98 protein-coding genes (2 of these 98 cut by a window edge) are annotated in these 115,343 nt (G+C 38.9%); 54 read left to right on the top strand and 44 right to left on the bottom strand.

Annotation, left to right across the window (positions count from 1 at the left end):
- The 3 genes in view from BLS35_RS13600 to BLS35_RS13590 are tightly spaced (at most 8 nt apart) and all read left to right on the top strand, a layout consistent with a single transcriptional unit that may run on beyond the window.
- Positions 1-2,271: the 3' portion of a TonB-dependent receptor gene (locus tag BLS35_RS13600; protein ID WP_090781848.1), read on the top strand. The gene continues 237 nt to the left of window position 1, outside the view; 2,271 of the gene's 2,508 nt are visible here — the last part of the coding sequence; its start codon lies off the left edge, out of view; the stop codon is at positions 2,269-2,271.
- Positions 2,268-3,416 carry a DUF4249 domain-containing protein gene (locus BLS35_RS13595; RefSeq protein ID WP_090781847.1) on the top strand — a complete coding sequence of 383 codons (1,149 nt, stop codon included), beginning with the start codon at positions 2,268-2,270 and terminating at the stop codon, positions 3,414-3,416. Before BLS35_RS13600 ends, BLS35_RS13595 begins: the two co-directional genes overlap by 4 nt.
- An 8-nt stretch (positions 3,417-3,424) precedes the next feature.
- Positions 3,425-5,812 carry a hypothetical protein gene (locus BLS35_RS13590; protein WP_132225986.1) on the top strand — a complete coding sequence of 796 codons (2,388 nt, stop codon included), beginning with the start codon at positions 3,425-3,427 and terminating at the stop codon, positions 5,810-5,812.
- Here BLS35_RS13590 and BLS35_RS13585 read toward each other — a convergent pair.
- Together BLS35_RS13585 and BLS35_RS13580 are read right to left on the bottom strand one after the other, a co-directional pair.
- Positions 5,770-6,255, bottom strand: coding sequence for a DUF6265 family protein (locus BLS35_RS13585; RefSeq protein WP_090781844.1), 486 nt, complete (start codon positions 6,253-6,255; stop codon positions 5,770-5,772). The genes BLS35_RS13590 and BLS35_RS13585 overlap by 43 nt on opposite strands.
- Positions 6,256-6,322: 67 nt before the next feature.
- Positions 6,323-7,120 (bottom strand): helix-turn-helix domain-containing protein, encoded by a 798-nt coding sequence (locus BLS35_RS13580; protein ID WP_090781842.1) that lies wholly within the window; start codon positions 7,118-7,120, stop codon positions 6,323-6,325.
- A gap of 63 nt (positions 7,121-7,183) precedes the next feature.
- Between BLS35_RS13580 and BLS35_RS13575 the strand changes: the two genes are divergently transcribed.
- Entirely contained in the window at positions 7,184-7,855 is a 672-nt protein-coding gene (locus BLS35_RS13575) for a peptidylprolyl isomerase (protein WP_090781914.1), read from the top strand.
- 53 nt (positions 7,856-7,908) lie between these two features.
- Here the strand turns inward: BLS35_RS13575 and BLS35_RS13570 are convergent, their stop codons facing one another.
- The 5 genes from BLS35_RS13570 to BLS35_RS13550 form a co-directional block, all read right to left on the bottom strand.
- A complete protein-coding gene (locus BLS35_RS13570; RefSeq protein ID WP_090781840.1) occupies positions 7,909-8,433 on the bottom strand; it encodes a TlpA disulfide reductase family protein in 525 nt (174 codons plus the stop codon).
- Between the two features lie 8 nt (positions 8,434-8,441).
- Positions 8,442-9,989 carry a SusD/RagB family nutrient-binding outer membrane lipoprotein gene (locus BLS35_RS13565; RefSeq protein WP_090781838.1) on the bottom strand — a complete coding sequence of 516 codons (1,548 nt, stop codon included), beginning with the start codon at positions 9,987-9,989 and terminating at the stop codon, positions 8,442-8,444.
- A gap of 17 nt (positions 9,990-10,006) precedes the next feature.
- Positions 10,007-13,510, bottom strand: coding sequence for a SusC/RagA family TonB-linked outer membrane protein (locus BLS35_RS13560; RefSeq protein WP_132225987.1), 3,504 nt, complete (start codon positions 13,508-13,510; stop codon positions 10,007-10,009).
- Between the two features lie 141 nt (positions 13,511-13,651).
- On the bottom strand, positions 13,652-14,764 hold the full coding sequence (locus BLS35_RS13555; protein ID WP_090781836.1) for a FecR family protein: 1,113 nt from the start codon (positions 14,762-14,764) through the stop codon (positions 13,652-13,654).
- A 76-nt stretch (positions 14,765-14,840) separates the two neighbouring features.
- Positions 14,841-15,419 (bottom strand): RNA polymerase sigma factor, encoded by a 579-nt coding sequence (locus BLS35_RS13550; RefSeq protein ID WP_090781834.1) that lies wholly within the window; start codon positions 15,417-15,419, stop codon positions 14,841-14,843.
- A 446-nt stretch (positions 15,420-15,865) separates the two neighbouring features.
- Here BLS35_RS13550 and BLS35_RS13545 point away from each other — a divergent pair, with 446 nt between their 5' ends.
- Positions 15,866-16,435: an adenylate kinase gene (locus tag BLS35_RS13545; RefSeq protein WP_090781832.1), complete on the top strand. Its 570-nt coding sequence runs from the start codon at positions 15,866-15,868 to the stop codon at positions 16,433-16,435.
- Between the two features lie 74 nt (positions 16,436-16,509).
- Complete coding sequence (gene obgE, locus BLS35_RS13540; protein WP_090781830.1) at positions 16,510-17,517, top strand: GTPase ObgE; 1,008 nt, start codon at positions 16,510-16,512, stop codon at positions 17,515-17,517.
- A gap of 90 nt (positions 17,518-17,607) precedes the next feature.
- Here obgE and BLS35_RS13535 read toward each other — a convergent pair whose 3' ends face one another.
- The 4 genes from BLS35_RS13535 to BLS35_RS13520 all read right to left on the bottom strand — a co-directional run bounded on the left by BLS35_RS13535 (position 17,608) and on the right by BLS35_RS13520 (position 21,777).
- The gene (locus BLS35_RS13535) at positions 17,608-18,036 is read right to left on the bottom strand and encodes an SRPBCC family protein (protein ID WP_090781828.1); all 429 of its coding nucleotides are present in this window, start codon (positions 18,034-18,036) and stop codon (positions 17,608-17,610) included.
- An 89-nt stretch (positions 18,037-18,125) separates the two neighbouring features.
- A complete protein-coding gene (locus BLS35_RS13530; protein WP_090781909.1) occupies positions 18,126-20,291 on the bottom strand; it encodes a peptidase domain-containing ABC transporter in 2,166 nt (721 codons plus the stop codon).
- 8 nt (positions 20,292-20,299) lie between these two features.
- Positions 20,300-21,469, bottom strand: a complete 1,170-nt coding sequence (locus BLS35_RS13525) for an HlyD family secretion protein (protein WP_090781826.1) — start codon at positions 21,467-21,469, stop codon at positions 20,300-20,302.
- Between the two features lie 71 nt (positions 21,470-21,540).
- Positions 21,541-21,777, bottom strand: coding sequence for a hypothetical protein (locus BLS35_RS13520; RefSeq protein ID WP_090781823.1), 237 nt, complete (start codon positions 21,775-21,777; stop codon positions 21,541-21,543).
- Positions 21,778-22,041: 264 nt separating this feature from the next.
- Here BLS35_RS13520 and BLS35_RS13515 point away from each other — a divergent pair, with 264 nt between their 5' ends.
- The 3 genes from BLS35_RS13515 (at position 22,042) to BLS35_RS13505 (ending at position 27,176) form a co-directional block, all read left to right on the top strand.
- The gene (locus tag BLS35_RS13515; RefSeq protein WP_090781822.1) at positions 22,042-22,338 is read left to right on the top strand and encodes a hypothetical protein; all 297 of its coding nucleotides are present in this window, start codon (positions 22,042-22,044) and stop codon (positions 22,336-22,338) included.
- A 101-nt stretch (positions 22,339-22,439) separates the two neighbouring features.
- Positions 22,440-25,244, top strand: a complete 2,805-nt coding sequence (locus BLS35_RS13510) for an FAD-binding and (Fe-S)-binding domain-containing protein (RefSeq protein WP_090781820.1) — start codon at positions 22,440-22,442, stop codon at positions 25,242-25,244.
- Positions 25,245-25,265: 21 nt separating this feature from the next.
- Positions 25,266-27,176 carry an AAA domain-containing protein gene (locus BLS35_RS13505; protein ID WP_090781818.1) on the top strand — a complete coding sequence of 637 codons (1,911 nt, stop codon included), beginning with the start codon at positions 25,266-25,268 and terminating at the stop codon, positions 27,174-27,176.
- 1 nt (position 27,177) lies between these two features.
- Here the strand turns inward: BLS35_RS13505 and BLS35_RS13500 are convergent, their stop codons facing one another.
- A complete protein-coding gene (locus BLS35_RS13500) occupies positions 27,178-27,372 on the bottom strand; it encodes a hypothetical protein (protein WP_090781816.1) in 195 nt (64 codons plus the stop codon).
- A gap of 108 nt (positions 27,373-27,480) precedes the next feature.
- On the opposite strand from BLS35_RS13500, the gene BLS35_RS13495 reads away from it, so the two are divergent.
- On the top strand, positions 27,481-29,061 hold the full coding sequence (locus BLS35_RS13495; RefSeq protein WP_090781814.1) for a M1 family metallopeptidase: 1,581 nt from the start codon (positions 27,481-27,483) through the stop codon (positions 29,059-29,061).
- Positions 29,062-29,075: 14 nt separating this feature from the next.
- On the opposite strand, the gene xrtY is transcribed toward BLS35_RS13495, so the two are convergent.
- Positions 29,076-29,582, bottom strand: coding sequence for an exosortase Y (gene xrtY / locus BLS35_RS13490; protein ID WP_090781812.1), 507 nt, complete (start codon positions 29,580-29,582; stop codon positions 29,076-29,078).
- A gap of 137 nt (positions 29,583-29,719) precedes the next feature.
- On the opposite strand from xrtY, the gene BLS35_RS13485 reads away from it, so the two are divergent.
- The 19 genes from BLS35_RS13485 to BLS35_RS13395 all read left to right on the top strand — a co-directional run bounded on the left by BLS35_RS13485 (position 29,720) and on the right by BLS35_RS13395 (position 50,747).
- Positions 29,720-30,325: a DUF1269 domain-containing protein gene (locus BLS35_RS13485; protein ID WP_090781810.1), complete on the top strand. Its 606-nt coding sequence runs from the start codon at positions 29,720-29,722 to the stop codon at positions 30,323-30,325.
- Between the two features lie 56 nt (positions 30,326-30,381).
- Positions 30,382-31,377, top strand: coding sequence for a type I glyceraldehyde-3-phosphate dehydrogenase (gap, locus tag BLS35_RS13480; protein WP_090781808.1), 996 nt, complete (start codon positions 30,382-30,384; stop codon positions 31,375-31,377).
- Positions 31,370-31,801: a GNAT family N-acetyltransferase gene (locus tag BLS35_RS13475; RefSeq protein ID WP_090781804.1), complete on the top strand. Its 432-nt coding sequence runs from the start codon at positions 31,370-31,372 to the stop codon at positions 31,799-31,801. Before gap (BLS35_RS13480) ends, BLS35_RS13475 begins: the two co-directional genes overlap by 8 nt.
- Before the next feature lie 40 nt (positions 31,802-31,841).
- Complete coding sequence (pgk, locus tag BLS35_RS13470; protein WP_090781801.1) at positions 31,842-33,035, top strand: phosphoglycerate kinase; 1,194 nt, start codon at positions 31,842-31,844, stop codon at positions 33,033-33,035.
- Positions 33,036-33,238: 203 nt separating this feature from the next.
- Complete coding sequence (gene mraZ / locus BLS35_RS13465; protein WP_090781799.1) at positions 33,239-33,712, top strand: division/cell wall cluster transcriptional repressor MraZ; 474 nt, start codon at positions 33,239-33,241, stop codon at positions 33,710-33,712.
- A complete protein-coding gene (rsmH, locus tag BLS35_RS13460) occupies positions 33,702-34,607 on the top strand; it encodes a 16S rRNA (cytosine(1402)-N(4))-methyltransferase RsmH (RefSeq protein WP_090781797.1) in 906 nt (301 codons plus the stop codon). Before mraZ ends, rsmH begins: the two co-directional genes overlap by 11 nt.
- Positions 34,604-35,035: an FtsL-like putative cell division protein gene (locus BLS35_RS13455; protein ID WP_090781795.1), complete on the top strand. Its 432-nt coding sequence runs from the start codon at positions 34,604-34,606 to the stop codon at positions 35,033-35,035. The genes rsmH and BLS35_RS13455 overlap by 4 nt, the downstream gene beginning before the upstream one ends.
- The gene (locus BLS35_RS13450; protein ID WP_090781793.1) at positions 35,019-37,121 is read left to right on the top strand and encodes a penicillin-binding protein; all 2,103 of its coding nucleotides are present in this window, start codon (positions 35,019-35,021) and stop codon (positions 37,119-37,121) included. Before BLS35_RS13455 ends, BLS35_RS13450 begins: the two co-directional genes overlap by 17 nt.
- A gap of 1 nt (position 37,122) precedes the next feature.
- Positions 37,123-38,577 carry a UDP-N-acetylmuramoyl-L-alanyl-D-glutamate--2,6-diaminopimelate ligase gene (locus BLS35_RS13445; RefSeq protein WP_090781791.1) on the top strand — a complete coding sequence of 485 codons (1,455 nt, stop codon included), beginning with the start codon at positions 37,123-37,125 and terminating at the stop codon, positions 38,575-38,577.
- Complete coding sequence (mraY, locus tag BLS35_RS13440; protein ID WP_090781789.1) at positions 38,577-39,827, top strand: phospho-N-acetylmuramoyl-pentapeptide-transferase; 1,251 nt, start codon at positions 38,577-38,579, stop codon at positions 39,825-39,827. Before BLS35_RS13445 ends, mraY begins: the two co-directional genes overlap by 1 nt.
- Positions 39,827-41,170 (top strand): UDP-N-acetylmuramoyl-L-alanine--D-glutamate ligase, encoded by a 1,344-nt coding sequence (gene murD / locus BLS35_RS13435; protein ID WP_090781787.1) that lies wholly within the window; start codon positions 39,827-39,829, stop codon positions 41,168-41,170. Before mraY ends, murD begins: the two co-directional genes overlap by 1 nt.
- Positions 41,171-41,172: 2 nt before the next feature.
- The gene (locus BLS35_RS13430) at positions 41,173-42,339 is read left to right on the top strand and encodes an FtsW/RodA/SpoVE family cell cycle protein (protein ID WP_090781785.1); all 1,167 of its coding nucleotides are present in this window, start codon (positions 41,173-41,175) and stop codon (positions 42,337-42,339) included.
- 10 nt (positions 42,340-42,349) lie between these two features.
- Positions 42,350-43,465, top strand: a complete 1,116-nt coding sequence (gene murG / locus BLS35_RS13425) for an undecaprenyldiphospho-muramoylpentapeptide beta-N-acetylglucosaminyltransferase (RefSeq protein ID WP_090781907.1) — start codon at positions 42,350-42,352, stop codon at positions 43,463-43,465.
- Complete coding sequence (gene murC, locus BLS35_RS13420) at positions 43,465-44,820, top strand: UDP-N-acetylmuramate--L-alanine ligase (RefSeq protein ID WP_090781783.1); 1,356 nt, start codon at positions 43,465-43,467, stop codon at positions 44,818-44,820. Before murG ends, murC begins: the two co-directional genes overlap by 1 nt.
- Positions 44,813-45,775: a cell division protein FtsQ/DivIB gene (locus tag BLS35_RS13415; protein ID WP_090781781.1), complete on the top strand. Its 963-nt coding sequence runs from the start codon at positions 44,813-44,815 to the stop codon at positions 45,773-45,775. Before murC ends, BLS35_RS13415 begins: the two co-directional genes overlap by 8 nt.
- A 2-nt stretch (positions 45,776-45,777) precedes the next feature.
- Positions 45,778-47,139 carry a cell division protein FtsA gene (gene ftsA / locus BLS35_RS13410; protein ID WP_090781779.1) on the top strand — a complete coding sequence of 454 codons (1,362 nt, stop codon included), beginning with the start codon at positions 45,778-45,780 and terminating at the stop codon, positions 47,137-47,139.
- Between the two features lie 129 nt (positions 47,140-47,268).
- Positions 47,269-48,903, top strand: coding sequence for a cell division protein FtsZ (ftsZ, locus tag BLS35_RS13405; protein WP_090781777.1), 1,635 nt, complete (start codon positions 47,269-47,271; stop codon positions 48,901-48,903).
- 167 nt (positions 48,904-49,070) lie between these two features.
- Positions 49,071-50,312, top strand: coding sequence for an aminotransferase class I/II-fold pyridoxal phosphate-dependent enzyme (locus tag BLS35_RS13400; protein ID WP_090781775.1), 1,242 nt, complete (start codon positions 49,071-49,073; stop codon positions 50,310-50,312).
- Between the two features lie 258 nt (positions 50,313-50,570).
- Positions 50,571-50,747 (top strand): histone H1, encoded by a 177-nt coding sequence (locus BLS35_RS13395; protein WP_090781773.1) that lies wholly within the window; start codon positions 50,571-50,573, stop codon positions 50,745-50,747.
- Between the two features lie 53 nt (positions 50,748-50,800).
- On the opposite strand, the gene dapA is transcribed toward BLS35_RS13395, so the two are convergent.
- Genes dapA through BLS35_RS13380 form a run of 3 tightly spaced genes read right to left on the bottom strand, consistent with a single transcriptional unit; the run spans position 50,801 to position 54,440 of the window.
- The gene (gene dapA, locus BLS35_RS13390) at positions 50,801-51,682 is read right to left on the bottom strand and encodes a 4-hydroxy-tetrahydrodipicolinate synthase (protein WP_090781771.1); all 882 of its coding nucleotides are present in this window, start codon (positions 51,680-51,682) and stop codon (positions 50,801-50,803) included.
- A 10-nt stretch (positions 51,683-51,692) separates the two neighbouring features.
- The gene (ligA, locus tag BLS35_RS13385) at positions 51,693-53,705 is read right to left on the bottom strand and encodes an NAD-dependent DNA ligase LigA (RefSeq protein WP_090781769.1); all 2,013 of its coding nucleotides are present in this window, start codon (positions 53,703-53,705) and stop codon (positions 51,693-51,695) included.
- Positions 53,706-53,759: 54 nt separating this feature from the next.
- Positions 53,760-54,440 (bottom strand): ACP phosphodiesterase, encoded by a 681-nt coding sequence (locus BLS35_RS13380; protein WP_090781767.1) that lies wholly within the window; start codon positions 54,438-54,440, stop codon positions 53,760-53,762.
- A gap of 103 nt (positions 54,441-54,543) precedes the next feature.
- On the opposite strand from BLS35_RS13380, the gene tyrS reads away from it, so the two are divergent.
- The 3 genes from tyrS (at position 54,544) to BLS35_RS13365 (ending at position 56,862) form a co-directional block, all read left to right on the top strand.
- The gene (gene tyrS / locus BLS35_RS13375) at positions 54,544-55,833 is read left to right on the top strand and encodes a tyrosine--tRNA ligase (protein ID WP_090781765.1); all 1,290 of its coding nucleotides are present in this window, start codon (positions 54,544-54,546) and stop codon (positions 55,831-55,833) included.
- Between the two features lie 97 nt (positions 55,834-55,930).
- Positions 55,931-56,410, top strand: a complete 480-nt coding sequence (locus tag BLS35_RS13370) for an MbcA/ParS/Xre antitoxin family protein (protein WP_254778873.1) — start codon at positions 55,931-55,933, stop codon at positions 56,408-56,410.
- Positions 56,410-56,862: an RES family NAD+ phosphorylase gene (locus tag BLS35_RS13365; RefSeq protein ID WP_090781761.1), complete on the top strand. Its 453-nt coding sequence runs from the start codon at positions 56,410-56,412 to the stop codon at positions 56,860-56,862. Before BLS35_RS13370 ends, BLS35_RS13365 begins: the two co-directional genes overlap by 1 nt.
- Here the strand turns inward: BLS35_RS13365 and BLS35_RS13360 are convergent.
- From BLS35_RS13360 to BLS35_RS13350, 3 genes are read right to left on the bottom strand one after another with little or no spacing between them, the layout of a single operon-like run.
- The gene (locus tag BLS35_RS13360) at positions 56,859-57,842 is read right to left on the bottom strand and encodes a LuxE/PaaK family acyltransferase (protein ID WP_090781759.1); all 984 of its coding nucleotides are present in this window, start codon (positions 57,840-57,842) and stop codon (positions 56,859-56,861) included. The two genes, BLS35_RS13365 and BLS35_RS13360, sit on opposite strands and share 4 nt — an antisense overlap.
- Before the next feature lie 27 nt (positions 57,843-57,869).
- Entirely contained in the window at positions 57,870-58,220 is a 351-nt protein-coding gene (locus BLS35_RS13355; protein ID WP_090781757.1) for a hypothetical protein, read from the bottom strand.
- A gap of 4 nt (positions 58,221-58,224) precedes the next feature.
- Entirely contained in the window at positions 58,225-60,663 is a 2,439-nt protein-coding gene (locus BLS35_RS13350; protein ID WP_090781755.1) for a penicillin acylase family protein, read from the bottom strand.
- Positions 60,664-60,818: 155 nt separating this feature from the next.
- On the opposite strand from BLS35_RS13350, the gene BLS35_RS13345 reads away from it, so the two are divergent.
- The 3 genes from BLS35_RS13345 (at position 60,819) to glgB (ending at position 68,238) form a co-directional block, all read left to right on the top strand.
- Positions 60,819-63,692 carry a TonB-dependent receptor gene (locus tag BLS35_RS13345; protein WP_254778871.1) on the top strand — a complete coding sequence of 958 codons (2,874 nt, stop codon included), beginning with the start codon at positions 60,819-60,821 and terminating at the stop codon, positions 63,690-63,692.
- A gap of 167 nt (positions 63,693-63,859) precedes the next feature.
- The gene (locus tag BLS35_RS13340) at positions 63,860-66,328 is read left to right on the top strand and encodes a glycoside hydrolase family 31 protein (RefSeq protein ID WP_090781753.1); all 2,469 of its coding nucleotides are present in this window, start codon (positions 63,860-63,862) and stop codon (positions 66,326-66,328) included.
- Complete coding sequence (gene glgB / locus BLS35_RS13335; RefSeq protein WP_090781751.1) at positions 66,328-68,238, top strand: 1,4-alpha-glucan branching protein GlgB; 1,911 nt, start codon at positions 66,328-66,330, stop codon at positions 68,236-68,238. Before BLS35_RS13340 ends, glgB begins: the two co-directional genes overlap by 1 nt.
- Here the strand turns inward: glgB and BLS35_RS13330 are convergent.
- The 3 genes from BLS35_RS13330 to BLS35_RS13320 form a co-directional block, all read right to left on the bottom strand.
- Positions 68,213-70,942: a CHAT domain-containing protein gene (locus tag BLS35_RS13330; protein WP_090781749.1), complete on the bottom strand. Its 2,730-nt coding sequence runs from the start codon at positions 70,940-70,942 to the stop codon at positions 68,213-68,215. The two genes, glgB and BLS35_RS13330, sit on opposite strands and share 26 nt — an antisense overlap.
- A complete protein-coding gene (locus tag BLS35_RS13325) occupies positions 70,930-73,017 on the bottom strand; it encodes a PKD domain-containing protein (protein ID WP_132225988.1) in 2,088 nt (695 codons plus the stop codon). The genes BLS35_RS13330 and BLS35_RS13325 overlap by 13 nt, the downstream gene beginning before the upstream one ends.
- A gap of 115 nt (positions 73,018-73,132) precedes the next feature.
- A complete protein-coding gene (locus BLS35_RS13320; protein ID WP_090781903.1) occupies positions 73,133-74,125 on the bottom strand; it encodes a hypothetical protein in 993 nt (330 codons plus the stop codon).
- Positions 74,126-74,302: 177 nt separating this feature from the next.
- On the opposite strand from BLS35_RS13320, the gene BLS35_RS13315 reads away from it, so the two are divergent.
- The 3 genes from BLS35_RS13315 to BLS35_RS13305 are packed head-to-tail and all read left to right on the top strand — an operon-like array spanning position 74,303 to position 76,316.
- On the top strand, positions 74,303-74,872 hold the full coding sequence (locus tag BLS35_RS13315; RefSeq protein ID WP_090781901.1) for an RNA polymerase sigma factor: 570 nt from the start codon (positions 74,303-74,305) through the stop codon (positions 74,870-74,872).
- Entirely contained in the window at positions 74,872-75,612 is a 741-nt protein-coding gene (locus BLS35_RS13310) for a tetratricopeptide repeat protein (RefSeq protein WP_090781745.1), read from the top strand. Before BLS35_RS13315 ends, BLS35_RS13310 begins: the two co-directional genes overlap by 1 nt.
- Before the next feature lie 50 nt (positions 75,613-75,662).
- Positions 75,663-76,316 (top strand): Pr6Pr family membrane protein, encoded by a 654-nt coding sequence (locus BLS35_RS13305; RefSeq protein WP_090781743.1) that lies wholly within the window; start codon positions 75,663-75,665, stop codon positions 76,314-76,316.
- Positions 76,317-76,375: 59 nt separating this feature from the next.
- Here BLS35_RS13305 and dcp read toward each other — a convergent pair whose 3' ends face one another.
- The 5 genes from dcp to pfkA all read right to left on the bottom strand — a co-directional run bounded on the left by dcp (position 76,376) and on the right by pfkA (position 82,492).
- Entirely contained in the window at positions 76,376-78,520 is a 2,145-nt protein-coding gene (gene dcp, locus BLS35_RS13300; RefSeq protein ID WP_090781741.1) for a peptidyl-dipeptidase Dcp, read from the bottom strand.
- Between the two features lie 81 nt (positions 78,521-78,601).
- Positions 78,602-79,402 carry a hypothetical protein gene (locus tag BLS35_RS13295; RefSeq protein ID WP_090781739.1) on the bottom strand — a complete coding sequence of 267 codons (801 nt, stop codon included), beginning with the start codon at positions 79,400-79,402 and terminating at the stop codon, positions 78,602-78,604.
- Positions 79,403-79,655: 253 nt separating this feature from the next.
- A complete protein-coding gene (gap, locus tag BLS35_RS13290; RefSeq protein WP_090781737.1) occupies positions 79,656-80,657 on the bottom strand; it encodes a type I glyceraldehyde-3-phosphate dehydrogenase in 1,002 nt (333 codons plus the stop codon).
- 4 nt (positions 80,658-80,661) lie between these two features.
- On the bottom strand, positions 80,662-81,504 hold the full coding sequence (locus tag BLS35_RS13285; protein WP_090781735.1) for a hypothetical protein: 843 nt from the start codon (positions 81,502-81,504) through the stop codon (positions 80,662-80,664).
- A 1-nt stretch (position 81,505) separates the two neighbouring features.
- On the bottom strand, positions 81,506-82,492 hold the full coding sequence (gene pfkA, locus BLS35_RS13280) for a 6-phosphofructokinase (RefSeq protein ID WP_090781733.1): 987 nt from the start codon (positions 82,490-82,492) through the stop codon (positions 81,506-81,508).
- Between the two features lie 290 nt (positions 82,493-82,782).
- Between pfkA and BLS35_RS13275 the strand changes: the two genes are divergently transcribed.
- The gene (locus tag BLS35_RS13275) at positions 82,783-83,472 is read left to right on the top strand and encodes an NUDIX hydrolase (protein WP_090781731.1); all 690 of its coding nucleotides are present in this window, start codon (positions 82,783-82,785) and stop codon (positions 83,470-83,472) included.
- Between the two features lie 251 nt (positions 83,473-83,723).
- On the opposite strand, the gene BLS35_RS13270 is transcribed toward BLS35_RS13275, so the two are convergent.
- The gene (locus BLS35_RS13270) at positions 83,724-84,581 is read right to left on the bottom strand and encodes an N-acetylglucosamine kinase (protein ID WP_090781729.1); all 858 of its coding nucleotides are present in this window, start codon (positions 84,579-84,581) and stop codon (positions 83,724-83,726) included.
- Between the two features lie 324 nt (positions 84,582-84,905).
- Here BLS35_RS13270 and BLS35_RS13265 point away from each other — a divergent pair, with 324 nt between their 5' ends.
- Genes BLS35_RS13265 through BLS35_RS13255 form a run of 3 tightly spaced genes read left to right on the top strand, consistent with a single transcriptional unit; the run spans position 84,906 to position 88,033 of the window.
- Positions 84,906-85,940 carry a threonine aldolase family protein gene (locus BLS35_RS13265; protein ID WP_090781899.1) on the top strand — a complete coding sequence of 345 codons (1,035 nt, stop codon included), beginning with the start codon at positions 84,906-84,908 and terminating at the stop codon, positions 85,938-85,940.
- A 13-nt stretch (positions 85,941-85,953) separates the two neighbouring features.
- Positions 85,954-87,438 carry an acetyl-CoA carboxylase biotin carboxylase subunit gene (accC, locus tag BLS35_RS13260; protein ID WP_090781727.1) on the top strand — a complete coding sequence of 495 codons (1,485 nt, stop codon included), beginning with the start codon at positions 85,954-85,956 and terminating at the stop codon, positions 87,436-87,438.
- A gap of 10 nt (positions 87,439-87,448) precedes the next feature.
- Positions 87,449-88,033: a riboflavin synthase gene (locus BLS35_RS13255; RefSeq protein WP_090781725.1), complete on the top strand. Its 585-nt coding sequence runs from the start codon at positions 87,449-87,451 to the stop codon at positions 88,031-88,033.
- On the opposite strand, the gene BLS35_RS13250 is transcribed toward BLS35_RS13255, so the two are convergent.
- Positions 88,034-88,978 carry a tetratricopeptide repeat protein gene (locus BLS35_RS13250; protein WP_165973304.1) on the bottom strand — a complete coding sequence of 315 codons (945 nt, stop codon included), beginning with the start codon at positions 88,976-88,978 and terminating at the stop codon, positions 88,034-88,036.
- A gap of 111 nt (positions 88,979-89,089) precedes the next feature.
- Here BLS35_RS13250 and BLS35_RS13245 point away from each other — a divergent pair, with 111 nt between their 5' ends.
- The gene (locus BLS35_RS13245; protein WP_090781721.1) at positions 89,090-89,389 is read left to right on the top strand and encodes a hypothetical protein; all 300 of its coding nucleotides are present in this window, start codon (positions 89,090-89,092) and stop codon (positions 89,387-89,389) included.
- Between the two features lie 16 nt (positions 89,390-89,405).
- Here BLS35_RS13245 and BLS35_RS13240 read toward each other — a convergent pair whose 3' ends face one another.
- Positions 89,406-91,172: a sensor histidine kinase gene (locus BLS35_RS13240; protein ID WP_090781719.1), complete on the bottom strand. Its 1,767-nt coding sequence runs from the start codon at positions 91,170-91,172 to the stop codon at positions 89,406-89,408.
- A gap of 143 nt (positions 91,173-91,315) precedes the next feature.
- Between BLS35_RS13240 and BLS35_RS13235 the strand changes: the two genes are divergently transcribed.
- Together BLS35_RS13235 and BLS35_RS13230 are read left to right on the top strand one after the other, a co-directional pair.
- Complete coding sequence (locus BLS35_RS13235) at positions 91,316-91,903, top strand: porin family protein (RefSeq protein WP_090781717.1); 588 nt, start codon at positions 91,316-91,318, stop codon at positions 91,901-91,903.
- A gap of 111 nt (positions 91,904-92,014) precedes the next feature.
- The gene (locus tag BLS35_RS13230) at positions 92,015-92,287 is read left to right on the top strand and encodes a hypothetical protein (protein ID WP_090781715.1); all 273 of its coding nucleotides are present in this window, start codon (positions 92,015-92,017) and stop codon (positions 92,285-92,287) included.
- Between the two features lie 9 nt (positions 92,288-92,296).
- Here BLS35_RS13230 and BLS35_RS13225 read toward each other — a convergent pair whose 3' ends face one another.
- From BLS35_RS13225 to BLS35_RS13215, 3 genes are all read right to left on the bottom strand, one after another.
- Positions 92,297-93,217, bottom strand: a complete 921-nt coding sequence (locus BLS35_RS13225) for a YihY/virulence factor BrkB family protein (RefSeq protein WP_090781713.1) — start codon at positions 93,215-93,217, stop codon at positions 92,297-92,299.
- Positions 93,218-93,339: 122 nt separating this feature from the next.
- On the bottom strand, positions 93,340-94,470 hold the full coding sequence (gene hppD, locus BLS35_RS13220) for a 4-hydroxyphenylpyruvate dioxygenase (protein WP_090781711.1): 1,131 nt from the start codon (positions 94,468-94,470) through the stop codon (positions 93,340-93,342).
- Between the two features lie 40 nt (positions 94,471-94,510).
- Positions 94,511-95,677, bottom strand: coding sequence for a homogentisate 1,2-dioxygenase (locus BLS35_RS13215; protein ID WP_090781709.1), 1,167 nt, complete (start codon positions 95,675-95,677; stop codon positions 94,511-94,513).
- 416 nt (positions 95,678-96,093) lie between these two features.
- Between BLS35_RS13215 and BLS35_RS13210 the strand changes: the two genes are divergently transcribed.
- Positions 96,094-97,089 carry a fumarylacetoacetate hydrolase family protein gene (locus BLS35_RS13210; RefSeq protein WP_090781707.1) on the top strand — a complete coding sequence of 332 codons (996 nt, stop codon included), beginning with the start codon at positions 96,094-96,096 and terminating at the stop codon, positions 97,087-97,089.
- Positions 97,090-97,092: 3 nt separating this feature from the next.
- Positions 97,093-97,980 carry a flavin reductase family protein gene (locus BLS35_RS13205; RefSeq protein ID WP_090781705.1) on the top strand — a complete coding sequence of 296 codons (888 nt, stop codon included), beginning with the start codon at positions 97,093-97,095 and terminating at the stop codon, positions 97,978-97,980.
- Here BLS35_RS13205 and BLS35_RS13200 read toward each other — a convergent pair.
- The 7 genes from BLS35_RS13200 to BLS35_RS13170 form a co-directional block, all read right to left on the bottom strand.
- Entirely contained in the window at positions 97,975-98,511 is a 537-nt protein-coding gene (locus BLS35_RS13200; protein ID WP_090781897.1) for a C40 family peptidase, read from the bottom strand. The two genes, BLS35_RS13205 and BLS35_RS13200, sit on opposite strands and share 6 nt — an antisense overlap.
- A 62-nt stretch (positions 98,512-98,573) precedes the next feature.
- Entirely contained in the window at positions 98,574-99,275 is a 702-nt protein-coding gene (locus tag BLS35_RS13195; protein WP_090781703.1) for an SDR family NAD(P)-dependent oxidoreductase, read from the bottom strand.
- A 7-nt stretch (positions 99,276-99,282) separates the two neighbouring features.
- On the bottom strand, positions 99,283-101,067 hold the full coding sequence (locus BLS35_RS13190) for an aromatic amino acid hydroxylase (protein WP_090781701.1): 1,785 nt from the start codon (positions 101,065-101,067) through the stop codon (positions 99,283-99,285).
- Between the two features lie 89 nt (positions 101,068-101,156).
- Positions 101,157-101,648 (bottom strand): GtrA family protein, encoded by a 492-nt coding sequence (locus BLS35_RS13185; protein ID WP_090781699.1) that lies wholly within the window; start codon positions 101,646-101,648, stop codon positions 101,157-101,159.
- Positions 101,649-101,652: 4 nt separating this feature from the next.
- A complete protein-coding gene (locus tag BLS35_RS13180) occupies positions 101,653-103,581 on the bottom strand; it encodes an LTA synthase family protein (RefSeq protein WP_090781696.1) in 1,929 nt (642 codons plus the stop codon).
- Positions 103,582-103,621: 40 nt separating this feature from the next.
- Entirely contained in the window at positions 103,622-104,308 is a 687-nt protein-coding gene (locus BLS35_RS13175; RefSeq protein WP_090781694.1) for a CAP domain-containing protein, read from the bottom strand.
- A gap of 177 nt (positions 104,309-104,485) precedes the next feature.
- Positions 104,486-105,973: a glycine--tRNA ligase gene (locus BLS35_RS13170; RefSeq protein WP_090781692.1), complete on the bottom strand. Its 1,488-nt coding sequence runs from the start codon at positions 105,971-105,973 to the stop codon at positions 104,486-104,488.
- A 163-nt stretch (positions 105,974-106,136) separates the two neighbouring features.
- Here BLS35_RS13170 and BLS35_RS13165 point away from each other — a divergent pair, with 163 nt between their 5' ends.
- The 3 genes from BLS35_RS13165 to BLS35_RS13155 all read left to right on the top strand — a co-directional run bounded on the left by BLS35_RS13165 (position 106,137) and on the right by BLS35_RS13155 (position 108,373).
- On the top strand, positions 106,137-106,841 hold the full coding sequence (locus tag BLS35_RS13165; RefSeq protein WP_090781690.1) for an ATP-binding cassette domain-containing protein: 705 nt from the start codon (positions 106,137-106,139) through the stop codon (positions 106,839-106,841).
- Positions 106,842-107,082: 241 nt separating this feature from the next.
- Positions 107,083-107,709, top strand: coding sequence for a porin family protein (locus BLS35_RS13160; RefSeq protein ID WP_090781688.1), 627 nt, complete (start codon positions 107,083-107,085; stop codon positions 107,707-107,709).
- Between the two features lie 148 nt (positions 107,710-107,857).
- Positions 107,858-108,373 (top strand): hypothetical protein, encoded by a 516-nt coding sequence (locus BLS35_RS13155; protein WP_090781685.1) that lies wholly within the window; start codon positions 107,858-107,860, stop codon positions 108,371-108,373.
- A 485-nt stretch (positions 108,374-108,858) separates the two neighbouring features.
- On the opposite strand, the gene BLS35_RS13145 is transcribed toward BLS35_RS13155, so the two are convergent.
- The 4 genes from BLS35_RS13145 to BLS35_RS28175 all read right to left on the bottom strand — a co-directional run bounded on the left by BLS35_RS13145 (position 108,859) and on the right by BLS35_RS28175 (position 111,956).
- Positions 108,859-109,476, bottom strand: coding sequence for a hypothetical protein (locus tag BLS35_RS13145; protein ID WP_090781681.1), 618 nt, complete (start codon positions 109,474-109,476; stop codon positions 108,859-108,861).
- Positions 109,476-110,690: an MBOAT family O-acyltransferase gene (locus tag BLS35_RS13140; protein WP_254778869.1), complete on the bottom strand. Its 1,215-nt coding sequence runs from the start codon at positions 110,688-110,690 to the stop codon at positions 109,476-109,478. Before BLS35_RS13140 ends, BLS35_RS13145 begins: the two co-directional genes overlap by 1 nt.
- 233 nt (positions 110,691-110,923) lie before the next feature.
- Entirely contained in the window at positions 110,924-111,748 is an 825-nt protein-coding gene (locus BLS35_RS13135; RefSeq protein ID WP_254778867.1) for an ATP-binding protein, read from the bottom strand.
- Complete coding sequence (locus BLS35_RS28175) at positions 111,672-111,956, bottom strand: AAA family ATPase (RefSeq protein ID WP_254778865.1); 285 nt, start codon at positions 111,954-111,956, stop codon at positions 111,672-111,674. Before BLS35_RS28175 ends, BLS35_RS13135 begins: the two co-directional genes overlap by 77 nt.
- Positions 111,957-112,442: 486 nt before the next feature.
- On the opposite strand from BLS35_RS28175, the gene BLS35_RS13130 reads away from it, so the two are divergent.
- The 4 genes in view from BLS35_RS13130 to gldG are tightly spaced (at most 53 nt apart) and all read left to right on the top strand, a layout consistent with a single transcriptional unit that may run on beyond the window.
- Positions 112,443-113,081 (top strand): DUF6266 family protein, encoded by a 639-nt coding sequence (locus tag BLS35_RS13130; protein ID WP_090781677.1) that lies wholly within the window; start codon positions 112,443-112,445, stop codon positions 113,079-113,081.
- 53 nt (positions 113,082-113,134) lie between these two features.
- Positions 113,135-113,653 carry a hypothetical protein gene (locus BLS35_RS13125; RefSeq protein ID WP_090781676.1) on the top strand — a complete coding sequence of 173 codons (519 nt, stop codon included), beginning with the start codon at positions 113,135-113,137 and terminating at the stop codon, positions 113,651-113,653.
- Between the two features lie 39 nt (positions 113,654-113,692).
- Positions 113,693-114,421: a gliding motility-associated ABC transporter permease subunit GldF gene (gldF, locus tag BLS35_RS13120; protein WP_090781675.1), complete on the top strand. Its 729-nt coding sequence runs from the start codon at positions 113,693-113,695 to the stop codon at positions 114,419-114,421.
- A protein-coding gene (gene gldG / locus BLS35_RS13115) for a gliding motility-associated ABC transporter substrate-binding protein GldG (RefSeq protein WP_090781673.1) crosses the window boundary here: on the top strand, positions 114,415-115,343 show its 5' portion. Its footprint extends 745 nt past the window's final position; 929 of the gene's 1,674 nt are visible here — the first part of the coding sequence; the start codon lies at positions 114,415-114,417; its stop codon lies off the right edge, out of view. Before gldF ends, gldG begins: the two co-directional genes overlap by 7 nt.

Raw genomic sequence — 115,343 nt, 5'->3', positions numbered from 1 at the left:
AAGGCCCTGAATGGCTCGGATTTTCACTATGCGGTTTTTGAAAATGCAATCTTTTTAACAAAGCATGTACAAATTCTAACTGCTATTCCCTCTAAGCAAACGGCTGAAACGAAGATAAATAAGACTCTAAAAACTGTCCCATTAGCCGCAGACCTCTCGTCGGGGAATGCTCCGATGTCAGTAAAAAAGGAAAATAAGCTGGCCAATACGCCATTGGTGTTGAGAGAAGTCGTTATTACCAGTCATCAGGCCTCAAATGTTCTGGGAACTAATATGGGGGTTGAGCGCCTGGATATAAAGACGATCAAACAAGTGCCTACAGTTTTCGGGGAGGCCGATGTACTTAGGGTAGTATTAACGCTTCCTGGGGTGAAATCAGTCGGGGAGTCAAGTACTGGTTTTAACGTGCGCGGTGGCTCCGTAGATCAAAACCTCATTCTTTTTGATCAGGCAACAGTCTATAATCCTTCTCATTTTTTTGGTTTTTTCTCAGCATTTAATCCGGAAGTTATCAGTAATGTGCAGCTCTATAAGAGTAGTATTCCCGCAAAGTATGGGGGACGCCTCTCTTCTGTGCTTGAACTGAATGGGAGAGACGGAAATAAAAAGGAATTTACCGGTACTGCAGGCATTGGTCTCCTGACCAGTAGGTTGAACATTGAAGGCCCGATTATTAAAGATAAAACTTCATTTATATTGGGCGGAAGAACAACCTACTCCAACTGGATCACTAGCATGCTGCCAGAAAATTCCGGTTACCGAGGTGCCAAAGCTAGTTTTTATGATTTAAATCTTAGTATAAGCCATCAACAGAATGATAAAAACTCTTTTAATGTCACTGCATACCTGAGTAGCGATAAATCTAATTTGGCCACAGACACTACTTTTCAATACCAGAACAGGAACCTGTCTTTGCGTTGGAAGCACATTTTCAATGAAAAACTATATGGCACAATAAGTGCCGGGCGGGACGAATATAGCTATGATAATTTTAGTACCTATAAGGACGACATCGATTATAGCTTGAAGTTTAGCATCGCTCAGACTAATTTTAAAACTAATTTTAATTACTCCCCTGGAAATAGATGGAGTGCCAATTTTGGTACCAGCTCTATTTATTACACAAATAATCCCGGGGAATTGAGTCCACTTACCAACAAATCGTTGGTTATGGCTGATGTATTGTCCCCGGAGCAGGGGCTTGAAAATGCCCTGTTTGTCGAACAAACTTACGATTTTTCAAAAGTAATTACCTTAGTTGCGGGTTTACGTTATTCATTTTACAGCAGCTTGGGAGCTGGGGCTGCAAACATCTATGCTGATGGCTTAGACAAAAGCGATGCTAATATTGTCTCGGTAGTAAATTATGCCAAAGGTAAGGTGATCAAAACTTACCAAGGTCCAGAATACAGATTAGGAGCAACATTTTTACTAAACCCTGATTTATCACTTAAAGCCGGTTATAATACACAAAGACAGTACATTCACATGCTTAGTAATGCGACCAGTATGTCACCTACTGACATATGGAAATTAAGTGACTTAAATATTGCACCGCAAAGCGGCAGTCAGTTTTCACTGGGGGTTTATAAAAATTTTAATTCCAATACGATTGAAACATCTGTAGAAGGATACTATAAAAAAATAAATGACTTTTTAGATTATAAAAGTGGTGCTAAGTTAATACTGAACCATCAAATAGAACAGGATGTTTTGCCAACGCAGGGTAAAGCGTATGGGGTCGAATTCCTTGTTAAAAAACCAGCTGGAAAGTTAAATGGTTGGGTTAGTTATACCTATTCCAGAACCATGCTTAAAACAGATGACGCAAGGGGTAGTAATTCCATAAATCTGGGTGAGTACTATCCAGCTAATTATGATAAACCACATGATTTTACCTTCATTGGAAATTACCGCCTTTCGCAGCGTGTAAGCGTTTCACTGAATGTTACTTACAGTACCGGCAGGCCCATCACACTTCCTGTTGGAAAATATTACTACCAGGGGGGACAGCGATTATTGTATTCGGAGAGAAACCAATACCGTATTCCTAATTATTTCCGGTCTGATCTTTCCATTAATATTTTAGGTAACCATAGGATAAAGCAATTGACTCACAATTCCTGGACGATTGGTGTATACAATCTCACAAACAGGAAAAATGCTTTTGCAACTTTCTTCGCCAGTGAAAATAAACTCATAAATGGGTATCAATTATCCATTTTCGGAACTGCCATTCCATTCGTAAACTATAACATACGTTTCAAATGAAAGCACTAAAAATTGCATTCCTTCTTTGCTGTTTGATTATGTCCTCGTGTAAAGATCCTTTTACTCCAGAAGTAAGCAAGAATTACAAGGATTTACTGGTTGTTGAAGGCTTTATAAACATTGGGGGCACAACTCAGATTAAGGTAAGCCGTTCCATCGATTTGCAGGATTCGAGGTCGACTGATCCGGAGAAAAATGCTACGATAACTATAGAGGGGGAGGATGGAAGCGTTGTTACGGGAAAATCAACGGAAAAGGGCGAGTGTTTTTTAATGACGCAGAATTTAGTGCTGGGAAAAAAATATAAAGCCAGAATTATCCTCGCCAGTGGGAAAGTTTACGAAACTGGGTATTTAGCAACCAAAGCCACTCCGGAAATCGATAGCATAAGCTACGCCATAACTGATAAAGGATTCCAAATTTTTGCCAATACACATGATCCGGCAAATGATACCAGATTTTATACATGGGATTATGAGGAAACCTGGGAGGTGGGCGTACCTTTTGTCTCGACTATGGAATTTAAAAATTCGCAGGTTGTAGCACGCGATCCGAGTGTAAATATCCAACGTTGTTGGACAAGTTCAAAATCGTCAACTATTCTCCTTGGATCAACCGCACGTCTTTCTGAGGACAAATTAACATTGGTGCCGATCGTTTACATCCCAGGTAATTCTGTAAAGGTGGCTAAGCTCTACAGTATTTTGGTTAGACAGTATGGATTAACAAAGGACGCCTACGAATTTATGGAAAGGATGAAAAAAAACACAGAACAGATCGGTGGTATTTTCGATGTTCAGCCCTCCGAGCTCAAAGGAAATCTGGTTTGTATCTCAGACCCAGCTGAAAAGGTCCTCGGCTGGATCAGTGCTGGTACTATTGTCGAAAAGAGAATTTTTATCAGCTATCAAGATAAGCCGTCTAGTGGAGTCAACTGGGTATATCGGGAAAACTGTAATGCGTCAGTCATTGATAAGGATAGTTTAGTTTATTACATACGTTCCAACAAATTTATTGTCAATGAAATGTACGCCGAGACATATCCAGGAGGCCCGCTTATGTACAAGTATACCATGAGTACCGAGGAGTGTATAGACTGCCGTTTACAAGGATCTAATTTGAAACCGGCATTTTGGCCAAATTAACTGCTTTTATGAAAAGTTTGATTGCAATTTTATTTTTTATTGGGGTTGTAGTCCATGCACCGTGCTATGGTCAGCTACTCGATACCGGTTTGCTTAAGCAAAAATTTAGGAGCCATCTGGACAATAATTTCCAAGAAAAAATATATGTTCATACTGACAAGAATTCTTATTTGGCCGGCGAAATTTTATGGTTTAAAATATACAATGTCGAAGCCTATACCAATCGCAAAGTGAATGTAAGCAAAATTGCCTATGTCGAATTATTAGATGCTCAAAATAAACCGGTATTGCAAGTGAAGGTCTCACTCGATAATGGCACTGGTTCGGGTTCTATTTATCTTCCAGTTTCCTTACAATCAGGAAGTTTTCTGTTGAGAGTATATACCAATTGGATGAAAAATTTTGATGCGAACTATTTCTTTCATAAAGGACTTTCGATATATAATACAGTAAAGGTCGATTCTGTACCTACAGAAGATCCTCCCATGATTGCATCCGCGATACAATTCTTTCCCGAGGGTGGGAACCTGGTTAACGGATTAACTAGTAAAATTGGGTTTCGCGGAGTTGATCATACAGGCAAAGGCTTCGATTTCACTGGTTTTGTTTTGAATGATCATAATGATACACTTGCGAAATTCAGGCCCTTGAAGTTTGGGCTAGGTAACTTTTATTTTAAGCCAGAATCGGGAAAAAATTACAGGGTAATCATCCAGCCTAGAATTGGAAAAGTGTTTTATGCAGAGTTACCTCAAGTTTTTGAAAGAGGTATGGTTATGCAGGTAAAGACTCAGCAAGATTCAATGTTAAATATTTCCATTCAGAGTAATCTTGATCAGAAAGGAAATTTTATTTTATTTGTTCATTCTGGGCAAAAGGTAATTAGCAACTATACAATAAATGCTCAGCAATCCATACCTACGGTTGAGCTTCCGATTGAAAAGCTAGGAGATGGAATTTCACATTTTACTTTATTCAATGCGGCAGGCCAAGCTGTTTGTGAACGACTCTATTTTAAAAAGCCATCAGCACTATTGAAAGTGTCGGTTTCAACAGATAAAGTAGAATATCCAAAGAGAGCGCCAGTTAAAGTTTCAGTTTCACAAACTCAGCATGCCAGACCGGCAAATTCTAATTTTTCTGTAGCGGTATTTAAAGCTGATGCTAACGGATATGAGGAGGATATTGTAACCAGCCTTTGGCTAACTTCAGAATTAAAAGGACAAATTGAAAATGCTTCCTGGTATTTAAGTGATTCTTCAACCATTGCTACTGATAACTTAATGCTCACTCATGGTTGGAGGCGCTTTGTATGGAAAGATGCACTAAGTGGGGAAAAAAGAGAATTGGAGTACCTTCCAGAAGTTCAAGGGCCAATTGTAAGCGGCAAAGTCGTAAATAGGCTGACGCAAGCTAATATGCCTGGTGTTAATGTCTTTTTGTCCATACCGGGACGTAAATTTCAGTTTTATACAGGTGTATCAAAACAAGATGGGCGCGTACATTTTTATCCCCGAAAATTTTATGGAAGTCATGAAATTATTGCTCAAACCGACCCTCGCTTGGACAGTTTGGCGCGTATAGAAATTCAAACTCCTTACTCGGAAAAAATTGCTGAATATGGTTATCCAAGTTTTAACAAAAATCTGGATACTAATTCCCTGCTAAAAAGGAGTATTGCAATGCAAGTAAATAATGCATTTCATTCGGGGTCTTTAAACAAGGAAATAAACCTTGTTAAAGACAGTTCGTTATTTTATAAAAAACCAGATAGGCGTTATCGTTTAGATGACTACGTTCGGTTCACTAAAATGGAGGAAGTTTTGAGGGAGTATGTTTCTGATATCAACGTTATATTGCGGAAAAAGGAATTCCATTTAAGTGCTTTTGATAAACAGGCTAATAATTTTTTTGATTCAGCCCCTTTGATGTTGATTGATGGCCTTCCATTATTTGATGATGGAAATTCAATTGTTGGAATGGATGCGAGGAATATAAAAGATCTGGAAATTGTCACTAATACCTATGGCTATGGTACCCATGCATTTTCAGGTATTGCGAGCTTCCGGACTTACAATGGTAATTTATCAGGAGTTAAGGTTCCGGCACAGGCCGTGGTACTTGATTATGATGGCCTTCAGTACCAGAAAGAGTTTTACGCTCCGATGTATGAGGGAGACGTTTCGAGGAGATCGAGGTTAGCCGATTATCGCACTACGTTGTTATGGAGGCCTGAGAATAGCACTAATAATCTTGGGAAAGGGACCCTAGACTTCTATACTTCAGATCTGGAAGGTGAATATATTGTTGTGGTTCAATCGCTCTCGGAAAATGGACAGGCCGGGCATAGTTCTTACAGTTTTAAGGTTTCTAAAGACGCCGCTACGAAATTATAATCCATACTTTGCCCATTGCCCGAAATGACTGCCTTTACATACTTGCCATCACGTTGGTAAGTTATTTTTTTAGGGAAGTCATGCTTCGTGTTTTCGCAGGTAAAACCATTCGCACTTAATGCAGTCAGCTTAAAATAAGTTGGTTGCTTTTCGCCTGTAATCATCACTGAATAAAAAATATCATTCCCCTTTACGATAAACTCAAGGTTTTCCAAAAAAATGGTTTCCTTTCCTTTTAGTGTGACGCCTTTTCCACTTAGCTTCAAGCCGTTTATTTTTGTCCATGTTTCATAACCAGATTGTCCGGCCGCGGGATTAGCTCTAATCCATTTGCCTACCAACCATTCTAATTTTTTAAATTTCTGTTTATTGGTTTCTTGTCCAAAGGCCGTGGAAATTAGGAGCAAGATTGGGACAACAAGAATTAGTTTTTTGGCTTTCATAATTTTTTTTTAATCAAATATAAGTACAGTCAATTCAGTAGTATTGTACAAAACCGACTTGGTTAATTTACTTGTTTAAGAAAAAGTTAGCCATGTTTTTCTCTTCGAAGAAATAGGAGGAAGGATCTTCACCTGTGAAAGCTTTAAAGTTGCGGATGAAATGTGATTGATCGTAATAACCAGATTGGTAGACAATTTCCGTCCAGCTGCTATTTTTTGATTTGATCAGTTGAAAGATATAATTGAAACGAATGATCCGGGCATAATATTTAGGGGAAAGTCCGATGTATTTTTTAAACAGTCGCTCTAACTGTCTTTCACCGAGTCCGGCAACCTTAGCCATTTCTGCGACGGTGGCCATTCCATTTGAATTAACGATGAGGTCTAATGTGTCTTTTAGTGGATTTTCGGACGCGTTTTTACTGAGCTCAATAAAATGATTATCTAAAACCAGTTTAAGATGGTGTTCATTTTGGAATGGCAGCAGGCTGTCTTTTAAAGTAGAGAGTTGTTGATTAGGAAAAGTATCAAGATCGACGATTTTATCCAGGTACTGGTCCATGCTCAGGTTAAATAGCTGAGTTAGCGCAGCAGGTTTCAGCTTAATAGCAAAAGAGCCTGTAGGTCCGGTGTTTTCGAGGTAAAAATAACTGCTGATTTGTCCGGCTAGTAAATTTGGGCTTTGTACATGCCACTCTTTCTCGGTTTTTGCTTTGTATACACTCCCATAATTAAATATCAGCTCTGTAAAACCATCGGGAATAATCTTTTCTATTCTGGGTGTCGGATCATCGCTTTGCATCATCCAATAACATTCGATGAGTTGTGTTAGATTGGGATGTGGGGCGATTCTAATGAACTTCATATTGCAAATTAGACTATGTTTGAGAAAATAACTATTTACCTTAGTATTTATATTTATTTACCGATGAAAAAACTACTCCTATCTCTAGCCCTGATTCTGTTCGTCACTTTATTAAAAGCGCAGTCTACGTTCGTACGCTTTGCGACCAATAAAGGTGACATCATAGTAATGCTTTATGATGAAACCCCAAAGCATAGAGATATGTTTTTAAACACGATTGAAACTGGCTTGTATAAAAACGCCGAATTTAATCGTGTCATCAAGTCTTTTGTAAGTCAAGGGGGAGAATTAGATGATACCATTCTGAACAGAGAGAAATTACACCCAGAGCTTGGGGCGGAGCGGTTCGCTGCTGAAATTAATCCGAAATTATTTCATAAGAAAGGTGCTTTGGGTGCAGGTAGAGATGACAACCCAGCTAAAGCGTCGTACTTTACACAGATTTACCTGGTAACGGGCAAAAAACAAACCGACGCACAGTTGGATGCCATTGAGCAGAAGAAAAATAGAAAGATTTCTGCAGCGCAAAGGGCTATTTATAAATCAATAGGAGGGATCCCACATCTGGATCAGGACTATACCGTTTTTGGAGAAATAGTAGCCGGTATGGAAGTGGCAGATGTTATTAATGCTGTGGCTACCGATAAAAATGACGTGCCACTTAGCCCTGTGGTTTTTAACCCTATAGTGCTTTCTAAAGCAGAAGCTGCAAAATTGAGGAAGCAATTAAAATAAAAGCAAGAAAAGGCTGAGAACTCTCAGCCTTTTCTTTTTCTAAAAGTGCTCTACTATTTAAGCAATTTCTCAATTGCGGCAAGCATTCCTTTAAATTCCTCTTTATTATATAACCGTGTCAAGTAGGCGATTTTGCCCTGCTGATCGATTACTACATTTCTGGTTACGCCGCTTTTTTTATCTGCGAAGCGGCCAAAAATGTCTGCACCAGGATCAAGTGCTAATGGGTAAGTGATTTTCATGTCCTTCGCAAATTTTTGCACTACTTTTAGGGGCTCGTCACGATCTACACCAATTAGCATTAAGCCTTTATCCTTATAAGCCTGCCAAACATCTTTTTCCAGATGTGGCATTTCTTCACGGCATACTTCGCACCAGCTAGCGGTAAACTGTAGAACAACTACTTTTCCTTTCAATTTGGATAGGCTAGTCGTTTCTCCGTTGGATAAAACCAATTTAAAATCACTTGGGGCCTGGTCACCTACTTTTACTTTGTATCCTCGATCATCAGGTTTGCTATCCTGAGCGATTAAAAAGGTTGGAAATAAGCAGATCAGGTAAACTAATAATGTTTTCATAGCTATGTTTATTTATTCCACCAAAGTGGAGTGGTAATTACATCATCTCCTTGAGCAGCAAGCGCCTGTTGGTAATTGGTTTTGTTGACACTTTGTTCTTTTACAGGGTAATAGATACGTTTAGGTATGCCATTTCCGAACACTGGTTTGAATACATAATTAAAGGTTTCTGCAGGGGTAACCCTTGTCCATACGACATCGTTTGGCTTAACCAAAAAGTTTGGGAATCCTGTACGGCGAATTTCCGACCAGGATTCAAGTCCTTGGGTATAAAGCGCAAAGTACTTTTGTGTCAACACCCTTTCTTTAGTTGCCGCAGGTAGATTATTCGCATAGGTCTGTGCTGCTGGTTCTGCAACGCCCCAACGGGTTAGGGAGGCTACAACTCCATTTTTGTATTCACTATCGCTCCAGTTTTGATACTCAGAGATTAAAAATGCTACCTCTGCATACTCCTGAAGTACTTCACTAAAATCAGCTGCATTAACCAATGTACCCGGTAAGCTGATGTCGGCAGGCTTATTAATCCCGGCAGCTTCTAAAGGCAAACCATAAGGCTGACCAACATACTCATTGTTTTTGTTAGGCCTTGCATAGATCGCTAAACGAGGATCTAAAGTGTTAAAAGGCCCCAATTCTCCTTTTAAGGAATTGATGAGGATGTGTGATACCGCAAAATCCTGACGGTTGGCGGTAATCGTTGCTTTATAAAGCGGAGCTTCGTTTGGCGCCGATGTACTGTATTTAAAAGCAGCAGTATGTATATTGGATGTAAATACACCTTGTGCTAGTGCTTCTGCAAAATGTTGCTGCGAAAGCGTGGGTAATTTTGTGCGAATTCTAGTGGCTAGGCGCAGACGTAATGAGTTGGCAAACCTTGCCCAGTTTTCATTCTTGCCTTTGTATATAATATCGGAAGAGCCAAAAGTATTGGCTGTCGGATATTTCCATAAGGTATCAGCCGCCTGTTTCAGTTCATTCAGCAGGTCCGTATAAATTTTTTCCTGAGTAGCATACTTAGGGGTATAGTTGTCAGGGTTTTGTTGCAAAGCTTCAAATGAAGGATCTGCGTTGCCGAACGATTGATAAGGTATATCGCCAAATACATCACTTAGGGAATGAAAGGTAAAGGCCTTTAATACACGACAAATCGCAATCTGGTTGGCATTTGTACCTGCAACAGTACCAACAGCGGCAATGGCTTTAGTGGCTGGATTGGTGTTGAGCTTAATGATCTCATTTAAGTTGTTTAAAGCTTTAAACCCATCAGCCCAATAGCGATCCGAAGTGCTCTTTGGAAGATCGTAACGACTTTGATCTGTATAAATGTTCTGGCTGTAGTACTGTGCAAATAGCATGGTGCCATTCAAGGAGAAATCCAGATTCCTCACGTTGTCCATGATTTGTTTTTCAGCAGATAAAATTAAGGTAGGAGTAGTCACATTGCCCGGTCTGTTGGGATCTATATTGATTTCGGCCAGGTTCTCGTCCTTGCATGAAATAAATGCAGTAAGCGATAATAATGCAATGGCTGATATTTTGTTATAAAAGTTCATCTCAGTAATTTTTAGGGTTAAAACTTAACACTTACATTTAAACCATAGGTAATAGGGACTGGAATGTTACCGCCCTCTATGCCCTGTACGTTTCCGCCACTATTGGTGAATTCTGGATCAATGTATTTACTTTTGGTATAGATGTTCCAAAGGTTTCTTCCGTAAGCAGTAAGACCAAGGGAGCGAATTGCGCTGTTCTTTTTCAAGTCGAAAGTATAACCCAGCGTAAGCTCTCTTAGCTTAATGTATGAAGCATCAAACACACTAAAAGTAGTTGGTCCATTGTACTCATTCCTTGCCCAGGCCAGTGCCGATATGTTAGTGTCGTTTTTACGGGTATTGGTCACGGTATACGAACCATCAGGATGGAAAGCTACATCGGCTTTTACGCCATCTACAACAATGCCAGTCTCCCTGATGCCATTTGCTGCAGTTTTATCCAATACACCCGCGTACATACCTACTTTATAGGTCTGGGAGAAGAAGCTTCCTCCCATTCTTCCATCTATCAGGAAGCTCAGGCGCATTTTTTTATAAGTGAAGGTATTTTGAAAACCAAACAAATAATCCGGCAGCACACTTCCTAATGCTACTTGTTGCGAGGTTTTAAGGTAAGTACCATCTGCCTGTACCACGCGTTGTCCATCTGGCGCATACACAAAGTCATTCCCCATTATTTGTCCGTAAGGTTTGCCTTCCTGTGCCACCAAAGTTACCAGCAGGTTGCTGAGTTCAAGGGTGTTTACGCCTTCATCTAAGGAAACCACTTTGTTCCGGTTTCTAGACCAGTTGAGTGTACTATTCCATTCAAAGTTGCCACTTTTTATTGGTGTGCCATTTAAGGTTACCTCTATACCTTTATTGTTTATTTTTCCTGCGTTTAATACTTTGTTGTCATACCCAAAGGCCGCAGACATCGGTACGGGAAGAATTTGGTTGCGACTGTTGTTGTTGTAGTACGTTACATCAAGCCCTAAGCGATTCTTAAACATCTGTACATTTATCCCAGTTTCTACAGAACTGGTAATCTCAGGTTTTAACAACGGATTATTTAGTGTAACTGGCAAACGATAATTCGCAGTTCCATTAAATGGTTGTTGCGCTTCAAAAACAGGGAGTAGTTGATATGGATCTGTATCATTACCTACTTGTGCCCAGCCTAGACGTACTTTAGCAAAATCAAGCCATTCTTGTTTTTTTAAACCTGCAAGTTCACTAAATACAAAACTTCCGGTAAGGGATGGGTAAATGAATGAATTGTTGTCTACAGGAAGGGTCGACGACCAGTCGTTACGTAAAGTTCCATCCAGGTAAAGCATTCCCTTCCATCCGGCCGAGAAGCTGCCGTACAAGGAATAAACCTGTTTGTGGAAAAAGTTATTGTTGTTTAGTACGATAGGTGCATTTTTAAGGTTGTAGTATTGCGGGATAATGAGGCCCCCTTGAGTTAATCCATCACTAATACGGCGTTTTTGATCTCTGATGTTCCCTCCAATATTGCCAGATAGGGAGAAATCTGCCCAGCTTTTCTTTGCTGAAGCCAGGAACTCGTAATTGAATTCGTTAAAATGGTTGGTGTACTCTTGATATTGCGATTGGGAACGTGAATATACCGCTATGCGGTCTTGGTACTCAGAAGTGTAGATGTCGGCATGTACTTTTCCTGTTAGTTTAAGCCAGCTATTGGCATCCACTGTGAAGCCCATATTTCCATAAATTCTATCGCGATTTTCCTCCATATAACTTTCGTAGGCAGACCAGTATGGGTTGTCAATAAATCGGGTTGCTTCGTCAGCAGCTGTATTCTGATATCCTGTTCTGTTCCATGGGCGCGCAGTACCATCTGCTCTTTTGTATTCGCTTAGTTTTTTGTAATCCACCTGTACTCCGCCCCATTGGAAGGCTTCGAGCATAATGTTACGGTTGGATGCCCCTGTCCAGGGCCTGCCCAGTGTGTTATTTTTGACATAGTTCAGGTTGCTGAATACATTTACAATGCCTAGCTGTGTAGAACCTGAAAAGTTTACGGCATTACGTCCTAAAGTGGAATTTGGAATTGTACCACGTACATTTTTATTGGTATAGGATAAACGGTAATTGGTTTGGCCGCTAGATCCACTAACCGCAATGTTATTGGTATTGGCAATACCGGTGCGGAAAAAGTAGTTGACATCATTCTTAGGATAAACCCATGGCTGTGGATTTAGATAATCAGCAGGATATTCTGGATCCAGGTTATACCAATGTAATACAGGTGTTCCATCCAATTTTGGTCCCCAGCTTTCATCAGCAGCATAATCTACGATATTATATTCTTTTCCGTTAATTGTGGCCTTAGCAAAGGTATTGGCATAGCCTTGTCCGTATAAATGCTGTCTTGTAGGTAGTCGGATAATGTTCTCTAGATCAATTCCGGTATTTAGGGTAATCTCGAATTTTTCGTTCTTACTTCCTTTTTTAGTCGTAATTAAAATTACTCCGTTGGCAGCTCTCGAGCCATATAGTGCGGCAGCCGAAGGTCCTTTGAGGACTGAAATATTTTCTATGTCATCAGGATTCAGATCCTGTATCATGTTCCCTACATCTTTACCCGCACTTCCATTTACGGTGGAAGAAGTGTTCAGGTCTGAGTTGTCTATCGGTGTGCCATCAATTACATATAAAGGTTGGTTACTGCCAGTTATTGAATTGATACCGCGGAGTAAGACACGGGTTGAGCCACCCATATTACCTCCAGAGGAAATGACTTGCAGACCAGATACCTTACCGGAAATGGCACTCAAAGCATTAGTTGGACGAGTGGTCAGCTCTTCTGCCTTTACTTCCTGCACCGCATAGCCTAGTGCTTTTTTCTCTCTGGATATGCCCATTGCGGTGACCACAACTTCATTTAATCCTGATTGTGCAACCTGTAAAATAATCTTACCGATGTTGGCTGTGGCTTTTATTTCCCGGGTTATAAAACCTAAATAAGAAATTTCCAGGATCGAATTTTCTTTCACATCCTTTAATACAAATGTACCACTAGCATCAGTTATGGTCACTTTAGTACTACCTTTTACCTTTACTGTGGCGCCTGGTAAAGGCATTCCGGTGGTGTCAACCACTTTTCCGGTAATGGGTTCTTGTGGCATTGCGGTATGGGTAGGTGCAGTCTCTTCTTTTTCCATAATGATTACCATTTTGTCGGTAATCCGGTAGGTAAATGTTTGATTCGCAAAGCATTTTTGTAGCGCTTCATCGAGCGATACATTTCTAACATGAATAGATACCGGTTTTGCTTTTACAATAAGTGCATTGTTATAAAAGAAGTCGTATCCGCTTTGCGTACGAATCTCTTTTATAATTTTGTTAAGGCTGGTATTGGTTTTATCCAGCGTAATTTTTTGTGCGAATGCATCCCTGGCCGATACTTGGATCATGGCTAGTAAGATGAAAAATATGGATAAGTTAATCCGCATGATGAGTTTTCGTATAATACTATGGCTTCCACCACGTTTAACGTTTAGGTAAAAAATCATACATTTGATAGTTAGGGTTTAGATAATTGTCAATTCAATAATAATCCCGCTTAAGCCGCGGTTTTTAGAGCCCTTACAATTCTGCCGGGGATGAGTCCAATCATTCCCGGTTTCTTTTTAAGGTCATCTTTATGTGTAGTTTTATGGCATAACGATGATCCTCCTTCCTTCAATTTTAAAGCTTACATTTCCGGTTAGTTCCATCACCTTTAGTAAGGCAGATACATTTCTGGTTTTAGAGACTTCACCCGAAAAGGTTTGGTTTAAATCTACTCCAGGCTTGTATACTACGTCTATATCGTACCATCTGGCAATTTTATTCATGATGCTTTTAATATCTTCATTAAACTTGAAATACCCATTTTTCCAGGAAACAACCTCCTCTAAATCGACATGATTGGCAATTGTAATGTGCTGTCCAGCTACCTGAGCCTGTTGCCCTGGTACGAGATATTTAGCGACTGATTGGTTGCTTACTTTTACTGATCCTTCGAGTAGTGTTGTTTTGATGGCCTGTTCATTTTTGTAAGCCATTACGTTAAAGTGAGTGCCCAATACTTCTACAGTTTGACCTTTAGTCATCACTTTAAAAGGCAAAGCTTTATTGCGAGCAACTTCAAAATAAGCTTCGCCTGCAATTTCTACTTTCCGTTCTTTACCCGTAAAGCTGGTCGGGTAGCTTAATGATGAAGCCGAATTAAGCCAAACTTTAGTCCCATCTTGCAAAATGATCTGATATTGTCCGCCTACCGGGGTACTGATGACGTTGTGTGCAGCAGCTTTAGCATTAAGCGCATTGGTGCTAATTTGGGTGCCATCATTGTAGACTAGTTCATCGGCTTTAATGACAATTCCTTCTTTATCGCCGTTTAAATTAATAGTTTGACCATTTGCCAACCGAAGCACTGCTTTATTTCTTCCGGGTTGCACATCGGTTTTTGCCACTACTGTACGGTGCTGTGCAGGTTTATTTTTGTCTAGATAAGTATAGAGTCCAAAGCTGACGAACACGAATACCAGGGCTGCTACAGCCGCTATTTTTGGCCAAAAGACAATTTGTTTTACAGGTGCAATGCTTTGCTCAAGTGCTGCAAGTATTTGCTGCTTGTCTTCTAAGCGCTCTTCAACATTCATATCCGGATAAATATCCGGGGTATGCTGGAGGTGCCATGATTCAAGAAGCGCTTTTTCTGCTTCAGTACAATTACCTGCTACATATTTTTGAAACAGTGCCTTTGCCTTTTTTTCTTCCATATTCGACCAGACAATTAATGCCTTATAAAGAGATACAGTTGAACACTGTGGAGGGGGTAAATAAAAATGAAAAAAATTAAATACCGATCAAAAAGGATAGGATCAGGTAGATGCCGATTTTGAAGCGTAAGATTTTTAAGGCATGTTGAACGTGCTTCCTTACTGTTAATTCGGAGATGTTAAGCTGACCAGCAATGGCTTTATGGCTTAGGTTCTCTTTTCTGCTTAATTGAAAAACCTCACGCATTTTTCCTGGCATACCTGCAATTTCATTTTCAATAAGTGCAGTCATTTGTTTTTCTCTAACCAAGTGGTCTGTAACACAGTTGTCTTCATTTGAAAAGGTTTCGAGTGTGGTTAAGTAGGCTGACTCAATGCGTTTGTGAGATAGTAGGTTAAATATGCGGTTCCTTACAGCTGCCGAGAGGTAGCTGAGCAGGCTAGGCTCAAAAGATAAAGTTTCCCGTTTTTCCCAAAGGGTCAAAAAAAGCTCGTGGATAATGTCTTTGGTTTCTTCCCGGTTGCGCATCCATTTATAAGCATGGACATGGAGTTGCCAGAAATACCTGTCATATATTTCAGTAAAGGCCATACGATCACCATCCTTTAATAAGGCGGTTAGTTCGTAATCACTTAGCTTACTGTATGTTGACATATTTGTATATATTATCTATGGCGAAGGTAGATATTTTTGTTTTAATTTGAAATATATGTATTAAAATGAGGCTTTGATGACTTGAAATATAAAGCTCCTTTCATAATGAATGTTAGATGAAATACTTGATTAATACCCAGAATCGACTTCAGTATTTTGCAAAAAAATAAATATAGTAAATTAATAATTATATATTTGCAGCCTCAAAACTAACCACCTTATTTTTCTAATTCAATGATTTAATGAATTGAAAATGGATGTGTTATAATGATTGGATTGAATAGGTAAAATTAAAATATTTTCAATGGTTAAGTCACAATTTGTAACAATAGGTATTATTAAATCTTCCTTGAGTTGCATGGTGTCCTTAACCCTGAAAGATTAAACAACAAACAAAAGCCTTATGCCCGCTGGCAAAAGGCTTTTTAACTTTAAAGACAACCCAAATGCTGAATTTTGTTCTCTTTGGCCCACCGGGTGCAGGCAAAGGCACCCAATCTGAAAAATTGATCGAAAAATATCAATTGATCCACATCTCAACAGGTGATCTTTTCAGGGCACACATTAAAAATCAATCGCCACTTGGACAACAAGTTAGTGCTTTAATTGCTGAGGGGCAATTGGTTCCTGATGAAATTACCATCGCTATGTTGGAAGAGGAAGTGGATAAAAACCCACAGGCCAAAGGATTTATATTTGATGGTTTCCCTCGTACAGTTCCTCAGGCTCAAGCTTTAGATGAGTTTTTAGTGAGTAAAGGCAGTAGCATTGCAGGTGTAATTGCACTTGACGTAGATCAGGATGAACTGACTAAACGTATTGCACAACGCCAGATTGAAACCGGTCGTGTTGATGATCAGGCAGATAAGTTGCAAAAACGTATTGAAGAATATTTTAGCAAAACGATCCACGTTTTGCCTTATTACGAAGCACAAAATAAATTGAGCAAAGTAAATGGTATCGGTAAAATCGATGACATCTTTGCGAATTTAAGCGCAGTAATAGATAAATACTAGCACAAAAACATTATTGATAGCGGGACAGAACTTAATGCTGCCCGCTATTGTTATTTATAAAAAAAACAGAAATTATGTCGCAAGGTTCCAATTTTGTAGATTATGTTAAAATATGCTGCCGTTCCGGTAAAGGAGGGGCAGGTTCTGCACATTTGCACCGTGATATAAGAACAGCAACCGGAGGTCCTGATGGTGGTGATGGTGGTCGCGGTGGCCATATCATCCTTAGAGGTAACACCCAGTTCTGGACACTACTTCACTTAAAATATCGTAAGCATATTATTGCCCCTGATGGTCTATCTGGTTCAAGTGGAACATCTACTGGTAAATCGGGTAAAGATGAGATTCTTGACGTGCCACTGGGTACGATAGCCAAGGATGCAGAGACAGGAGAAGTGCTATTTGAAATTACGGAAGAGGGAGAAACTAAGATTCTAACGGCAGGTGGTCGTGGTGGATTGGGCAACTGGCATTTTAAAACGCCAACGATGCAAACACCTCGTTTTGCACAGCCAGGTGAAGCGGGAAGAGAAGAGTGGATTGTGCTGGAGCTTAAGGTACTTGCCGACGTGGGATTAGTAGGCTTTCCTAATGCTGGTAAATCAACTTTACTATCCGTGGTTTCGGCAGCTAAGCCAGAAATTGCTGATTATCCTTTTACTACCTTGGTACCTAATCTGGGTATAGTATCTTACCGTGATAGTAAGTCCTTTGTAATGGCCGATATTCCGGGGATTATAGAGGGTGCTTCTAAAGGTAAAGGCTTAGGCTATCGTTTCTTACGCCATATCGAACGTAACTCGGTATTGTTGTTTATGGTTCCAGCAGATACGCATAGGAGCATAACAGAGGAGTACGAAATCTTAAAATCTGAGCTGAAAGATTACAATTCTGAATTGATGCAAAAGCCACACTTGTTGGCAATTACCAAATCAGATATGTTGGATGAGGAATTGATGGCAGAAATGAAAAAGGAACTTCCTAAAAATATTCCTTCCATATTTATCTCATCTGTAGCCCAAAAGGGATTGGTACAATTAAAAGATATGATCTGGGAAGCGATTAATGCTAAACAGGATTAATTGAATTTGGTCGTTATCCTAAATTTAGGATGATAATAACTTATAAAAATGGGGCTGTATCATGAGAAGATGGTATGGCCCCATTCTATTTTATTGCTCCACGAAATTCTTAAGGTTTTTGCCTATGATTTCTGTCCATCCGGCAGCAAAGCTTTCCTTGGCGAAATTGGGATCATCTTTACTTGGGAAACTTTCTAAACCAGTATGTGTTAATTTTACGCGGGTATTTGTACCCGCTTCAAAAATTTCGAATTTAACCCATGACTGCCCTGGGTAGTTGTCGTAACACCAGGAATAGGTTAACTTTTTACCTTCCTCTACCTCAGTAACCTTACAGATATGGAGGTACTTTTTGGTGTCACTGCCTGCTAGAAACTGGAATTTAAAGCCTACCTCGGGTTTAAATGCCTCAAGGTCAAAATACCATTGCTTCATTTTTTTTGTGTCTGTTATGGCTTCCCATACTTTGCTTGGAGCTGCGCTAAAGGTTCTTTCTATTACAAATGGATCTGTTTTCATTGGCTTTGTTTTTTTTACAGAAAACGGTTTCCTTATAAAACTCCCGGAAGGGCCAAACAGTTTTTAATATTATCATAAAGCCTGTGTTTCTAGGTTCTGGTTAATAATTCGGGCATTTGTAGTTTCCATAAGTTAGCATAGGCCGAGTTTACATTGAATAACAGTTCATTGTGTGTGCCCTGCTCTACGACCAGTCCTTTGTCCAATACAATGATCTTATCTGCATGGTTTAGTGTACTTAATCGATGAGCAATTACAATCACCGTTTTATGGTTGGCCTTTAAAATATCGATTGCCTTTTGTACATATTGTTCGGAAGCCGAATCTAATGAAGAGGTGGCCTCATCCAGAATCAGGATTTCTGGCTCGCGGTATAGCGCTCTGGCAATGGCAATTCTTTGCCTTTGTCCACCTGAAAGTGTAGTGCCATTTTCGCCAAGATAAGTTTGAAATCCTTTAGGCAAGGTCTCTATAAAATCGACGATACCTAGTTGTTCCGAAATATCCAGTATCCGTTGCATATCTGGTTCGTAATCGCCAATAGCAATATTATCGATTACATTGCCGGCAAACAAATCGATCTTCTGAGGTACAACGGCAATAGTTTGTCGCAGAGAAGCCATTCGTATGTATTTCAGATCGTATTTTCCGATGCTGACATTACCCTTTTGTATCGGGTAAATACTTTGGAGTATGGTCATGAGTGTAGATTTTCCTGATCCACTTTCGCCAACAATCGCTGTGAATTTTCCTTGAGGGATGGTCAGATTTAAATCTTCAAATACAGGGGCTCGGCTGCCATAGCGGAAATAAACATGTTCAAAATGTATATCGCCAATCTTATCCGCAGTGAGTTCAATCTGGTTTTCATTGTTCTCTCGTTCAAGGTCCATGATTTCGAAGAGTCTATCGGCAGCGATCACAGCATCCTGTACAGTTTTGTTCATGCCGATCAAAGAGGATACTGGTCCGGTAAAATAACCGATAAGGGTATAAAATGACAGTAACTCTCCTGGAGTAATGTTATTGTCGAGCACAAAGCCAGCACCCACCCAAAGTAAGATAATGGTCAGTAGTCTTGAAATTAACTCTGAAGATGTTGCTGAGAATAGCGCGTTCATGTTAGCGCTAAAGCCAGTTTGCAGCAACTTTACAAATCTGGTTTCAGTTTTCTCGTTGGCATGGTTCTCTAATCCAAAGCGTTTGATCGTGCCGATGGAGTTTAAGCTTTCCACCAGTTGAGATTCCAGTTCTGCTGAGTTTTCCATCAGCCTACGCTGTGCTTTTTTGTTCAATTTGTTGGTTACAATATAAACCAGTAGGTAGACTGGGATAACGGCTAGCATCAGTAAGGCCAGTTTCCAGTAATAGGTAAACATGACGAGGAATGAAAAGAAGACAATGAAAATGTTGACCAGGAAGTTAATGCTGACATCATTTAAGAATGTTCTGATTTTTACCGCATCATTAATCCTCGAGATAATTTCGCCTACCCGCATGGTATCGAAAAACTGTTGCGGTAGTTTGAGCAGATGCTTGTAATAACCCAATATGAGTTGGGCATCTATCATTTGCCCTGTTTTTAGGGTGAAAATAGTTTTTGCAGTACCTATAAAAAGCTGTACGGCCAAGACAACCACCATGGCGACGCTCATGAGATTGAGTAGATTCCTATTGCCGTCGACCAGGACAAAATCGACTAGTTTTTGCACGAAAATGGAAGTGGATAGACCTAAAATGGTATAGACAATGGCTCCAAACAAGGCTTGGATTAAAATGTTTTTATGGGGTTTTATTAAATTCCAGAAGCGGCGATGTAGTGAGTTCTTTGTATCTGCGGGTTCAAATTCCTCTGTGGGTAACAGTAGGACTAAGGTACCAGTCCATTCTTTTTTAAACTCTTCATGGGTTTTTCTGTGCATTAGCCCATCAATGGGATCCATCAATTGGATGAACTTGTTGTTGACTTTGTAAATGATCACATAATGCTGTAAGATCTGATCTACAAGAACATGGGCTATGGCAGGGGTAGGGATTTTGAAGAGGCTTTCGAATGGGCTTTTAACACCTTTAGCTTCAAAGCCTAATTTTTGGGCGGCTTCTACAAGGCCAAATATCGTTGTGCCTTTTTTATCGGTTCCGGCCAGTTGCCGGATACGGGCAACAGGTAAATTTAGTTTATAGTAGCTGGCTACAGAAGCCAGACAAGCGGCTCCGCAATCTGTAATGTCGCGTTGTTTTACTTTAATGCTCATAGCCTTTTTTATATCTTTCCGGTAACATTTGGATTCACCCAATCATCTACTTTATCGTACAGCAATTGGTATAAACTGCGTTCCGCAACGGTAAAACGGGCGGTAAAGGTCATGCCTTTTTTTAAATACCCTTTGTAGCCGTTCTTTAATTCCAGATAGCCTTTTGTGAAATCGCATCTAACTTTAAATACGGGTTGGTTGTCGATGACAATAATATCATCCGATATGTATAGTACCTTACCAGTCGCCAGTCCCCATTGATTATAGTTAAAAGCGTCCACCTGGAAGCGGACGTCCTGTCCTTTTTTTATCAGCCCTATATCGGCAGGTCTAACATAACAAAATGCGGTTATAGCAGCGTTTGGGGATATTTCGCCTATCTTTTGATTTGCAAATACATAAGCGCCTACCTGAAGTCCTGTTAGATTTTGTATCGAGCCATCAATTGGTGCTTTTAAAATGTATTGTTTCTTTTGCTCATTTAATTCGACCTGTTGTCCGCTTAGTTGTTGTAGTTCGGTACGAAGGGTATTTGCTTCTGTCTGCCATTGAGTTTTATAGCGGTTGATGATCATTTTGTAAGCCGATCTCGATTGTGCGAATTCGAATTTGTAGCGTTCATATTCTGATTCGGTAATGGCTTTATTTTGGAAAAGTTTGTTGTAGCGTTCGTATGTGTTTTCGGCTTGATTTTTAGCGATGCGTGCATTTTCCAGTTCCTGCGCAAATTGCTGCCATGAAGCAGTATATTGTCCGGTTTGTAATGGTGGATAGCTGAAGCCATTGCGATTGATATACACCAGCAATATGCGGATATCTTGTAAAAAGGCTGCAGTTTGGCCCTGTCGGTTTTGTACGATGCTGCCTTGTTGTTTAGCGAGTGTTGGATCTATGACCATTAAAGTTTCTCCCTGCTTAACTTTTTTGTTGTCAGCTAATTGGAGTTTTATCAAACGCCCATTTGCAGGGACGGTAAGTTCTGTTTTCTCAATAGAGGATTGGAGAAGTCCATTGCTTTTTACACTAATAGGTATTTTAATAAGAGGTAAGGCTACAAAAGTAAGTAGAATGGTAAATACGGTTACCAGGTAAATAATTTGGGTAGACTTATTGATTTTGGAGCGATAAACAAGGGACGTGCTGGAAATGGTTTCTGGGGAGTAAGTTGATAGGGACATGTAAGAGGTTATATTAAAATAGCCGTTAACTGGGAGGGTTAGTTAACGGCTATTTATTAATTTTTCGTGTTCTATAAACCGCCTAACGATCCTAAAACAGTTCTTAATTGTTTGTTAAGGAATGCAAAAGTGTCATTTAATACACTGTTTGCAGCACCGGTAACTGGAGCTAATGCACCTGTTAAATTACCCAAACCTAATCCATTAAGAATGCCAAGTCCGCTTAACAGACCGCCGCCTTCTACTTTTGTCATTTCAATTGTGTTCATTTCCTGAACACCAAGATTGTTCAAATCTAATTTTTTCATAGTTTAAATTGTTTTTAGGAATGATGTGATCCTATGTTTTTATTTTTTCCCTTACTCGTATCAGGCTTTTCAGGATACGCCTATGTTGGCCAACATAAAAACGAAATTAATAAAGCTGGATGTTCAGGAGTTTATTCAGTTTGTTCATTTAATTCACTTGCCACTAGAGGATTAATGAATAAGGTAACTGATTTTTGTCGTGTTTTGTCACACTTTTTTATTGAGATTTGTCTTGTATTCAGATAGATCATTAAAAAGATAAATATGAAAAGTGTTAAAGTAACTTATACTGTAAAAGCATCATTTGTGGCTAAAAACAAGGAGAATATCGGGGTGTTTATAAATGACTTGAAAAGAATGAATAACAATGGTATCCGTTACAGTATTTACCTGGGTGAGGATGGGAAGACATTCACACATCTTTCGCTATATACTGATGAGGTAGCCCAACAAACTTTTCTTGAAATGGATTCATTCAGGGATTTTCAGGAACAAAGGGACGCAAGTGGACTGGAGGTTGAGCCAACCATTGAGGTGCTTAACTTAGTCGCAGCCTATTAAAATCGATAAGAAAATACTGGAATTTGTGATTTTTTAATGGTTTCTTTGTTTAGCAGCAGGTATTCGGAATGGAGACGTTTGCCTGACAAGCATTTTTTTTAATGGAAATAGGGAAACTTTTAGAGGATATTTTACCGAAAGCTCGTATTAAAGTACGATTGATAGATCTGGTTGCTTATGCATCGGATGCAGGATTTTACTATTTACGGCCTAAAGCTGTAGTGCAGCCTATTGCTGAATCAGAGATTATTGGGCTGTTTAGGTTTTCACATCAACATCGGGTGCCTTTAACATTTAGAACAGGCGGAACTAGTCTTTCTGGTCAGGCTATAACCGATGGAATCCTTGTAGATTTAAGTCAATACTGGAATAAAGTAGCGATTGAAGAGAATGGAGACCTGGTAAGGGTGCAGCCTGGAATTACTGGAAGTGTGGTAAATGGGCATTTAAAACGATATAAAAGAAAGATCGGACCTGATCCATCTAGCATTGATGCCGCCATGATGGGCGGAATCCTTTCCAACAATTCGAGCGGGATGTGCTGTGGGGTGAAATTAAATTCTTACCACACTACCAAACATATCCGTTTCATTTTACCTGATGGTAAAACCTTTACCACAGAAAAAGTAGCCGATTATGATCGGTTTGAAAAGGAATGCCAACATATTTATGAGGCAATAAGGGGGATGCAAGACCAACTTAAAGGCAATCCTGCACTTTACGATCTGATTCGCAGAAAGTATGAGACTAAAAATACGGTTGGTTATTCATTAAATGCCTTTATTGATCATCAACATCCGCTGGATGTATTGGCTCATCTTTTAATTGGCGCAGAAGGAACGCTTGGCTTTATTGCCGAGGCGGTAATGGCAACCGTTCCAGATTATCCATATAAAACCACGGCTTTTTTATATTTCCCAGATATTTATGCAGCCTGCCAGGCAATTATTCCTTTGACAGTTTCGGGTGCAGAGGCGGTTGAACTGATGGACAGGGCCTCGCTAAGGTCGATAGATAGTTTAAAAGGGGTGCCGGAAAGGTTAAAAACTTTGCCGGAAACAGCTGCAGCTTTGTTGGTCGAATTTCAAGCCAATAGCTTGGAGGATTTGCATGCTAAGAAAAATGTATTTCTCGCTTCCGCTTCTTCTTTATCTATGCTTGAAGCGCCTTTATTTACTGAAGATGTAAAAGAACAAGCTTTTTTCTGGAAACTAAGGAAAGGAATGTTTCCCGCTGTTGGTGCAGTAAGGGCCAGTGGTACCACGGTTATACTGGAAGATATAGCTTTTCCGGTAGCAAAATTGGGGGATGCGATTCTTGACCTTCAACAGTTGTTTAAAAAGTACGCATACCATGAGGCCATTATTTTTGGCCATGCTAAGGATGGAAATATCCACTTTGTGGTAACACAGGCTTTTCATACTGCTGCCGAAATTGAGCGTTATGATTTGTTTTTGCAAGAGGTAGTTAAGCTTGTGGTAGAAACTTATGATGGGACTTTAAAAGCGGAGCATGGTACAGGTCGTAACATGGCTCCTTTTATTGAAACGGAGTGGGGTGGCGAGGCTTATCAGATCATGAAGCAGCTGAAAGCTGTGATTGATCCACAAAATTTGCTAAACCCTGGAGTTATCATTAATGAAGATAAAAAAGCTCACATTGCCAATTTAAAGCCATTGCCTACGGTAGAGCAGGAGGTTGATAAATGTATTGAATGTGGTTATTGTGAACATAAATGTCCAAGTCGTAACATTACGCTTACGCCCAGACAAAGGATTGTGGTGCGAAGGGAGCTTGCCGGGTTAAAAGCTAAAGGCAATAAACAAGATTTTGATCAGCTGGTTAGCGAATACCAATACGATGGATTGGATACCTGTGCGGTTGACGGTTTATGCGCTACGGCTTGTCCGGTAGATATCAATACTGGTGATCTGGTGAAACGTTTAAGACGGGAGAACCATAGCCAAACTGCTAATAGCCTGGCTTTGACTGTTGCGAAGCACTTTGGCGCAACAGCCTTTACCGTAGGCCTTGCTGTAAAAGCAGGTGATGGTATGAATAGGATTTTTGGTGAATCGACCATGAGGAATATTACGGGTGGTTTGAAAAAGTTGATCCCTGCTGTTCCTTTATGGAGTAATCAGCTGCAACCTACAAAAGGTAAAATTGAAGGGAATCGTAATGGCTCTGTGATTTATTTTCCTACTTGTATCAACCGGATGATGGGGGGTGCCAAGGACAATAAGAAAAGTGTGCCGCAAACTTTTATGAGTGTTTCGGCTAAGGTGGGAATTGAAATTGTTGTCCCAGATGATATTAACAGTACATGTTGTGGACAGCTATTCTCCTCTAAAGGTTACCAAGCGGCTTACGTTTATACTTCTAATGAAACGATCAGGAAGCTTTGGAAATGGACTGAAGGGGGAAGACTACCAATAGTGCTTGATGTAAGCTCTTGCACGCATACTTTACAGCATTGTCGCACGGTGCTTTCTGATGAAAACAAAGCTTATTTTGACCAGATGAGCATCATCGACAGTATAGATTATTTACATGATCTTGTATTGCCTAAGCTGAAAGAGGTACACAAAAAAGATAGTATTGTTTTGCACCCTGTTTGTACCTTAAAGAAAATGGGATTGGAAGGAAAGTTATTTCAGATCGCAGACCGGTTTGCTCATGAAGTAGAAGTGCCATTGATGGCCGGTTGTTGTGGAATGGCAGGAGATAGGGGCTTTCTTTTTCCAGAGCTTACTGCTGCGGCTACTGCACCGGAAGCTGCTGAGGTGAAAGGTGCTGAATACGCTGGATACTATTCTACCGCCAAGACTTGTGAAATGGCCATGTCTGATGCTGTAAGTAAAAATTACGAATCAATATTATATTTGGTTGACGAGTGTTTGTAAATAGGATGGCTATCTTTGCGCATGCCTTATTTTAAAAAACTGCTTGATCTGCTTAAAATTGAGCGGGAAGAAGATTTACGTGCTTATACAAAGCAAAAGGAAACACTTTCTGTTGCGGAACGCAGAGCAAATGGTTTAACCTGGTACCCTATTGCGATCAGAGGATCGGAAATGAGTAGGGGTGATTACTTGACGGTTGAGGTAGAGCGTACCACACATCAAGATCTGAATCACCAATTGCGGTTTGGCATGCCAGCTGTATTATTCTCTAACCATGATCCTAAAAATGATCGTGTTGAGGGGGTAATCGCTTATCAGGGTGGAAGCCGCTTAAAAATTACTTTACGTACGGATGAGCTACCTGATTGGGCTAGAGATGGTAAATTGGGTATCGATGTGCTCTTTGATGATCATAGTTATGATGAGATGCAAGGGGCGGTTAAACGGGCTTCCTCCCGGAATGAGCAGGGCGATGATCATCATTTGATAAAAGTGTTGACCGGAGCAGATACGCCTTCTTTTTCGACAGATATTTTTCATTACCCAATTGCTAAGTTGAATGCCGTACAGCAATTGGCGGTAAACCGTATTGTTGCTGCAGAGCAATTGGCGATTGTGCATGGTCCGCCAGGTACTGGTAAGACTACTACGCTTGTACAGGCTATTAAGGCATTAATTAAAGATAAGGGCAGACAGATTTTAGTGGTAGCGCCAAGCAATACCGCTGTAGATTTATTGACTGAAAAGCTGGCTGATGAGGGTTTGAATGTACTGCGCATTGGAAATCCTGCAAGGGTTTCTGAAAAACTGTTTTCTTTAACTTTAGATAGCAAAATGGCTAACCATGGCACTATAAAAGAGGTTAAAGACTTGAAAAAGCAGGCTGCGGAGTACAAAAATATGGCTCATAAGTACAAAAGGAATTTTGGGAGAGCGGAGAAGGAACAACGTAAAGCACTTTTTGATGAGGCGCATAAGATCATGAAAGCTGTTGCTAATACGGAGCAATATATCATGGACGACTTGTTAGATAAAGCACAGGTGATAACTGCAACATTGGTTGGTGCCAGTCATTACACAGTTATAGACCGTAAATTTGATACGGTCGTAATTGACGAGGCCGGACAAGCTTTAGAACCAGCTTGTTGGATTCCAATTTTGAAAGCGCAAAAATTGATATTGGCCGGTGATCACTGTCAGTTATCACCTACGATAAAATCTAATGAGGCTGCTAGAGCTGGGTTAAGTACCACTTTACTGGAAAAATGTGTCGCCTTGCATCCAGAGGCTGTTACTTTGCTGGAAGAACAATACCGGATGAACGAGAAGATCATGAATTATTCCTCTTCTGTATTTTATCAAGGGAAGTTAAAAGCCCACGGTTCGGTAGCGAGTCATTTGCTATTTGAGGGGGATGCTCCATTGGCTTTTATTGATACTGCCGGTTGTGGATTTGAGGAGAAAACAGAAGGTACCAGTACCTATAATCCGGAAGAGGCTGTGTTTTTATTGAAGCATTTGTCCCAGTTGTTTACCCAGCTAAGTGCTGTTTATACTATTGAGAATTTCCCTACTGTAGCTGTAATCTCACCATATAAACAACAAATTCATGTGTTAAAGGATTTGTTGATCAATCATTCTGCTTTGCAGGAATACGCTAGTAAAATTTCAGTGAATACCATTGATAGTTTTCAGGGTCAGGAACGGGATATCGTTTATATTGGTATGACCAGAAGCAACGATGAGGGAGCGATAGGCTTCTTGTCAGATATTCGTAGGATGAATGTGGCTATGACCAGAGCGAGGAAAAAGTTGGTTGTAATTGGAGATAGCGCAACCTTATCGAGGTTACCTTTTTATGCCGATTTTATTACTTATGCAGAGCAAATAGATGCTTATCAAAGTGCATGGGAATTTGCGGATATGGATTAGTTTAGTCGGAATCTTCGTCCGATTGGTCTCCACTTCCATATTTTTCTGAGTAGTCCCTCGCGTTTTCATCTGCTGATGAATTGCCTTCTCTTTCACTTTCGAGATTGCGGTCTAAACGCTCATTCCACTTATCCAATCCATCTGGATGGTTATGTTTTTTAAGGAGGTTTGCGTTTTCTTTTTTAGAGGTTTTCATGACCGTATGTTTTACAGGGTTCTCTTGATAAACATTGGGGGGGCACAATAGGTTTTGAAAAATCTAGGATAAAAATTATTATCTTTCGAGCAAAAACAACATTTACTGATGAAGAGAGGCCTAACCATAGTTCTTATTTTTTTTAGCTCTATAGTATTTGCACAAGAAAAATACTGGCAGCAGCATGTGAGTTACAAAATAGATGTAGCGTTAAATGATCAGGATAAATCATTAAAAGGCTTTGAAACAATTGTGTATAAAAACAATTCGCCTTCTAGTCTTAATTTTATCTGGTTTCATATCTGGCCAAATGCCTATAAGAATGAGAATACGGCATTGTTTCATCAGCTGAAAAATGATACTACCAGAGCTGCAAAGCTGGAAAAGTATACTTATGGGAGTATAGAAGGTTTGAATTTTAAGGTGAATGGGAAGGTTGCAACTACCGAAGCACATCCAAATCCACAATATATTGATGTGATTAAACTGAAGTTGCCTACTGCTTTAAAGCCTGGTGATTCTGTGAGTATTACTACTGATTTTAAAGTGAAACTGCCTTCGTATTTCTCCAGATCTGGTTTTGCAGATGCTGAATTTATGGTTTGTCAGTGGTATCCAAAACCAGCAGTGTTTGATAAGAATGGCTGGCATGAGTTCCCTTATTTGGATATGGGAGAGTTTTATAGTGATTATGCTTCTTTTAATGTAAATATTACGGTGCCTGCTGATTATGTAGTGGGGGCAACAGGGACTTTGCAAAATGCGGATGAGTTGGCTGCTTATAAACAAGTGGGTGCTAAGAATGTCGCTGACCGCAATGCTAAGCCGACGCTTTATGTTGCAAAGAATAAAAATGGCGTTAAAAAACTGAATTACAAGATTAATAATGTTCCTGATTTTGCCTGGTTTGCGGATAAGGACTTTGTGATTCAATATGATACCTTAAAACTAGAGTCTGGAAAAGTGGTAGATGCTTTTACCTATTATCACAATAAGGACAGCACTTTGTGGAATTATAGCATTGATTATGCAAAGGATGCGGTTAAACGTTATAGTAGATGGATTGGGGAATATGAATATCCTGTGGTGCAGGTGGTGGAAGGACCTAAAAACAATTCGAGTGGCGGGATGGAATATCCAACGATTACACTGATCACCAGTCCTGATGCTAAGAAGGAATCTTTGGATGGCGTGATTGCGCATGAGGTTGGTCACAATTGGTTTATGAGTATGTTGGGTAGTAACGAGCGACAACATGCCTGGCAGGATGAAGGATTGAATACATATTTTCAGTTTAGATATGAAGCGGAGAAGTACCGAGCTAATTCTGTATTTGGGGACGCCATTCCTGTCGAAGTTCAGGCATTGCCAGTTAAGGAGTTTTTGGCTGCGATTTATGGCGCTTTGAGCGGAGCACCTATGGCCTCAGCTATTGATATTCCTTCAGATAAATTTGCCTCCTCTGATCAGTATAGCGAGGCTTCTTATTTAAAGACAGCTTTGTGGTTGTATATCCTTGAAGATGGTGTAGGGCGAGAAAAGATGGATAATGCTTTTAAGCTTTATTTTAACCTGTGGAAAGGGAAACATCCACAGCCAGAAGATTTAAAAGCTGCATTTGAGCAATCGCTTGGGATTAATTTGGATAAGTATTTTGAATTGCTCAAGAAAGAAGGAAAGTTTCAATAATCGCTGATAATACTTTAAGAATTGACCCATTTATAGCTCATCAGTATAATTGCAGCGTACAAGCCAGTATTGAAAATCTCATGATGGTTGAAGGTAATCTGTGGATTGTAAAATAGGGAGAGCAGTATCAAACGGCATAAATTGAGTGTTAAAATTAGGCTTAATCCGATGAATAGAAATTTTAGTCGTGAGCGGAGTGATTTTGGAAAAGAAAGGGCAAAGGCTGAGAAGCAGCTTATGATTCCATAACCAAGACAGGAGTAGACTAGTCTGAACCCCGAATGTCCCTGAACTTTTAAACTGACGTCGGTCGTGTAAACAACATAACCCATGAGCTCTAATATTTTTGCTGCTGCAGCAATGTATAGGTTACGCCATAGTTCAATATAATTCAAATGTTGATCTAAAAATGAAAAGTATAGCCCACCGGGGCTTGTGATTCCAATGTACGCTATGTTAAAACCATAGAAGGTCAGGAATAGGATCAGGAAACTTATTGAAAAACGGGCTCCATCTTGCATATGTTTTCTCGCTTTTAGCACATTGTTTTTTAGTAAAGTTTATTTTTATAAGTGGATTAAAAAATTCTTAAGGCTTTGTTTAGCTAAAACAAAGTTCCTTTCCATTTGTCTTATATGGTAATAGATAGACAAAACTTATGGAAAAGATAATTCAAGCGATATTTGACAATGAGGCAGATGCATTTACGGGCTTAAAGGCTTTACAGGAATTGGATTTGATTCATGATTTATCTTTAGGAGAATCGTACTTGCTAACTAAGAGTAAGACAGGTGAAACTTCAATTAAATCAGCAACGGATAAGGCTGCGGGTTCTGGAGTGGCGGGGGGAGCTCTAATTGGAGGCTTGATTGGGCTTTTGGCAGGACCTTTGGGTTTTATTGTGGGTGTAGCTGGGGGAATGATTGCTGGCTCTGCCGGGGAGACGCTAAGGGCGGAAGACAGGTCTGAGTACCTGGATGTGATATCTAAGCAAATCCCAAATGGGAAGTCATTGCTAATTGCCCATGTTTGGGAGGATTGGAGAACACCGGTTGATACAGTTTTGGAGCCTATAGCCACCTTGATTACTCGTTATGAAGTGCACGATAAGGTGTTTGATGCTGATTATCAAGCGAAACAGTACGAGGCCTGGATAAATAGTGCTGAGCAGACTGGAGTAGTATCTGATGAAGAAAAACAGAAGAGAATTGAGCAACGGGTAAAAAGTCAGAAAAAGCGGTTGACAGAGGTTAAAAAAACATAAAACTACCACTACATTAAAGAATATAGGTACTTTTGCGCTCATATTTATACGAGCAAATGAAATTAGCGATTAATGGTTTTGGAAGAATTGGACGTGTTTTTTTACGCGGGGCAATAGAGAGAAACATCAATGTTGTAGCCATAAATGATCTTGGCGATCCAGCTACGTTAGCTCACCTTTTTAAATACGATACCGTTCACAGGGGATTTAAAGGAAAGGTAAGCTTTGAGGATGATGGTTTGATCATTAATGGAAAGAAAATCCTGGTATATAATATAAAGAAACCTGAAGATTTGCCTTGGGCTGCCTTAGGAATTGACCTTGTTTTGGAGTCGACGGGTAAATTTACCACGAAGACTGGTGCTGAACTCCATTTGAAAGCTGGAGCAAAACAGGTATTGATATCTGCGCCATCAGCTGATAAAGAAGTGCCGATGGTGGTGCTGGGTGTGAATGATGCTGAAATAGATTTGAGTTCGCCTATCCTGTCAAACGCATCCTGTACAACCAATAATGTCGCACCAATGGTGAAAATATTGGACGACAATTGGGGGATTCTGGACGGATACATTACAACGGTTCATTCTATGACCGGTGATCAGAACCTTCATGATTCACCTCATAAAGATTTAAGAAGAGCTCGTGCAGCTTCTGCTTCTATTATTCCTACAAGTACGGGAGCTGCTAAGGCCATCACCAATATATTTCCGCATTTGGAAGGTAAATTGGGGGGGGCTGGAATCAGAGTGCCGGTATTGAATGGGTCATTAACTGATTTTACTTGTATTTTGAAGTTACCAACGACCAAAGAGGAGATTAATGCTGCTTTTAAAAAGGCTTCTGAGAATGAATTAAGTGCGATTGTGGAGTATACCGAAGACCCGATTGTTTCGGTCGATATTTTGGATAATCCGCATTCTTGCATATTTGATGCGCAGTTGACTTCTATTGTTGGTGATCTGGTAAAAGTGGTGGGTTGGTACGACAATGAATCAGGTTATTCTGCCAGGTTGGTTGATTTGGTTCAAAAAATAGCAAAACATCATGATTAAATATATTACAACGGCAGAAACGCTTGATTTGAGAAATCTTGTCTTGCGGAATAATGCTGGACTGGATAAATGTGTTTTTCCGACGGATGAAACTAAGGGAAATTTTCATTTGGGTTGTTTTGTGGGGGATAAATTGGCATCGATAGCTACTTTTTTCCCTGAGGATTGTGAAGGAAAGGGTACTGGAGGCTTTAGATTGCGCGGTATGGCGACGGATCCTGCTTTTTCTGGAAAGGGTTGTGGCTCGGATCTTATAAAATTTGCAATTAATGAGCTGAGATCTGCTAATGCTTCTTATATTTGGTGTCATGCGCGGAGTTCTGCCCTTGGTTTTTATAAAAAACTGGGTTTTGAGGTGATTTCGGAGGAATATGAGGTGCCAGAGATAGGTCCTCATTTTAATATGATTAAAACTATCTCATAACAAACGCGAACCAATCCTAATACAAAACAAAAGATTTAAAATGAAAACAATAGATCAATGCAATTTTAAAGACAAGAAGGCTTTAGTTAGAGTAGATTTTAACGTTCCTTTTGATAGTGATTTTAATATTACTGATGATAAAAGGATGCGTGCGGCATTGCCAACTATTCAAAAAATATTGAATGATGGTGGCGCGGTAATTTTAATGTCTCATTTGGGTAGACCTAAAGGTGGACCAGATGATAAAAACTCTTTAAAGCATATTTTAGGTGATCTTTCGAGAATGCTTGATTTGCAAGTGAAGTTTGCCGACGATTGTATTGGCACTGAAGCAGTAGAAAAGGCAAGGAATCTAATGCCTGGTGAGGTATTGCTTTTAGAGAATTTACGTTTTCATAAAGAAGAAGAAAAAGGAGATCGTGACTTTGCTGGGAAATTAGCAAAGTTAGGTGATGTATATGTAAATGATGCTTTCGGAACAGCGCACCGTGCGCATGCGTCGACAGCTATTGTTGCTGAGTTTTTCCCAACTGAAAAATACTTTGGTTATTTAATGGCGGAAGAATTGAAGAATGCTGAAAAAGTAAATGTAGGTGCTGCTAAGCCTTTTACTGCAATTATGGGTGGCGCGAAAGTGTCAGACAAAATTTTACTGATTGAGAGTTTGTTGGATAAGGTAGATAACTTGATTATTGGTGGTGGTATGGCTTATACTTTTGCAAAGGCTCAAGGTGGTGAAATCGGAACTTCGCTATTAGAAGCCGATAGAATGGCTTTGTGTTTGGAGTTGTTAGAGAAAGCTAAAGCTAAAGGTGTTAATTTGTATTTGCCTTTAGATACGGTTATCGCTGATAAGTTTGATAATGAAGCGAGTAAGGGTACGGTAGATACTGGACAGATTCCTGCTGACTGGATGGGCTTAGATATTGGTCCAAAAACAATTGCTTTGTTTTCTGAAGTGATTTCTAACTCTAAAACATTATTGTGGAATGGCCCAATGGGTGTATTTGAAATGGCCAATTTTGAGCAAGGTACACGTGCTGTCGCGGATGCTGTGGTAGCTGCAACACAGAAAAATGGTGCTTTTTCTTTAATTGGTGGTGGTGATTCGGCTGCGGCGATTGCTAAATTCAATTTAGAAGATAAAGTAAGTTATGTATCTACAGGTGGTGGTGCATTGTTGGAATATATGGAAGGAAAGGAATTGCCTGGTGTTAAGGCGATTAATGATTAAGTAATAAGAACCTTTTTTAGGACAGGCGTTTCGTTTTTTACGAAACGCCTGTTTTTGTTTACCACCGTATTTTCTGCGTTTTTGATGGTTTAAAGGCAGAAAAATATTGGTATGAAATATGTTGATAATTTTTTGTGGTAGAATGTGGTAAAAAGTGGTAGAAATATCTATTTTTACACTACATAAAAAGTGCACATAGAGAAATGGTACAACTATTAGGAGAGTTTGATTGTAAATTAGATGCGAAAGGCCGCTTGATGGTCCCTTCGAGTCTAAAAAAACAATTGCCTAATGTTGAGGATGAGGGACTTGTGATTAACCGGGGCTTTGAGAAGCATTTGGTGATTTATCCCAAAAAAGTTTGGGAAAGCATGGTGGAGGAGATGAGTAAGTTGAACCAATACGAACCAAAAACAAGAGCGTTTATTCGTTATTTTACTCGCGGCGCGACGTCTTTGACGTTGGATGCTGCAGGAAGAGTGAATTTGCCGAAGTCGTTATTGGAGTCGGTGGGCATTGAGATTAGTGATGATCTTGTTTTAGCTTGTCAGTTTGATAAGGTGGAAGTTTGGTCGAAAAAGGCTTATGAAGCCTTGTTTGATGAAGAGCCTGAGAATTTCGCTTTCCTGGCTCAGGAAGTAATGGGAAATAAAAACAGGGGGGAAGATGGAAAATAGTTATCATGTTCCTGTTTTGTTAAAGGAGTGTATGGAAGGCTTAAATATTAAGCCGGATGGCGTGTATGTGGATGTGACTTTTGGTGGAGGTGGACATTCTCGTGAGATCCTTAAAAAATTAGGTAAAGACGGAGTTTTAATTGCGTTTGATCAGGATCCTGATGCGCAAAGAAATAAGATCGATGATCCTCGTTTTCATTTTGTAGATCAGAATTTTGCTTTTCTTAAAAATAACCTGCGTTTGTTGGGTTATAAAGCTGTAGACGGTATTTTAGCTGATTTGGGGGTCTCTTCTCATCAGTTTAATGAGCCGGAGAGGGGTTTTTCTACTCGATTTGATGCTGCGTTGGATATGCGTATGGATAAACAAGGTAAGTTAACAGCTGCTGATGTTTTGAATACGTATACTGAAGATCAGTTGCATAAAATTTTTGGCATTTACGGTGAGGTTAAAAATGCAAAATCTTTAGCTAGGGTTATCGTTACAGGGCGTGTTGATCGGCCGGTTTTAACATTGGCAGATTTTAAGACGGTTGCTGCGGCACATATTCCTAAAGGTAAAGAGCATAAATATATGGCGCAGGTTTTTCAGGCTTTACGCATTGAAGTGAATGCCGAAATGAAAGTGCTGGAAGATTTTCTGTTGCAAACTGCTGATGTGATAAAACCTGGTGGTCGTTTAGTAGTGATGTCATATCATTCATTAGAAGATAGGCCTGTTAAAAATTTCCTTGCAAAGGGAAAGTTTAGAGGTGAGGTGGATAAAGATTTTTTTGGTAACGAGCAAAAACCGTTTAAAGCGATTACGAGGAAAGCTATAGTGGCTGATGAGGCTGAGCTGGAACGTAATAGTCGGTCGCGGAGTGCTAAGTTAAGAGTGGGAGAGCGGATATGAACAACAGGTTTAGGGAGCATCTTGATGAAGAGCCGGAATTAGAGGAGGAGGAGATTGATGTTAAGGTTAAACCTAAGCCTAAACAAAAAGAACCTGAAAGTAGTAATGCTTTTTTTAAAAAGCTGTTTACTGAAGGGGTAGTGAGTAAAGAAGCTGCAACGGAGATGTTGCCGTTTTTGATATTTCTTTCGGTTTTATGTATGCTGTACATAGCGAATAGCCATATGGCTGTGAAGAATATCAGGAGTATTGATAAGTTAAATAAAGAAGTAAAAGAGCTGAGTTGGGAATATAAGTCACTAAAAGCTGATTTGATGTTTAAGAGTAAATTGACGGAAGTAGCAAAAAAAGTAGACACATTAGGGATTAAAGAACTGACTGAGCCACCTAAAAAAATTGTAATAAACAGTAATGAATATCAGAGATAACATCTTATTACGTGTTTATCTGTCCTTCGGGCTGATTGTACTGCTTGCCGTGGCAGTATTGGTCAGACTATGCGATGTACAGTTTGTGGAGGGACATAAATGGCGTGCCATGGCCGATAGTCTCTCTACAAAGTATATCAATATTGAAGCTGCCAGGGGTAATATTTATTCAATAGACGGTAGTTTGCTGGCAACCTCTATTCCTGAGTATGAATTGAGAATGGATTTGTTTGCTGGTGGGATACAGGATAAAGATATTTTTAATGAGAAGGTAGATTCGTTGGCGTTTAGTTTGTCTCAGTTTTTTAAGGATAAAACGCCTAAAGAATATTCGCGTTACTTGCGTGCTGCACGTAGGGATAGTGTTCGTTATTTGTTGATTAAACGTAAGGTTGGTTATCAGGAATTAAAGACGATCAGGACTTTTCCAATGTTTAATATTGGAAAGTATACAGGTGGTTTGATTGCAGTTCAGCAAAATAAAAGAATAAGGCCCTTTAAATTTTTAGCGGCCAGAACCATTGGGTATAAGAACGAGAATGTTCCAAATGGCGTTGGTTTGGAAGGTGCTTTTGGAGAATATATTAACGGCGAAAGTGGTAAACGATTGGTTCAACGTATTTCGGGTGGTGTTTGGATGCCTGTTAATGATGAGGCTGAGGTAGCGCCTAAAGAAGGAGCTGATATTATATCTACGATTGATATCAATATGCAGGACCTTGTGCAGACAGCACTGGAAAAGCAATTGAAAATTAGCGATGCTGATTATGGTACGGTTATTTTGATGGAGGTTGCTACCGGAGAAGTTAGGGCTGTGGCTAATTATACCCAGGTAAGTAAGGGGGTTTATGAGGAGCAGTTTAATTACGCTATAGGTGGTAGTCAGGATCCGGGGTCAACTTTTAAGTTGGCTTCTTATATGGCATTGTTGGAAGATAAGAAAGTAGATACAAACACTCTGGTGTCTACGGGTGACGGTACTTACAGGGTTAAAGGGCATACGATTAAGGATTCTCATGGTGGAATAGGTACAGTTACAGTGATGAAAGCTTTTGAGCAATCGGCAAATACGGCGGTTGCTAAGTTGGTAAATATGCATTATCAGGATGATCCAGCTCAGTTTACAGATCATTTTTATGATATTCATATGAATGAGAGGTTGGGATTGCAGATTCCTGGTGAAACAAAACCGGTGATTAAGAATCCGAAGTTTAAAAGTTGGAACAAGAATTTGACCTTGCCGCAAATGGCTTATGGTTACGAAATGCTGATTACGCCATTGCAAATGTTGACATTTTATAATGCTGTTGCCAATGATGGGAAATACATTGCGCCAATTTTTGTAAAAGAGATTAGACGTTTGGGTAATCCAATTGAGCAGTTTCAGGCAAGAGTGATTTCTGATCGTATCTGTTCTGAAAAAACAATTAAAAAGTTGCAAGCGATGTTAGAGTCGGTTGTGACCAAGGGGACTGGTAAACTGATGGGTTCTCCATTGTATAGGGTTGCAGGAAAAACAGGTACAGCTCAGGTTGCTGATGGGCGTAAAGGTTATAAGGGTAAGCCAAGCTATCAAGCTTCGTTTTGCGGGTATTTTCCGGCAGATAAACCTAAGTATTCTATCATAGTGTCTATTAACGGGCCTAAAAATGGGTATTACGGTGCAACGGTTGCTGGTCCGGTATTTAAAGAAATAGCGGATCGTATTTACGCGAGTGATATGGAAATGTATAATAACATTACAGCGCATTTTGTTGGTAATACCATTAATCCGGAAGCTAAAGCTGGTCAGAGTAAAGCGGTTAAAAGGGTGTATAATGCTTTGGGGGTTAAAGCTTTGTATGCTGCTAAATCGGATTACTTTAATAGTGTTGATACTAGTAATGGTATTGTTTACGAAGAATTTAACTTGGTAAAGGGAGTGATGCCTGATGTGAGAGGGATGGGCTTAAAAGATGCTTTATATCTTTTGGGTAATGCTGGCTTAAAAGCCAGAGTGAAAGGTAGTGGAAAGGTTGTGAATCAATCTATCGCTGCTGGAAGTAAAATAGGAAAAGGTTTATCAGTACAAATAGATTTACAATAAGATGCAGCTGCAGGAAATTTTATATGGAATAGCAATAACTAACCTGGTTGGGAATACCAATAAGGAGGTTGGTGCTTTGGTATTTGATTCTCGTCAGGTGAAAAAGGATGATGTGTTTTTTGCAATGAAAGGCACTTTGTCTGACGGTCATGCTTACATCAATAGCGTGGTAAGCGCGGGTGTTTCTGTAGTGGTTTGCGAACAGATTCCTGAGGAAACTGTTGCTGAGGTAACTTACATTCAGGTGGCCGATAGTTCGGTGGCGCTTGGTAAAATGGCGGCGAATTTCTATGGCAATCCTTCTGCTAAATTGCAGTTGATTGGTATCACAGGTACGAATGGTAAGACAACCATAGCTACCTTATTGTTTAAGTTGTTTCGTGAGTTGGGTTATAAAGTTGGTCTGATTTCGACGGTTGAGAATCATGTTAATGATCGTGTGATTGGGGCAACGCATACCACTCCTAATCCGATAGCATTGAATGTGCTTTTGCAGGATATGGTTGATGCGGGTTGTGATTACTGTTTTATGGAAGTGAGCTCACATGCTGTTGTTCAGCATAGAATAGAGGGCTTAAGTTTTGCTGGTGGTGTGTTTTCTAACATTACACATGATCACCTGGATTTTCATAAAACGTTTGATAATTATATCAAAGCGAAGAAAGCATTTTTTGACGTGTTGCCATCTTCGGCTTTTGCCTTAACCAATCTGGATGACAAAAATGGGATGGTTATGCTGCAGAATACGAAGGCAGTGAAAAAGACTTATGCCTTAAAGCAGCTTGCGGATTTTAAAGCTAATATTATTGAAAATAGTTTTAATGGTTTGCATCTGAATATTGATCACGCTGATGTTTTCTTTAAGCTGGTGGGTTCATTTAATGCTTATAATTTATTGGCAGTTTATGGTACCGCAATGTTGCTTGATCAGGATCAACTGACGGTGTTGACTACTTTGACTAGTTTGACTGGTGCTGAGGGGCGGTTTGATTATATGACTGCTAACGGTATTATCGGAATTGTGGATTATGCGCATACGCCTGATGCTGTTCAGAACGTATTGAGTACGATACACGACATTAGAAAGGGAACGGAGCAGGTGATTACCATTATAGGTTGTGGCGGGGATAGGGATAAAACCAAACGTCCGATTATGGCTCAGGTAGCTTGTGATTGGAGTGATAAGGTAATTCTGACTTCGGACAATCCAAGGACTGAAAATCCGCAAACGATAGTAGAGGAGATGGAAAAGGGGGTTTCTCCGACAAATAGGCGTAAAACTTTGAGTATAGTAGATAGAAGAGAGGCGATTAAAACAGCTTGCCATTTGGCTAAGCCTGGGGATATTATTGTGCTTGCAGGTAAAGGGCACGAAAAGTATCAGGAGATAAATGGGGTGAGGTATCATTTTGATGATAAGGAAGTATTAATGGAACAATTAAACTTGATCAGCTAATGTTATATTATTTATTTGAATACCTGAACCAGCATTACGATTTCCCTGGATTGAGATTGTTTCAATACATCACTTTCCGTACTTCTTTGGCGGTTATCCTTTCGCTGATCATCACTACTGTTTATGGTAGAAGGCTGATCAATTATCTACATAAAATGCAGGTTGGAGAGACCGTAAGGAATCTTGGATTGGAAGGCCAGATGCAGAAACAAGGTACACCTACGATGGGTGGTATCATCATTTTGCTCGGTATTTTGCTGCCAACATTGTTGCTGGCCAACTTAACCAATATCTATGTGATTTTGATGCTCATTACTACTGTTTGGATGGGCGCTGTTGGATTTTTGGATGACTACATCAAAGTATTTAAGAAGAATAAAGAAGGGTTAGCCGGTAGGTTTAAAATTGTTGGACAGGTTGGCCTTGGTTTAATCATAGGTTGTACAATGTACTACCATCCGAATATTGTGGTTAGGCAAACGGTGGAAGAGGTTGGTGTTGCTAAAGTTGCTACAGCTCCAATGGTTTTAAGACAAAAAGGGGAGAGTTTTTATTATACTCAGGATGTAAAGTCTACCTTGACTAATGTTCCTTTTTATAAAAACAATGAATTTGACTATGCTAAAGTGCTTAAGTTTTTAGGCGATGGCTATGAAAAATATGCGGCCCTGGTTTTCATTTTTATCACTGTCATAATTATTGCGGGGGTATCTAATGGGGCGAATATTACTGACGGAATCGATGGCTTAGCAACGGGGACGTCTGCGATTATAGGAATTACACTTGGATTGTTAGCTTATGTATCTGGTAATACAGTAATTGCCGACTACCTCAATATTATGTACATCCCAAATTCGGGTGAGCTGATGATTTTTGCGGGTGCCTTTGTTGGGGCTTGCGTAGGGTTTTTATGGTACAACTCTTATCCTGCCCAGGTATTTATGGGGGATACGGGAAGTTTGGCTATTGGTGGAATCATTGCGGCATTTGCCATTATGATTAGAAAGGAATTGCTGATTCCTGTTTTATGCGGTGTTTTCTTAATTGAGATTTTATCTGTGATGATTCAGGTATCTTATTTTAAGTACACCAAGAAACGGTTTGGCGAAGGCAGAAGGATTTTCCTAATGTCTCCTTTGCATCACCATTACCAGAAGAAAGGATATCATGAAGCTAAGATTGTAACTAGATTCTGGATCATTAGCATATTGTTAGCGATCATTACCATCATCACCTTAAAATTAAGATAATGGAGAAGCAGAGGATCGCAATTTTAGGTGGTGGAGAAAGTGGTGTAGGTGCAGCAATGCTAGCGCAGAAGCAAGGTTTTGACGTGTTTTTGTCTGATTTCGGTACAATTCCTACGCAATATAAAGAGAAGTTGCAGGAGCTAAATATTCCTTTTGAAGAGCATACGCACAGTCGGGCGGAAATTCTTAAAGCTGTTGAAGTGATTAAGAGTCCGGGGATACCTGATGCTGCGGGGATCATTAAAGAAATTAAAGCGAAGCAGATCCCGGTAGTGTCTGAAATTGAATTTGCCAAACGCTATACTAATGCAAAAACCATTTGTATCACTGGTTCTAATGGTAAGACAACGACAACAATGTTGACTTATCATGTTTTGAAGAATGCAGGTTTGAACATTGGGTTGGCAGGTAACATCGGGCAGAGTTTTGCTGCGCAGGTGGCTACATCGGATTTTGATTGGTACGTATTGGAAATATCCAGCTTTATGTTGGATGATATGTATGATTTTAAAGCTGATATAGCTGTTTTATTAAATATAACACCTGATCATTTAGATCGCTATGATTATAAACTGGACAATTACGCCGCATCAAAAATGCGTATTGTTCAAAATCAGAGCAGTGATGATATTTTTATCTACTGTGCTGATGACGAAGAGACTTTAAAAGCATTGAAAAATGCTAAAGTCAATTCAAAAAAATATCCTTTTTCAATTCGAAAGAAGATTGAAGAAGGCGCTTACCTTGAAGACAACAACATACACATCAACATAAACCTAAACGATCCATTAATCATGTCTATTACAGAATTAGCCTTACAAGGAAAGCACAATATTTATAACTCTATGGCATCTGGCATCGTGGCTAAGGTATTAGAGATTAGAAATAGTTCTATACGTGAGAGTATGGGTGATTTTAGAAACATTGAACATAGGTTAGAGCATGTTGCCAAAATTTCTGGAGTTGATTACATCAATGATTCTAAGGCTACCAATGTGAACTCTACCTGGTATGCATTGGAAAGTGTTGGCGCTGATGTGATCTTAATTATGGGTGGTGTTGATAAAGGTAATGATTATGACATGCTGAAAGATATGGTGCGCCAGAAGGTTAAGGCGATTGTATGTTTAGGTAAAGATAATAAACGGATTCATGAAGCTTTTGAAGATGATGTGGAGATTATTGTAAACACATTCTCTGCACACGAGGCGGTTCAGGTAGCTTATCATCTGGCAAAAAAGGGAAACACAGTATTGTTGTCTCCGGCATGTGCCAGTTTTGATTTGTTTAAGAACTATGAAGACCGTGGTAACCAATTTAAGGCTGCTGTTAAAGAATTGTAATTATGACTGCGATAAATAAGCTTTTAGATAAAACAAAAGGAGATCGCTGGATTTGGCTGATCATTATCCTTTTGTCGCTAATTTCTATACTTACCGTTTACAGTGCGACCGGAACTTATGCTTATAAGACGGGTAAAACTGTAGAGAAGATCTTGCTAACCAAGCACTTGATCTTTGTGGTGATGGGGATTGGTATGATCTATATTGCGCATTTATTGGACTATAAATATTATGCAGGGATTTCCAAGGTTTTAATGATCATTACGATTCCCCTCTTGTTTTATACAGCTGTTTTTGGTGCAAATATTAACGATGCATCTCGCTGGGTAAAGATTCCTTTGATTGGTTTAACCTTTCAGACTTCAGATTTAGCCAAAATTGCCCTGATTACTTTCCTGGCCAGGATGCTGACGAAGAAACAAGAGAATATTAAGGATGTTAGAAAAGCATTTATACCGATCATGGGTTCTGTGTGTGCGGTATTTGTGTTAATCGCCTGGGCCAATTTATCTACAGCTATTATGCTGTTTGGGGTAAGTATTTTGCTGCTGATTATTGGAAGGATCAGTATTAAGCAGATTAGTATGGTGTGTGCAGGTGGTGCAATATTGTTGCTATTTATTGTGTTTTTAGGACCAAGGGCTGCGACGTATAAATCCAGGGTAAATTCATTTTTACATCCTGAGTTGCAACATTCTGATAAGACTTACCAGGCTGATCAATCGAAAATTGCATTGGCAACTGGTGGGGTATTTGGTAAGGGCCCTGGGAATAGTACTCAGCGTAACTTTTTACCACACCCATATTCGGATTTTATTTTTGCAATTATAGTAGAAGAATATGGATTAATGGGGGCGATGACAGTGATGTTATTGTATCTCGTTTTGCTTTACCGATGCGTGCGAATTGTAACCCAAAGCCCGAAGGCTTTCGGGGCTTTGCTGGCTGCAGGGTTAAGCTTTAGTTTAACGATACAGGCGTTTGCCAACATGGCGGTAGCTGTTGGTTTAGGTCCTGTTACAGGTGTTCCATTACCATTGGTAAGTATGGGTGGAACGTCGATGATATTTACAAGTATTGCCTTTGGTATTATATTGAGCGTAAGCAGAGACGTAGAAGAGCAGGGAAGTAAAAAAGTAATTGTTGGTGAAATACCTGCAATGGCATAAAAATAGAAAGATGAGACCAACAAGGATAATTATTTCAGGAGGCGGTACTGGCGGGCATATATTTCCAGCCATATCGATAGCTAATGCGCTAAGGCGTATGGAGCCTGGCTGTGAAATTTTATTTGTTGGGGCAAATGGTAGGATGGAAATGGATAAAGTTCCAGCTGCCGGATATAAAATTATTGGTTTAAACATCAGTGGTATACAACGAGGTTCTATTGTAAAGAATTTAGGTTTGCCGTTTAAACTGCTTGGAAGCATGCGCAAAGCCTTGCAGATCATTGCTGATTTTAAACCGGATGTAGTAGTTGGGGTTGGTGGATATGCATCTGGACCAATTCTGTTTGCTGCATCATTAAAGAATATTCCATACCTGATACAAGAGCAAAATTCTTATGCTGGTATGACCAATAAGTGGCTGGGAAAAAAGGCGTCTAAGGTTTGTGTTGCATTTGATGGAATGGAACAATTTTTCCCTGCTGATAAGTTACTTAAAACTGGTAATCCGGTAAGAAAAGATGTGGTTGATGTTTTGAACAAGCATTATGCCGGTGCTGAATTACTAAAGCTTGATCCATTGAAGAAAACGATATTGGTGACAGGTGGAAGTTTAGGTGCTGGGACATTAAACAAGAGTATTGAAAAACATATTCTTGATTTTATTGATGCTGATGTACAATTGATCTGGCAAACTGGTAAATATTATTACAAAGGAATTGTTGAGCGTTTGGGACTTGATTTTAATCCTAATGTTCGGATTTTGGAGTTTTTGAATAAAATGGATTTGGCTTATGCTGCCGCTGATGTGATTATCTCACGGGCAGGTGCAGGAACAATTGCTGAATTGTGCATGATTAAAAAGCCGGTTATACTGGTTCCTTCGCCAAATGTGGCTGAAGATCATCAGACAAAGAATGCATTGGCATTGGTGAAAAACAATGCGGCTTTGATGATTGTAGATCAGTCGGCTGAGGACATTCTCGTGAAAGAGGCTTTGAGTTTATTGAATGACAAAGAGCGAAGTTCAATTTACGCTGATAATATAGGTAAAATGGCTTTACCTGATGCTGATCAAGTGATTGCAGCAGAAGTAATGTTATTAGCAGGAAGGGGGGCAAATAGCTAATGGAACTGAATAATATACAACGTGTTTATTTTGTTGGTATTGGTGGTATTGGAATGAGTGCTATTGCTCGCTATTTTGCTAAACGTGGCTGTGTAGTTTGTGGTTATGATAAAACGCGAACCAACTTGACTGTCGCTTTAGAGCAGGAGGGTATTCTGGTTTCTTATATGGATGACGAATCGGTTTTACCAGTTACATTCCATGAGAAGAATAAGGATACGTTGATTGTATATACACCGGCGATTCCTAAAAATTCAGAGATCTTAAATTATTTTAAGGACAATGGCTTTATTTTGAAGAAACGTTCTGAGGTTCTGGGCATCATTAGTAAAGGCCAGTTTTGTATTGCTGTTGCGGGTACGCATGGCAAAACAACAACATCGTCCATTGTAGCGCATGTTTTAATTGCAAGTGGCTATGGTTGTACTGCTTTTTTAGGTGGGATAGCTTCGAATTACAATAGCAATTTCATTATCGGAGATAACAATGTAGTTGTTGTTGAAGCTGATGAATATGATCGTTCTTTTTTGACGCTTCATCCGGATATATCCGTGGTTACTTCGATGGATGCTGATCATTTAGATATTTATGGTGATGCAGGTCATTTAGAAGAATCGTTTAAGATGTTTGCCGGACAACTGAAACCAGGTGGAACTTTGTTTGTTAAAAATGGACTCCCTTTAGCGAATGGTGTAAGTTATAGCGTTGGGATGTCTTCTCAAATTAAAGGGCAGAATATTAGGGTTGAAGGTTCGAGGTTTGCGTTTGATTATGTGGATGCAGATGTAGCTATTACTGATATCCAGCTAATGTTGCCAGGCAAGCATAATGTTGAAAATGCGATAGCTGCAATTGCTGTTGCACTTAAACTTGGTATAGATGCTCAAAAGATTAAGGAAGCGATTGGTTCTTTTAAAGGAGTTAAAAGAAGATTCGAATATATAGTAAACACATCTGATCACATTTATATTGATGATTATGCACATCATCCTGAAGAGCTTCGTGCGTGTTTTGATGCGGTTAGACAGTTGTATCCTGATAAAAAATTAACAGTAATTTTTCAGCCACACCTGTTTACACGTACCCGTGATTTTGCGGATGATTTTGCAAAAGTTTTAAGTACAGCTGATCATTTGCTGTTGCTGGAGATTTATCCTGCTCGTGAATTGCCTCTTGTGGGTGTGAATTCGCAAATGTTGCTGGATAAGATTTCACTGAAAGATAAAGAGCTATGTGGGAAAGATTTAGTGTCTGCCTACATAGAAAACAATAAGCCTGAGTTACTTTTAACTGTAGGGGCTGGAGATATAGATACATTGATACAACCACTTAAAGCCATTTTGACTCATGCTTAAAAGGATTAATTGGAAACCAATTTTTAAATGTTTTGCCTGGATTGTTTGTCTGGCCGGCTTGGTTGTGCTGATGAGTTTCGTTGACGGCAAAAAGAAAAAATTGGTTTGTACCAATGTTAAAATCCTGATTCCGGGAGCGGATAATTTTATAGAGCGGGAAGAGGTTGATGCTATTTTAAAACAGAGTCAGGGGGCGTTAATTGGCCAGAACCTGGCAGGTATCAACTTGCAGCGTATTGAGAAGAACATCATCGCCAATCCATACATTGCTTATGCTACGGTATATGCTGACATGAATGGGGTGATTCAGATAGAAATTAAACAAAGGCAGCCTATTTTGAGGGTGATTAATTCTGCAGGACAGGATTACTATATAGATAGTAATGGATTAAAAATGCCTGTTTCGCCCAATTTTACGGCTAATGTTTTAGCTGCAAATGGCGATATAATGGAGCACTTTAGCGGTAAAGTAGATACGCTAATTAGCAAGTTGGCTGTAGATTTGTATAAGGTAGCTTTATACGTTAAACAGGATACATTATGGGACGCTCAGATTGAGCAATTGTATGTGAATAATGCTAAAGATATAGAGTTGATTCCAAGGGTAGGTAATCACCGTATTATTTTAGGTACGGCTGATTCACTGGAAACCAAGATGACAAACCTGCTTGCTTTTTACAAGAAAGCGATACCAAAAGTAGGCTGGAACACTTATAAGACCATCAATGTAAAATACATTAATCAGGTTGTTTGTGAAAAGAACAAGATAGATTCCTTAACCGGCGAGGTGATTAAGGATCGTGGAACAGATACTGCCAAACAGAGCAGAAAACTCGTTGATTCTGTTGTCCGAAAGCAAATTGCAACGGATATACAGAGTGAAGGGGGTAGTGAAAAAGAAAAAGATAAAAAGATACCAGGAAAAACAAGTAATAAACTCAACAAATCGATATAGTTATGGGCAAAGAAAAATCTACCATTCAATCTCCAATAGTAGTCGGATTAGACATCGGTACTACTAAGATCTGTGTGATCGTTGGTCGTAGAACACAGCATGGAAAAATAGAAGTTTTAGGAATAGGAAAAGCAGAATCGGCGGGGGTTACTCGTGGTGTTGTTTCTAATATTCAGAAAACTGTACAAGGGATATCGCAAGCAGTTGAATTGGCAAGTGGGCAATCAAATGTTGAAATCCGCGTTGTGAATGTAGGTATTGCAGGACAGCATATCAAAAGTTTGCAACATAGAGGTATTTTAACTCGTCGCGAGCTAAATACTGAGATTGGAAAAAAAGATATCGATAAATTAATTGATGATATGTTTAAACTGGTTATGCCCCCGGGAGAAGAAATCATCCATGTTTTACCACAGGAATTTACAATCGACAATGAGCCGGGTGTAAAAGATCCGATTGGTATGGCTGGTGTACGCCTTGAGGCTAACTTCCATATCATTTCTGGTCAGGTAACTGCTGTGAAAAACATCATGAGATGCGTAACCAATGCCGGGTTACAAACTCAGGAATTAATTTTAGAACCCCTGGCTTCTTCAGAATCGGTGTTGAGCGACGAAGAAAAAGAAGCTGGTATTGCCCTGGTTGATATTGGTGGTGGTACTACAGATATTGCTATTTTCCATGAAGGTATCATCCGTCATACGGCAGTTATTCCGTTTGGAGGTAATAGTGTTACAGAAGATATCCGTGAGGGCTGCTCTGTAATGAGAAATCAGGCTGAGCTATTAAAGACCCGCTTTGGATCGGCCCTGGCTGAAGAAAATAAAGAAAATGAAATTATTTGCGTTCCTGGATTAAGAGGAAGGGAGCCTAAAGAGATTTCTGTTAAAAACCTTGCTTATGTAATCCAGGCCCGTATGGAAGAAATCATTGAGCATGTGTATTACGAAATCAAATCATCAGGTTATGAGAAAAAGCTGATTGGTGGAGTAGTGATTACTGGTGGTGGTGCTTTATTGAAACACCTGTCTCAATTGGTAGAGTATGTAACTGGTTTAGATTGCCGCGTTGGTTATCCGAATGAGCATTTGTCTAAGTATGAAGACATGCAGAAAACCATTTATGATGATTTGAAAAGTCCAATGTATGCAACCAGTGTTGGTTTGTTGATCAAGGGTATCCAAAAAGCTGAAGAGTTATTAGAGGAGATGAAACAACCTGGTGTTTTTGTAGAAAAGGCTAAAGAAGTTAAAGAAAAAACGAAGCGTTCGGGTGGTGGATTGTTTGATAAACTCCTTGCTAAGACAAAGGATTTTATCAAAGATGATATGAATGTGAGTGACGAAGATTATATAAAACCGTAATATTTATCCACAATGACTAACTTTTCCACATTATCAACATTTGTGGAAAACGCCTGTTAAAAAAGTGTTAATATTACATAGAGAGATGAACAGGTAAAACGAATTTTTAAATAACTGATTCATAAAGATATGCAGTTCGAAATGTTAAAAGATAAGTCATCAATCATCAAGGTAATTGGTGTTGGTGGCGGTGGTGGTAATGCGGTAAACCATATGTACCGTCAAGGAATTACTGGTGTAGACTTTATTATTTGTAATACAGATGCCCAGGCTTTGGAGTTTAGTCCTATTCCTAATAAGGTTCAGTTGGGTGCCAGTCTTACCGAAGGTATGGGTGCAGGCTCAATTCCCGAAGTTGGGAAAAATTCGGCTATAGAGAATATAGACGACATCAAGCAGATGCTTGGTAGCACAACAAAAATGTTATTCATAACTGCCGGTATGGGTGGTGGAACCGGAACAGGTGCCAGTCCTATTATTGCCAAAGCAGCGAAAGAACTTGACATTTTAACTGTTGCCATCGTAACTACGCCTTTTGCTTTTGAAGGTAAGAGACGGAAGATGCAAGCAAATGATGGTTTGGATGAACTGAAAAAATATGTCGATTCCTATTTAGTGATATCTAACGATCGCTTGCGTGAAATCTTTGGTAACCTTACTTTAGGTTCTGCATTCTCTCAGGCTGATGATATTTTAACAACTGCTGCAAAAGGCATTGCAGAGATCATTACTGTTCCTGGATACATCAACGTGGATTTTAAAGATGTACGTACTGTTATGAAAGATAGCGGTGTATCTATAATGGGTAGTTTTGCTTGTGATGGTGAGAACAGAGCATTGAATGCAGTTGAGGGTGCTTTAGCTTCTCCATTGTTGAAAGATAACGAGATCGAAGGAGCAAGGTATATCTTGTTAAATATAAGTTCTGGCCTACGTGAAGTAACCATGGACGAGGTAACTATTATTACGGATTACATTCAGGAAAAAGCTGGTCTTTCTGCTGATTTGATCTGGGGTAATTGTATCGATGAAAGTCTTGAAGACAAATTATCGGTTACCATTATTGCAACTGGTTTCCAAACTACTGAGCAACGTGACGAAGAGAAAAAGAATGTAAAAAAGATCTCTTTGCTTACGCCTGAAGAGGCTCCGTTGGTTAGACCGGTTGAGCCTGTAAATTCATTTATAGAGCCTAAAGCTCCGGTTTATACGAACGAACCGGTAATGAAGGCCAAAGAAGAAATTAAACAATCCGATCTTTTTGCAGATTTGTTTAATCCAAACAAGAGCAGAAATGCTGAAGAGCCAGCCAATACAGTTGTAAGGCATACTTTGATTGAAGAGGAAACTCCCTTTGTAGAGACTCCAAAGGATTCTGGTTTTGAATTTGAGATTAAAGTTGCAGAGACTGATTTTGTGTTCGAAAAACCAACAACTGTTTTTAATAATGACATCGTTCCTCAAAGGGAAGAGATTATTGAAGCAGGTGCTGATGACGATAAAAATGATGAGTCGATCGAAGATCAATTAAAGAAATCTAAGGAGAGAATTCTTAGATTGAAAGATTTGAGCATGAAACTAAGAACCAGCAATGGTTTGCAGGAACTAGAAAACGAACCTGCATATAAACGTAAGCAAATGCAATTGCAGCAGGTTCAACATTCTTCGGAGTCTCAGGTATCTAGATTTACTTTAAGTAACGACGAAGATGGATCTACTGAGATCAGACCAAATAACTCTTTCCTTCACGATAATGTTGATTAATTTAACCTAATCGGAATACCAAAAAGCCTTAGCAATTTTTGCTAAGGCTTTTTGGTATCAATATATTATGCTTGTGTAAGTAATGCGTCATAGAATGTCAATTATTTTATATCAGCTATATTAACCATAACTTTGTAAAAAAATAATAACTTAAAATACATATAACATTGGATATTTTTGAAAAGATAGCGAAACACATGGGGCCCCTTGGTCAACATCACAAATGGTCTCATGGATATTTCTCATTTCCTAAATTAGAAGGCGATATAGCTCCCCATATGAATTTTCGTGGTAAAGAGCATTTGGTTTGGAGTTTGAATAATTATTTGGGGTTAGCCAATCACCCGGAAGTACGAAAGGCAGATGCACAGGGGGCAGCGGATTTTGGTATGGCTTATCCTATGGGTGCCAGAATGATGTCTGGTAACTCTAAATACCATGAGCAATTGGAGCAGGAGCTTGCAGCATTTGTAGGTAAACCAGATGCGTTTCTTTTAAACTTTGGCTATCAGGGCATGGTTTCTATTATCGATAGTTTGGTAGATAGAAATGATGTAATTGTATATGATGCAGAATCTCATGCTTGTATTATTGATGGTTTACGCCTGCATATGGGTAAACGTTTTGTTTATAAGCATAATGATATAGATAGTGCTCGCAAACAACTGGAAAGAGCTACTAAATTGGTAGAGCAGAGTGGTGGTGGTATATTGGTGATCACCGAAGGTGTTTTTGGAATGTCGGGTGCTCAGGGAAAATTGAAAGAACTTGTTGATTTAAAAAAGGACTTCAATTTCCGGTTATTAATTGATGATGCGCATGGCTTTGGTACCATGGGCCCTACAGGTGCCGGTACACATGAAGCGCAAGATTGTATTGATGGGGTAGATGTTTATTTTGGTACTTTCGCAAAGTCGATGGCCGGAATAGGTGCCTTTGTCGCGTCGACTGAAGAAATGACTAACTTTTTCAGGTATAATATGCGTTCTCAGACCTTTGCTAAGGCATTGCCAATGCCAATGGTTATCGGTTTGTTAAAACGACTGGAATTGCTTAAAAACAACTCTGAATTAAGAGATAAATTATGGAATGTAGCTACCACTCTTCAAAAGGGGTTAAGAGACCGTGGTTTTGATCTGGGAGTTACCAATACAATGGTTACACCTGTTTTCTTAAAAGGTGAGTTGTTGGAAGCTACAGCACTAACAATGGATCTTCGTGAGAACTATGGCATATTCTGTTCAATTGTAGTTTATCCGGTTATCCCTAAGGGACTAATTGAGTTGAGGTTGATTCCTACTGCTGTTCACACAATCGAAGATGTACAGCGTACGCTAGATGCTTTTAGTGAAGTGTCAGATAAATTGAAAAGTGGGTATTATAAAGAAAATCAGTTTTCAATAGCTTAATATTTAACAAAATAAAAACCACCTTTATGTACGCATAAAGGTGGTTTTTTATTTCTTTTATTTCGTATTCTGCTGTTATTCAGGTGTTTGATTGGTTCGAAAGCGTGATAATTGTTTATAAACCTGCATAATGTGGAAAAAAAGAGGGTTTTCGCATGTTTATTTGTTATTGCAAAAATTCTTTTATTAAAATAAACATCTTACTTTAGTAAGAGAGTATTAATCAAAACCTTAATAAACTAAAGAAGCGAATTAACGATGAAAAAATTTAATGAAGTAAAGGAACTTGTTGCAACCTTAGAGGCTGACGCAGACAAATTCTACAACAAAGCAAACAGTGCTGCTGGAACTCGTGTACGTAAAGGTATGCAAGATCTTAAAAACCTAGCTCAAGCTATCCGTTTAGAGGTTCAGGACACTAAAAACAAGGCTTAATTAGCTTTATTGTATCGAAAAAAAAAGCGTCTCGGGATTTCGAGACGCTTTTTTTATGCGGTGAGCTTATTAGTTTCGGCTATAATTGCTTTTCTAAGCGTATCAGAGACTTTTACAAGCGGCAAACGAACATGGTCATCACATATGCCCAAATGTTTTAACGCGGCCTTTACGCCTGCAGGATTGCCCTCTGCGAACATCATTCTTGTGATTTCGATTAAACTTAAGTGCTTTGGCTGTGCAGCAGCATAATCACCATTAAGTGATAACCTGATCATATCAGACAATTGTTTCGGGAAAGCATTTCCAATAACAGAAATAACTCCAACAGCTCCTAATGAGATCATAGGCATAGCAACTGGATCATCTCCGGAGATCAGTAAGAAATCAGCAGGTTTATCACGCATGATCTGGTTAAACTGATCAAAATTGCCAGAAGCTTCTTTGGTGCCAATGATGTTTTTGAAGTCGCTAGCTAGTCTACATGTAGTCTCAGGACTTACATTACTTGCAGTACGTCCAGGTACATTGTAAAGAAAAATAGGCAATGAGCTACTTTCGCTGATGGCTTTATAATGTTGATATATTCCTTCTTGTGTTGGTTTATTGTAATATGGGCTAGCAGATAATATGGCATCGTAACCATTAACCTCGAAAGTTTTAATGCTGTTTGCTACTTCAGCAGTGTCATTGCCACCAATACCGGCAACCAATGGCAAGCGGCCATTATTAACTTCGGCAGTAAATTCCCATATCTTCTGCTTATCTTCTTTATTTAGTGTTGAGGCCTCTCCTGTAGTACCTAATGATACCAGATATTCAACCTTTCCTTCAATTAAGTGGTTGATGAGTCTTTTTAACCCATCGTAATCTACCGTTCCATCTGCATTAAAAGGCGTAACTATTGCTACCCCTGTTCCGTGAAATTTGTTCATTTTTTATTCTTTACTTCAATAGCTCTAATAAATCATCCTCTGAAATAAGCGGTACGTTTAATTTTTTTGCTTTTTCTAATTTGGATGGTCCCATATTATCTCCGGCAACAAGATAATTAAGTTTCGCAGAGATGCCGCTTAATATCTTACCACCATTACTTTCAATCATGTTTTTGAGCTCTTCTCTGCTATAGTTTTCAAAAACGCCTGAAATTACGAATGTTTTTCCAGTTAACTTATCACTTTGTAATGTAATTTCATTTTCTACTGCTTCAAGCTGCAAACCATAGGCCTTTAAAAGCGCTATTTGCTGTATATGTTCAGGTTTTCCGAAATATTCAATAATGCTTTCAGCAATGCGTTGACCTATTTCGTCAATGCTTACCAGTTCCTCCAGGCTAGCTGAAGCCAGATTGTCGATATTTTTTGTACCGAAAGCTAGTTTTTTTGCAACAGTTTCACCTACATATCTGATGCCTAGTCCGAATAAGACTTTCTCGAAAGGCATTAGTTTGGAAAGTTCAATGCCCTTTAGCATGTTCTCAATGGATTTTTCGCCAAAACGCTCCAAGGTTTTTAAATCTTCGGCTTTTTCATGTAAGGTATATAGATCACTGATGTGATTAACCAGTCCACGCTGATAGAATGTTTCAATCGTCTCGTCGCCTAATCCATCAATATTCATGGCTTTTCTACCAATGAAATGTTGGATTTTTCCAACTATTTGTGGTGGGCAGGCCTCATCATTTGGACAGTAAAATGCTACTTCACCTTCTTTTCTGATCAATGGTGTGTTGCACTCCGGGCATATTGTTGGGTAAATAACAGGTACAGCTCCAGCTTTACGTTTATCGACGTTTACACTAATAATTTTTGGGATAATCTCACCGCCTTTTTCAACAAAAACACTGTCGCCTTCGTGCAAATCCAGGCGCTCTATTTCATTGGCATTGTGTAGTGTTGCTCTTTTTACTGTTGTCCCCGCAAGTTGTACTGGTTTTAGGTTGGCAACTGGGGTTACCGCTCCGGTTCGGCCTACCTGATAGGTAACCTTCTCCAGAATTGTTTCCACTTCCTGTGCTTTGTATTTGTAAGAAATAGCCCAACGTGGAGATTTCGCTGTAAAGCCCAATTCTTGTTGTTGCGCGTAGCTATTTACTTTAATCACGATTCCATCAATGTCGTACGACAATTTGAAGCGTTCATTTTCCCAATGCTGGATAAATGCCAATACCGAATCAATGTTATTAGTTAGTTTAGTATGTTCACATACATTAAAACCCCATTTTTTTAAAGTTTGTAGACTTTCCCAATGTGTTTTAAAGTAGTCTTTGTCTGTATTTAATGAGTAGAGAAAACAATCCAATGGACGCTTTGCTACTTCTGCTGAATCCTGCATTTTAACAGTGCCAGCGGCAAAGTTTCTAGGGTTGGCATATTGTACTTCTCCTAATTCTTCGCGTTCTCTATTCAATCGCTCAAAAGCAGCCCGGTGCATAAATATTTCACCCCTAATTTCAAATAAGGGTGGTACGTCCTTAGCCTTTAATTGATGCGGAATGGTCTGTATTGTTTTAACATTTGTGGTCACATCATCACCTTGAGTGCCGTCGCCACGCGTTACTGCTCTTACGAGTTTAGAACCGTCGTAAGTTAAACTAATGGATAATCCATCAAACTTTAGTTCACATACATATTCAAAGTTTTCACCTATCGCTTTTTTTATTCGCTCATCAAAATCCCTCAAATCCTGTTCGCTATAGGTATTGCCCAATGATAGCATTGGCCATTTGTGCTTTACAGTAGTAAAAGTTTTCGTAATTTCTCCACCTACCTTTTGTGTAGGGGAGTTGGGGTCGGCAAATTCAGGATGTGCCAGTTCTAGTTGATGTAGCTCTTCTAATTTTTGATCAAAAGTATAATCAGCAATGGTAGGCATAGCCAACACATAATAATTGTAACTGTGCTGGTTAAGCTCCTTAACCAACGCTTCCATTTTGTCTTTTACCTCTAATATTGACATAGTCTGCGAAGATACAAATTAGCTATAGTAGCTGATTTAGATTTGAAGAATTTTTTACCTGGTTTTTAGCTGTTCTTCAATGTCCTTAAAAATGGATAGGTAATCCGTTTTAATAGTGTCCTTAAATATATCAAGTTGTGCTGTTAATTCGGATAACTGAATTTCTGTAAATGGATTGTTCCATAGGCGTTTACAAATCTGGTTGAGCGCATAAGATATGTTCTCTATTTTTTGATAACTGAAGAGATATCTGCTGGAAATGAAACTGTTGAGGAATTTGAAAAATACATCGGTATCTTCTAAAGAAGATGTATGTAAGAAGTCGTTTAAGGCAGTTTTATTTGCGCGGGTCAGCTGATCGTAAAAGGTATTGATGTTAACCAATCCATCTACCGTTAGTAAATGGTCCAAAACCAACTCTAATCCGATGTGCGCTAAAAAAAATGGTTTAACCGGACTGTTTTCGCAAGATGGAAGGATCAATTGTTTCAGTTCATTAGTGCGTTGCTGAAAGAATGGCGATGAGTGAAAGATCTGATCTACTTCTATGTGTTTTTTCCAACCATTTAAGATCGAGATCTGATGTGGCTCTTCTTCAAATAAATGCCTGATTTTGAGTGGGTATAGGTTGTAATCTTTTTGCGCGTTTTTAATAAAATCTGGCAATACAACTCCTAATACCATATTTTCATCTGGATTATTTCTTTCAAAATAAAAATGGGATAAGAAGTTCATGGAGCTAAAATTAACGATAATTGTTCAATAAGCCGTTTTAAGCGGTTATCAAATTTAAGGATAACCTAGCTTTTCCTATATTTGCGGACAAAAGTAGATTATAATGACCAATTTCGTTGAAGAGTTACGCTGGAGAGGCATGTTACAGGATATGATGCCTGGCACTGAAGAAAAGTTAAGTGAAGGAATGACATCTGGCTATATAGGTTTTGATCCGACTGCAGATTCCCTGCATATTGGACACCTTACACAGATCATGACACTTATTCATTTCCAACGCGCGGGACATAAACCCTATGCTTTGGTAGGTGGGGCTACAGGAATGGTTGGTGACCCTTCTGGAAAATCTGACGAGCGAAATCTTCAAACCGAAGAAACCATTGAGCTTTATCTGGCAGGAATGAAGGCGCAACTTTCTAAATTCCTTAACTTTTCGGAAGAAGGTAATGGTGCCGTAATGGTTAACAATGCGGATTGGTTTAGAAATATGAATCTGTTTACCTTTATCAGAGACGTTGGTAAGCACATCACGGTCAACTATATGATGGCTAAGGATAGTGTGAAAAGACGCCTTGAGGGTGATTCTGGACTCTCTTTTACTGAATTCTGCTATCAATTGATCCAGGGATATGATTTCTACTATTTATGGAAAAATATGAACTGCCTTATTCAGATGGGTGGTTCGGATCAATGGGGGAATATCGTTACCGGTACAGAATTGATTAGACGTAAAGATGGGGGGACGGCTTTTGCAATCACAACTCAATTGATTAAAAAGGCAGATGGTACCAAGTTCGGCAAAACCGAAAGTGGTGCGGTATGGTTAGATCCTAAAAAAACTTCTCCTTATAAATTCTACCAATTCTGGTTAAATGCTTCTGATGAGGACACCAAAAAATGGATTAGGATATTTACGTTAAAAACGCAAGAAGAAATTGAAGCGCTGGAGGTTGAGCATAATGCTGCCCCTCATTTACGTATTTTGCAAAAAGCTTTGGCTGAAGATATTACCATCAGAACCCATTCAGAAGAAGCCTTAGAAACCGCAGTGAAGACTTCTGAATTCTTGTTTGGAAATGGCTCATTAGCGTTTTTTAAAACATTATCCGAAGCTCAGGTTTTAGAAATCTTTGAAGGTATTCCTCAATTTTCAATTTCAAAAAAAGAATTGACAGAAGGGATCGATGCAGCGACGTTACTTGCTGAAAAATCAAGTGTGTTTGCCTCAAAAGGAGAAGCAAAGAAATTGATTCAAGGTGGCGGTGTGTCTGTAAACAAAGAGAAATTGAAAGACCCGGCAGATAAACTAAGCACTTCTGACCTCTTAAATGATCAGTTCATTATCGTTCAGAAAGGTAAGAAGAACTACTTTTTGCTGATTGCTAATGCGTAATTAGCTGGTTTAGGTAAAGTTGGGGTGTTTTTATTGGGGTTGATGTGTTGGTTTATCGGACAAAAAGAAGTATATTTGTGTATAATGTCTGATGGAGATGAAAAAGAAACCAGAAACCAACACCGAATTATCAGAGCCAGCTGTAGCCTATGGGGCGCTAAATCAAACCTCGTTATTAGGGCTTTTAGGTAGTAATTATGCGGTGTCAACAGATTTTGATCTGCTAAATCTTGCTCGTAAAGGAGTTTCTAAAAAGGCATTGGTAAGCCTTGTTAAACAAATTTCCCTTACTATTCAGGAGGTGGCCAGTATCATGCATATCTCAGAACGTACGCTACAGCGTTATACTCCAGCCACACTCATTAAAACCGAACATGCCGAAAAGGCCATAGAATTGGCCAGATTGTACCAGCGTGGTACAGAAGTTTTCGGTACGCTGGATAATTTTAATGATTGGATGAAAACGCCCAATTATACCTTAAACGGAGAAACACCTTTAAACCTTTTGGATACTTCTATAGGCTTTGAGCTTATTTTACAAACACTTGGTCGCATAGAATACGGTGTTTTTAGCTAATGTTACTTTATAGGATTTCGCTTTGTAAGAGAGCCAGAGATATGAGTGGCGAAGGTGCCAGATTATTTGGCGGACGCTGGAACAGTGTAGGTGTGCCTATGTTGTATTTGGCCAGCAGCAGAGCATTGGCAGCCCTTGAAGTATTGGCGCATTTCACTACCGTACAAGATCCTGAAAGTTTTTGTATGACTGTTTTTGATGTTCCTGATCACAGCATTGAAGAGTTGGAAAAGCATCTTTTACCTAAAAATTGGAATAGTTTCCCTTCGCCATCTTTGTTGAAGAAAAGGGGAGATGTTTTTGTAAAAAACAATAGTAGCTTGCTGTTAAAGGTTCCTTCAGCAATTGTTGAAGATGAATGCAATTACATTTTAAATGTAAATCATCCTCTTTTAGCTAAGGTGAAAATTGTAGATAGTAAACCGTTTATATTTGACAAGCGATTGTACTAACCTACCAATAGGTTGCAGCCCCTGATATCGGCATTATCGAAACGACCTAGCACTTCAAATGAACCATCCGGAAATAATCTGCCCAAGTCTTGCGTTGCAATAAAAGCACAGGAGTTGATATTGGCCAGATCTATTACATTAATCCCACCGGTTCTGTTGTTCGGCGCTAAACTCAAAGGGTCATTGGTATCACGAAGGTAGATCTTCATCCAGGCTGGACTGTTGAATATACCAATTCCTGAAGAATAAGCTTGAGATAACAATTCGGTCATCCCGTATTCACTGTGAATGGTATTTACACCAAAACCTTCTTGCAAAAGTTGATGGAGTTCTTCACGTACCATTTCCTTTCTTTTACCTTTCATACCACCGGTTTCCATTACGATTAGATTTGGAAAATGTAGTTTATGCTGCTCGATAAAATCCAGTAAAGCATAGGTAACGCCTATTAATATGGTCTTTTGATTGGTTTGCTGTAGTTTTTGAAGTTTATGATACAGATCATCATGGTTATGAAGGAAATAACCACTGTCGGGATGTTTACTTTGTTTTAACAAGGCGTCGACCATGTATATCAGTGATGAGCCGTCTCTTTCGAGGTAAGAGGGGAGCAGGGCAAGCAAACAAGTGTTTTCTATCTTCCCATAAAACTGCTCAAAGGCCAGATTAAAACTTTGTTCATACACCTCGACTGCGGTAACCAAATGTCGGCTTTGGACCATTCCTGTGGTGCCCGAACTGCTAAATACAATCTCAGGAGCATTAGTAGAGCTGAGCACCTCGTGTGTTTTAAAAAAGCTGATGGGCAGAAAAGGGATTTGTGCTGAGCTGCTCACCTCCTTTGGATTTATCCTCAGGTGAGAAATATATTCTTTATAGACCTGGCAATTTTTGGCCTGGTGATTAAATACAGCAAGGCTGGTTTGTTCAAACTCATGCACATTGCTGATAGAAAAGATTTGCTTTGTCAGATCAGTCACGCCGCAAAAATACGCAACAATTTTTAATTAAGGATTCGTTTTAGTTACAAGTACGGCTTTTCTGAAATGGTATCCGCAAAAGCCGCTAACTCCTGCTGTAAAAGCACCCAGTAAAGCAGTAAGTACTAATATGAGCCACCAGTCCTGTATACCAAACATTTGGGCGACCCTGGTGGCTAATATATTGTCATTTGGTAGCGTTTTAAAAAGTGCTATAGCCGTCCAAAGTAAGAGGATAGCGAAAAAAGGTGCCCATAAAGCTATTTTACCCGTTTTGCCAATTAACCCGCAAGTAACAAAAGAAATGATAATAATGATCCACCATGGCAATACCATCTGGAGTAAAAAGGATAGGATAACAATTACTATGAATACCATAAGGTTACTTTTTGGATATTTTTAATTGAGAAATTATTTTGGCAGAGGCATCAGTAGCAGACTGCATAAAAAACAGGTCATAGAGTTTTCCACTTGCCCATTTGTCAATCATGTTGTCGTAAAATGGACTGCCAGGGTTGCCCGATTGCCCACCGGGGTATACGCCATGACCTTTTGGCATTTTGCCTAATTCTACTACCATTCGCCAGGAAGGACCATTTCCTTCATTTAATGCATTGATGGTCATTTTGCCGCCCCCAGTTAGCAATACTTTGGATCCAAATCCGGGTATTTTTGCCAGGTGTGGGATGTTGGTGTTTTTTACATTGGCCCATTCCCATGGCTTTCCGATTGAACCATATTTTCTTTCGAGACTATCACAGCCATATTTGAAGGCTTCGTTTACCAGGTCCGAAAGTGTTTCTTTTTGAGGGGTATTTACGTTGTCTATCCATTTGGAGTTTGGTTCTTTTAGGATAAGTTGAACCGTTCGGTCTCTCGATGGGTAGCGCATCGGGATATTAGCAACGGTAAATTCATCATCCCATATGTCAAACATAAGTCGTTTAGTCCAGAAGTCAAATACGCTGGCGGCTACTGATTTTGCATCATAGTATTTGTCCCATGTGGACACAAACCGAAGTGCTTCTTTCTGTGTTGCATTGAGTTTGCTTTTGTCTACCATTGCTAGAATCGTAGGGAGAATATTTTCTGCATGAATGCTATAGCTATCGGTTTGCATGTTGATCATACTGTCTGCAGTAGCTTTATTCATTGCTGTTAGTTTGTCATTTATGCGCTTGCCCCGTTCGTAGGGACTAAACTCCCAGTTAATATAATATGGGTAGGTTTTGTCAGTCGAAGATTGATTTGCGGAGCTTACAAAGCCTCTCGCTGGATTTTTAACCGTTGGATTTTGCGAAGCAGGAATCCATCCCTGCCAGTCGTATTTGGGATCTGTTCCATCCAGAATAAATTTACCTTGATCTCTCCATTTAAGCGGAAATTTTCCATTTGCGGTGATGGCAATATCGTTTTCCGCAGATGCAAAAATGAAGTTTTGAGCCGGTGCAGTGTAATAGGTTAGTGCGTTTCGGTAATCATTGTAGTTTTTTCCTCTGTTTAACAGGTAGAAGGTTTTTAGTTCATTCGATTTATCATGTGCAATCCACCTTAAGGCATTCCCTACAGGTATGTTTTTTGCTTTAGAGAAATCCTTCACTTTTTGGAGGTAAACTACTGGCCCATGGTGGGTATAATACACCGTGTCTACAATATTTTTATCATTTCTAATGACGATGGTTTCTAGTCTGGTGCTGGTATTTTTCCATTGGTTGTTGTACCAATAGTTCTTATGGCTGTCGTCTTTGAATCTAATCTGGTAAAAATCAAGTACGTCAGCTGCTACATTGGTTACACCCCATGCAATGTCTTTGTTAAAGCCAATGATGACACCAGGGGCTCCAGGTAGAGAGACACCATAGGCATTTAAGCCGGGCGCATGTAACTGAATCTGGTACCAGATAGAAGGAAGTGATAAATCAAGATGTGGATCGTTTGCCAGTATGGGTAATCCAGAAGCTGTTTTCGATCCTGATACAGCCCAGTTATTGCTGCCAATTCCCTCTTCTTTTTGTTTAGTTTTTATTGTTCCGGTAAGGGCTTCATTAACAGATGAAGGAACTTGAGGTATCGGCAGTGGGTTGAAATCCCACTTTGTACCCACGGGAATAATTGGATCTTCCTTAAAAGGATAATCCGGGAAAAGGTCTTTCACTACATCCGCACCAAATTTGTTCCTGATATTGGTCATGTAAAACTCGTCGGAGCCCATGGCCAAAACGGCCGACATCTGTTTCAATAACAATGCGCATTTGATTGGCGTCCAGTCCTCAGGTTTAAAATCCAGTATTTTATATTCAATTGGCAGTTGCGATTTTGATAGGGAATGGATATAGGCATTGATACCTGCAGTATAAGCAAGTACCATTTCTTTGGATTTAGGGTCATTCATCATTCCTTCTAAAGAACGTTCTGCGCCGAAAACCATCCCCATTCTGCGCTGATATTTATCCAGTTCTATGGCTTTTTTGCCAACTACTTCTGATATTCTGCCGGCGGCAAACCGGGTTTGAAAATCCATTTGCCATAAACGATGCATTGCCGTTACATACCCTTGAGCATAATAAACATCATGATCATTTTTTGCAAAAATATGGGGGATCATGCGATCATCGAATGCAATGTCAACATTTTGGTAGGTGCCCTTTAAAATTATACTGCGATTTGCTTTTATTGTTGTTGACTCTGCATTTTGCCAGAAACCAGTAAATGGATTTAGGAATTTTAAAACCGGGGGTACATTGCCAAATTTTGTATTCAAAGTATAGGTCAGTAATAAAGGGATGATAATGCAAATGGAAGCTCTAACTCTATTCTTCATAAACCTGGTGTTTTGCTATGGCAATTTAACATAAAACTTAATTGAAATGCAACGAATGATCAGATTTTGTCTTCGAAATATTTAATCGAATAAAATTTGGTAATGTCAAAAATTTAATTAAGTTTATGTTAAGATTTAACTAACGAAAATAAAGTATGAAGAAAATGTTTACAAAGTCGATTTTTGCGCTTTTGTTATGTATTGCTGGCTTAACGGTACATGCACAAAGTGTTGTTATTAGTGGCTTGGTTACAGACAAGTTAACTAAACAGCCAATACCAGGTGTTGGGATCACAGTAAAAGGCACTACAAGCGGAACGGCAACAGATGCGAATGGCAGGTATTCATTTAGTACAACTCGAAAAGCTCCATTTAGCCTGGTTATTTCTTTTCTCGGGTATACACCAGTTGAAATAGAGATTACAGGAAACACTTCCGGAATAATGACAGAGCTGGAGCAAGTAGCTATTCTTGGGCAGGAGGTTGTTATTTCGGCTTCCAGAACACCGGAACGGATTCTTGAATCTCCAGTATCAATCGAACGCATGGGGCAAAGCACAGTTAAAGAGCTTTCTGCCCCTTCTTTTTATGATGCGTTAACGAACATGAAAGGAGTAGAAATTAGTACGCAGAGTTTAACATTTAAATCTATTAATACCAGGGGCTTTAACTCGAATGGTAATAACCGTTTCAATCAGTTTGTGGATGGAATGGATAACCAGGCTCCGGGGTTGAATTTTTCAGTGGGTAATATCATAGGACTTTCAGATCTTGACGTAGATAATGTGGAATTATTGCCTGGCGCTTCGTCAGCGTTGTATGGTGCAGGAGGTATAAATGGAACAATGTTAATGACATCAAAAAGTCCATTTGACTATCAGGGTCCTAGTTTTTCTTTTAAATCAGGTATCAATCATTTGAATGATGACAATACGGGCAACCAGCAGTTTAATCAGCTGGATGTACGTATGGCTAAAGCATGGAACAATAAGTTCGCCGTAAAAGCAACCTTTTCATTCTTGCAGGCTAAAGACTGGCAGGCTGATAACTACAGTAATTTTGATCGCGCAGCACGTACATTTAAATCGGGCGATCGGGCTTCTGATCCAAACTATGATGGTATAAATGTATATGGTGATGAGGTTAATGCAAATTTACTTTTAGCTGCCAGGAGTCTGGCTGGAGGTTTTGCCACTCAATCTCCGACAGGGTATGCACAAATCAATGGCTTAATTAATGCGAATGTACCTTTTAATAACATTAAAGCAGCTCTTGCCGGCAGTCCGGCGCTTCCGTTTTTGGGCGTACTGTATGGTTTAAATAAAGGTACCATAGCCAGTCAAAGTGTTTCTAGAACAGGATATAACGAAGCTAATCTTGTAGACTATGATACGCAGTCATTAAAGGCATCGGGATCTCTTCATTATAAGCTTACACCAACGATAGAAGCTATTGCACATGCAGCCTGGGGTACAGGTACCTCTGTTTACACGGGCTCTGATCGCTATTCTTTACGCAATTTTAGCATTGGTCAGTTTAAATTAGAGCTAAAAGGACAGGATTTCTTTGTAAGAGGTTATACTACCCAGGAACGTTCGGGTGATTCATATATATCTTCTATACTTGGTTCATTTATCAATGAGGCCTATCGTCCCAGTAGTGGTCCAGCTTCTGATCCGACCTCAGGTTGGTTTGCACAGTATGCGTTGGCTTATGCAAATGCGCTTGGCGGGGGAGCCAACAACGATGCAGCACATGCAGCTGCAAGAGGAGTGGCCGACCAAGGACGTTTTATGCCGGGCACACCTCAATTTGAGACAGCGAAAAATGGTATTATTAACAATACGATCTCATCAGGGTTAGGTGCGAAATTCGATGATAAAACCAATCTTTACCATTATGAGGGATTGTATAATTTTTCAAACGCATTAAACAATGTTGTTGAACTGCAGGTTGGGGGTTCTTATCGGATTTATCAATTGCGTTCAGGTGGAACTATTTTCAATGATCTTAATGATAAGATAGATATCAATGAGTATGGCGCTTTTGCACAAGTGGCAAAAAAATTATTTGATGAAAAGTTTAAATTGTCTCTATCTGGACGATATGATAAAAGTACCAATTTTGAAGGGCGCTTTACGCCAAGAATTTCAGGTGTCTACACGGTAGCGCCAAACAATAACATTCGCCTTTCTTATCAAACAGGTTACCGCAACCCGACTACTCAAAATCAATATATAGATTTATCTGTAGCAGGTGGTCGTCAACGATTGATCGGAGGTTTGCCTGAAATGTTGGATAAATACAAGATGCTTACTACAATGAAACCTTATACAGATGTTAGTTATCGTGCATATGATGCTTCATTGGCCGCAGGAGCTCCAAATCCGGCATTGTTAAAAGTTTATGAGTTTGATCCAAGAGGTATTCGTCCAGAAAGTGTTCAATCCTATGAAGTTGGCTATAAAGGCTTGTTAGGTCCTAAATTTTTAATCGATGCCTACGCTTATTACAATCAGTATAAAAATTTTATTACTGCTGTAGAAGTTTACCAGCAACAGGGGACCACTTACCCTTTTCCTAAATTCGGAGTTCCGGTAAATGCTACTGGAAAGGTAACCTCTTACGGTGCTGCTTTGGGAATTGATTATTTGCTGGGTAAAAATTATAATTTAAGCGGAAACGTTTCTTATAATGAGGTCGGTGACCTTCCTGCCGATTACCTCAATGATTTCAATACACCTAAAGTCCGTTATAATCTTGGTCTGGGAAATAAAGAGATCATTAAAAATTTTGGATTTAATGTAAATTACCGCTGGCAGGATGAATTTTTCTGGAATTCATCATTTGCTTCGGGCGTAGTTCCAGCATTTACTACTATTGATGCACAGGTTAACTTAAAAATTCCTTCAGTAAACTCAATGATTAAAGTAGGTGGTTCAAATATTTTAAATAAATATTATATCACCTCATATGGTAACCCTGCAGTAGGCGCGCTTTACTATGTATCTTACACATTTAATCCATAAATTATTCTTTTTCTAAGGTTTAAGGCTCTGATGTTCACGTCAGGGCCTTTTTATTGCCCTAATTTTATCTCATAATAATCCTTTGGTTTTAATAGAAATTTTAACACCTTAGTTGTATAAAGTACACGAAGTAAATTCGTTCTTTTTTTTTAATCAAAGGGGTTTTCATGGAAGAGCTAAATAAACAACAGCAAGAAGTAAACGAAAATATAAATAGTGGGCAAGAAGTTGATGAAACAGTGCAACACTTAAATAATCCAGTTTCAGGGCCCAAGCCAATTGTGAAAAAATACCTTAGTGCGGTACAGCAAGCAGTGGCAGAAGGAAATAAGTTTTATTTTTCTGATGGTGATGCCCGTGTTGAAATTAGGGTGGTGAGTGATGAGATTATTAGAGTTCGGCTGGCGCCTCATGGCGTTTTTCTCGACGATTTTTCATATGCAGTGCCTGTTGTAGACCAAAAGGTGACTACTTTTAAAATGGAAGACCGTGAGGACTGCTATACCGTTGCTACCAATACCATAACCTGTAATATCAGGAAAAGCGACTTTCATGTATCGTTTACAGAGAATGCAAGTCAAATGGTGATGAGTGAAGACGATTCGCCAATGCATTGGGAAGAGAATGTGGAATTTGGTGGCTATTATGTGTATGCGACAAAAAAATGCCTTCCTGATGAGAATTTCTTCGGCCTTGGTGATAAATCTGGGAATATGAATTTAAGAGGGCGTCATTTCCAAAATTGGAATACTGATGCTTATTCTTTTGGCTGGGATCAGGATCCATTGTATCGTACCATTCCTTTTTATACTGGTGTGCATCATCAAGCTGCATACGGGATATTTTTTGACAATACTTTCCGCTCATATTTTGATTTTGGTAAAGAAGACCATTTAAAAACCAGTTTTTGGGCTGACGGCGGAGAACTACAGTATTATTATATCCACGGTCCACATTTAATGGATGTGGTAAAAAGATATCAAAGCCTTACTGGCACCCACCCAATGCCACCAAAATGGGCACTAGGTTATCATCAGTGTAGGTGGAGCTACTATCCAGAAAAGAAGGTAAAAGAAATTGCTGATGGTTTCAGGTCCAGGGATATTCCTTGTGATGCCATTTATCTGGATATAGATTATATGGATGGCTACCGTTGTTTTACCTGGAATAAAAGTCATTTTCCAGACCCGAAACGGATGATTAAGGAATTGGCTAATGATGGCTTTAAAACTGTGGTGATGATTGATCCGGGAATTAAGGTAGACGACAATTACTGGGTTTTTAAAGAGGGTAAAGAGAATAATTATTTCTGTCGCCGTAGCGACGATTACTTTATGGAAGGGCATGTATGGCCTGGCCGATGCCAGTTTCCTGATTTTACCAATCCTGTAGTTAGAGAATGGTGGGGCAAATTGTATAAAGAACTGGTTGATATGGGCGTTGCTGGCGTATGGAATGATATGAATGAGCCTGCTGTGTTTGGTTCAGGTACTTTTCCTAACGATGTAAGGCACAATTACGAGGGATACAGAGGTTCGCATCGCAAAGCCCATAATGTGTATGGGATGCAAATGGTGCGCTCAACTTACGATGGTCTAAAAAAATTAATGCGCAATAAACGTCCGTTTACCATTACGCGCGCAGGATATTCTGGTATGCAGCGTTATGGTTGTGTATGGACCGGCGATAATGTAGCCACATGGGAACATTTAAAAATTGGTAACATCCAATGTCAGCGGATGTCCATTTCTGGTGTACCATTTTGCGGAACAGATATTGGTGGTTTTAGCGGAGAGCCGGATGGCGAATTGTTTACCCGCTGGATTCAGCTGGGTACCTTCTCTCCATTTATGCGCGCTCACTCGGCTGGAGATACTGCAGAACGCGAACCATGGAGCTTTGGAGAGCCTTATACCAGCATTAACAGGACTTACATTGAATTAAGGTATAGATTGATGCCTTATCTGTATTCTGTGTTTTGGGAGCACCATCGGTATGGATTCCCAATCCTTAGACCGTTAGTGATGTTGGAGCAAGAAAATGCAAGTACCAGCTTCCGTCAGGATGAATTTACATTTGGTGATAAGATCCTGGTATGCCCGGTATTAGAGCAGGGAGCTACCTCTCGCACGGTTTATTTGCCTAAAGGTAAGTGGTACAATTTCTGGACACATGAGGTGTTGGCAGGCGAAAGTGAGCATAATGTACAAGCTCCTTTAGAAAATATGCCATTGTTTGTAAGGGCCGGATCGGTAATTCCAGAATATCCGGTAATGCAATATGTAGGCGAAAAGAATATTGATGAAGTATTATTAAATGTATATTACACTGATTACGAAGTAAACTCATTCTTGTTCGAAGATCATGGGGATACTTTTGCCTATGAGCAGGATATTTATTCTGAGAAAAAGTTTAGTGTAAATGGAACCCAATACCTGCTTACAATTGAGCAAAGCGTAGATGGTTTATATACACCTAATTACGAGCTGTACGATTATAAAGTTATAGGGATACCATTCAATGTAAATAAGATTACGGTTGACGAGAAGGATGTTGCAGACTATCGCATTGACGAAAACAATTGCCTACGTTTCAAATCAAATAAGAATTTCACCACTATAAAAATATATAACTAATGAAGGAAGTGCTTGCGCATAGCTTATTCAGTGACTTTGACATTTCATTATTTATATCCGGCAAGCACTTTCGGCTTTACGAAAAGTTTGGAGCCCATCTTATCAGTGTTGATGAGGTAGGAGGGGCATATTTTTCGGTTTGGGCGCCGAATGCTCAGTCGGTTCATGTCATTGCAGATTTTAATGATTGGAACCGATCTTCGCATCCTTTAAATAGAAGACTGGATTCTTCAGGAATCTGGGAAGGCTTTATCCCTGGTGTGGGGAAAGGCGATATCTATAAGTTTTTGGTTAAAGGATTTGGGGGAGAAGAGGTAGAAAAGGGGGATCCTTATGCAAAAAGATGGGAACATCCACCTAAAACAGGATCTATTGTTTGGGATAATGATTTCAAATGGAAGGATAAAGGCTGGTTAAGCAAACGACCTAAATTAAATGCCTTAAATAAACCAATGTCGGTTTATGAAGTGCATCTTGGTTCCTGGCAACGGGATCCTAGCGAGCCTGATCGCGTATTGACTTATGTAGAAATCGCAAACAGTTTAGTACCTTATTTACTAGATATGGGTTTTACCCATGTGGAGTTGATGCCCATAATGGAATACCCTTATTTTCCTTCATGGGGATATCAGATTACCGGCTATTTTGCGGCAAGTTCCAGACATGGAACTCCTCAGGAACTGATGTATTTGATCAATGAACTACATAAAAATGATATAGCAGTTATTTTAGATTGGGTACCCTCGCATTTCCCTGGTGATGCACATGGGCTTTATCATTTTGATGGCACGCATTTATATGAGCATGCAGATATGCGCAAAGGCTTTCATCCCGATTGGAAGTCTTACATCTTTAATTACGACAGAAACGAAGTCCGTTCTTTTTTAATCAGCAATGCGCTGTATTGGTTGGATAAGTTTCATGTAGATGGCTTAAGGGTAGATGCTGTGGCCTCTATGCTTTATTTTGATTTTTCGCGTAAGTCTGGGGATGCTGCTACCAATGAATTTGGTGGCAGTGAGAATTTAGGGGCTATCCAGTTTCTCAAAGACCTGAATATTGCTGTTTATGGTAATTATGAAGGGGTGCATACCATTGCCGAAGAAAGTAGTACCTATCCCTTGGTTACCCATCCAGTACATAGCGGTGGACTAGGGTTTGGAATGAAATGGATGATGGGCTGGATGAACGATACACTAAAGTATTTTAAAAATGATCCTATAAACAGAAGATATCATCATTATCAGCTTACTTTTAGTAGTAGCTATGCTTTTAGTGAGAATTTTATGCTTCCCTTTTCACATGATGAGGTTGTTCATGGTAAGTCATCGATGATTTATAAAATGCCGGGAGATGAATGGCAGAAATTTGCAAACCTAAGGGTGTTATATGCCTATATGTATACACATCCGGGAACCAAACTGTTATTTATGGGTAATGAGTTTGCACAAACTCATGAATGGGATTTTAAAAGCTCACTGGACTGGCATTTACTAGAACATGCGCCTCATTTGGGTATGCAGAAGGCAGTTAGAGCCATCAATAAACTGTATACTTCTGAACCGGCTTTATATGAGCATAGCTTTTCGGCTGAAGGATTTGAGTGGATCAACGCTGATGATGCCAGACATTCCATCTATATCTACATTAGGAAAGGGAAAAAGGCAAAAGATACATTGATTGTAATTTTAAATCTAACCCCCGTTTATAGAGAAAACTATAGGGTCGGATTACCGTTTAAAGCCAAATGGACAGAGATCTTTAATACCGACGCGAAGGATTTTTTTGGAAGCGGAAAACTGAATACTAAATCAATTCAGCCCGAAAAAGTAGCTTGTCATAATAGGGAATATTCTGTTCTTCTAAATGTTCCGCCATTGGCAGTTACGGTTTTGAAGCAGGAGAAATAGGTTTCTTTTTTACTTTTATCAGGTAGTAAATGCCCAAAAAGGCAGTTAGGATTAGTGCGCCAAGTTTTCCGTAATCAGCCAGGGTATTGCCTGCAGGTTTTAGCGTTACTTTTTTATCGTAGCCCATGTAAACGAGTGCGTCCCAGTAATAAGGTAGATATTCCTGAGCAGGCCTTTGCTTGCTTTTTAGCCAATCTAGTTTTGCATGGTGTAATGCAATACTTATCGTTTGTCCCTGCAGCATATTGTTGTAACAACTTGCGGTAATTTCTGAGGCAGCCTGATCATTTACATTCCATAAGCCTGCTATTGTTCCTCCTGTTCCTATTGCTGCAAAGCCCCTGCTGAGGCTAATAATACCTTCACCTGTATTCATCATCCCATCGGCAGTGCGACAGGCGCTTAAAACGACTAAATCGGGTGCGTTTTTTCTGGCCGATAATTCGAATAAGAATACGGGTTCATCATCAAAAGACAATGTTGGTTCTTTTTGTACCCCTGATAAATAAGAATGCGTACTGATGTGCAATACATTGGCCTTGTCAAAAGCATTAAAAAAATCTTTTACGCGTGCATTCTCATCCATCATAAACTCACCTGCTACAATTTTCTCTATCGATTCGGCCTCCTTTACTACTGCAGGTATAAACTGTTTGTTTTTATTTTGGTGGGTCACAAATAAGCCTGCAAAGCTTTTTTCGGGATTGGATTTCTTGGCGGATTGGTTTAGCCAGGTTTGAATGGAAAAGGAATAGGAGAGGGAAAGGTCTTTAATGAGATAAGGCCAGTTGGCTATATCAGGTTGATATTTGTCGTTCGTAATCATCCCATCGAAAGAAAGATAGCCAATCACCTCATCAGGAATGATGATCAACTTTTCATTTTTAGCGAAACTAAATCCACCAAGCAAGGTTTTATAGATTTGATTGGCAGCGATAAAGAACGATTTGGGTTGATTCATCATGGCTGTAGGGCCATTGTGGTAATAGGTGTTTACAAAATAGGATATGTTCTTTTTTACCAGTTGTGCATCAGACACCCGCTTGATGTGTTTGACCTGTCTATTGTAAATTTCGGCTACATATAGATGTGAGCTACCTGCAAAAAATTCAATAAAGTGGGCTCTGCGAGGTAATTGTTTTAGCAAACTATTGCTGGAAATCTTAATGTCCTTATTTACGGCCAATGAGGGATAGCGTTGTGTTAGGAGTTTTTCAACAGCTTCCAATTTAAATTTAAGCTCGCCATTGCGTTTTTCTATTTCTTTCGGAGCTTCTCCACCTTGTAGAAGCTCCTTTTCGTTATAGGCTATGGCTTGCTCAAACTTTGCTTTCTCCTGAAATAATGGATCTTTTGTGGAAAATCTTAATTGCTGTTGATTTCTGCGAATATCGTCCAATAAAGTGCGCGCTCTAGTCTGTTCAATGATACTTACGATAATTTCCGCAAAATGGTGCTCCTTAGTTTTTGCAAGCAAGTTAAAAGCAATGGCAATTGCATTTTCTGCCATTTGTTTGGTTTCTGATTGGAAACGTTGTTTTGTTTTTACATCAGCAAGTTCGAAACGGATCTTATCAGCGGCGAGCAGAGAGAGTTGGATGTTTTCCAGCGCATCTTTGTCTCTGCCCAGCTTGCCATAGGCTAATGACTTTTGGTAAAATAAATCAACCAGACGGTTGTCGCCAAATACCCTTTCTACATTGATTTTTGAATTGGTATCGCTTAGCCCAAAGGTCCTTAATACCTTGTTGAAATAAGCAATAGCCTGATCAGGTTGTTTTTGAGCGAGTTTAATTTTACCCAGTTGGATATAGATATAGGCCTTTTCGCGCAGTCGATTCCCATTGTAGTATTTATCGTTAATCGCAAGGGCCTGTTGGTAGTTGTTTTGAGCAACAGTAAAGTGCTGTTGCTTACTCTGGATATCGCCTGCAGTGATATGACTGCTTAAAAGCCAGTAAGCAGATTCGAAATTTTGCTTAAGTAGTTTTTGGCGGGCAATGTTTCTTGATATAATTTTTTCAGCTAGACCGAGTTCATTTTTGTCAATATAGATATCTGCCAAAGTATTGTCAAGTAACACCAGTTCAGTAGATGCTGGAGTTGTTTTTTTAGTACCAAGGTAGATGCATTCCTCCGCTTTTTTAAAATCACCTAAAGAGCGGTAGGAGATGGCCATGTTGTTGTAAACCGAAACTGCTAAAGGATCATTGTGTTCTTTTAAAGCATGATTTAGTGTTTTTTGTTGAATAAACAATGCCTTCTCATAATCTCCCAGTCGGGTATAGTTGTTTGCCCATGGCTTTAAAACATATTCGGCAATCCCCTCAACATTAAGTTTATGCTCAACAACATAGTTATAGGCCTGTTCGTAGCAATTGATGGAGTTAAGGATGTTGCCAGTGTACATTTGATTGTAACCCTGATTACTGAGTAGCATTAGCCATGCTTCCTTTTCAGGTGTAGACCTGGGCTTGCGCCATCTTTCACTTTCGGTGTTCATTAAAAAGGGGAGGCTTTGACGAGGATTGACATAGCTGTAATCAATCCTTGTGTATAGCCAATCGGCAAGGTTGTCCTGTTTTTTTAAGGAGTCTAATGTTCTGGTAATAGGTTGGGGGATATTTATTGGGGTTTGGGCAGTAGCGGCAGTAAATCCAAAAAATGAAAGACAAAGAAGAAATATTCTCGCTAAAACTTCCATGTTAAATAAGTAATTAGCCTGTTGTTGGATCCTTGAAAGGTATATAAATACCTAAAACCAATTGAAGGTCCTACATGTACTTTTCCTACCTGGACATCTGTAAACAGCGTATTCTGGAAATCGTTAAAACTCTTGCTGATCTTGTCGAATGATTTTTTAATAGTAACCTGTTCGCCAGTGCCCGCCGCGCTTAAAAGTTCAAAAAGACCCTGTTTAGATGGAGTAGATTGCTCATCAATATTAAAAGAAACCAGGGTACCGATACCTGCTCCAAAGTATTTGTTGAAATTGTACCGCAATTGGAGGGGAACGATATTAATGGTTACCACTTTTACGCGTGCCATGCTATCCGCATATTTAAGTCTGGCCTCTTGTTGCTTGCCATTTACCACAATAGGAACCAGTCTATCATTGCCAGGAGTTCGATTGATCAGGTATTCTTTTTCTGCAAAAGAGCTGGCATATAACTCCACTTGCCAATAATATCTGTGTGGCGCGTAAGGGGCCAGGCTAACACCAAAAGTGATGTTCTTTTGACCTGAAAAGGGCGTGTTGCCATTTGTGAAAGGGAAACCATAACCGGCAATAATCCCAGGGGATAGTCCCATTTTATATCTTCCTGTTGCCCTATTGGTATATATAGGCTCATTTTTATCGAAAACAATGGCCGCGCCACTTTTAAAAGGGAGCTTTTTAGGTTTTGCTTTAAAGCCGATTTTATATTCGATAAAACCCATGGTAGAGTCAGCATCTTTTACACCCTTTTGCTGCATGCCGGGTAGGTAAATGTTATTAAATATAAAGTGTAGACTATCGGCTATGCTAGCGGTATCCAGACAGCTTTGATTGGCGTAAGCCTGTTTGCATAAAATCAATTTTGGCTTTGAATCCAATATTTCGATAGATCCTTTATCCAGTATTTCGCCTATGGCAACGCCAACATCTACCTTTTTTGCAGGACCTTTACCAGTATTTTGAAATCTTACCTTGTAAGTGAGTTTTTTGTTTTTTCCAGTAAAGCGAAAGTTCATCCTACTGTTTTTTAACATCATTTTGTTGGGGTCATGAGAAGCAACAATTTGAAGTTCAACGGTGAAGAACTCTGTTACTGCCAATGGATTGTCGGGAATAAACATACCTGTCAGTTTTACAACCGCATTCGTATCTTTAATCATCTCTGGAGTAGTTTTTAAATGTAGAAAAACAAACTTCTCTTCCCCTGATTTTAAGTTCTCAAATTTCCAGCTTTCACTTTTTCGATAGGCTAACATTTTCTCTTTAATCAGAGCTGTGCCTTCAGGATCAAATACGACATTGTTAGCTTCGGCAGCATTTGGGCCCGTTATTGCCGCATAATAAGGCTGATCATTGCTTAGTTTTAATGCCGCTATTGTTCCGTATTTATCAAGTGAAGCCTTCTTTTCATTATGGTAAGTCCGGGCTTCGACTAGTTCAAAGTTGTCTTTGTTAAATTCCTTGTCATTGTATAAAAGGGAGAGGGTACCATTAAGGCTTGCTACTCCATTTTCGGGTTTGTTACGATAACCGAAAACCAACATCATATCGTCACCGGGTTTGGGCATGCAATTGGTCTTCATCTCAACAGAACCTCCCGATTTAAAAAACTGCTGATCTGGACTTAATTTATTTGCCGCAAGTATGGGGCGACTGCTGCCTGGTTTTAAAGGTTTTGGTCTTGTTGGTGGGCGTTTACCATCATCATAACTATTGGTGGCAAATAAGCGTACATCGTATTTTAAAGTATCTGGATAGATATGTTGTGGCTCTTTTTCGAACGAGAACTGTCCGTCACCAAACTCCCAGAAGTAGCTGTAGAAAGGCTCGGGGGCACCGGCGATCTGACGAAGCGGACGCAACACGGAGCTGAATTTGACCACTCCATTTTCAATTGTATGGTTAATAATAGCCGGAACAGTATCCGTTGGCACTATTAAAGCTGGGACCGGTTTATTGACTACTGGATGTTTTGTTTGTGCAAAAACTCCGGTTACGACAAATAATTGTGCTAAAATAGTGGCAGAAAATAATAAGCGTAATTGTAGCGGTCTTTTCATATTAAAAATGAATTTAGCAATATAATTGTAAATCAATGCCTGTTTGGCATTAAAACGGGAAAAAGGCTGCACCATAAATATGATGCAACCTTCAATTGTGTGTTTAATAGGGATTTTAATAATTATCCAGACTGCTGATTACACCTTGTATGGTAGCTTCAGTAGTTTCTGTTAGGGTAAGTGTTAAGTTTTGGTTTGCGCTTATCGTGATGTCCTGAACCGCGTAGTAAAATCTACCATCTTTAACACAGAATGAAAGCATTTTACCTTGAGAACCAATTGGCATACTATTGTCGTAGCTTTTTACTTTATTAGGGCCATCAGCAGTATACAACTGAGCAACAACATTAGCTCCTTTCGCGCAGAAGTATACAAAGGTTTCACCAGCATAGGCATGGAAACTAGCCATTGAACCTGGGTTGTTTAGTACCTCTACTCTTACTGTTGTTTTAGGACTAGCGTTATTATAAAATATGTCGCAGTTGACCCATCCAAGACTTCCGAAGTCAAATGTAAAGGCAGATTGTGAAGCAGGTACTTCTTTCATGCCCACACCATTCGCGTTTCTTGGCGCTGCCCATGCCATTTGGTTAGCTGGTCCGGCCACAAGTGGTTTCTCTCCGCCCTGATCTACACCCACCCAAAGTTGAGTCGCACCATCTCTTTTAGCGGGAATAGCGATTTTAATCGGTACAGCAAGGTTTTGATCTACGCTAACACCGCCAGATTTTACATCGATAAAGATAAAGCCATCTGATGCTAAGGGAGCTCCTGATGAGTGGTTGGTATTACCACCTGTAAATATAACGGTGCTTCTTTTCAATACCTCATAAGCTTCAATTGTAACGTTGCCTGTTACTGGTACGCCACCCTTAGTTAGTGAGCCAACTGGGAATGTGATTTTTGTGCCATCCAATAAGGATACAGTTTGAGGAAGGGCGGAGGCATTGATCTCTTTAGTTTGTTTTTGAGCGCCAAATTTAGCGGTAAACTCTTTGGCTGTTTTTGCTGTGTTCGTGTCACCGTCGTTCGAGTTTTCTTTTTTACACGCTACGCCTAGGGCGATCAATACGATGAATAATGCTGATGTTAAGTTTAAAGTTTTCATGTTCATAGTTTTAAAAAATTGCTTACTCTATTATGGCTTTTCAGCGTTCGCCATTGGGTGATTTGTATAGATATCAATGGCAGTTAAAAAATGTTACCCCCCTGTTTTAATTTTTTTTATTGCGCTACCAAAAGAAGTTTTAAATTAGTAGCGATATGCTTGATTATAAATCCGCCAATGGCTAAAAACATACATTCAGACCAGCGTTATATTATAGGACTGGTAAATAATGATACTGTCATCATTAATGAGATTTATAAGCGTTGTGCAGCTAAGGTCAAATCATGGATCGTATTTAATAATGGGAGTGATGATGATGCTGCGGATATATTTCAAGAGTCTTTAATGGATATCTACAAGCAGGCGAAATATAAATCGCTAGAGCTTACCTGTCCTTTCGAACCTTACATCTTATTGATATGCAAGCGGAAATGGTTAAATGAAATAAAAAAAAGATCAATTCTACCGGTAACAAATAGCGAAGAGGATTTATTACATATCGGAGAAGATACTTTTGCTAATGCAGATTATCTGGAAAATCAGGAGGCGCAGTCGAAATTATTTTTTAAGGCATTCGAGAAATTAGGCGAACGCTGCAGAGAAATCATTTCATGGAGCATGAAGGGGGAGGCACAAGAAAAAGTGGCCGAAACGCTTGGTGTTACTTATGGTTACCTGAGGAAAAAGAAATCTGAATGCATGGCATCTCTGATAAAAATGGTTCAATCTGATAAAACGGAAGAATAATGATGAACGAGGAGAAATTATTAACTGTTGCCCGTTACCTTGAAGGTGATATGGAGCTTCAGGAAAAACAGGAGTTTGAAACTTTACTTCAAACAGATGGAGAGTTGAAAACGCTGTTGGCCGAGTATAAAAATGTTCATCAAACATTAAAGATGAAGATTGCGCCTTCTGAGGAGGATAAAGAAGTTGAAGCAACTTTAGCTGCATTTGGTAAACAGTATTTTAAAAATCAGGAACATCCGCCAGTAAAAGTGGTTAGGTTACAGTCATATTTAAAGTGGATCAGCGTTGCTGCGATTTTAGTTATTGGTTTGTTGGTATGGGCTCCATGGTCTGCTAATCTTTATGATAAATACAGTATCAGCAAAGAAATGTCGGTAGTAGAGCGCGGTGCAGACACCAAGAATAATCTTGAAAAAGCGGCAGATTTTTATAATGCGCATGATTTTAGCGCGGCCAGGGAAATTTTAGCGCAGGAATATGCGCTTTCCCCTGAAAATTCTTTAGTGGCTTATTATTATGGAATTACCCTAATTGAAACGGGTAAAGAAAATGATGCGAGAACCATACTTACAAAATTGTATGAAGGTGAATCTGTGTTTAAATACGATGCAGCTTATTATATTGGCCTGAGCTTCGTTAAGCAAAAGGATAAACAGCAAGCTTTAGTTTGGTTTGCAAAAATCCCTCAGGGAACAAGTAATTATGATAAGGCTCAGGAACTTATAAAAAGGCTTTAGTGAATTTTTCTATAATTAGCTATATTCAATAGCTAATTATAGAAGACAGTATGGATAAAAAGCACGCTAAAGCCAATAAATTATTTTTGATGACCGGCGCTATTGCAGGTTGGTTTGCGTTAATAGCACAGTTGTATCTCACTATCGTAAACAATGATATTCCCGTATTAGAGTCTGTTGTAAGGTATTTTAGCTACTTCACCATTCTTACCAATATTATGGTGGTATTGTGTTTTACATTGTTGCTATTTAATTTCAACAAAAACGACGAGCATTTTTTTTCGAAGCCAAAAATTTTGGCAGCTGTGACAGTTTATATTAGTGTAGTTGGAATTGTTTATAACCTAATATTACGGTTTACATGGGAACCAAAAGGATTGCAGCTTGTTGTAGATGAATTGCTGCATGCATTTATACCTGTTTTATATGTCGTATACTGGTTGATTTTTGTGCCGAAAAGCACATTGAAATGGAAAGATGCCTTTGCATGGCTGATTTATCCATTTGTGTATTTAGTATATATACTGGTCAGGGGGGATTTCTCCGGATTTTATCCTTATCCATTTATTGATGTGGGCGCATTGGGATACAATAAGGTGATGTTAAATAGTTTCTACCTCCTAATTGTATTTCTGGCGTTGTCGTTGATACTTGTTTGGATAGGGAGAAAAATGCAAAACGCCAGAAAAAGAATAAGTATTTAAAGTAAAAAAGGAGTTAGAAAGGTATACCTTCTCTAACTCCCTTTCGTTTATTTGGAAACCTATTTTTCTGGTAAGCCTCTATATTTTTGCATGGCTTTAATATTCGGATCGTGACCACGGAAATCGCGGAACATTTTTCCATAATCTTCTGTATTGCCACGAGAAAGGATCATGTCGCGGAAGCGTTGTCCATTCTCTCTTGTTAAACCACCATTTTCTTCAAACCAGGAGAAAGCATCATGATCCAGCATTTCGGTCCATAGGTAAGCATAATAACCTGCCGCATATCCATTACCCCAGATGTGTAAAAAGTAGCTGGAACGATAACGTGGTGGTACATAAGATAGGCTTAATCCCGTTCTTTGCAATGCTGTGGTTTCAAATTTATCGGCATCCTGCAAAGGCTCGGTGGCCGAAAGTTTATGCCATTGCATATCTAATGCAGCTGCCGCTAATACTTCTGTTAAAGCATAGCCCTGATTAAACTTAGCTGCTTTATTTATCTTATCAACCAATATTTGTGGCATTGGTTGTCCGGTACTGTAATGAATCGCATAGTTTTTAAAGACCTGCGGATTTACAGCCCAATGCTCGTTAAACTGAGATGGAAATTCAACGAAATCTCTAGCCACATTGGTGCCCGAGAGACTAGGATACTCTTGATTGGCAAAAAAGCCATGTAGGGCATGTCCAAACTCATGGAACATGGTAGTTACATCATCAAAGCTAATTAAGGCAGGTTGCCCGCCTGCAGGCTTTGTAAAATTACATACATTAAAAATGACAGGTTTGGTGCCCATCAATTTCGATTGGCCAACTACATTGTCCATCCATGCACCACCAGATTTGTTGTCGCGTTTAAAGTAATCACAGTAAAAAAGGCCAATAGTGCTATTGTCTTTATCGAACAATTCAAACACTTTCACATCCTTGTGATAAACGGGTAGGTCTGTACGCTCTTTAAAAGTAATGCCGTATAGTTGAGTTGCAGCGTAGAATACTCCGTTTTTAAGTACGTTATTCAGCTCAAAGTAGGGCTTAACCTCATTTTCATTTAAATCGTATTTGGCCTTACGTACCTGTTCTGCATAGTAATTCCAATCGTAAGGTTCCAGTTTAAAACCACCTTTTTGTGTATCTATTACCGATTGAAGTTCTGCTGCCTCTGCATTGGCCTTTGCTGTTGCCGAAGGTACCAGTTTAGCAAAGAACGCTTCCACAGCGGCTGGGGTTTTGGCCATTTGATCTTGTAATTTCCAGGCGGCATAATTAGGGAAACCCATTAATTTGGCTTTTTCGGCTCGTATTTTGGCGATTTCAACAATCGTTTTGCGAGTATCATTGCTGTCGCCTTTTTCCGCACGATTCCAGGAAGCCTCAAATAATTTTTGACGAGTAGCACGGTCGGAAAGCATTTGTAAAGATGGTTGCTGGGTTGTATTTTGAAGAGATAATAACCATTTTCCATCCATTTTGGCCGTTTTTGCAGCCTGCGCTGCAGCATTAATCTCTCCGGTCGATAAACCTTCTAAGTCTGATACTTTATCGGTAACGAAAGCGCCGGCTTTTGCTGCGGCGAGTAGCTGGTTAGAAAACTTTGCACTTAGCGAAGCTTCCTGTTCATTCAGTTTTTTAAGATTGGTTTTTGCATCCTCAGAAAGTTTTGCTCCTGCCAGTACAAATTCCTGATAATAATACTCCAGCAATTTGTTGGATTCCGCATCTAATTTAAGCTTTGCCCTTGTGTTGTATATGGATTCGATGCGTTTAAACAATTTAGCATTCAGATGTATGGCATCATCATGCGCAGCCTGCTTAGGTGCTATTTCTTCTTGTATCTTTTGGAGGTCATCATTGGTGTTGGCTCCTGTAAGTAAACCGAAAACATGGTTTACGCGGGTCAACATTTGCCCGCTTTTTTCCATCGCTACCAGCGTGTTCTCAAATGTAGGGGCCTCTTTATTATCTGCAATGCTGTTGACCTCATTTAAATGGATCTTCATGCCTTCCTCAATAGCGGGTTTAAAATCGCTATCCTTGATGTGATCAAAGTCTGGTACCTGATAAGGTAATGTACTCTCTTTAAGGAAAGGATTTGATGGGGAAAGGCTTGAATCAGCCGATGCTGATTTTTTGTTGCTGTTTTCACAGGAAGAAAAAATGGCCAGCAAGGCTACTAGTGGCAACTTTAAGGATGTCTTCATTAGGATATTGGTTTTCTTATAAACTAATGTACAAAAATTTGCGCCGATTAGTTTATGAGAAAACCGTACCTAATTCAATTGCTATTGAAATTCTTTAATGTCAACAATTCTGTCGCTGTCATGAAATTTCAAAAAGGTAATGCCTTTTTTATTCTTTGCCCAGATGTAGTTGTTTTTAACCCATTCGGTTAATTCGGCATCAGACTGAGGTGCTGGTTTAGCTAGTTTCTCATTAACAACTTCGTCACTTGGGTAATGAACCTGGTATAATGAAGAAGGGGTAAGGAATACTAAAGTAGTTTTATCTGGCGAATTTAAAATAAATTCACCTTGGATTCTTTCTTCTGGATTTTGTCTTTTAACCAAATTAACATTTGCATTCACGTTGGTGATGAAAAAATCGTTGTTAACCAAATATCCTGCTCTTCCCAGTTTGTTTATTCCCGTAGTGTATTTTGTATCCTCTTTTCCGTTCGAAGCTCTGTAAAGGCTTACTACATTTAGTTTGCCGTTTTTTAAGGCGATGATATAGGATGGAGCAGCTAGACCAGAATTGTCGGCCAATTGAACTAGAAGTGCAGTTTTTTGGGTGTTTATAAATTGAGTAGATGCAAATTTATCAGTTGCTGAATTTGGATCAGCCTTATTGACTTGAATTTTCACAAGCGTGTCTTTAAACTTTACGTTAAACTCCTCTTTGATTTCACTGGTATTCTGGTCTTTTTTCAAAAGGATTGTAAATATGCTATCCTTTCCATCATAGGATTCATTGAATTTTTCATTAGCAGTCAGTATCCTTGGGGTATAAGTAGCAGTAGTTTCCTGTTCTTTACAGCTAAATAAAAGTACTGACAGGCCGAGGGCGTATAATATGTGTTTCATAATGTTGGATAGATTTTTTTTTCGTGCAAAAATAACCTTTGAAAAGGAATATCCAATAGCTGAACAGGTTGTATAGGATGTTTGGGGCCTGTATAACAATTGTTTTACAGTAGATGCTCAATTGAGTTGGGCTTGTTGCGTTATTCGGTCGAACATAATACACCTGTAAGTATAACATTGCAAAACAAAGAAAGGGATGTCGCATCCACGCACATCCCTTTTCTAACCAAATATAAACCTGTATGAACGGGTTTTACTTTAAGTTTCCGTAGTATTCTACGAATTTAGCTAATGCAGAAGAATAGCCCCATTCGTTATCATACCATGAAACTACTTTTACGAAGTTGTCATTCAATGAGATACCAGCTTTAGCATCAAAGATAGATGCATGGTCATCTCCGATAAAATCAGAAGAAACTACTTCTTCATCAGTGTAAGCAAGTACGCCTTTTAAATCGCCTTCTGAGGCAGCTTTCATTGCAGCTTTAATTTCCTCATAAGTCGCAGGTTTCTCTAAACGTACAGTTAAATCAACAACAGATACGTCAGCAACAGGAACGCGGAACGACATACCAGTTAATTTACCTTTCAATTCAGGTAATACCATACCTACTGCTTTAGCAGCACCTGTAGAAGAAGGGATGATGTTAGAGAAACCACCACGTCCACCTCTCCAGTCTTTAGCCGAAGGACCATCAACAGTTTTTTGAGTTGCAGTAACTGCGTGAATTGTACTCATTAAACCTTCAACGATACCAAAGTTATCATTTAATACCTTTGCGATTGGAGCAAGGCAGTTTGTAGTACAAGATGCGTTAGAAACGATCGTTTGATCAGCAGTTAATTTATCATGGTTAACACCCATTACATAAGTAGGGATATCAGCATCTTTAGCTGGAGCAGAGAATACGACTCTTTTTGCACCTGCAGCGATGTGTTTTTCAGCATCAGCACGTGTTAGGAATAAACCTGTAGATTCAATCACAGTTTCAACACCAACTTCATTCCATTTCAAGTTTGCTGGATCTCTTTCCGCTGTAATACGGATTGTTTTTCCGTTTACTACAAGATGACCATTTTCTACAGCAATAGTACCATCAAAACGACCATGTGTAGTGTCGTATTTTAACATATAAGCCATGTAATCCGGCTCAACAAGGTCATTAATCGCAACGATATCTAATCCTCTTTTTAAAGCAGCTCTAAAAACCAGTCTGCCGATACGGCCAAAGCCGTTAATTCCAATTTTGCTCATTTTGTTAATTTGAATAGTAGTTTAATAAATTATATATAGGTTCCTTTGTAATCGTTGTAATCGAGAGCCCATGTTTCTTTGCAATTGCACGTAATTGATCCTGAAAACTTCCAGCAACAATACCTACAAAATGTATTTCTTTTCCGGGATGAAGTTTAACTGTTGGTAATAAATAAGTTTGAAAATAGAGCTCAAAAGCATTATCTATAATCTCCAGTATATATTTATTGTCCCTATTTTCAAGGAAAAAATCAAAGAAAGAACTTAAAAATAGCTGTGCCATTGGTTTTTTATACACCCTTTCCAGTATTTGTGGTCTGTCTAGATTGTATTTCAATTCAAATTGCTTCTGCAAATCAGCAGGAAGTTTGTTTTGAAGAAAACGCTTTAAAATTGTTTTTCCAAGATAGTTGGCTGAGCCTTCATCTCCAAAAACGTAACCTAGTCCAAAATTGTTTTTCTCTGGTTTTTTACCATCAAAATAGGCGCAGTTGGCTCCGCTACCTAAGATACCTACAATACCGCTGTTGTTAAAGCATGCTGAAATAGCAGCGCCATATAGGTCATCTTTAACCGTTATTTTACTGTGCTTAAAAAACATACCTAATGTGTTGGCAAGCTCTTCTTTTCTTTCGTCAGAAGAAGCACCAGCAGCAAAAACATAAATCTTTTTTATGCTTTCGGCATGATTGATTAGCGTAGCTTTTTTATTTAAATACTGAAGGATAGTCTTTTGGTCGTTAAAACAAGGGTTAATACCCGGCATAGTGCATTCGGCAATAGCCTTGCCATCTTTGGCAATTTTCCAGAACGCTGTTTTCGATCCGCTGTATACTATTGCTATCATGTTATATGGATAAAACTTTAGTCATTTCCAATAAATCACTTTCCAGTTTAAAAGTATGTCTGGTTAGTGCTTCTTCTATACTTGTTGTTTTAACTTCATTGCCTCTCAGACCTACCATTTGCATGGTATTTCCTCTTAGCAGTTCGTTAACAGCAGCAAAACCAAGTCTGCTACCCAGAATTCTATCAAAGCTACTTGGGCTACCTCCACGTTGAAGGTGACCTAAGATCGTTACTTTGGTATCATAATGATTAAAACGTTCCTTAACCTTTTTGGCTACATCATATGCTCCACCATCCTTATGACCTTCAGATACAATTACAATACTTGAAGTTTTTTTGGTAGACGCACCAGTTTCCAGTTGAGCGATCAATTCACTTAAACTAGTCTCTCTTTCTGGCAAAAGCACTGCTTCAGCACCACTAGAAATTGCACTTCTCAAGGCGATACAGCCTGAGTCACGACCCATTACTTCAATAAAGAATAAACGGTCGTGTGAATCTGCAGTATCGCGGATCTTATCAATAGCTTCAATAACTGTATTGATAGCCGTATCATATCCCAAGGTAAAGTCGGAACCATAAAGGTCATTGTCAATGGTACCTGGAACACCGATTACTCGGATGCCGAATTTTTCACCGAAACGCTTGGCTCCGGTAAAAGTTCCATCACCTCCAATTACAACAAGTCCATCTATATCGTGTGCCTGAAGATTTTTGTAAGCCAGTTCCAGCCCTTCCTCAGTTTTAAATTCTAAACAGCGTGCTGTTTTTAGAATGGTACCACCAAGGTGTATGATATTACTCACGGATCTTGCATCCATGGGAATAATGTTGTCATTGATTAAGCCCTGGTATCCTTGCATGACACCAAACATATTGATACCATTGTATATTCCCGTTCTAATCACTGCCCTAATGCAAGCGTTCATCCCGGGAGCATCTCCTCCAGATGTTAATACTGCGATATTTTTAATATTTGGTCTCATGATTTATAGTTACGAATATAGCGTGTATTTTTTACACTAAGTAATTTATTTTTAATTTTCCTAAGTTAATAGGAAACATGTGTATTTATTACTCTTTTTTTGTAAAAAAAAAGATAATGTGAGCTACAGATGTCTTTTTATGCTTTCTTTTGATAGGATTGATTTTGTTTTTTGCAGTATCAAAAGTTATTTGCATTTTGGTGTCAAAATGATTCTACAGAAATATAACGCGTGAAAAACCTGAAAATTTCAAAAAGATCTAGAATATTTAATATCTAACAATTAATGTTTTGAAAGAAATTTTGCCAAAATTTAATTCCACTTTCTCGATTGATTGTGTGCTTTTCGGATTTGATGAAGGAGAATTAAAAATTCTTCTAATTGAAAGGAACGAAGAACCCTTTAAGGATTGGTGGGCCTTACCAGGTAATCTGGTTGAAGAGGATGAGAGTTTAGACCAATCAGCTACCAGGATCTTACATGAGCTTACAGGCTTAAGTGATATCTATATGGAGCAGTATTATACCTTTGGTGATGTAAATCGACATCCACAGGGTAGAGTAGTAAGTATAGCCTATTATGCCCTCTTAAGATTAGGAGGGGATAAGGTTGTAAAACCAATAAGCAATTATGCGAAGCAAGCTTATTGGAGAAATGTTAAAGACCTGCCTAAATTGGCCTTTGATCATCAGCAGATCTTTGAAAAAGGAATGGAGAAAATCAAGCGGCGGATTAAACATCAACCAATTGCATTTGAACTATTACCTGAGAAATTTACTTTAACCCAGCTTCAAAACGTTTATGAAGTGATTTTGAATAAAAAACTGGATAAAAGAAATTTCAGAAAAAAGATGTTGAGCTTCGGCGTACTGAGAGATTTAAATGAAAAACAGTACGGAGTGTCATTCAGAGCAGCGACCTTGTACAAATTTGACAAAAGGAAATACGCTAAACTATTTAGCAAAGAGATCTCATTTTAGCGTCTTTAATAACCCTTCGATACTCGTTCGGGAATGGTCCTATACACCTAGGACATTGAAAGGAATCTGAAAGGAGTTTGATAGGACTTGAGTAGGACCCTAGCTCCTTTCGGATTCCTTTCAAAGTCTTTTTAAACTCCTTGTTGCATATAACCATTCCCGAAGGACTTCCAGAGTGTTTCTGTGCATACAAAAATGGCCGTATCATAATTGATGATACGGCCATTTTAGGTATATTATTAATGTAATTGTTATTTATTCACGATGTTGACATGGTAATTAACAAGGTCATCTATAGGAGAACGAATGATTTTTCCGATACCCATTTCATACCTGTCAGCCACCACGCTTAATATATCTCTGAAGCTATAGCCAACAGAACCAACGCAGTTTAATTTGTAATCTTTATAGTTCGGGTAGTGCGTAACCAGATTATCAAAAAATGCGGTAAAAGCATAGTTAATTGTATCGAAAGCATAGTCTTCGTAACTGTCCTTATAATCGTATACAAACTTACTGAAGCCTGCGCAAAAACGATTAGGAAGGGGTTTGTTATAGATATTGTCAAAAATGTCCTCATTGGTTAAAGCATAGTTGTCATAGAAACTTTCTCTAAGACCTTTAGGCATATAACCTTTCATGTAGTCGCTTAATATCTTTTTTCCGATAAAGCATCCACTACCTTCATCACCTAAAAAATAACCTAAGGAATCTATGTTTAAAGTAATGTCTTTACCATTGTAAAGGCAAGAGTTTGTTCCTGTGCCCAGAATTGCTGCAAAACCTGGCTCATCGCCTAGTAAAGCTCTGCACGAAGCCAAAAGGTCGTGTCCGATGTTGATCTTTGCATTCGGGAAAACCTGTTGCATAGCATCTGATACAATTTTTTTGTTTGTTTCTGTTGAACAACCCGCTCCGTAATAGTTTACCTCGGTTAATTTCTCTGTTTCTAAATGGTCTGGAAGAGACTTTCGTAAAGACTCAACAATGTAATCAGTTTTTGAAAAATATGGATTATAGCCTTCTGTATTGAAAAGAATTTTTCTTCCAGCTTCGTTAATTAAACACCAATTGGTTTTGGTTGAACCGCCATCTGCAATAACTATCATCTTAGTTCGATTTTTTCTGGATAAAAGTAAATAATCCTACCATTTTTGTACACATTTTGCTCATAAATTTATTTTTTTGGTTTTGGTTGTTTAATTATTTTTCTGCCTTTAAATGCTGAAGAAGCATGTTTTTTCGTTTTTCTTAGGTTAAGATATTGTTAAATAAACACTAAGCTAAATTACACTTGTTATTTTAAATTCCAAATTTAAAATTCCAGTCCAAAAACTAAGGGCAAAACTACGGGGATATGCTGTAAGTTTTATGCTTATATTGGTGGGTAATTTGAAAGTGCTTCAGTAATATTGTATAGAAAATTTATGCCCATGAAAATAGATCTGAGAAGTGATACTGTAACGGTGCCGGATGGTGGTATGCTAGAAGCAATGATGACTGCCAAAGTTGGTGATGATGTTTTTGGTGAAGATGAAACCGTACATGCCCTGGAGCATAAACTCGCTGCGCTCTTTAATATGGAAGCAGGCTTATTTTGTCCCTCAGGAACAATGACCAATCAAATCGCCATTAAATGTTTCACAAATCCAATGGATGAAGTGATATGTGATCAGGGCTCCCATGTATATCGTTATGAGAGGGGCGGCATTGCTTATCATTCTATGGCATCGGTAAGGCTAATAAATGGGATAAGAGGTATTCTTACGCCAGAGCTGATTGAGCCTGAAATAAATGAAGAGAATATCCACTATCCTAATTCCAGTTTGGTGGTGTTGGAAAATACAATGAACAAGGGGGGCGGCGCTTGTTATAGCCTGTCTCAGATAGAACCCATTCATACGCTTTGCAATATCAAAGAAATGAAATTGCACATGGATGGTGCTCGTATATTTAATGCCTTAACTGCAACAGGTGATCATGCATCGGCTTACGGACAGTATTTTGATGGCATATCTGTTTGCTTGTCTAAGGGGCTCGGCGCTCCAGTTGGTTCGGTTTTACTGGGCTCAAAGGAAACCATTAAGGAGGCCATTAAAATTAGAAAAGCCTTTGGTGGCGGTATGCGCCAGGCAGGATTTTTAGCAGCTGCGGGTATTTATGCCTTAGATCATAACATTCCTAAGCTAGCCTTGGATCATCAACATGCTAAGGCATTAGCTGATGCTTTGAGTAAGGTAAGCTATGTTTCATCAGTACTTCCTGTTGAAACTAATATAGTTGTATTTGAAGTTGCCAAGGGGATAAAACCTGAGAGCGTGGTGCATCATTTGGCAGAAAGCGGAGTACTTTGTAATGCTACCGGACCAAAAACGGTAAGAATGGTGACACATTTAAATATTTCTGAAGAAATGATAGATAGGGCAATCGAAAACATAATACATTTGCACTTATCAGCTCATAAATAACTTTCATCCATTAATGAAGAAAATTCTTATAGCCAACCGCGGCGAAATCGCATTGCGTATCATGCGTTCAGCCAGAGAAATGGGAATAAAAACTGTTGCCGTATATTCAGAAGCAGATCGCCAATCTTTACACGTATTGTACGCCGATGAGGCCGTATGTATAGGACCAGCACCCTCTAATCAATCTTACCTTTTAGGAGAAAAGATTATTGAAGCTTGTAAAATTACAGGCGCTGAAGCCATTCACCCTGGTTATGGTTTTTTATCTGAAAATGCAGGTTTTGCAAGATTAGTAAAAGCATCAGGACTGATATTGATAGGTCCTACACCTGAGGCCATGGAAATTATGGGTAATAAGTTGTCTGCCAAGGCAGCAGCGTTGAAATACCAAATTCCAATGGTTCCGGGGACAGAGGAGGCCATTACAGACATTGAAGAAGCAAAGCTAAGAGCTGTAGAAGTCGGATTTCCGATTTTAATTAAAGCTGCAGCTGGCGGTGGTGGTAAAGGAATGCGGGTAGTGGAGCAAGTATCCGATTTTGAAGAGCAAATGCAATTGGCCGTAAGTGAAGCGCAATCGGCTTTTGGCGATGGCTCTGTATTTATTGAACGCTATGTTTCTTCACCACGACATATAGAAATACAAGTATTAGGAGATACGCATGGAAATATCGTTCACCTATTTGAAAGGGAGTGCTCCGTACAGCGTCGACATCAGAAGGTAATTGAAGAGGCCCCATCCAGCATCTTAACAGATGAAATCCGCAACAGAATGGGGGAATGTGCGGTAGATGTGGCAAGGTCTGTAAATTATGTAGGTGCAGGTACGGTAGAGTTTATCCTGGATGAAAATCTTGACTTTTTCTTTTTAGAAATGAATACCCGCTTGCAGGTAGAGCATCCGGTAACAGAGATGATTACTGGTTTGGATCTTGTAAAGGAACAGATTAAAATTGCACGTGGCGAAAAGCTTTCTTATCAACAGGAAGACCTGGAGATTAACGGACATGCCATCGAACTGCGGGTTTATGCAGAAGATCCTGAGAATAATTTCCTACCAGATATTGGCACTTTACTTACTTATAAAACGCCTAAAGGTAATGGTGTAAGGGTTGATGATGGCTTCGAACAAGGGATGGAAATTCCAATCTATTACGATCCGATGATCGCAAAGTTGATCACCTTTGGTAAGGATAGGGAAGAAGCGATAGAAAGGATGCTTCGCGCGATTGATGAATACCAGATCACTGGTATACAAACCACCCTTAGCTTTGGGAAATTTGTAATGCAGCACGATGCTTTTAAATCTGGTAAATTTGATACGCATTTTGTAAGTAAGTACTTTAATGCCGATAGTTTGAAAACCGAAAATGATGAGGAGGCCTTGATGGCAGCTTTGTTTGCCGCAACGTCTTTTAAAAAACAAGGAGTGGTTCAGCAGCAACAAATCTCGCAGGAAAGCACGAGTAACTGGAGAAAAAATAGGTTAAATAAATAGTGAAATCGATATGTTTACAGGGATAATAGAAACACTTGGAGAAGTTAAAAATATAGCTCCAGAGGGCACAAATCTGCATTTTACCATTCAATCTACGATTAGTAATGAACTTAAGATAGACCAGAGTGTAGCACACAATGGGGTTTGTTTAACAGTGGTTGCGTTAACTGAGGACACGCATACTGTGACTGCGATTCAGGAGACGCTGGAAAAGAGCAATATGCAATACCTTAAAGTAGGGAACAAAGTTAATCTGGAACGTTGTATGCAGATGAACGGCAGGTTAGACGGTCATATTGTTCAAGGTCACGTGGACCAGACCGCTGTTTGCGTTAAAAGAGCAGAGTTGGATGGCAGCTGGGAATATCGTTTTAAATATGATTCAAGTAATGGTAACGTAACGGTGGAAAAGGGCTCTGTATGCGTCAATGGAATCAGTTTAACCGTTGTAGGTTCCGAAAAAGACGAGTTTTCGGTATTTATTATTCCTTATACTTTTGAACACACCAATTTACATGAGGTAAATGTAGGGGATACTGTGAATATTGAGTTTGATATTATTGGTAAGTATGTTGCCAGATTGGTAAACCGCTAGTTATCTTTTTAGTTCCTCAATCTTATTCTTGATATAAGCTATGTGGCGCCTTTGCCTCTCGGGGTCTTTGATATGGTTTAAGTATTGCGAATAATAATTGATTGCATTCTTTTTATCATTCAGCTTGTCTTCGTAAAGTAGGGCGATATTGTAATACAAGCTGCCGTTATTTTCGAATAGCAGGCCTCTTTTGTAAACTTCAAGCGCTTCTTTATTCTGGTTCAAACTTTCGTACGAGTCCCCTAGCAATCCGTAATAAGAGGCTGTTTTTTGTGAAATGCCCTCTTTTATTGCTTTTTGCAGGTATGAACTAGCAGTTTTATAGTCTCTGATACCACGGTAAGACAAAGCCAATTGGAAAAACAGATTTTCGGCAGAGATATGGGTTGAGCCAATTAATTTTTTTCCGGCATTTATGGCTTCAGGATATTTTTTTAAAGCCATACTTACTGGCATTTTTGCATTTAATAATAGAAGGTTAGCGCTGTCTGCTGCCAATGCCGGATTCAAGGTTTCTTCGGCTTTATTAAATTGATTGTTTTTGAAATACAACTCAGCCAATCCCGCTGCTACTTCGGCATCCTGGGCATTTAACTGGTTTGCTTTTAGCAGATATTCTTTTCTTGAAGGACTTCCAGGATCGCTATCCAATTTTGCCAATTGTTTATAAGCATTGAAATTGTTGCTGTCTATTTTTAGCACCTTCAGGTAAAATCCTGTAGCTTCTGGTGATCTATTTGCCATCAGGTTGGCATAGGCCAGCTGCTTTAGTTGATTTACATCTGTACTGTCGCTGTAAATACTTTGAAGGTATTGCGCCGCCTCGGCATATTGTTGTGCCTGATAATAATTTAGTAGTTTTTCACTGTCTAAATTATTGGCAGTTTGTGCCTGTGCGAATTGATACATGATGCACAAAAAAAATAAAAGAAAAAGCTTCTTCATAGGTCGGAAAATTAGCAAAAACAACATGTACTACCAAAAATTAAAACATATTGGCCAGATAATTGGTTCATTAAGTAGTAAATAGAACGTTAATCTTTTAAAAATTGAGATATGGATACTTTAAAAAAGTTTGAATTAATGGAGAAGATTGTAAGAGAGTTGGGCGATTTGCAACACTCACAACAGGCAATTATTCAAAAAATAGGGAAAATTGAAGTTGACAATATAGAGCTGGGAGACAAAAGATTGGATAAAGATCTTTCTGATATGCATCAACGGGTAGCAGATAACCTGGATACTATTGTGGCGATCTTGGCATATTTTGAAGATAAAACCAATAATTTTGGAGACAAAAATAATGTAGATGCGCTAAAAGAACAGCAAGCTATTAATGGCGCAACAGGACAATAAGCTCGTGTGTTAGGTTTTACATTTCATTAACGGGAAGGAACAGCTGAAATTTGGTGCCCTTACCAATTTCACTGGTTACTTCCATTTTTCCGCTGTTCCGTTCCATAAAATCTTTGCAGATCACCAAACCGAGACCAGTCCCTTTTTCATTCATGGTACCTCTTGTCGAAACGCTGGAACCATTGATCAGCAATTTTAATGCGTCTTTTGATATGCCCATTCCGTTGTCTTCGATAGATAGAATCATCTGATAGTCTTCGTTGTAGACAGCCGTAATCTTAATTTCACACTCTTCATTGCAAAACTTAATGGAGTTGTTTAGGATATTCCTGACTACAATTTGTATCATCAGCATATCGGCGTATACAATCATCCCTGGAAATACATCATGTATGATATGAATACGTTTTATCGTTGCCGAAGGTAGGTGGTAATTCACTTCGTTGATGATCATGTTCCTCAATTCGAAATGTGTTTTATTGATCCCATAGCCTTTTAGCTGGCTTCTTGACCAATGTAAAATATTCTCTAAAAGATCAGTGGTGTAAAGAATATCTCTGCTGAGCTTTGGAGAAAGCGTTTTGAATTCCTCAACAGTGATCATGTCCGTATTGACCATTTTCAATACTTCGGATAAATTTACCAAAGGTCCCCTAAGGTCATGTGCGATGATAGAAAATATCCTGTCCTTTAATTGGTTTAGCTTTTTAAGTTCCTCTGTTTGTTGTTTGGATTTTAAAGCTTCCGTCCTTACAGCGGTTAAATCCTGAAGTTTTATAACTGTAGCCTCGTTGTTCAGTTGGTTATGATTTAGGTACATGATATCTGCTTCCAGGTCAAATGTCTCTTTGCGAATTTGGACTTGCATTTCAATTTTCCCTGAACGGTTATCTTTTAGAAAATCAAGTAATTCGTCTTGTTGAGGGAATAAGGATTCGATCTGCTCCCCAATGATCTTACCCTTTTTAGCTTCAGGAAGATATTTTTTGAAAGCCAGGTTGCAATCAATTACCCTGTTTTTGCCATCTAAAACAAGGTAGCCGTCCTGAATAAGGTCTAATACTTTTTCTCTGGCTACAGGAAGAATATCAAATAATTTAAATCGATAAATAGCCACTGAAATCAAAGAAATGGCAACAATAAATGCAAAAGGAGTAAGGTCTAGATTGTTAAAGGGGCGTATGCCTACCAAATAGGCGAGGTTGACCATCCAGGGGATTAACGCGGCAATAAATATAGTATAGTTTTGCCTTCTATAAATGGCATCCGCTTTTCGGAAGGTAGAAAGGATGAGATAACTTCCTGTCCCCATAAGGAGGTAGAAATATACGGTGAAACACCTATACCAGATACCTGGTTCTATGACGAGTGTGGGGAAGGGACCGGAATGATCAAGATTTAGACTTTTGTATTGTAAGTGATGGTAATCGTTTGTCCATACCAATAATATGGTGAGTATGGATACGCTCAGCAAAGCGGCCAGGTTTAAGGGTTTCTTGTACCAGCGATCTTTACCGGCCAGATGTAAACAAAATAAAAACCAATTTACTGGTAGCGTTGTTATACCTAAGTATTCAATGTTGATGAAAAAGCGAACTTGACTTAAAGAATCACTTGCGAGTTCAAAGCCATAACCTAACGACCAAATGGCATTGGATAGTAGCATGAAACCAAATAATCGAACAGCTTCGCCTTTTTTCTGAAATAACCGATACGAAAAAAAAAGAGTAACAATGCCACAAAAAACTAGCGTAATGGCGTACGAATTAAAGTTGAAGTCCATTCAAATTGATAAAGGTCATTAACAGCGCTGAAAGTGTTTGGGGCATTATTGAGGGCGTAGATATAAAACTACGTAAATTAGTTTTCAATTGAAAAAAATTCTTAGTTTTACATAGATAATTTAATCATAAACTTATCACACATATGAAAAAAATAATTTTATCCGCATTGTTTCTCTCTTTAAATCTGGCTGCATTTAGTCAGATATTGCCTAGTTTTCAATTGGGCCTTAAAGGTGGAGCAAATCTTTCTAAATTAAGTACAGAAAATACTTTCAGTAGTGACAATAGAGCCGGTTATTATGTTGGTCTATGGACACGTATAGGTGCAGCAGGTATACATTTGCAACCGGAGTTGTATCTGAGTGGTAAAAACTCAACATTAAAGGATGCATCAGGTCAGGAAAATAAAGTGAAATTTACCAGTATGGATGTACCAATTCTTGTTGGTACTAAGTTTGGTGCAGCAGGGGTTGGCCTACGCCTAAATACAGGTCCTGTAGTATCGTTTGTATTAAGTGATGATCAATCTTTAAAGGATGCTGCAGGAAGTGCATTTAAAGGCGATTTTAAAGGTCAAAACTTTGCATGGCAATTTGGTGCAGGTCTGGATGTTGGTAACCTTGGTTTTGATTTAAGGTATGAAACCGGACTTTCTAAAATTGGAAAAAATGGGTATGACGATACAAAATTGAGTCTGTTTACTTTAGGATTGGCTTACAAGCTGTTCTAAAAATAAAAGTTTTCCACATTTTGTGTAAAAGGGTAAATTCTAGTAGTTTACCCTTTCTTTTTGGCGTTATAATTGATCTGTTAATTCTCCCTAACTTAATTATATACGGCTATGAAAATTAAAGAGTTGCTTTTAAATGGAAAAAGCTTTTCGGAGCTTCTAAAACAGTTTTCAATCGATGCTGCTGATGTCACCATTCAGGATGAAGAATTAATTCTTTCTGAGCAGTATTTAAGACACAAGGAGATTGTAAAAGAAAGTATCTGTATTGAGGGAAAGAATAAGGACGGAATAGTCAATTTCTTTGGAACATTACATTACAACTTACTCAACAAGTTAGCTGTGTTCGAAATGCAGGGTTTTGAACAAGTCGCATTGAGGTAATCATGCGTTTTAAGTATTTTTTGTCACTTCTTTTATTTCGTAATTAAATGCCCCTTTGATAGGCCGTATTGGCGTTTCTCTGTCGTCGCTCAATATCTTTACGTAGCAGGCACCGAAGTAAAATATAAAGGAAGAATAAAATACAAAGAGCATAATCAATACAATTGATCCCGATGTCCCATAAATATTGCCGATGCCGCTTAATGGGAGCAGTATGCGCAATAGGTATTTGCCTATCGTAAATAATATTCCTGTGAGTAGGCCGCCTCTGATGGCTGCGTTCCAGGTTGGCCTTCCGTTGGTTAAGAATTTAAAAAGGACAGAGAACCAGGTGGTAACGATCGCAATAAATAAAAGTTGATTAAGGACGGATAAGAATGCTTTTCCAAAAGTGGGAGAAGCTGTGTTCACATACGTACTGATAAAACCTTGTACACTGTCTGTGAGTAGGCCTACAAAGAACAAGATCCCTGCTAACAATATAATAATCATGGAGCGGCCACGTAATTTCATTTTAAACATGAAACTTGAATGCTCTTTGATGCCTATAGACCAGATTTGGTCCATGGAATTTTTAATGACACTAAATAGTGTAGTCGCCACAAAAAGAAAAAAAACAAAGCTCAAAAGCGTGGCATACCAGTGCTGATCTATGCCTCTGATATTTCTTAGTGTTTGTCGGACCTGCAAGGTGCTGCTATCGTCTAAAATGTTTGCTAGTCGTTCGAAAAGACGCCTTGCTAGTTCTTTTCTGTCAATAAAAAAGCCAAATAAGCGAATTAGGATTAATAGAATTGGGGGAAGAGCAAAGTTTGTAAAGAAGGCTGTTGCACCTGCTAAGCGTAGTGGGTCATTTTTTTGGAATAGCTTAAAAGCAGCGCCAAATCTGGTAAAAAAAAGCTTTGATCTGTAAAGTATGTTGATTTCCATTCCCCGCGTATTGCCTTAAGCTTCGAAAATAACTATTTTTTTTAAATCGCGGAATGGAACCTATAAAAAAACGGACAACCAAAAAAGGTTGTCCGTCCCGTTTTTAAATGAATAAGAGGTTTTTATAAGTTTCCTCTTAGTTCCTGTTCGCGTTCTAAAGACTCAAATAAGGCTTTGAAGTTACCGGCGCCAAATGATTGGGCACCTTTACGCTGAATAATCTCGAAAAATAAGGTTGGACGATCTTCTACAGGTTTTGTGAAAATCTGCAGTAAATAACCTTCTTCGTCACAATCCACCAATATTCCCAACTCCTTAAGTTGGGCGATTTCCTCATCAATTTCGCCAACTCTTTCTGGCATCATATTGTAGTAGGCTTCAGGGGGTGCACTTAAAAACTCAACCCCTCGAGCTTTTAATTCCTTTACTGTAGTCAAAATATCTTTTGTAGCTACCGCAATGTGTTGCACCCCTTCGCCTTCGTAAAATTCTAAATATTCTTCAATCTGTGATTTCTTTTTCCCTTCGGCTGGCTCGTTGATTGGGAATTTTGAGAATCCGTTTCCATTACTCATTACCTTACTCATCAATGCGGAGTATTCAGTATTGATTTGTTTGTCATCAAATGAAAGGATATTCACAAAACCCATCACATCCTCGTACCATTTTACCGTCTCATTCATTCTGTTCCAGCCAACATTACCCACGCAATGATCTATGTACAGCAATCCTGCTTCTGAAGGATTGTAATCACTATTCCAATCTCTATAACCCGGTAAAAAGGAACCTGTGTAATTTTTGCGTTCAATAAACATGTGTACAGTTTCGCCATAGGTATAAATACCCGACATACGAACTTCACCGTGCTCATCAGTAAGCGTTACTGGTTCCATATAAGGTTTTCCACCACGTTTAGTGGTTTCCTCAAATGCGCTATAAGCATCATCTACCCAAAGTGCCAGAATTTTAACACCATCACCATGCAATTTTACATGTTCAGCGATAGGGCTTTCTGATTTTAATGCCGTAGTTAATACCAATCTGATTTTTCCTTGCTTCAATACATAAGAAGCACGATCACGTACCCCTGTTTCCGGACCAGCATAAGCTAGCGACTGGAAACCAAAGGCTGTTTTGTAATAATGAGCAGCCTGCTTAGCATTACCCACATAAAATTCTATATAATCCGTTCCATTTATTGGAAGAAAATCTTGCGCTTTGGCAATTTTTTCTGCAAATGTTTGTGTTGACATCTTAGTTCTTTATAATAATAAGTTAGTTTCTTAATTTTTTCTATTCAATGTTTTCTTGCCAGCTCCGATGATAACTCTCATCCTCAATATTTACCGCATCTTCCGTTAACATTAAAGGGCGGAAAGGATCAATCATTACTGCCAGCTCCTCTGTGCTTTCTTTTCCAATTGATTTCTCAACGGTGCCTGGGTGTGGACCATGAGGTATACCCCCTGGATGTAAGGTGATCTGTCCTTTTACCACACTTTTTCTGCTCATAAAGTCACCATCAACATAATACAATACCTCATCGCTATCTACATTGCTATGGTTATAAGGAGCAGGGATAGACAAAGGATGATAATCATATTTACGAGGAACAAATGAACAGATCACAAAATTATGTCCTTCAAAAGTCTGGTGAACTGGAGGTGGTTGATGTAGTCTGCCGGTAATTGGCTCAAAATCATGGATAGAAAATGCCCATGGATAATGGAAGCCATCCCAACCTACAAAATCAAAAGGATGTGTACCATAAGTATATGGATACATAATACCTTGTTTTTTGATGAGTACTTTAAAATCACCATATTCATCAATTGTTTCCAGATCTTGGGGACGTCTAATGTCTCTTTCGCAAAATGGAGAATGCTCTTCTAGCTGTCCAAAAGCATTTCTGTAACGTTTTGGTGTACGTATTGGGCTAAAGCTTTCTACAATGAATAGCCTGTTTTTCTCATCATTAAACTCCAGCTGGTAGATGGTTCCTCTCGGGATTACGAGGTAATCGCCATATTTAAAATATATTTTTCCAAATCCTGTTTTTAGCGTTCCAGAACCTTCATGGATAAAGATCACCTCATCAGCCTGACTGTTTTTGTAAAAATAATCAGTCATAGATTTTCTTGGTGCGGCCAATGAAATGTGCAGGTCGCTGTTTACAAGAACTGGCTTGCGACTTTTTAAATAGTCATCTTCCGGCTTAATATTAAAGCCGATCAGACTGGTATGTTTTAAGTGCTTTTCTCTTGCGATTTTAGGCTCAACAGAATAAGGTTCGCCTAAGGCTTTTACAATGGTAGGCGGGTGACAGTGGTAAACAAGAGAATATAAACTTGAAAACCCCTCTGTGGAAACCAGTTCTTCGGCGTACAATTTTCCATCTGGTTTACGAAAAACCGTATGGCGTTTAGGAGGAATAGATCCTAATGTATGATAGATTGGCATAACAGCATTCAATTAATTGGTTAGAATAATATGTAATAACGATAAAACGACGAAAACGTTTTATCAAAAGGCATTAAAAGAGGAAATGCTATATGGAATATTGAGCGAAAATGATCTTAGAAAGCATGGCATACCTGAAGGCGGCCAGGGCTTGCGTGGCTACTTGATTTTGGTATGTGAAACAGCTTTTTATCATTTTCTATTGCGTCCGCTAAATTAAGTATTAAATCCAGTAATAACCAAAATAATAAGACAGATATTATTTTGAGGAATGTTATTTAGCTATAAATGTTACATGGATTACTGTGGGCTTTTTAATCGCCGCCATTGTGCTTTAACTTCGTTGATTATTGTCGGGCATTTGTTTAATTTTATATAGCTTTGGGCAACTACTTAAAAATAAATAATACTGACATATGAAGCTGGTATCCTATAAAACAGAAGACAGAGAGCACCTTGGTGTTTTTGTAGAAGGACACATTTATAATTTAAACTCCTGCGATAAACAAATTCCTGATGAAATGAACGCCTTTTTGCAAGGTGGAGAGGAATTGATGGATCGCGCTAAGAAAGTAGATGCACAAATCAAAGCCGGACAAATGGAGGCTAAAGAGGAGGCTTTTTATGAATTATTAGCACCTGTTCCGCACCCAACATCATGCAGAGATGGTTACGCATTTCGTCAGCATGTAGCAGCAGCACGTAGAAATCGTAGAGTAGATATGATTGCTGAGTTTGATCAGTACCCAATTTTCTATTTTACCAACCACAATGCTATTCAAGGGCCAGGTGAAATTCAATGTATGCCTGATCATTTCCAAAAGCTTGACTTTGAATTGGAAGTCGCAGTAGTTATCGGTAAAAAAGGACGTAACATTACCGCTGCTGAAGCTGATAGTTACATCGCTGGTTATATGGTAATGAATGACATGAGCGCCAGAACACTTCAAATGGAAGAAATGCTTTTAAATTTAGGCCCTGCCAAAGGAAAAGATTTTTCTACTGTAATTGGACCATGGTTGGTTACTCCAGATGAATTGGAAGCCTATAAAACTGCGCCTAAAGCGGGACACACTGGAAATGTTTACGATTTAAAAATGACTTGTATCGTTAATGGTGTTCAGGTATCTGCAGGTAGTACAGCTGATATGGACTGGACATTTGCCGAAATTATCGAGCGTTGCGCTTATGGTGTAGATATTTTACCTGGTGATGTGATTGGTTCTGGTACGGTAGGTACAGGCTGCTTTCTGGAGTTAAATGGTACCGGATTATTGAACGACCCAGCTTTTAAACCACAATGGTTACAAGATGGTGATGTGGTAGAAATGGAGATTACAGGTCTTGGACATTTAAGTAATACCATTCGTAAAGTAGATACTGACTTTTCTATTCTAGCCTTAAAAAAATAGAGAATGTTAACGATAAATACGTCAGAGTTGACTCCGGCGCAATTGCAAAACTACATGCAGTATGCAATTGCGCCGAGGCCAATTTGTTTTGCCACTACTATAGATCAGGCCGGGAATATCAATCTTAGTCCTTTTAGCTTTTTTAACATGTTTAGTACCAATCCGCCGCTGTGTGTTTTTTCGCCGGCAAGGAGGGTGCGCGATAATACCACTAAACATACTTTAGAGAATGTACTGGAGGTTAAGGAATGTGTGATTAACATTGTGAATTATGCGATGGTACAGCAAACAAGTTTGGCCAGTACCGAATACGGAAAAGGTGTAAACGAGTTTGAAAAGGCCGGTTTCACAATGCTCCCTTCACAATTGGTTAAGCCACCTCGTGTAGCTGAGGCGCCTGTGCAGATGGAATGTGTGGTAAGGGAAGTGATTCATTTAGGAGAAAACCCAGGTGCAGGTAATCTTATTCTGGCAGAAGTTAAGCTCATTCACATTAATGAAGATATCTTAGATGAGGATGGCAAAATTGATCAAGCTAAAATAGATCTTGTAGCGCGCTTAGGGGGTGACTGGTACTGTCGGGTTACGCCGGAGAGTTTGTTTAAAGTGGCTAAGCCATTAACTACCTTGGGGATCGGTGTGGATGCTTTACCTAAAGGAGTGAGAAACTCAAAAGTATTGACCGGGAATGACCTTGGAATGCTTGGTAATATAGAGCATTTACCTACTGATGAGGAGATCGACGCGGTAAAAGGCAATGAAGAAGTAAAAGAAATATTTGATGCTACCATCGGTGATGCAAATAACCGTGAACGCGAGTTGCATGAATTGGCTAAACAATGGCTAAGTAAGGGGAATGTAAATGATGCTTTAAAGGTAGTGCTGTTATAAAATACTGACCACCTTCAGGAAACGCTTTTTGTAAAAGCCTTCATCTAAACTGGATATGGTTACTCCTTTGGCATTGCCTGAAGAGGAGTGGATGAATTTAACTTCATCTCCATTTATAGAATAAATAATACCAACATGACCGGGAGTCCGGGATCTGCTGTTTGTTCCAGTGAACAAAATCACATCTCCGATTTTCGCATCCTCCAACTTTTTGGCTTCCCCGCTTGTAGCAAATTCTCTTGATGAGCGGGGTACCTTAAATCCGAAATTACTAAATACATAATTTACAAAACCTGAGCAATCAAATCCTCTGCTTGGACTACTTGAGGCAGAGCGGTAACGAATACCAAGCATAGACTTTGCGAAGTCTAGTAATCGGTTTGGTGATTCGATTTTTTTGGTCTGATTTACAGGGTTTTGTTCAGTTAATTTGCTAACCAGTTGTTGATATTGAACAGGAACTGTCGTCTGCGATTTGGCCGCAAATGCACTAAAAAACAGAAAATAGAATAGAATAGGGAGTCTCTTCATATCAATGGGCATAAAGATATTAAAATTATACTTTAGCCCAAGTGTTGTTGATAACTTGTTGGTTATGGCGTTGTTACTGCTACTGGGATGATTTTTCCGTTGAAAAACTTATGGCCAGTACGTGCAAAGTCGGCAACATATTTACCCATTTCGAAGGCCAGAACAGGAGATTGATAACCTGGAAATGCTTGTTCCAACATCTCTGTTTGCGCCGAACCAAGCGCCAGACAATTTACCTTAATTCCTGTTTCAAGAAGTTCGAAAGCCAGGCATTCTGTTAAGGCATGTAAAGCTGCTTTGCTAGCTGAATAAGCCGAAAGGCCTGCGAACTTTACGCTACCCTGAAAGCCGCCCATACTGCCGATGTTTACAATGTGACTACCATTGCCCATCAGTGGAAGTAAGTTCTGGATCATGTTGAAATGTCCAAGCACATTGCTTTCAAACATATTCGCCATATCCGCACCAGTGGTTTCAGAGAAGGGCTTGTTGATCAATGCACCGGCATTGTTGATCAGGATATCTATGTTGCCTAGTTTCTCTTTAAGAAAAGGTACCAATGCTGCATAATCATCATTTACAATATCAAACTCTACTGGAAGTAGGGTGCATTCTGGATTGATACCTTTAGCAATTTCAAGTAATTTACGCAGTTTATCTGCCGATCTGGCAATACAAACCACTTTATTATCTTTATTAAGGGTAAATTCTAAGGCTGCTTCAAAGCCAATTCCACTGCTGGCACCTGTTAATACAATATTCATCTAATGCTTAGTCTTCGTTGTTGATCAATTGGGTAACTGGATTTTCGATAACGTGTAAGCCATCGTTAATCAATTTGGTATGATCGGCTTCATTTGCCGATTTAAGTTCCAGGTAATTGCGGACTTCTTTTTCCAATTCAGGGTAAAGCTGTTTGTGGTATAAGATCTCCAAAATCTCCATAGCCGAAAGCCAGTCGTGTCGGTATTCCGATTTCAGGCGCTCAAATAGAATAGGCAATTGTTCCTGATTCGTTCCGTTTTCGCGGATTTGGCGTACCGTTCTATAAATAGCGTGCAGCTGTTGGGTTTTCTCGTCGTAAACAACTTTATGCGTCTGCTTATCACTAATGTGCGTAATCTCTTCGTAAGCATCTTTATCCGCCGCTCCGTTAAATACTGAAACGATGGATTCACCTACAGCCATATCATACATTCCCCATTCTGGTTGGAAAAGCACATTTCCATTACTTTCTTTAACCGTACAATCCTCAAATGAGATCAATATGGTTTTGTTTTCATGTTGCAGAATTTCTTTAACCAATCCATTTACATGAATACCACTTTCAAAAGTTAAGTCTGCACGTTTACCGGTTTCAATTCCTAGTTCTTTTAATTGTTCCAAACTCAAATCTTCCAGTGCCGAAGTTTGATTTTTCAATCTTCCAACTGGGGATGAGAATCCGTCTTTATGGTGAAACTTGCCATGTCCTTCAAGTTGTTTGTTAGCTACGGCAATGGCCGATGGGCCTGTTGTTTTTATAAAAGTAAGTGCATCGTTGCTGTCAATGCCCATATCTGTGAATACTCCGGTTACCTGTAGACCTGAGCTGTATACCGCAGTTGCTGGGTTTTTACATTCAATTGCTTTTACAATGCTTTCCGTTCCACCTTTTCTAAAGGCCATCGTATCTGCAAAAGTCTCTAAAACATCAATCAGGTTTTGGAAATTCTCCGTTACAAATAGCTGTGGCTGCGGCTTAGTAATATCGTAGCTGTAATTAAGTGTATCTATATTGTACCATAGTTTTTCTACTTTATCGCTCATGCAGCTAGCGCTTTCGCCAATAGAAGAAAGCAAACCTGCACCGTAAATTTTAGGGTCTTCCAATGTGCCAATTAAACCATACTCTACGGTCCACCAATGCAATCTGCTCAGTAAAGCCATTTCAGATGGTTCGCCCATGTTTTCACTAATCTGTTGCAATTGCTTTTCCGCTCTTGCGATATCTTCGGCAGGGGCGTCGACAGCCTCTTTTAAAATAGAAAGGTTGCGGATGGACTCATATAATTCAAAATCTTTGGAAGAGAACATGGCCTTCGCGCCAATAGAGCCAAAATAGCTTAAGTAACTATTGTAGTCTGCATCAGCAATAATGGGTGCATGTCCGGCTGATTCATGAATAATATCTGGTGCCGGTGTGTATTCAATATGATTGATCTGACGGATGTCAGCAGCGATCACCAATACACGGTAAGCCTGATATTCCATAAATGCAGCAGGAGGGATAAAACCATCTACCGTAACCGCTCCCCAACCTATTTTGCCGAGGTTGTCGTTCATGGTTTGCAGATCAGGAATATGCTCGATACTTAAACCTGCTCGTTGAAGACCTTTGATGTAAGGATAAAATGCGACATGCTTCAAATAACTATAATTCTGACGCATTACATAACGCCAAACCGCCTGATCTATAGGTGTATATTTCTCATAGTGTTGATCAACAATAAATTGCCTTAAATGCTTCGGTAGCTTAGCTACCTGCGGATTATTAAAGTCATTAAAATCACTCATTTTAACCTTTGGTTTTTATTAGCAAATATACTCAATACTTAAGCTATTCACCAAAATAAACGATCTAGTGACCTTAAAATGAAATATAGTTAAGGATGTTTTTTTACCCTGAATGTGAAATGCTTTTGGAGAAAATAACTACACAACGAGAGTGTAATGGTGATGAAGGCTTGGGATATAGATGGATAGAAATGTAATCCTTCAACCATGTATTTTAGCATGGCCAGATTAAGTCCAAAATTGATACCTAAAACGGCTGCATACCTGAACATTTGTATCCTTCCTTTTAAGTTTGATTTTGTGAAAACCAGGTATTTATTTAAGGTGAAGCCTATCGAGAAACTAATGAATGTACTGATGATTAAGGCTGCGGAGTGTGCTGTGACCAGTTTCGGTAGAAAAGGGAAATCAACATGAATATTTTCCTGATGCAAAATCCAGTTGTAGGCAATGTAGTAACTCACAATTCCACAAACTGCTGTTGTACCTCCTGACACGAGATATCTGAAGGTGTGTAAAGGCAGCCAGTTAGAGAAAGGCGGGTAAAAGAAGTCTATAATTTTTAACAGGAATTTACGCATCTGGTTATTTTACTGTTAGTTTATTTTCAATCATCCTGTTGTTGTATTGCTGAATAAAGGCTTTTAAGTATTTTTCCATCTTCGCGGTAACTAGTGGTTCTTTATCCAGGAGGTTGTTTTTGGTTAGTCTGTCCGTTTTTAAATTATACAAGGAAAGATTTATTTTTCCATCATTGATCAGGAGGTAATCTCCCTGATAAAAACTAAAAGTACCATCGTTGTTGTTTACCGCGAAGTTATCTGGATTTTTATTAAAAGCATCAAAACCTAGCGCAAAGTAAGGTTTGTCATAATTCAAATAGTTTAAAACAGTAGGCATGATATCTATTTGTTGCATTATTTTATCCGTTTTTCCTTTTAAGTTGCCACCAGGGTAATATAGAAGGATTGGAATAGAGAAATAGCCGGGAGTAGTTTGGTACTCTGGAAAATAGGATACTGTAGCATGGTCGGCACACAATACAAATAAGGTGTTTTTATACCATGGCATCGTCTCGGCAGTTTTAAAGAAATTACGTAAAGCCATATCTGTATAACCTAGTAATTCTTGTACAGGAAGCGGACCTTTAGGGAATTTGCCAACATATTTTTCTGGTAGTTTGAATGGGTGGTGAGATGAGACGGAGAAAAAGGCCGAGAAAAAAGGTTGTTTTAGCGTGTTCATCGTTTTGGCCATATATTGCATAAATGGATCGTCCCAAATTCCCCAGGTACCATCAAAGTCGCTGGTTTTTCCATACTCATTTAGTCCGTAATAATGTTTAATTCCAGCTAAGTTCGTATAAGATGAAAAGCCCATTGAGCCATTTGGCGCACCATGGAAAAATGCAGTTTCATATCCTTCGTCACCTAGGAGCTTGGCAATACTAGTCGTTTTATTCCCTGAATATACTGAAAGAACAAAGGGTTCACGGATAGACGGTATTCCTGAAATTATAGATGGTAAGGCATCAATAGATTTTCGTCCATTGGCATAAGTATGGGTAAAGGTGTAGCCCTGGGGGATCAGCGAATCAATAAAAGGGGTGTAACCTTTATATTTTCCATCCATCAAATCTTTGTTTAGGCCACCAATATGTTCTTTTCCTAAACTTTCAATGATCAGGAAAACAACATTCAGCTTTTTAAAAGCGGCAGTGTCTGCAGGTTGATGAATAGGGTTATAAATGGAGTTTAAAATTTGCTCGTCGTAGTAGTTTACCGGTTTCAGCCTTGAAGATTTTAGGGTCCTGAATATACAAAACGGCGTGTTTAGTACCAGGCTCATTTGATCGGGTGTGTCTACAAATTCCCCTGCATTGCTTAAGGTTATAGGTCGGGTTTCAGAGCCCCATCCACCGCGTACGCCTACAATACAAAGCACTGCAACTGCAGCCATAACAACAGTTTGTATCAGGTAAGCCGGCCATTTAAGCCGGCTTTCTTTTTTAATGGTAATTTTATCATACAGCCTGATGAAAAACCAGATAAAAGCAGCGTAAAGTATAATAAGGTACCAGTAGTCGCTTAAAAAATCTACCAACAGTTTAAACTTATTCTGTTCGTTGCCAAATTGGCTAAAAACAGTTGCTGTGGTTCTTTTAAGTGTATATTTATAATAAGCAAAGTCTGCAAAGTTGGCCAAAATGCCAATGCTGTTGCTAATGATAAAAAGCCATTTGCAAAAACGCTGATAGCCCTCGTTGTATTTGAAGGGGATAGGAAGAAGATGTAAAAAAATAAATATTGCATTGATATAGATCAGTGCAGATACATCAAACTTTAATCCGCCCCACAAGATGTACAGGTATTTTGGCAGCGTAATGTGCTGAAATAGGGTGTGGTTAAAAGCATAAAATGCGATGCGGCATAGGGTATATAGCTCCATGATAATCAGGAAGCGGTAGGCTAGGGCCAGGTACAGATTTACTGCAATAGGATTCTTTCTTTTCAAACGAATGTAGTTGAGGGCGCCAATTTAAGAATTTTGCAGGTTAAATTGGCAAGGCAACGAAATCTGTTACCGAACAATATCTATACCCTTTATGTGGCTGTATACTTACCCCAACGTAGTTTAGTTTCAATGTGGTGTTGATAATTAGCTTTCTATGGCCAAGGCCTGGAACGCCTTTGTCTAATAAAAGCATGCAAACATTACCAAGGCCGGTAGGAAAGCCGAAGGCCAGATTTTCTCCTAGAGCTCTTTTAGGGTATGTGCTGCTGATCCTGTCTTTAGCCGAGCGCCCATCTTTTGAATTATGATTTGCATAATTATACTTGTTCATGTCTTTAGCATGTTGTTGTGCTACCCAGCTTAAAGCTTCATCGGGATAGAGTACGGGTAGATTTTTTACGGGTTTTAAATCTTTTTCCAGGCTTTTATAATAGCGATCTTTATCTATTCTTAGCTGGTTGTAATTGCTGTATTGCGCCATTTCCTGGTTATAGGTCTCTAAAAACTCCTGGAAGTAGGTTTTAAAGAACTTTTCGCCGTTTATGCGTGCCAGGTTCATATACATTACCAGATCTTTCTCCTCGGAGTTAAGATATCTTGCATTTTTGGCAGTATTCGCCATCCTTAACTCTTCCTCAGACCATGAGCTGCTGCTTTGAGCTTTAAGTGATACAGATGTGTTTAAGCCCGGAATAAGCCATATTAAAAGCACGATTAAAGGTTTCATAGTTCTGGTAACGCAAAAGGCAGCGCTTTAGTACTTCTTATAGGAATAGGAGCTGGTTCAATTAAAGGCAGTAAAATAGTTGGTGCTGCCCGTGGTCCGACAAATGGATAAAGTTTGGGCATTTTACCAATAGGGTAACAAAAAACCCCGTTTACTATTCGCAAACGGGGTTTTTAATTAATCTTTTCTTAAAAGCGTCTTCCAACTTGTTTTACTTGCAATGATCTCATCAAGGTGTTTAATCTCAATTCGCTGCTGTTCCATTGTATCACGGTGACGAATGGTAACTGTATTGTCTTCTAATGTCTGGTGATCAACCGTTACACAGAAAGGAGTACCAATAGCATCCTGGCGACGGTAACGCTTACCTATCGCATCTTTCTCTTCGTAAATGCAATTGAAATCAAGCTTTAAGTTATTCATGATCTCTTTTGCTTTTTCAGGCAGACCATCTTTCTTCGTTAAAGGGAAGATCGCTACTTTATAAGGAGCTAAACATGGGTGTAAACGTAACAACGTTCTGCTGTCTTGTTTTTCTTCTGTGCTTAAGTCTTCTTCTTCAAAAGCATTGATCATGGTTAAAAGGAACATACGGTCCAAACCAATTGAAGTTTCAATTACGTAAGGAACATAGTTTCCATAAGGCTTACCTTCCTCGTTCAAATCATTATCAAAGTACTGCATTTTCTTGCCAGAGAACTCCTGATGCTGTGTTAAATCGAAATCAGTGCGGCTATGAATACCTTCAACTTCTTTAAAGCCAAATGGGAATTCGAACTCAATGTCAGTAGCTGCATTGGCATAATGCGCTAATTTAACATGGTCGTGGAAACGATATTTATCGGCAGAAGTGCCCAATGCCAAATGCCATTTTAAACGTGCTTCTTTCCAGTAAGCGAACCATTTCTGATCTTCACCTGGTCGAACAAAGAATTGCATCTCCATTTGTTCAAATTCGCGCATACGCATGATGAACTGGCGGGCAATCACCTCATTTCTAAATGCTTTACCGATTTGTGCAATTCCGAATGGAATTTTCATGCGTCCTGATTTTTGTACATTCAGGAAGTTTACGAAGATACCTTGAGCAGTTTCGGGACGAAGATAAACCTCTTCAGAACCCTCTGCCATTGCACCAAACTGTGTACTGAACATCAAATTGAACTGACGAACGTCTGTCCAGTTTTTTGTACCACTTACAGGACAGGCAATTTCGTGTTGCTCAATTAATGTTTTTAATTCTTGTAGGTTTTCGCTTTTTAAAGCTTCATCCATATCAGCTTGTAACTTAGCTGCTTTATCTGTTTTTCCGTCTTTTTCATAACGGGTAATTTTATCTTCTAAGAGCTGATCGGCACGGTAACGTTTTTTAGAATCCTTATTGTCAATCATAGGATCATTAAAGCCATCTACGTGCCCGCTTGCTTTCCACACTTTAGGATGCATAAATATGGCAGAGTCTATCCCTACAATATTTTCATGCATTTGTACCATTGCTTTCCACCAATAAGTTTTGATGTTGTTTTTTAATTCGGCACCCAATTGTCCGTAATCATATACGGCACTTAGCCCATCATAAATTTCGCTGCTTTGAAACACAAAACCGTATTCCTTCGCGTGTGATATTACATTTTTAAATTGCTCGTCGTTAGTATTCTTTGCCATAATGATGCAAACTTAGATAAAATTGTAAACAATTTTATCGATCTCTCTTCAACCTTTGAAAAGAAATATTTTACTGAGGAAATATATAAGATTTGGGCAATAACTTTTTCCTACTTTTGAAGTTGATCAGAAGTTTGAGCTGAAAATCTAAAAATAAAACAAATTGAGTATTAAGGTAACCGCGCTGTCCAAGCATTTCGATAAACAAAAAGCAGTAGATGGGATTAGTTTTGAAGCTAAGCCAGGCAGGATATTAGGTTTTTTAGGGCCAAATGGAGCGGGGAAGTCTACCACTATGCGTATGCTTACCGGCTATTTAAAACCTACATCTGGAACTGCCAGTTTATGTGGTTACGACAGTCAGACTCAAAACCTCGAAATGAGAAGGATCATGGGCTATCTTCCAGAAAATACACCTTTATATATGGATATGTATGTGAAGGAGTTTTTGTTGTTTGTAGCCAATACTTATCAATTGAAAGATGCTGCGCTGAGGGTAGAAGAAATCATTAAACAAGTCGGTTTAACTGCCGAACAGCATAAAAAGATAGCGATGCTATCAAAAGGGTACAAGCAAAGGGTAGGACTGGCGCAGGCCATTATTCATAATCCTGAAGTATTGATCCTGGATGAGCCCACCTCGGGACTAGATCCAAACCAGCTATCTGAGATCCGAGACCTTATAAAAGGATTGGGGAAAGATAAGACTGTTATTCTCTCTACGCATATTATGCAAGAGGTTGAAGCTATTTGTGATGATGTGATCATTATCAGCATGGGGAATATTGTGGCAAACGCTCCAATAGTAGAGCTGAAAAAGCAACATGACCTTTCTTTAGAAGAAATATTCAAGAAGTTAACTAAGTGAAGCAGTTTTAATCCAGGTTTGTTGTCTTTTTTTTCTTGTATTTGTACTTTAATGCTTGATTTTTAGCATATAGATGGCTTAGTAAATCTTCGGTTTTATATATGTATTCGCGTTTTTATTAAAATAATTGATATTGTTTTTTGTTTTTATTGAAAATCGATTTAGATTTGCCGAAAAATAAACTACTACGAATTAGTGGTTTGTTGATTATTTAATCAAATAAGTTAACGTAAAACAAACAATGAAAAAAATTTTATTATCATTAATGATTGCTGGCGCTGGTTTAGCAGTTAAAGCTCAAGAAAGCGGTGTTAAATTTGGTGTTAAAGCCGGAGTAACTTTCCCTACAATGTCAGTTTCAGGAGATACAGAAGGTATTGTAAAATCGTCTACTGGATTTTATGTAGGTGGTACTGCAGATTTTGGTTTAGGTGGTATGTTCAGCTTACAACCAGGTTTAACCTTATCAAATAAAGGTTTTAAAAGTGACCTAGATGGTGGATCACTCACGACTAATCTAATGTACATTGAAATTCCTGTAAATGCATTGGTAAATTTCCCTGTAGGTGATGGAAAAGTATTTGTTGGAGCTGGACCGTACTATGGTATGGCTATCAGTGGAAAACATAAGTTGAAAGGTACTGACGAAGGAACATCAGTATCTGTGTCAACGGATGTTGAATTTGGTAGTGATGGAGATTTTAAACGTGGTGATTTCGGTGTGAACTTTTTAGCCGGTTATCAATTGGGTAATGGCTTTAATATTCACGCAGGTTACGGATTAGGATTAAGTAACATTGCTCAGAATTCAGGTGATGAGACAGCTAAAAATAGAGTACTTTCTGTTGGTTTAGGTTTTTCTTTCTAACCAATAACTTTTTACACAAAAAAAGCGCTTACCAATTTGGTAGGCGCTTTTTTTGTTTTTAGTAATTTGATTTTATTTATTCTTTTGTAACTATGGCAAAGTTTTTGCATCAAAGGAGTAAATTAAATTAATTAAACAAGTAAGAGAAATGAAAAAATTATTACTTCTAACAGCAGTTGCAGGTTTATTCGCATTTACTAGTGTTAATGCACAAACTAAAGGTCCAAAATTAGGTATCGGTGCTGAGTTTGGATTCCCAATGGGAACTTTTGGTGATGTTTTTAATCTAGGTTACGGAGGTGCATTGATGTATCAACACCCTGTTGCTGCAAACCTAAACATTACAGGTAGCGCAGGTTACACTGTTTTTAAAGCAAAAGATGAATTCGGCGGCGGTACGAGTGGGGCTATTCCTGTTAAAGCTGGTGCAAGATATCTTTTTGGTGAGAACTTTTTTGTAGGTGCCGAGTTAGGTGCTTCATTCTCTACTGAATCGGGATCTGGAAATTCTACTGCATTTGTATATGCACCAGGTGTTGGTGTAGATTTTCCTGTGTCTGACACAGGTTCAATTGAGTTAGGTGCTCGTTACGAGGGTTGGTCGTACAGCGGTGGAACTAACGGTTTCCTTGGTCTAAGATTAGCTTATAACTTCGGTCTATAGTCGAAGAGTAAATTCTTTTAATAAAATCGGGGCTGTTTGAGATATCAAACAGCCTTTTTTGTGTCCTATTTTGGGATTGCTATAGTGCCGGAATTGAGCGAGAAGTTTTATTCGATCGAAGAAGTCAATTATGATGCAGAAGTAGAAAAGGTCCTAATGGTTTGTTGTATATATCGATTTCAATTTTTGTGTTAGCCTGGTCGTAAAAAGTTCAGCACCAGTTTTATTTAGGTGAAGTGCATTATAGAAATATTTTTTTTGATAAGACATTGTATCCTTAGAATAGTCGTAGAAGGGGATTTTATACTTTACACTAAAATTTGTGTACAAGTCGATTATTTGCTTTCTGTTTTTAACAAATAGTTGACCTTCAATGTATTCTGGTGTGTAGACAAACACAATGTTTATACCATTGGCTTTACATTCTTTTAGATATCTTTCAAATAGAATTAATGAAGGAGTGTCTATTTTTACTTCATAATATTTCATCTTTTTTTTAGCATTATCAAAGTCTGAATTCCATGCCCGAATCCTTTTATTCTTTTTGCCGGGTAGTTTTTAGGCTCGAAATATTGCTCAATAGAATTAAGTATAATTGTCTCTTTTCCATAATACCTTACAGCTGGCAGTATATAGTCAAAAAAGGTGAAGCCTTCATAACTTGCGGTCGCATCCTTAATATCTTTATTTAGTAGCATGTATGGTAAGAATTGATCGAGATTATATAGCTCCTTCCTTTTTTGAAGCGTTACTTCATCCAGTGAATGGATTATTAATTTAGGCTTTCTGTTATGTTTTAGTAATAATGAATGTCTTAGGTATTGAAGCCAAAAATTATGTCCATCAATGCCTAGATTGTAGGCCGTTGTATTAAGGCTATCACTAATTATCTGCGGACTTATGTGTACCCAAGCCCTGGAACTTCCATAAATAACAATATCAGAATTGATCTTTCCGTCAAATAAATCATTCCATGTCGAATATTCGCCATGAACGAGGTCAGGCCTCTTTTTTAATTCTTTTGTGATGAATATGTCTATAAAAACACATGCTAAAATAATTGGCACTAAGAAAAAGAGGACTTTTTTTAGAAAATTTGTCATTAGAATTGAAAGTAAATAAATTGCTGGTTTGAGCCCGCAAGTGTAAAAATTATTAAGATGATGCAATAATAAAATGCGTGTCTTAACGGTTTTGGCCAGGAGAATCCAAACCGGGCAATTGCATATTGTTCTTCTCTTCCTTTCCATTCAATGGCAATGAAAAATATGATAAGAAGAATAGGTGTGGTTGGGAAAATTTCTGGTTTGGAAAAAAGTGATTTTGAAAATATGTTAGAGATATAGTCTAATGCATGTTTTATACTCTCAGCTCTAAAGAATATCCAGGCAAATACTGTTAACGAAAACGTGATTATCATTGATGAGAGCTCCTTAATCGTTGGTATGTTTTTCCCTTGGGCAACAATATCTAAATTACGTCTGTTAGTTTTAAATAAGATAGAGGGCATGATGAATAATGCATTTAAGAAGCCCCAGGCTAAGAAAGTCCAATTTGCCCCATGCCAAAAACCACTTACTAAGAAAATAATAAATGTATTTCTGATTTTCATCCATGTTCCACCTTTGCTTCCCCCTAAAGGAATGTATAAATAGTCTCTGAACCAAGAGGATAGCGAAATATGCCAACGTCTCCAGAATTCGGCGATGTCTCTGGAGAAGTAAGGAAAGGCGAAATTTTTCAACAATTCTATACCAAATAGTCTGGCTGTACCTAAAGCAATGTCAGAATATCCTGAAAAATCACAATAGATTTGAAAAGTAAAAAATAATGCACCTAAAACTAAAGTACTTCCAGAATAGTCTGCAGAGTTGTTAAATATCTGGTTGGCATAGTGTGCACAACCATCAGCAATAACTACTTTTTTGAACAGTCCCCATAAAATTTGTCTGAGGCCATCAATTACTTTTGTGTAATTAAAGGTTCTTTTTGTTTGAATTTGAGGTAGTAGGTGCGTCGCCCTTTCAATAGGGCCTGCGACTAAAAGTGGGAAAAAGCTCACAAATACCGAATAATCTATGAAATTCTTTTCAGGTTTAATCCTGTCTTTGTATATATCTATTACATAGGATAGGCCATGAAAGGTATAAAATGAAATTCCGACTGGTAAAATTACCTTTAGGGTCCATGGGTTGATTTGTAAACCGAGCTCAGATGCAGCCTGAGCGAAAGATTCAGCAAAGAAATTATAGTATTTAAATATGCCTAAAAAACCTAAATTAATGGCTATGCTGAGCCAGAACCAAAATTTTTTCATTCCAACATCTTTAGCTGCGGCCATTTTTAGTCCTGTATAGTAATCCAGGAGGGTTGAAAAGATTAATAGGAACAGAAACCTCCAGTCCCAGCATGCATAGAAGAAATAACTGGAAGCAAGAAGCAATATGTTTTGAAGTTTTAAATTCTTATTGGCAATGAACCAGTAAAATATAAAGACAATAGGTAAAAAAATAGCAAAGCTAATAGAGTTAAAAAGCATTATGTTTAGATTTATATATTCTTCCAACTTGTAATGTTGTACTTTGTTCTCTGTTGATCTTCTGTACCGCCGTAGATTAGTGTTTTCTTTATCGGAGTGTTTGGGGTTAGTTCTTCAAAATAATCCATTTCCTTAAACAAGGATGATGAAATCGTCTGTGTTGCCTTAACTTCATATATATCGAAACCGTTATGGGTTTTGGTCAATAGATCCACCTCTCGGCCGTTACTGTCTTGCCAAAAATTATACTCCTGGTGAATATATAGATGGTTATTCTTCTTAATATATTCGGTAATAATCATGTTTTTGAAGATGTTCCCTTTTAGCCTGTCCTGTTCCAAGTCTTCCGCTTTTCTGATGCCTAGTAAATGATTAAGCAGACCTGTGTCGTAAAAGTAAATTTTTGGTGTTTTTACCAGACGTTTATTAAAGTTCTGATGGTAGGGCTGCATTTGAAATATAATATAACTACTTTCTAATATTGATAACCATGCTTTTGCTGTTGGTTGAGAAATATTACATTCATTTGCAAGTGCATTAATGTTGAGTAGTTGTCCTGCTCTGGCTGCACAAAGACCTATAAATGTTCGGAACAAACTAATGTCTCTAATATTTAATAGCTCAGTTACATCCTTTTCTATGTAGGTTTGGATATAGTTGGCGTAAAAAACAACTGGGTCTATTTCCCTGGCGTAAATTGCTGGATAAAATCCTTTTACTGCTGTTTCTGCATAGCTCTCATTGAGAAGATTTACACTTTTAAGTTCTGTGAAGTCGAATGGTAGAAGTGAAAAGAGATGGAGCGCGCTGTACTTCATCAAAAATAACATTTTCATCGTATAGCTTTAAAAAACCTACAGGATCTTCAGTAGCGAATGATCTTACATCTGGATTTTCTAGCGATACATATCTGTAGCCCGCAAAAATTTGCTTTAACAAAGTGGTTTTTCCTGATTGCCTTGGGCCTGTCAAAGCAATAATCGGAAATTTGCTTTTTTGTTGAGTTATTTTCTCTGCTATTTGCCTGTGTATAAAACCATTCATGAAAACAAATGTAACGCTATTTTGAAATTACATAGCTTTTATTTTGAAATTACATATAGTCTATTTTGAAATTACATAAGATGTATTTTGAAATTACATAACTTTTAGCCCCGTTTTCAACTAGTTAGCCTGTAGGTCCGTTCTTCACAAGATTAAGGTTTCTTCACACCTGGTTCACACCTCCTTCACACCAAACCCACAAAATGGTACCTTTTTGTGAAGAGATTGTGTCTAATGTGTGGATCATGTGAGGACTATTCCCTAAGCGTAACTAGTTTTCGAGTCGGGTTAGTCTCGGGTTTATTTATCCTCATAGAGGATGCTGGTTGCCATAATCATGGGGTGGAGATGTTCATAGAATGGCAATATAGATTGGTGATTAATGAAATATCTCTTAAATATTTTCTTATACCTGAAAGGTAGCAAAACGTGTTTTTGTGCTTATCTTGCTTTTAATTAAATAATTAATAATCTAAATTAAATAAAATGGGAAGAATTAAAAAGGGAATTCTAGGTGGATTCTCAGGAAAAGTAGGCACTGTGGTTGGCGCAAATTGGAAAGGAATAGATTATATGCGAGCTTTACCAACGCCAAGTACTAAACCTTCCAGCGATAAGCAATTGGCTCAGCGAAACAAAATGGCATTGTTGAGAGGGTTTTTACTGGGGGTAAGTGATATTGTTGAAACTTGTTTTCAAAATATTTCGAAGTATACATCTATGAATGATGCTTTATCATACAACATGTTAAATACTATTGACGGGTTTTACCCCGATCAACGTGTGAATTTTAAACAGTTGATATTCAGTAAAGGTGAGCTATTAGGGGCTTGGTCGCCAAAAATTGTTTCAACGAAAAGTAATTCAGTTGATTTTAGTTGGAAAAATGGAAACTTCACGCCGCTATGTGCTGCTGATGATCAGGTAACTTTAGTCGTTTATGATCCGGTAGAGAAAGAGTTTTGTATATTGGAAAAAGCGGCACTAAGGGAAGATAAGGCTGCAAGGTTGCTCCTCCCAGAAAATTTCATTGGGCATACGCTACATTGTTACATCAGCTTTTATTCTGAAAATAGAAAACTGGCCTCTACGAATGAGTATCTAGGTGAAGTAAAAGCGGTTTAGATTTGTGATCACAGCTATATTTTATAATATTGCGGGTCTTAAATAAGTACTACGTGAAAAAAATAATATTAATTGCCGTTGCAAGTTTTTTAATGCTCAATCACATCCACGCTCAAACAAAAAGATATGAATCTAAGATTGGTTTGGGCGTTGATGTTGGTCTTCCTGTTGGAGATTATAAAAATTCGGCCGACTATGGTGTAGGTTTTTCCTTACTTTATCAGAAACCAGTTGGCGAAAACTTAAACATCACCGGAAATATCGGTTATTTAAGATTTAATGGTCCGGAAATTTTAGCAAATATTGATTATAAAGAAGGTTTTGTGCCAATAAAAGCAGGTGCCAGATATTTTATCGCTCCATATCTTTATGGTGCTGGCGAACTTGGCGTTGCTTTTTCTACCGCTTATGGGAGGGGTGCTGGAACAGCATTTACTTATGTCCCAAGTTTGGGTACGGAATTTCCGGTGTCTAATAGTGGGACTGTAGATGTAGGTATAAGGTATGAACGCTGGTCGAGAAGTAGTGCTACACTTTCATTTGTTGGTTTAAGGGCTGGGTATAATTTTTAGCGGATATTTTTCTAACTTCGGCGTCATTAATCTAAATGCATGTACGCAGTTTTTAAACGGGAATTATTTAGTTTGTTAAATTCACTGATGGCATATATCACCATCGGCGTTTTTCTATTGGCCTCGGGCTTGTTGCTCTGGTTTTTTCCTGATACTTCAATTTTAGACTATGGCTATGCAGAGCTAACTGGCTTTTTTAGTTTGGCGCCTTTTTTATTCATGTTTTTAATCCCCGCGATCACCATGCGTTCTTTTGCAGAGGAGCGAAGGGAAGGTACTTATATTTTGTTGGCCACAAGGCCGCTTACTGATTGGCAAATTATTTTAGCCAAATACCTGGCCTGTTTGGTTTTGGTACTTTTTGCATTGATCCCCACGCTGATCTATTATTATTCTATTTATCAATTGGGGTTGCCTAAGGGAAATATAGATACAGGAGCTGTAATAGGTTCTTACATAGGTTTATTGTTATTAGGCTTCGCATTTACGGCAGTGGGCATTTTTGCATCCTCGGTTACTAAAAATCAAGTTATTGCATTTGCCATTGCAGTGTTTGTTTGCTTTATTGTTTATACAGGTTTTGATGCCATGAGTCAGATATTTGCATTGCAATATTTTGAATCTTTGCTCATTTGGTTAAGTGTAAATGAACATTACCAATCTATCAGTCGGGGAGTATTAGATACCCGTGATCTTGTTTATTTTATCAGTTTTGTCGCTGTGTTTTTAGGACTTACCAGATTTGTGATCGGAGGTAGAAAATGGTAAAAAACAAATATTTTAAGGCTGCGATTTTCCTATTGGCAATTGTATTGGTAAATATTGGTGGACAATACCTGTATACCAGGATAGACTTTACAAAGGAACGTCGTTTTACGTTGAATGATAAGTCGAAAGCGATCTTGAAAGCCGCAAAACAGCCCATCAGTATTACCGTTTTTTTAGATGGAGATTTGCCTGCGGCCTTTAAAAGACTTAAAAATGCGACAAGTGACTTATTAACAGATTATAGGGCTTATGCGGGGACAGACGTCAAGGTGATATTTGCAGATCCTATTGCCGGATTGTCTGCTGCTGAACAAGATACAGCCATTAACAACTTATACCAGGCAGGGATTGAAGCAACCACTTTGAATATTAAAAACGACAATGGCTTTGCGCAAAAGACTATTTTTCCGATGGCTATGATTGTAGCCGATGGCAAAAGGTATCCTGTAAAGTTGTTGCAAAATCTGGATGTGACTGGTAACTACGAAGAGAATATCAATAACTCCATCCAAAACCTGGAATATGTATTTACTTCTGGGATTCAAAAGGTGCTAACGGGCCAACATCCACGTATCGGTTTTACGGAAGGAAATGGGGAGTTGTCTGACTTGTATTTAAGTGATGCAATTAAAAGTCTTTCCGAAAGTTATGAAGTAGGACGGGTAGATCTTAATCTTATTGATAAAAAGGGATTAGATAAATTGAAATTATTGGTCCTGGCTAAGCCTCAAAAGGAATTTACAGAAGCCGAAAAATACAAAATCAACTATTTTGTAATGAATGGCGGTAGGGTGCTTTGGAGCATTGATCAGGTAAGTGCAGATTTGGATAGCTTAAAGGGGAGACCGGAGCAGCTGGCTTTTAACCGTAAGCTAAATCTGGACGATATGCTGTTCATTTATGGCGCTAGGGTAAATTATAA

The sequence above is a fragment of the Pedobacter sp. ok626 genome (genome assembly GCF_900100435.1).
Lineage (GTDB): Bacteria > Bacteroidota > Bacteroidia > Sphingobacteriales > Sphingobacteriaceae > Pedobacter.
Note: the sequence above shows the minus strand (reverse complement) of the source record. Positions and strands in the feature narration are given on the sequence as shown.

Coding starts and splice junctions, on each gene's coding strand:
- BLS35_RS13595 (WP_090781847.1), top strand. CDS start 2,268: ATGAAAGCACTAAAAATTGCATTCCTTCTTTGCTGTTTGATTATGTCC.
- BLS35_RS13590 (WP_132225986.1), top strand. CDS start 3,425: ATGAAAAGTTTGATTGCAATTTTATTTTTTATTGGGGTTGTAGTCCAT.
- BLS35_RS13585 (WP_090781844.1), bottom strand. CDS start 6,255: ATGAAAGCCAAAAAACTAATTCTTGTTGTCCCAATCTTGCTCCTAATT.
- BLS35_RS13580 (WP_090781842.1), bottom strand. CDS start 7,120: ATGAAGTTCATTAGAATCGCCCCACATCCCAATCTAACACAACTCATC.
- BLS35_RS13575 (WP_090781914.1), top strand. CDS start 7,184: ATGAAAAAACTACTCCTATCTCTAGCCCTGATTCTGTTCGTCACTTTA.
- BLS35_RS13570 (WP_090781840.1), bottom strand. CDS start 8,433: ATGAAAACATTATTAGTTTACCTGATCTGCTTATTTCCAACCTTTTTA.
- BLS35_RS13565 (WP_090781838.1), bottom strand. CDS start 9,989: ATGAACTTTTATAACAAAATATCAGCCATTGCATTATTATCGCTTACT.
- BLS35_RS13560 (WP_132225987.1), bottom strand. CDS start 13,510: ATGATTTTTTACCTAAACGTTAAACGTGGTGGAAGCCATAGTATTATA.
- BLS35_RS13555 (WP_090781836.1), bottom strand. CDS start 14,764: ATGGAAGAAAAAAAGGCAAAGGCACTGTTTCAAAAATATGTAGCAGGT.
- BLS35_RS13550 (WP_090781834.1), bottom strand. CDS start 15,419: ATGTCAACATACAGTAAGCTAAGTGATTACGAACTAACCGCCTTATTA.
- BLS35_RS13545 (WP_090781832.1), top strand. CDS start 15,866: ATGCTGAATTTTGTTCTCTTTGGCCCACCGGGTGCAGGCAAAGGCACC.
- obgE (WP_090781830.1), top strand. CDS start 16,510: ATGTCGCAAGGTTCCAATTTTGTAGATTATGTTAAAATATGCTGCCGT.
- BLS35_RS13535 (WP_090781828.1), bottom strand. CDS start 18,036: ATGAAAACAGATCCATTTGTAATAGAAAGAACCTTTAGCGCAGCTCCA.
- BLS35_RS13530 (WP_090781909.1), bottom strand. CDS start 20,291: ATGAGCATTAAAGTAAAACAACGCGACATTACAGATTGCGGAGCCGCT.
- BLS35_RS13525 (WP_090781826.1), bottom strand. CDS start 21,469: ATGTCCCTATCAACTTACTCCCCAGAAACCATTTCCAGCACGTCCCTT.
- BLS35_RS13520 (WP_090781823.1), bottom strand. CDS start 21,777: ATGAAAAAATTAGATTTGAACAATCTTGGTGTTCAGGAAATGAACACA.
- BLS35_RS13515 (WP_090781822.1), top strand. CDS start 22,042: ATGAAAAGTGTTAAAGTAACTTATACTGTAAAAGCATCATTTGTGGCT.
- BLS35_RS13510 (WP_090781820.1), top strand. CDS start 22,440: ATGGAAATAGGGAAACTTTTAGAGGATATTTTACCGAAAGCTCGTATT.
- BLS35_RS13505 (WP_090781818.1), top strand. CDS start 25,266: ATGCCTTATTTTAAAAAACTGCTTGATCTGCTTAAAATTGAGCGGGAA.
- BLS35_RS13500 (WP_090781816.1), bottom strand. CDS start 27,372: ATGAAAACCTCTAAAAAAGAAAACGCAAACCTCCTTAAAAAACATAAC.
- BLS35_RS13495 (WP_090781814.1), top strand. CDS start 27,481: ATGAAGAGAGGCCTAACCATAGTTCTTATTTTTTTTAGCTCTATAGTA.
- xrtY (WP_090781812.1), bottom strand. CDS start 29,582: ATGCAAGATGGAGCCCGTTTTTCAATAAGTTTCCTGATCCTATTCCTG.
- BLS35_RS13485 (WP_090781810.1), top strand. CDS start 29,720: ATGGAAAAGATAATTCAAGCGATATTTGACAATGAGGCAGATGCATTT.
- gap (WP_090781808.1), top strand. CDS start 30,382: ATGAAATTAGCGATTAATGGTTTTGGAAGAATTGGACGTGTTTTTTTA.
- BLS35_RS13475 (WP_090781804.1), top strand. CDS start 31,370: ATGATTAAATATATTACAACGGCAGAAACGCTTGATTTGAGAAATCTT.
- pgk (WP_090781801.1), top strand. CDS start 31,842: ATGAAAACAATAGATCAATGCAATTTTAAAGACAAGAAGGCTTTAGTT.
- mraZ (WP_090781799.1), top strand. CDS start 33,239: ATGGTACAACTATTAGGAGAGTTTGATTGTAAATTAGATGCGAAAGGC.
- rsmH (WP_090781797.1), top strand. CDS start 33,702: ATGGAAAATAGTTATCATGTTCCTGTTTTGTTAAAGGAGTGTATGGAA.
- BLS35_RS13455 (WP_090781795.1), top strand. CDS start 34,604: ATGAACAACAGGTTTAGGGAGCATCTTGATGAAGAGCCGGAATTAGAG.
- BLS35_RS13450 (WP_090781793.1), top strand. CDS start 35,019: ATGAATATCAGAGATAACATCTTATTACGTGTTTATCTGTCCTTCGGG.
- BLS35_RS13445 (WP_090781791.1), top strand. CDS start 37,123: ATGCAGCTGCAGGAAATTTTATATGGAATAGCAATAACTAACCTGGTT.
- mraY (WP_090781789.1), top strand. CDS start 38,577: ATGTTATATTATTTATTTGAATACCTGAACCAGCATTACGATTTCCCT.
- murD (WP_090781787.1), top strand. CDS start 39,827: ATGGAGAAGCAGAGGATCGCAATTTTAGGTGGTGGAGAAAGTGGTGTA.
- BLS35_RS13430 (WP_090781785.1), top strand. CDS start 41,173: ATGACTGCGATAAATAAGCTTTTAGATAAAACAAAAGGAGATCGCTGG.
- murG (WP_090781907.1), top strand. CDS start 42,350: ATGAGACCAACAAGGATAATTATTTCAGGAGGCGGTACTGGCGGGCAT.
- murC (WP_090781783.1), top strand. CDS start 43,465: ATGGAACTGAATAATATACAACGTGTTTATTTTGTTGGTATTGGTGGT.
- BLS35_RS13415 (WP_090781781.1), top strand. CDS start 44,813: ATGCTTAAAAGGATTAATTGGAAACCAATTTTTAAATGTTTTGCCTGG.
- ftsA (WP_090781779.1), top strand. CDS start 45,778: ATGGGCAAAGAAAAATCTACCATTCAATCTCCAATAGTAGTCGGATTA.
- ftsZ (WP_090781777.1), top strand. CDS start 47,269: ATGCAGTTCGAAATGTTAAAAGATAAGTCATCAATCATCAAGGTAATT.
- BLS35_RS13395 (WP_090781773.1), top strand. CDS start 50,571: ATGAAAAAATTTAATGAAGTAAAGGAACTTGTTGCAACCTTAGAGGCT.
- dapA (WP_090781771.1), bottom strand. CDS start 51,682: ATGAACAAATTTCACGGAACAGGGGTAGCAATAGTTACGCCTTTTAAT.
- ligA (WP_090781769.1), bottom strand. CDS start 53,705: ATGTCAATATTAGAGGTAAAAGACAAAATGGAAGCGTTGGTTAAGGAG.
- BLS35_RS13380 (WP_090781767.1), bottom strand. CDS start 54,440: ATGAACTTCTTATCCCATTTTTATTTTGAAAGAAATAATCCAGATGAA.
- tyrS (WP_090781765.1), top strand. CDS start 54,544: ATGACCAATTTCGTTGAAGAGTTACGCTGGAGAGGCATGTTACAGGAT.
- BLS35_RS13370 (WP_254778873.1), top strand. CDS start 55,931: ATGAAAAAGAAACCAGAAACCAACACCGAATTATCAGAGCCAGCTGTA.
- BLS35_RS13365 (WP_090781761.1), top strand. CDS start 56,410: ATGTTACTTTATAGGATTTCGCTTTGTAAGAGAGCCAGAGATATGAGT.
- BLS35_RS13355 (WP_090781757.1), bottom strand. CDS start 58,220: ATGGTATTCATAGTAATTGTTATCCTATCCTTTTTACTCCAGATGGTA.
- BLS35_RS13350 (WP_090781755.1), bottom strand. CDS start 60,663: ATGAAGAATAGAGTTAGAGCTTCCATTTGCATTATCATCCCTTTATTA.
- BLS35_RS13345 (WP_254778871.1), top strand. CDS start 60,819: ATGAAGAAAATGTTTACAAAGTCGATTTTTGCGCTTTTGTTATGTATT.
- BLS35_RS13340 (WP_090781753.1), top strand. CDS start 63,860: ATGGAAGAGCTAAATAAACAACAGCAAGAAGTAAACGAAAATATAAAT.
- glgB (WP_090781751.1), top strand. CDS start 66,328: ATGAAGGAAGTGCTTGCGCATAGCTTATTCAGTGACTTTGACATTTCA.
- BLS35_RS13330 (WP_090781749.1), bottom strand. CDS start 70,942: ATGGAAGTTTTAGCGAGAATATTTCTTCTTTGTCTTTCATTTTTTGGA.
- BLS35_RS13325 (WP_132225988.1), bottom strand. CDS start 73,017: ATGAAAAGACCGCTACAATTACGCTTATTATTTTCTGCCACTATTTTA.
- BLS35_RS13320 (WP_090781903.1), bottom strand. CDS start 74,125: ATGAAAACTTTAAACTTAACATCAGCATTATTCATCGTATTGATCGCC.
- BLS35_RS13315 (WP_090781901.1), top strand. CDS start 74,303: ATGGCTAAAAACATACATTCAGACCAGCGTTATATTATAGGACTGGTA.
- BLS35_RS13310 (WP_090781745.1), top strand. CDS start 74,872: ATGATGAACGAGGAGAAATTATTAACTGTTGCCCGTTACCTTGAAGGT.
- BLS35_RS13305 (WP_090781743.1), top strand. CDS start 75,663: ATGGATAAAAAGCACGCTAAAGCCAATAAATTATTTTTGATGACCGGC.
- dcp (WP_090781741.1), bottom strand. CDS start 78,520: ATGAAGACATCCTTAAAGTTGCCACTAGTAGCCTTGCTGGCCATTTTT.
- BLS35_RS13295 (WP_090781739.1), bottom strand. CDS start 79,402: ATGAAACACATATTATACGCCCTCGGCCTGTCAGTACTTTTATTTAGC.
- gap (WP_090781737.1), bottom strand. CDS start 80,657: ATGAGCAAAATTGGAATTAACGGCTTTGGCCGTATCGGCAGACTGGTT.
- BLS35_RS13285 (WP_090781735.1), bottom strand. CDS start 81,504: ATGATAGCAATAGTATACAGCGGATCGAAAACAGCGTTCTGGAAAATT.
- pfkA (WP_090781733.1), bottom strand. CDS start 82,492: ATGAGACCAAATATTAAAAATATCGCAGTATTAACATCTGGAGGAGAT.
- BLS35_RS13270 (WP_090781729.1), bottom strand. CDS start 84,581: ATGATAGTTATTGCAGATGGCGGTTCAACCAAAACCAATTGGTGTTTA.
- BLS35_RS13265 (WP_090781899.1), top strand. CDS start 84,906: ATGAAAATAGATCTGAGAAGTGATACTGTAACGGTGCCGGATGGTGGT.
- accC (WP_090781727.1), top strand. CDS start 85,954: ATGAAGAAAATTCTTATAGCCAACCGCGGCGAAATCGCATTGCGTATC.
- BLS35_RS13255 (WP_090781725.1), top strand. CDS start 87,449: ATGTTTACAGGGATAATAGAAACACTTGGAGAAGTTAAAAATATAGCT.
- BLS35_RS13250 (WP_165973304.1), bottom strand. CDS start 88,978: ATGAAGAAGCTTTTTCTTTTATTTTTTTTGTGCATCATGTATCAATTC.
- BLS35_RS13245 (WP_090781721.1), top strand. CDS start 89,090: ATGGATACTTTAAAAAAGTTTGAATTAATGGAGAAGATTGTAAGAGAG.
- BLS35_RS13240 (WP_090781719.1), bottom strand. CDS start 91,172: ATGGACTTCAACTTTAATTCGTACGCCATTACGCTAGTTTTTTGTGGC.
- BLS35_RS13235 (WP_090781717.1), top strand. CDS start 91,316: ATGAAAAAAATAATTTTATCCGCATTGTTTCTCTCTTTAAATCTGGCT.
- BLS35_RS13230 (WP_090781715.1), top strand. CDS start 92,015: ATGAAAATTAAAGAGTTGCTTTTAAATGGAAAAAGCTTTTCGGAGCTT.
- BLS35_RS13225 (WP_090781713.1), bottom strand. CDS start 93,217: ATGGAAATCAACATACTTTACAGATCAAAGCTTTTTTTTACCAGATTT.
- hppD (WP_090781711.1), bottom strand. CDS start 94,470: ATGTCAACACAAACATTTGCAGAAAAAATTGCCAAAGCGCAAGATTTT.
- BLS35_RS13215 (WP_090781709.1), bottom strand. CDS start 95,677: ATGCCAATCTATCATACATTAGGATCTATTCCTCCTAAACGCCATACG.
- BLS35_RS13210 (WP_090781707.1), top strand. CDS start 96,094: ATGAAGCTGGTATCCTATAAAACAGAAGACAGAGAGCACCTTGGTGTT.
- BLS35_RS13205 (WP_090781705.1), top strand. CDS start 97,093: ATGTTAACGATAAATACGTCAGAGTTGACTCCGGCGCAATTGCAAAAC.
- BLS35_RS13200 (WP_090781897.1), bottom strand. CDS start 98,511: ATGAAGAGACTCCCTATTCTATTCTATTTTCTGTTTTTTAGTGCATTT.
- BLS35_RS13195 (WP_090781703.1), bottom strand. CDS start 99,275: ATGAATATTGTATTAACAGGTGCCAGCAGTGGAATTGGCTTTGAAGCA.
- BLS35_RS13190 (WP_090781701.1), bottom strand. CDS start 101,067: ATGAGTGATTTTAATGACTTTAATAATCCGCAGGTAGCTAAGCTACCG.
- BLS35_RS13185 (WP_090781699.1), bottom strand. CDS start 101,648: ATGCGTAAATTCCTGTTAAAAATTATAGACTTCTTTTACCCGCCTTTC.
- BLS35_RS13175 (WP_090781694.1), bottom strand. CDS start 104,308: ATGAAACCTTTAATCGTGCTTTTAATATGGCTTATTCCGGGCTTAAAC.
- BLS35_RS13170 (WP_090781692.1), bottom strand. CDS start 105,973: ATGGCAAAGAATACTAACGACGAGCAATTTAAAAATGTAATATCACAC.
- BLS35_RS13160 (WP_090781688.1), top strand. CDS start 107,083: ATGAAAAAAATTTTATTATCATTAATGATTGCTGGCGCTGGTTTAGCA.
- BLS35_RS13155 (WP_090781685.1), top strand. CDS start 107,858: ATGAAAAAATTATTACTTCTAACAGCAGTTGCAGGTTTATTCGCATTT.
- BLS35_RS13145 (WP_090781681.1), bottom strand. CDS start 109,476: ATGACAAATTTTCTAAAAAAAGTCCTCTTTTTCTTAGTGCCAATTATT.
- BLS35_RS13140 (WP_254778869.1), bottom strand. CDS start 110,690: ATGAAAAAATTTTGGTTCTGGCTCAGCATAGCCATTAATTTAGGTTTT.
- BLS35_RS13135 (WP_254778867.1), bottom strand. CDS start 111,748: ATGAAAATGTTATTTTTGATGAAGTACAGCGCGCTCCATCTCTTTTCA.
- BLS35_RS28175 (WP_254778865.1), bottom strand. CDS start 111,956: ATGAATGGTTTTATACACAGGCAAATAGCAGAGAAAATAACTCAACAA.
- BLS35_RS13130 (WP_090781677.1), top strand. CDS start 112,443: ATGGGAAGAATTAAAAAGGGAATTCTAGGTGGATTCTCAGGAAAAGTA.
- gldF (WP_090781675.1), top strand. CDS start 113,693: ATGTACGCAGTTTTTAAACGGGAATTATTTAGTTTGTTAAATTCACTG.